Genomic DNA, 115,343 nt, shown 5'->3' with positions numbered 1-115,343 from the left:
GGCGCGGGAGTGAGAATTGTCGGCTCCATAATTACGGGGGAGTCTTTTTCTTCCCTTCTCCCCTTGTGGGAGAAGGTGGCATAGGCGGCCTTCGGCCGCCGTTCTTGAGAACGCCGAAGCGAAGCTTCGGCTATGGCGCCGGATCAGGGGTTTTCTCCACCGAAAGACTCTTCCGTGCGGGACCAACCCCTCACCCAAGTGGGTGTGCGGGACGGTCCTCGCTGCCCTCTCCCGCAAGGGGAGAGGGCACTGCAACTGGCGCCGCATCACCCACATTAACAGAAATCCACATAGCTTGATTTCAATCAATTCCCCGCGAGGGCGAATGTGGTTTCTGGCCCTGTGTTCTTTCAGAGAGAATCCGCATGAGCCAGCCCTCCATCTCCAAGTCCATGACATCAGGTGAAAGCGGCCTGGCTGTCGTGTTCGCGGTCACCGCCTTCCTCTGCGTGATTGCCTCGGCCAAGGCGCTCGATGCGCCCTTCGCCTTCCACGCCGCGCTGAGCGCGGCAGCGAGCGTCGCCGCGGTCTTCTGCATCATCAACCGCTACCTCGACCGGCCGGCGGCGCTGCCGCCTGCGGAGATCAACGGCCGGCCCAATTACAACATGGGCCCCATCAAGTTCTCCTCGGTCATGGCGATGTTTTGGGGCATCGCCGGCTTTCTCGTCGGCCTCATCATCGCCTCGCAACTGGCGTGGCCGGCGCTGAACTTCGATTTGCCCTGGACCAGCTTCGGCCGCCTGCGTCCGCTGCACACGTCCGCAGTGATCTTCGCGTTCGGCGGCAACGTCCTGATCGCGACCTCCTTCTACGTCGTCCAGAAGAGCTGCCGCGTTCGCCTTGCAGGCGATCTCGCGCCCTGGTTCGTCGTCGTCGGCTACAATTTCTTCATCCTGATCGCCGGCACCGGCTATCTGCTCGGCGTCACCCAGTCGAAGGAATATGCCGAGCCGGAATGGTACGCCGATCTGTGGCTGACCATCGTCTGGGTCACCTATCTGCTGGTCTTCCTTGCCACGATCATCAAGCGCAAGGAGCCGCACATCTTCGTCGCGAACTGGTTCTATCTCGCTTTCATCGTGACGATTGCGGTCTTGCACCTCGGCAACAACCCAGCGCTGCCGGTCTCGGTGTTCGGCTCGAAATCCTACATCGCCTGGGGCGGCATCCAGGACGCCATGTTCCAGTGGTGGTACGGCCACAACGCGGTCGGCTTCTTCCTGACCGCCGGCTTCCTCGCCATCATGTACTACTTCATCCCCAAGCGCGCCGAGCGGCCGATCTATTCCTACCGTCTCTCGATCATCCATTTCTGGGCGCTGATCTTCCTCTACATCTGGGCCGGCCCGCACCATCTGCACTACACGGCGCTGCCGGATTGGACCCAGACGCTCGGCATGACCTTCTCGATCATGCTGTGGATGCCCTCCTGGGGCGGCATGATCAACGGCCTGATGACTCTGTCGGGCGCCTGGGACAAGCTGCGCACCGATCCCGTGCTGCGCATGCTCGTGGTCTCCGTCGCCTTCTACGGCATGTCGACCTTCGAAGGCCCGATGATGTCGATCAAGGTGGTCAACTCGCTCAGCCACTACACCGACTGGACCATCGGCCACGTGCACTCCGGCGCGCTCGGCTGGGTCGGCTTCGTCTCCTTTGGCGCGCTCTACTGCCTCGTGCCCTGGATCTGGAATCGGAAGGGCCTCTACAGCCTCAAGCTCGTTAACTGGCACTTCTGGATCGCGACGCTGGGCATCGTCCTCTACATCTCGGCGATGTGGGTGTCCGGCATCCTCCAGGGCCTGATGTGGCGCGCCTACACCTCGCTCGGCTTCCTCGAATATTCCTTCATCGAGACCGTCGAGGCGATGCATCCCTTCTACATCATCCGCGCTGCCGGCGGCGGGCTGTTCCTGATCGGCGCGTTGATCATGGCCTATAATCTCTGGATGACGGTTCGCGTCGGCGAACAGGAAGTCCAGATGCCCGTCGCTCTCCAGCCGGCGGAATGAGGAGTTTTCCATGTCGTTCTGGACACGCCACCAAATCTTCGAAAAGAACTCGATCATCCTGATCGTCGGCATCCTGCTGGTGATCGCGATCGGCGGTCTCGTCGAGATCACCCCGCTGTTCTACCTCAAGAGCACGATCGAGGCGGTCGACGGGATCAGGCCGTATACGCCGCTGGAGCTCGCCGGGCGCAACGTCTACATCCGCGAAGGCTGCTATCTCTGCCATTCGCAGATGATCCGGCCCTTGCGCGACGAGGTCGAGCGCTACGGCCATTTCTCGCTGGCGGCCGAGAGCATGTACGACCATCCGTTCCAGTGGGGCTCGAAGCGCACCGGTCCCGATCTTGCCCGCGTCGGCGCCAAATATTCCGACGACTGGCACGTCACCCATCTGACCAACCCGCGCGCAATCGTGCCGCAGTCGGTGATGCCCGGCTATCCGTTCCTCAGCAAGACCGAGGTCGATCCGGACACGATCGCCGACCACATGCGCACGCTGCGGACCGTCGGCACGCCCTACACCGACGACCAGATCGCCAATGCGGGCGCCGACATGAAGGCCCAGGCCGATCCTGACAACGCCGGCTCCGACGCTTTCACCAAGCGCTACGCCAAGGCCGTGGTGCGCAACTTCGACGGCAAGGCCGGCACGCCGACCGAGATGGACGCGCTGATCGCCTATCTCCAGATGCTCGGCACGCTGGTCGACTTCAAGATCTACAACGAGAAAGCCAATCTTCGCTGAGAAGGCACTAACGATGAAAGCCATCCTGACCCTCGACAATCTCGCGTCCGGTCTCGTGACCACGATCTGGACGCCGGTGTTCGTCGCGATCTTTGTCGCGATCATCGCCTACGCATTCTGGCCCCGTAACAAGGCAGCTTTCGACGAAGCGGCACATTTGCCGTTGCGGGAGGAGTAAGAGATCATGACCGATCATCATAGCGACATCGATCCCGTCTCCGGCAGGTCCACGACCGGACATGAGTGGGACGGCATCAAGGAGCTCAACACGCCGCTGCCGCGCTGGTGGGTGATCACCTTCTACCTCACCATCGTCTGGGCAATCGGTTACTGGATCGTGTATCCGGCCTGGCCGCTGATCTCGGGAAATACCACGGGCCTGTTCGGCTACTCGACGCGCGCCGACGTCGCGGTCGAGCTCGCCAACCTCGAGAAGATCCGCGGAGCCAAGATGGTTGCGCTGGGCGCGGCCTCGCTCGCCGACATCGAGAAGGATCCGGCGCTGCTCGCGCTCGCGCGCGCCAAGGGCAAGACCGTGTTCGGCGACAATTGCGCGCCATGTCACGGCTCAGGCGGCGCTGGTGCCAAGGGCTATCCGAACCTGAACGACGACGACTGGCTGTGGGGCGGATCGCTCGACCAGATCATGCAGACCATCCAGTTCGGCGCACGTTCCGGCCACGCCAAGGCGCACGAAGGCCAGATGCTCGCCTTCGGCAAGGACGGCGTGCTGAAGCCGGACGAGATCGTCACGGCCGCCAACTATGTCCGGGCACTATCGGGCCTTCCGACCCGCAAGGGCTATGACGCGGCCAAGGGCGAGAAGATCTTCGCGGAGAATTGCGTCGCCTGCCATGGCGACGGCGGCAAGGGCAATCCGGAGATGGGCGCTCCCAATTTGACCGACAAGATTTGGCTCTATGGTTCGGACGAGACGTCGCTGATCGAGACCATCAGCCAGGGCCGCGCGGGCGTGATGCCGGCTTGGGAAGGGCGGCTCGATCCCGCCACCATCAAGGCGATGGCAGTTTACGTCCACTCGCTCGGCGGTGGAAAATAGCCAATCCGGGACAGGCGGGGGCGAACAAAAAACGCCCCCGCTTGCGCTGGATCAACTGACGCGGCGGCGTCGGGTCTAGGTTTTATCGCACCTCTCGAAAAGCTGCAGGCGATGAACAGGCCCGTGAACCCAAAAGAGCTCCCATTAGACGATGACAACGGGCCGCTCTATGTGGCCCAGAAGAAAGTCTATCCCCAGAGCATCTCCGGCACCTTCCGCCGGATCAAATGGGGCCTGATGGCGTTCTGCCTCGGCGTCTATTACTTCCTGCCGTTCGTGCGCTGGAACCGCGGACTCGGTGCTCCGAGCCAGGCGGTGCTGATCGATCTTCCCAACAGCCGCTTCTATTTCTTCTTCATCGAGCTGTGGCCGCAGGAGGTCTACTACTTCACCGGCCTGCTGATCGTCGCCGCGGTGGCGCTATTCCTGATGAACTCGGTCGGCGGCCGCATCTGGTGCGGCTATCTCTGCCCGCAGACGGTGTGGACGGATCTGTTCTATGCGGTCGAGCGTCTGATCGAGGGCGACCGGCGTGAGCGGATGAAGAAGGACAAATCGTCCGACCCGATGAAGCTGGAGCGCATCTCCGAGATCGTGCTCAAGCATTCGATCTGGCTCTTGATCGGGTGGTGGACCGGCGGCGCCTGGGTGCTCTATTTCAATGACGCACCGACTCTGGTGAAGGAACTCGTCACCTTCCAGGCACCGATGATCGCCTATATCTGGATCGGCATCCTGACTGCCACGACTTACGTGCTCGCCGGCTTCATGCGCGAGCAGGTCTGCACCTATATGTGCCCCTGGCCGCGGATCCAGGCCGCGCTCACCGACGAATGGGCGCTCAACGTGACCTATCGTTACGATCGCGGCGAGAAGCGTACGTCAGTGAAGAAGGCGGCCGAGCTGCGCGCGCTCGGCGAGCAAGTCGGCGATTGCGTCGACTGTTATCAATGCGTCGCCGTGTGTCCGACCGGCATCGACATCCGCAATGGACCGCAGCTCGAATGCATCCAGTGCGGGCTCTGCATCGACGCTTGCGACAACGTGATGACGAAAATCGGCCGGCCGAAGCGGTTGATCGGCTATGACAACGACGTCAACATCCAGCGCCGCCAGGAAGGCAAGGCGCCGATCTACCGCATCGTCCGGGCCCGCACGGTCGCCTACAGCGCGATCATCGCGGCGGTCGGCGGCATCATGATCTATACGCTGGCGACCCGGAGCCTGCTCGACGTCAACGTGCTGCACGACCGGAACCCGGTCGCGGTCAGGCTCAGCGACGGTTCGATCCGCAATGCCTACACGGTGCGGCTGCTCAACAAGAGCGGTTACGACCGCGTCATCGCGATCGACGCGAGCGGTCCGGTCAATGCGACGATCCATGTCATCGGGATCGATTCAGTGACGCAGGACCGGCCGATGATCGTGGTTCCGCGCGACTCCACCAGCGAGCTGCGGGTGCTCGTGACCGCGCCGGTGGAGGGCAATCCGGAAAAGTCGATCCCGGTTCGCTTTCACGTCACCGATATCGGCCTCGGCGAAGTCGCCAGCGCCACCGACAATTTCGTCGCGCCGTAGAATCAGGAGCTCGCCATGGCAACCAAGCCTCTGACCGGAACCAAGGTGTTTCTGATGCTGGTCGCCTTCTTCGGCGTCGTGATCGGCGTCAACGTGACCATGATGAAGCTCGCGATCGCGACGCTGCCAGGCACGGACGTCGACAGCCCCTATGCCGCGGGGCTCGCCTATGACCGCGAGATCTCGGCGGCCCAGGACCAAACCGCGCGAAAATGGAAGGTCAACGCCCATGTCGAGCGCCGCGCCGATGGCGACGCCGTGCTTCAGGTCGAGGCGCGCGACGCGAGCGGCCAGCCGATCGCCGGACTGAAATTCGGCGGCCGCCTGGAGCGGCCGACCGACAAGCGCGCCGATCTCGCAATCGAGCTCTCGGAGGCCGGCATCGGCCTCTATCGCGGCAATGCCGCATCGGTCGCGCCGGGCCAGTGGGACCTGGTGATCGAGGGCGAGGCGCGGGGAACGCGCGTGTTCATGTCGCGCAACCGCGTGATCCTGAACTGAAGGATTTTGCCATGCACGTCTCGCGCGACTTTTCGCATTACGTCCGGACTGCGGGCGAGGGCGTCCAGCACATCGATCTCGCGGTCGAGGGCGTTCACTGCGCCGGCTGCATGGCCAAGATCGAGCGCGGTCTGTCCGCGATTCCCGACGTCACGCTGGCGCGCGTGAACCTCACCGACCGGCGCGTTGCGCTGGAATGGAAGGCGGGCACGCTCGATCCGGCCCGATTCATCGATCGCCTCGAGGAGCTCGGCTACAAGGCCTATCCTTACGAGACCGAGAGCGCGGAGGCGAGCGAGGTCGCCGAATCGCGCTTCCTGTTGCGCTGCCTCGGCGTCGCCGCGTTCGCCACCATGAACGTGATGATGCTGTCGATCCCGGTGTGGTCCGGCAACGTCTCGGACATGCTGCCGGAGCAGCGCGATTTCTTCCACTGGCTGTCGGCGCTGATCGCGCTGCCGGCGGCGGCCTATGCCGGCCAGCCGTTCTTCCGCTCGGCCTGGCGCGCGCTGTCGGCCAAGACCACCAACATGGACGTGCCGATCTCGATCGGCGTGACGCTGGCGCTCGGCATGTCGGTGGTCGAGACCATCAACCACGCCGAGCACGCCTATTTCGACGCGGCGATCATGCTGCTCACTTTCCTGCTGGTCGGCCGCTTCCTCGACCAGAACATGCGGCGGCGGACCCGCGCGGTCGCGGGCAATCTCGCCGCGCTCAAGGCGGAGACCGCGGCCAAGTTCGTCGGGCCTGGCGAGATATCTCAAGTGCCGGTGGCCGCGATCTATCCCGGCGACATCGTGCTGCTGCGACCCGGCGAGCGCTGCGCGGTCGACGGCACCGTGATCGAGGGGCGTTCCGAGATCGACCAGAGCCTGATCACCGGCGAGACGCTCTATGTCACGGCCGAGCAGGGCACGCCGGTCTATGCGGGATCGATGAACATCTCTGGCAGCTTGCGGGTGCGAGTCTCGGCGGCCTCCGAGGCGACGCTGCTCGCCGAGATCACGCGGCTGCTCGACAATGCGCTGCAGGCGCGCTCGCGCTACATGCGGCTCGCCGACCGCGCTTCGCGACTCTACGCGCCGGTGGTGCATGCCACCGCGCTCGTCACCATCCTCGGCTGGGTCATCGCGGGCGCCGGCTGGCATGATGCGATCGTGACCGGCGTCGCGGTGCTGATCATCACCTGTCCCTGCGCGCTCGGGCTCGCCATTCCAACGGTGCAGACGATCGCCTCGGGCGCGATGTTCAAGGCGGGGGTCCTGCTGAATTCCGGCGATGCCATCGAGCGTCTCGCGGAAGCCGATCACGTCATCTTCGACAAGACCGGAACGCTGACGCTGCCCGATCTCGAAGTGATGAATGCCGCCGACATCCCCGCTGATATCTTCGAGCTTGCCGGACGGCTCGCGCTGTCGAGCCATCATCCGGTCGCGGCCGCGGTCGCGCAGGCCTCCGACGCCAGATCGCCGATCATCGGCGCGGTCGAGGAGGCCGGCCAGGGCGTGCGCGCTGTGGTCGATGGCATTGAGATTCGCCTCGGCCGTCCGTCTTTCTGCGGCGCCGAGACGCTGGTCTCCGACGTGACACATCTCGATCCCGAAGCCTCCGTCGTGGCTTTCAGCAAGGGCGGCGAAAAATTCATCCTTTCTGTGCGCCAGGGCCTCCGCCCCGATGCGCAGGCTGTGATCGCGGCGCTCAAGGCGCGCAATATCGGCATCGAGATTCTCTCCGGCGACCGTGAACCGGCGGTGATCGCCGCGGCCCACGCGCTGGGCATCTCCGAATGGCGCGCCGGGGTGACCCCGGCCGACAAGATCGCGCGGATCGAGGTCTTGAAGCAGCGGGGGATGAAGGTCCTGATGGTCGGCGACGGAATGAACGATGCGCCGTCGCTGGCGGCAGCGCACGTCTCGATGTCGCCGATCTCGGCCGCGCATTTGAGCCAGGCGACCGCCGATCTCATCTTTCTCGGCCGACCACTGGCCCCGGTCGTCGCGGCCATCGACGCGTCGCGCAAGGCGCTGCATTTGATGCGGCAGAATCTCTGGCTTGCGATCGGCTACAATGTCCTGGCGGTGCCGGTCGCGATCAGCGGCGTCGTGACGCCCCTGATCGCGGCTGCCGCCATGAGCGGATCGTCGATCCTGGTGATGCTGAATTCGTTGCGCGCGCGCAGCGCCTCGCGGGAGATCGTGTGATGGAGATCCTGGTCATCCTGGTGCCGCTGGCGCTGATGCTCGGCCTCGCCGGTCTCGTCGCCTTCCTCTGGTCGCTCCGGAGCGGCCAGTATGACGATCTCGACGGCGCCGCCTGGCGCGCCATCGCCGACGACGAGCCGCCGCAGGAGGCGCCGGCCAAGCGCTAGCGCTTCAAGGCGAGCGTCAGCAGGGCCGCGACAGCGAGCGCCAGGCCCACCCCGGCCACGCAGGCATGCCAGCCATACGCGTCGAACAGCCGGCCGAGGACGGCGGTGCCGATGAGCCCGCCGCAGAAATAGCAGGCGAGATAGGTGCCGCTGGCGATGCCGCGGTTTTCAGCCGCAGCCTGTCCTACGAATCCTGTCGCAGCCGCTTGCGCGCAAAAGGTGCCGATTCCGACCAGAACCATCCCGGCGAGGACCGCGCCCAGGTGGGGGGCCAGCATCAGCGGCAGACCGATTCCGGCGATCGCGAGCGAGCCCCAGATCGTCGGACGAGTTCCAAGGCGCGACGCCACTTTGCCGGCCAGCAACGTCGTGACCACCGACGGCAGGAAGACGAAGTAAACGAAGCCGAGGTCCATCATGCCCAGCGACAGCGGTGGCCGGACCAGAACGAAATTGACGAATGTGAAGGTGCCGATGAATGCGAACAGGATGCAGAAGCCGATGCCGTAGGCGGCTCGTAGCCGTGAATCCCGCCACTGCGCGATCGTCGCGGCAAACGCCGATGCCGTCGGCGCCGTTGCGCGCGTCGGCTGTACGCGCGCAATGGTGAAATAGACCAGTACGGCGCCGGCCAGATTGAGGGCTGCGAAGAAGTAGAAATTCCATGCCAGGCCAAGGCTATCGGCGATTGCGGCCGAGACTAGCCGGCCGACGAGATTGCTGGCGACGTTTCCCGTGATGTAGGCGGCAAAGGCGCCGCCGGAATCCATTGCGCTGCATTGCTCGCCGAGATGAGCCAATGTCAATGCGAAGGCGGATGCCATGCAGAGGCCCTGTGCCACCCGCAGGCCGGTGAAGACGGCAAGGTTGGGCGCAATCGCCAGCAGGCTCGTCGGAATCGCGAGCAAGGTCAGGCTGAGCAGGATGCCGGTCCGCCTGTCGATGTGCGGGCTGAGAAAGCCGACGACGAGGCCCGCGACGGCCATGCCGAAGGTGCTGGCATTGACGGCCAAGCTCATCGCCGCCGGCGTGACGCCGTAGTGACGTGTCAGCGAAGGGAGGATCGCCTGCGTCGCGAACAGATCGACGACGGTGAGGAAGGCGGTGAGGCCGATGATGAGGGAGCGAAGCGCGAGACCTGGTGAATGCGCGTCCATCGTCATCGCGGTCGGTTTGATCGGCGCGGAAAGATCGGTCATGGCGGGCCTCCCTTGTGATGAATGTGGCGCCCGCATGCGGGGCAGCATGGAGATCGCGGGCGCCACATTCCGTCACGCGTGCGCTGGGGTCGCGCACCCGTTACATGTTGTGGTCATGCGGGTCCTTGCGGACATCGCCGACGTAGAGGATGACCGTTTCCTTGCCGAGGTTCTTCCACCAGTGCGAGATGCCGGACACCTCGGGGCGGATGTCGCCGGCCTTGTGCACGATCGGGTCGACGCAATTTGAAGCGTGTTCGACGATCTCGCCCTGCTGCACGAAGATCAGGGCGGGGCGGTCGTCATGGCTGTGCCAGGGCACGATGCCGCCGGGCTCGATGGTCAGCTTGCGGAAGCGCAGCTCGCGACCTTCAATGTGTGCCGGCTGCTTGCCGAGGTCGATGGCGCCGAGCGTGACGTCGGTGACGCCGACCGGCTTGTAGTCGACCATCTGCTGCGCGTTCGGCTTGATCTTGTCGACCGGGCATTCGCCGGCGAAGACTGGCTGCGCCGAGAGTGTCAGTACGCCGAGGATGGCCAGGCCGGGCCAGACCGCGCGCGACAATGTGTGATGCTTGAACATCGGGATGTCTCCTGTGTTGGCCGCAACCGCGATGGTCGCCGGCTATGTCGGGACTTTCGTCGAGAGGACGCTCGTTCTGAAATGCTCTTTCGCTCTCGCTGCGATAGACCGGCGCTATCGGGCCCGATACGCGCTCGCTATCGAACCGATTGGGGATCGGCATTTCCGCTTCCCGAGCGATTGGCGTTCGATGGCAGGGCGCGCCCGATTGGCGGGCGTTCACGTCAATCCGGAGGAGCATCTCATGACGAAATTATCCAAGACCTTGATTGCCACGGCTGCGTTCGCGGTGATCGCCACATCGGCCTTCTCGGAGGCCACATGGGATTTCAAGGCCGGCATGGCCTACATGTATGGCGGACCCGGCAAGATGTCGGCGATGGCCATGGCCCCGGCGGAGAAGAACCACGAGGCCATGATGAAGAGCGCCAAGAAGGTCCCCGACAACACCGTCTTCTTCATGAACAACGGATCGCTGTATTCCACCTCGGGGCGGTTGGACCCGACCGGCAATTTCTACGTCAACTGATCGCGCGCATGACGGCCGCCCCTTGCGGGCGGCCGGATCGGGCACCTAATATTCGTCCCCTGAACGCTGGAGCGCAAGATGACCTCTCTCTCGCCGGCCGATGCCGAGCGGCTTAAACTCGCCTTCCAGCGCTGCCGTGACATGGATGGCACGCTGAACGAGCAACTCCACGCCTATGCCAACGCCAGCCGCGACGTCTTCCCGGCCTATGGCGAGGCAGTCGATCGTCTGGTGACCAGATTGAATGGAGGCGGCGGCGGCGAGACCGCGCCGCGTCCGGGCGAGGCAATGCCGTCGTTCATGTTGCCGGACGAGAGCGGGCGTCTCGTCGCGCTGTCCTCACTGCTGGAGGGCGGCCCGGTCGCCGTGATGTTTTTCCGCGGCCATTGGTGCCCCTATTGCCGGCTCAATGTCCGCGCGGTGGTCCAGGCGCTGGATCGCATCGAGTCCATGGGTGCGCGCATCGTCGCGGTCATGCCGGAGACGCAGGAATACACCCAGCAGCTCAAGGCGGAAGCTGGTGCGCCATTTCCGATCCTGACCGACCTCGACAACGGCTATGCGCTGTCGCTCAATCTCGCGATCTGGCTCGGTGCCGAGATCCAGAGCCTGTTGTCCTACCAGGATATGGCGAAATTCCACGGCAATGATGGCTGGATGCTGCCGATCCCGGCCGTGTTCGTCGTCGGCCGCGACGGTCTGGTGAAAGCCCGCTTCGTCGATCCGGACTTCCGCAAGCGCATGGAGATCGATGATCTGCTTGAGGCGTTGGAAGGCGCGAGCAGGGAAGCCTAAAAGGGTCAGCAGCGAGCGTCGCTGCTAACCCGCAATCTCCCGCCAATCCGCACCGCGCAGCATGCGCATGACGGCATTGGCCACCGCCGTACGCTGCCGGCCGGCCACCCCGTAGAGGCTGACGGTGCGGCGGGCGTCCAGCCCGGCGACCGCAGCGCGCGTCAGCGTCTCCGGAACGGGCGAGGTGTGCGGCAGCATGGCGACGCCCATGTCGGCCTCGACCAGCTCGATCAGGTCGCGCTCGTTCGAGATTTCGTGACCCTGTTCGACCGCGATGCCGTGCTCGCGCAGGCTCGCCGAGATACGGGCGGAATGCTCGCAAAACGTCCGGCTCAGCAGCTGCTCCGCGCGCAAATCGTCCAGTGCGATGCTGCTGCGGCCTGCGAGCCGGTGTCCGTCGCTGACCACGAGCTCGAAGCTCTCGGTGAACAGCGGCCAGACATCGAGCCGCTCCCAGGCCTCGTCGATGTCAGCGGCAATCCCGAGCTCGGCCTCGCCCTTCTTCAGCAAGTCGGCAACTTCACGACTCGAGCCGCGCAGGAAGCGGAATTCGAGCCGGTTGAACTGCCGTTTGATTTGATTGAGATGAGGAATGAGCAGCGACAGATCGATCGAATGCGTCAGCGCGACGCGAAGCGCGCCGATCTCGCCGCTGCGGAAAGAGGAGGCCAGCGAGCGTGCGCCGGTGGCCGCATCAAAACACTGCTTCAGCAGGGGATGCATGCGCTGGCCAAGCTCGGTCAATTGCGCCGCGGGCCGTTCGCGGCGAAACAGATCGCCGCCGAGCTCGGCCTCGAGCTGCTTGATCGCGCGCGTCAGCGAAGGCTGCGTCACGTTGCAGTCCTCGGCGGCACGCGTGAAGTTCAAGAGTTGCGCCACCGCGAGGAAATAGCGGACCTGGTGCATTTCCATTGGATCGGCTCTCCAGCAAGACCAGGCGGAGGCTAGCCGATCGGGGCGGAGAATGACATCCCGGCCGCAATAGCGCCCGGGCATGGTTTCGGAAGCCAACGGGCATTTCCATGAGACCGGGCGATCCCTCAGAGTCGGCTCAACACCAGTCGTCATGTTGGAGGATTTTGCCAGTGAATATGTCCGTCAAGCCGCAGACGTCCGCCGCCCGGGCGCTCGCAGGCAAGGTTGCCCTGGTCACGGGCTCAACCAGTGGCATCGGCCTCGGTATCGCGCGGGCGCTTGCCGCGGCCGGCGCCGACATCGTGCTGAACGGCCTGGGTGTGGCGGCCGAGCTCGACCGGACGCGCGAGCAGATCGCGGCAGAGTTTGGCGTCAAGGCAAGCTTTTCGCCGGCCGACATGACCAGGCCGAATTCGATCGCCGAGATGATCGCGGCGACGGTCGCGCAGGCCGGCCGGCTGGATATCCTGATCAACAATGCCGGCATCCAGCACGTTGCGCCGCTGGAGCAGTTTCCGGTCGAGAAATGGGACCAGATCCTTGCGATCAATCTGTCGTCGGCCTTCCACACCACTCGGCTCGCGCTGCCCGCAATGCGACAGAACGGGTTCGGCCGGATCATCAACATCGCCTCCGCGCATGGTCTCGTCGGCTCGCCGTTCAAGGCGGCCTATGTCGCCGCCAAGCACGGCATCGTCGGGCTCACCAAGGTGACCGCGCTGGAGACGGCAGAAGAGGGCATTACCTGCAACGCGATCTGTCCAGGCTATGTCTATACGCCGTTGGTCGAGGCGCAGATCGATGGGCAGGCCAAGGCGCACGGAATCTCGCGCGACCAGGTGATCCGTGACGTGCTGCTGGCGCAACAGCCGAACAAGCGCTTCTCGACCGTCGAGGAGCTCGGTGCGCTCAGTGTATTTCTGTCCACCGATGCGGCGGCCACGATCACCGGGATTGCGCTGCCCGTCGACGGAGGCTGGACCGCGCATTGAAGGCGAGTGCGTAACAAACGATCGCGAGGAACGAACATGGCAAGGATACGGGCTCTCAGGGAGCAGGATATGAACGGTGTGAAGCGCGATACCAGCGTGTCGAAGGATCTGCCCGGCCAGGTGGTGCTGGTGCTTCAGGGTGGCGGTGCGCTCGGGTCCTATCAGGCCGGGGTGTACCAGGCGCTGCACGAGGCCGGCATCGAGCCGGACTGGATCATCGGCACCTCGATCGGCGCCATCAACGCCTGCCTCATTGCGGGTAACGCGCCCGACCAGCGGCTGCAGCGTTTGAAGGAGTTCTGGAAACGGATGGAGCAGAATCCGGTCTGGAATCTGCGCACCGCGTTTCCTGGCTTCAACGACAAGCTCGCCTATTGGTCGACCGTGACCCACGGCATTCCCGGCTTCTTCCGTCCCAATCCATTGGCGCATGCGGGCGATTCCTATCCACTCGGAGCCGATCACGCCGGCTTCTATTCGACGGCGCCGCTGGAGCGGACGCTGCTCGAGCTCGTCGATTTCGGCCGGATCAATCGCTGCGCGCCACGGTTGACGGTCGGTGCCGCCCACGTCCGCAGCAGCCAGATGCGCTATTTCGACAGCCGCGACGGCGAGCTGACGGTGAAGCATGTCATGGCTTCGGGCGCGCTGCCGCCGGCGTTTCCGGCCGTGCGCATCGACGGCGAGCTCTATTGGGACGGCGGCATTCTGTCGAACACGCCGACCGAGGCGGTCTTCGACGACAATCCGCGCAAGAATTCGCTGATCTTCGCTGTGCATTTGTGGAATCCCGTCGGCGCCGAGCCGACCACGATGGCGGAGGTGCTGAACCGGCACAAGGATGTGCAATATTCCAGCCGGATCGCGAGCCAGATCACGCGCCAGCAGCAAACCCATCGCCTGCGCCACGTCATCAGCCAGCTCGCCGCGCGACTGCCCGAGAGCGAGCGCAGCGATCCGGCGGTGAGGGAATTGACTGGCTATGGCTGCCCGACCAGGATGCATGTCGTGCGCCTGCTTGCGCCGCAGCTCGACCGCGAGAACCACACCAAGGATATCGACTTCAGTCCGTCCGGCATCATGCGGCGCTGGGATGCCGGCTATTCGCACACCAAGTCAGTGCTGGAGCGAAGGCCGTGGGTTGGCGAGTTCGATCCCCTCGCGGGCGTGGTGCTGCACGAACATATGGACATCATGCCGATTGCGGCGGAGTGAGGGCTTCGTCCGTCATTGTTTCTCGCAGTGACGATTTCAGGGGAAGGCGGTCCGGGTTATTGTCGCCCGCTGTCTTCGTCGCGAGGCCTTGCAATTGGTCGCTGAGAGAGATCTGGAATCTGCCCTCGATCAGGTTCGTGCTGATATGGCAGGACCGGTTGCCGGCGTGTTCGGCCCTGACACGGTGACCTGGCAGATCGACCGGGAGGCCGTGATCTTTCTCGGTGCCGGTCGTGCGCTGTTGCTGCAGCTGGCGCATCCCTGGGTCGCCGCCGCCATCGCCGAGCATTCGAAAACCTTCACTGATCCGATCGGACGATTTCACCGCACCTTCGACATTGTCTTTGCCATGGTGTTCGGCTCGCTTGACCGCGCGCTGTTGTCGTCGCGGCAATTGCACCGGCGCCACAGCATGATCGTCGGCGAGATGCCGGAGACTGTCGGTCCGTTCGCGGCAGGCTCACGCTACTGTGCCAACGACATCCCGTCGCTGCGCTGGGTTCATGCGACGCTGGTCGAGACCGCGCTGATGGCGCATGATCTGGTTTTGCCACCGCTCTCGGCGGAGGAACGCGAACGCTACTGGACCGAGAGTCGTTTGTTCGGTGCTCTGTTCGGATTGACGGCGCACGATCTGCCGACGGACTGGTCCGGCTTTGCGGCCTACACCGCTGCAATGACGCAATCGGATACGCTGACTGTCAGTCCGGCGGCGCGCGAGATCGCCGCGCAGATCTTTGGTGGAGCGCGCCCGTGGTTGCGTCCGCCGCGCTGGTATCGCGCGCTCACGGCAAGCCTGCTGCCGGAACGCCTGCGTGTGGGATTCGGGTTCGAGCTTGATGAGCGTGACACCAGATCCGTCGAGAACGCGCTGCGATGGATACGGCGGGTCTATCCAAGATTGCCAGACCGGCTGCGCTATGTCGGTCCCTACCAGGAAGCGCAGGCGAGGCTGCGCGGCGAGCCGCAGCCGGACTGGATGACGCGATGCCTCAACCGTGCCTGGATCGGACGGTCGCAGATGGATCAGCGCGGGAAGGGGTGAAGTCCTCCGCCGTTGCCACAAACCACCGTCATTGCGAGGAGCTCTTGCGACGAAGCAATCCAGGCTGCTGCCACGGAAACAGTCTGGATTGTTTCGCTGCGCTCGCAATGACGAGGAAACGCAGGCCTCACACCGCCGCCAGCTTCCGGTACAGCGCGTTGTAGCTGCCGGCCGGGATGCTCCAGGAGAACGAGCGTCCCATCGCACTGCGACGCATGGTGTCGAGCTGGTCTTGCGCCACGAAGGCGGAGAAGGCGCGGCGGACGCCGCCGAGGAAGGATTCGTGCGAGGGTTTTGAGAACAGGAAGCCGGTTTCGCCGTCGGTAATGGTCTCGGCGAGGCCGCCGGTCTGGTGGCCGATCGGCAGCGAGCCGAAGCGCTGGGCGTACATCTGGCTAAGCCCGCAGGGCTCGAAGCGTGACGGCATCAATGTGAAGTCGCTACCGGCGAAGATGCGGCGCGCCTGGGCCTCGTTGAAGCCGATGACGACCCCGATCGCGTCAGGGCGCCGGCGATGCGCGTCGATCAGCGCCTGCTCGAGCGCCGGCTCGCCGGAGCCGGTGACCACGATCTGCCCGCCGGCATCGACGATCTCGTCGGCCGCCGCCAGCACGAGGTCGATGCCCTTCTGGTGCACCAGCCGGGCGACGATGCCGAACATCGGACCGCGCGATACCGCAAGCCCGAACTGCTTGCGCACATAGTCCGCATTGGCCTTCTTGCCGACCCAGTCGCCGGCGCCGAATTGCTGGGCAAGCTGAGCGCAGGAACGGGGGTCCCAGCTCTCGTCGATGCCGTTGAGGATGCCGGTGAGCTCGGCCGCGTCGGAGCGGACTCGAAGCAGGCCTTCGAGACCGCAGCCGAATTCATCCGTGGTGATCTCCCGCGCGTAGGTGCCACTGACCGTGGTGAGATGCGATGCGTAGACCAGCCCGGCCTTGAGGAAGGAGAGCTGGTCGTAGAACTCGACGCCGTCGATGTGGAAGGAGCTCTCCGGTGCGCCGATCCGCCGCAGCGAGTCCTTCGGGAAGAGGCCCTGGTAGGCGAGGTTGTGAATGGTCAGGATCGACGGCAGCTTGGAGCCGCGCCAGGCGAGGTAGGCCGGCACGAGCGAAGCCTGCCAGTCATTGGCATGGATCAGGTCTGCTGCCCAATCCTTGTCCAGCGTGCCCATCGCGAGCTCAGCGGCGGCCGAGGCAAAGCGCGCGAAACGGATGTCGTTGTCGGGCCAGTCGCGCCCGGACTCGTCGCCATAGGGGTTGCCGGGCCGGTCGTAGAGTTGCGAGCACAACAGGACATAGACCGGCAGGCCGTCCTTGGTCGCGGCGCGGCCGAGCGAGCAGGCCGGCATCTCCGCGAACGCCGGACAGCGGCCAACGATCTGAATATGCGTGAGTTGTTCGATGATGTCGCGATAGCCGGGCAGCATGACCCGGATGTCGGCGAAAGGACGAAGCGCTCGGGGGAGTGCAGCGGAAACGGCTCCAAGTCCGCCGACGCGGACAAAGTCGTCCATCTCTGTCGTAACGAACAAGACCCTCAAGAACTGCTGCCCTCTGCCGGAGCCCGATTGCTGCTATGCAAGAACGGGTCCAGTTGCCCCTGGAATTCCCAAGGCCGCCCGCCAGACGCGTCTGTTCGGTAAAGACTTTCCTACTCAGCCGCCGCCCTCTAGGGTCGGCGCACGAACAACAGAGAACTTCGATAAGTTCCTAAGTGACTCAAGGACGCAAGCAGGCATGCAGCTATCAGATAAGCATGAGGGGACGACGACAAAGGCCTTCGCCGGCCTCAGGGTCCTGGATTTTTCGACCACCATTGCCGGTCCCCCATTGTGCGCGGATGCTAGCGGACATGGGCGCCGAGGTCATCAAGATCGAGACCGACGGCGGCGAGACGATGCGAACCCGGCCACCGCTGCGCAAGGGCTGCAGCACCGTGTTCGGCCAGCTCAATGTCGGGAAGAAGAGCGTCGTGCTCGACCTCAAGTCCGAGGACGGCAAGGAGGCGGTCCGCCGGCTGGCCGCGACCGCCGACATCCTGGTCGAGAACTTCCGCCCCGGCGTGATGCACCGGCTGCGGCTCGACTATGACAGAATGCGCGCCGTCAACCCGAAGCTGATCTACTGCTCGATCTCCGGCTACGGCCAGAGCGGCCCGTCGGCCGAGCTGCCGGCCTACGCGCCGGTGATCCATGCGGCATCCGGCTACGACATGGCGCATCTCGCCTACCAGCCCGGCCGCAGCCGCCCGGATTATTGCGGCATCTACCATGCCGACGTCGTCACCGGCACCTACGGGTTCGGCGCGATCGCGTCGGCGCTCTACCAGCGCACGGTGACTGGGCTCGGCCAGCACATCGACGTCTCCATGCTGGAATCGATGCTGACGCTGACATTGATCGAGTTGCAGAACTCGCAGTTCACCGTGAAGCCGCCGCCGCGCCCGATGTTCGGGCCGACCGAGACGGCGAGCGGTTATGTCATGATCACGGTTGCCAGCGAGAAGACGTTTCAGGGCCTGATGGGCGTGATCGGCCGCCCCGAATGGATCTCCGATCCGCGCTTCTCCACCTACGCCGCGCGTCGCGACCATTGGGCCGACTTGATGGACGGTGTCGAGGCCTGGTCGCGGCAGCTCTCGACCGATGCCTGTCTTGTCGCGCTAGGTGCGGCCGGCGTGCCGGCCTCGGCCTACCGCACTGTGTCCGAAGCTCTGGCCGATCCGCAGCTCGCGCATCGTCAGGCGCTCTCGTCTGTCGAGGATGAAGGCGGTTCATTCCAGGTCCTCAATCTGCCGTTCCGGATGACCGGTGCCGATACGACACCGGGCAAGACGATGGCCGTGCTTGGCGAGCATACCGACCGGCTGCGCGCGGAAATCGGGCTCACCGACGGTGGACCAATTCCGTTGGCCAAAACAGCAGCGCAAAGCTGACGGCAAGGTTGACGGACAGCTTCGTGCAGCGAGCAATGCGGCTTTGCGCGTGGCCGGCTTGCCATCATCCGTCAGCCTCAACTAGACAGGGTCGAGTTTGTCTCGTCTTGCCGCCCGTGGCATGGTGGCGGCGACAAAAAAGTATCCGGGAGGACGCCAATGAAAAGTTTCAAGGTCGCCGATTTCAAGGCGCCGCTGCAGGAGTTCGACGAGGCCACGCCGCAGCCGTCCGGCACGCAGGTGTTGATCAAGGTGAAGGCCGCCGGCGTCTGCCATAGCGACCTCCACATCTGGGAAGGCGGCTACGATCTCGGCCACGGCCGCAAGCCGCTTTCGCTGAAGGATCGCGGCATCAATTTGCCGCTGACCATGGGGCACGAGACCGTCGGCGAGGTCCTCGCCTTCGGTCCGGACGTGAAGTCGTCGGACCAGGGCGACGTGAAGATCGGCGATGTCGGCCTCGTCTATCCCTGGATCGGTTGCGGCAAATGCGCGACCTGTCTCGCCGGCGATGAGAACATGTGCCTGACGCCGCGCTCGCTCGGCGTCTATTGCGATGGTGGCTATTCCGACCACATGCTGGTGCCGCATCCGCGCTATTTGCTCAATCTGAGAGGCCTCGATCCCGCATCGGCCGCACCCTACGCCTGCTCGGGCGTCACGACCTACAGCGCGCTGAAGAAGCTCGAGCAGCACTTCGACACGCCGATCGTGATGTTCGGTGCCGGCGGACTTGGCCTGATGGCGCTGTCGCTGCTGAAGGCCATGGGCGGCAAGGGCGCGATCATGGTCGACATCGATGCGAAGAAACGCGAAGCCGCGGAGCAAGCCGGCGCGCTCGCGACCGTCGATCCCAAGGCGCCCGACGCGATGGAGCAGCTTGCCAAGAAAGCCGGTGGTCCCATCCGCGCCGTGCTCGATCTGGTCGGCAACGCCGCCACCACGCAGCTTGGCTTCGACTGCCTGACGAAAGGCGGCAAGCTCGTGATCGTCGGCCTGTTCGGCGGCGGGGCGACCTGGGCGCTGCCGCTGATTCCGATCAAGGCGGTGACGATCCAGGGCAGCTATGTCGGCAATTTGCGCGAGACGCAGGAGCTGCTCGATCTCGTGCGCGCGAAGAACATAGCGCCGATCCCGGTGACGCGGCAGCCGCTTTCCAAAGCCAACGACGCGCTGGTGCAGTTGCAGCAGGGCGCGGTGGTCGGCCGCACGGTGCTGACGCCGTAACTTCCGCTCCATCCTCCGTCATTGCGAGCGTAGCGAAGCAATCCAGAAATCCCTCCGCGGACACAGTCTGGATTGCTTCGTCGCAAGAGCTCCTCGCAATGACGAGGCCACACCTTTCGTCATCTAGGAACTCCCATGTCCGCAAATAACGCCTTCCACATTGCCGTGCTCGCCGGTGACGGCATCGGTCCCGAAGTCATGGCGCCGGCCATCGAAGTCCTGCGCAAGATCGAGACGAAATCCGGCTTGAGCTTCCGCTTCACCGAGGCGCCGGCGGGCGCCAATCACTATCTCGCCGCCGGCAAGTCGATGCCCGATACCACCATCAAGCTGTGCGAGGATGCGGACGCGATCCTGCTCGGCGCCTGCGGCCTGCCGTCGGTGCGCTATCCCGACAATACCGAGATCGCGCCGCAGATCGAGCTGCGCTTCATCTTCGATCTCTATGCCGGTGTGCGCCCGGCGCGGCTCATTCCGGGCGTGCCGAGCCCGATCGTCGGCGCCGACCAGCGCGGCATCGATCTCGTCGTGATCAGGGAGTCCACCGAAGGCCTGTTCGCCTCGATGGGCAAGGGCGTCGTCACCCACGAGGAGGCGCGCGAGACCATGGTGATCACGCGCAAGACGTCCGAGCGCCTGTTCGAGTTCTCGTTTCGCCTCGCCGAGCGGCGCAAGGCGCGCGGCAAGCCGGGGATGCTGGCCTGCGTCGACAAGGCGAACGTGTTCAAGGCCTTTGCGTTCTTCCGCGGCATCTTCGACGAGATCGCCAAGCGTCATCCCGAGGTGAAGACCGACCGGCTCTATGTCGATGCCTGCTCGGCGATGCTGGTGAAGCGTCCCTGGGATTTCGACGTGATGGTGATGGAGAACATGTTCGGCGACATCGTCTCCGACATCACCGCGAGCCTGATCGGCGGCCTCGGCATGGCGCCGTCGGCCGACATCGGTGACAAATACGCCGTGTTCCAGCCGTGCCACGGCACCGCGCCCGACATCATGGGGCAGGGCAAGGCCAATCCCACGGGGATGATCTTGTCGGCTGCAATGATGCTGGATTGGCTCGCCGACAAGCACGGTGTCGAGGGCGCGGCCGAGGCCGGCGAGCAAATCGAGCGCGCCGTGGACAAGGTCTACGCCGGCGGCCTCAAGCCGATGGAGTTCGGCGGCAGCAACGGCACCGCCGATATTACGAAGGCGGTGCTCGCGGCGCTGTAGTCAAGGAAGAGGGGCCTCGCGGCCCCTCGCAATTCACCAGCGACGCCAGTGGCGGTGGCCGCCCCAGCCCCACGGACGCCCGCCGTAGAAGCGTCGCGGGCCGCCGTAAAAGCCGTAGGCACCGTAATAATTCGGACGCCAGAAGCAGCGCCCCCAGGGGTTGCAGACCCAGCGCACCTGATCGACGTTGGCTGCCGGGCCGCTCGCGATACGGTCGGCCTGCGGAATGCCGTTCGGCATCGCTGCGAGTGCCTGTCCCGATATGAGCGCTGCGCCGCCCAGGGCAGCCAGACCAACAACAGCTAATTTGAGTTTCATCGCAATCTCCCTCGTTTGATGGCGAGAGAACTTCCAGCAAATCAGCTGGTTGCTATGGTGTTGCAGGGGCGTGGGAATTTAATCTTCCTGAATGCATGTTCACGTTGGCTGCCGTCGTTGCTGCGCTTCGTGGCAATAACGGAATCACCGTCCCTGGAACTGCGGCTTGCGCTTCTCCATGAAGGCCTGACGGCCCTCGCGAAAGTCGGCGCTGTCCATGCAGGCCGTGCCGACGGCGCTGATTGCCTCCATGTCGCGCGCGCTTTCGTCCTTCAGCACCTGCGCAATGGTGAGCTTGGCGGCCTTGATCGCGAGTGGCGCATTTTGCGAGATCGTTTCGGCGATGGCCATGGTCTCGCCCCAGAGCTGATCCTCCGGAACCACGCGCTCGACCAACCCGATGCGCAGCGCTTCCGACGCATCGATGCGCATGCCCGTATACATCAGGAGTCGGGCCCAGGACGGTCCGACCAGCGACACCAGGTGCTTCAAGCCGTCGTAGCCATAGGCGATGCCGAGCTTCGCCGCGGGAATGCCGAACTGGCTGCCATGGGAGGCGATGCGGATGTCGGCCAGCATTGCCACCTGCATGCCGCCGCCAAGACAAAAGCCCTGGATGCAGGCGATCGTCGGCTTGGGATAGTCGGCGAGCAGCGCGCGCTGGGCGGCGCTGCGTTTGCCATATTCCTCGGAAGCGGCGGCGTTGTGGCGCGTCTTCTCGAACTGGCTGATGTCGGCGCCCGACACGAAGGCCTTGCCGCCGGCGCCGCGCAGGATCACGACGCGCACGGCCGCGTCGTCGCGTAAGGCTGTCAGCGCCTCGCCAAATCCCTCCCACATCTCCAGCGACATCGCGTTGCGCTTGTCGGGATTGCTGAAGGTGATCACGCCGACGCCACCGGCTGTGTGCTTGAGGATCTTGCCGTCGGCGTAGGGAATTTCGGTCGTGCTGGACATATCGGACATCGCGCTCATTCTCGTTGGCGAGGCGCAATGTTCGGCCGGGGCGAGGCCAGGGTCAACCGCGGCAACGGACGTGGCTTTGCAGTCACCTGTGCCGCGATTGCATGGCGCCATCTATCTCGTCATATGCGCGGTCAGCGGATGACTGCCGGCATTGCTGAAGAAGGCCGCCTCTTCGGCGGTCGCCTCCAGCAGCTGCTCGTCCTGGTTATAGACGTCGTTGCGGAACTGGACGGTCTGGTCTTTGGTCATCCACGCCGTGAGGTAGATCCAGGCCACCGGCACCTTCTTCGCCATGGCGACCTCGAGATGCTGGCCGCTGGCGATTTCCGCATCGATCGCGGCGCGACTCCATTTCGGCTGGTCCTTCAAGAGCCAGGCGGCGAGATCGCGCACATTGTCGACGCGCGAGCAGCCATGGGAATCGAAGCGGTAATCATCGCTGAACAGATTGCGCTGGTTGGTGTCGTGCATGTAGACCGAATAGGAATTCGGCATGTCGATCTTGACCGCGCCAAGCGCGTTGAACGTGCCGTTGTGCTGGCGCACGGTGAAATTCGGCGTGTGCGTGCCCGACCAGTCGACCGAATTCGGGTCGATCGGATTGTCGTGGGCGTCGAGCACCTCCATGTGCATGCGCGACAGATAGGTGGGATCCTTGCGCATATGCGCGGAGATCTCGGTCTTGGCGATCGAGGAGGGCACCGTCCAGGTCGGATTGAGGACGACGCTGCTGATCTGGGTCGTTAGCGTCGGGGAGGGCTTTTCGGTCTTGCCGACGATCACGCGATAGCGCCGCACCACGACGTCGTTCTCGACCGCTTCGGCGAAGGCGGCGGGGATGTTGACCACGACGTAGCGCTGGCCGAAGCCGAAATTCATGTTCTCAAGCCGCTGGAGCGAAGCCTCCAGCTGCCGGATGCGCTTCTGCACCGGCACGTTCATCGCCGCAATCGTGCGCGGCGTCATCGTTCCGGTCGGCGCGAGGCCGTGGCGGGCCTGGAAGCGTTTCACGGCGTCGGCGAGATCCTGGTCGAAGGCGCCGCTCGCCTTGTCGGCGGAAAGATCGCCGGAGACGATCAGCCGCTTGCGCAGGAGATCGTCGTTGGCGCCCTCGGCGCCGGGCGCGAATTTCGCGTCGGCCGGGATCGCCGGCCAGCCGCCGCGCACGGCCAAATCGGAATAGCTCAGCGCCGCATCCTTGATGCGCTGGGCGGAGCCCTCGTCATAGGTCGGCTCGTGCGTCAGCGCGAGCGCCGCGGCCGAGCGGCTCTCTGCCGTCGAAGCGGACGCTGGCGCGGCAGTTTTCGGTGCGGCTGCGTGGGCCGGATTGGCGGCGGCCGGCACCGTGCCGGCCGCAGTCGCCGGCTTGGGCCCGGCCTGTCCAATGGTCTCGGTCTGAGCAAGCGCAGAGGCGCTCGCAAGCATGCCGACGGCAATGATCATCGCATGGCGTTTCGACATGTGTCCCATCTTCCCCTGAGAGCGAGGCCCGGGCGGGCGCTTCGCATCGGAAATTCCCGGTTCGTCGTGCTGATTCGAGAATCGGCGGGAGGCTAGCGCCTCCCGGTTGCGGCTCCCTTAAGCACGGCTGATCCGCGAGCCCGGCACGTCGGACGGCGGTCTCTGGATTGGGTCGCGACAGGGCCGGAATGGGTTCGCGAAAACCGCGGGCGACGGCGGGAAAAATGGTCAACAAAAAGGGGCGGTCATGCCGCCCCGAGAAGTCCGCGCAAGCGCGGGCCGGATATATCTCGTCCGGGCTCGTCCAATCCAGCCGCGCCCCGTGACGCGGCGGATTGAACATCGGGCGGAAAGGCGCGAAAGCCGATCGGCTCAGGCTTCGTTCGCTGCGATCGATTCCATCAGCGAGACGAGCTGACGCTGCACCGTCTGGTCCTTGATCTTGCTGTAGGCGCGCAGCAGGCGGAGGCTGAAGGCCGAGTCCAGGAAGAGCAGGCTCTCGACTTCGCGTGCCTTGTTGTCGCCGTCATAGAAGAAGGTCACGGGCACATCGAGGGCGGTGGCGATCTGCTGAAGCCGGGCCGCGCCGACGCGATTGACGCCCTTCTCGTACTTCTGGACCTGCTGGAAACTGACGCCGAGCTTCTCGCCGAGCTCGGCCTGCGAGACCTTCATCTCGACGCGCCGCAGACGGATTCGCTTGCCCAGCTCAATGTCCGGCTTGCCGGCACTGCGCTGCTTCATTCTCTTCGCCGCTGTCTTCATCTTTTTTCTCATCGGTCTTCGGTTGAAAACCCCCCGAAGAGCTGGGTCAGGGGTTCGCCCATATACTCGTCCTTGAATTCATGCGGGTGCACGAACTCTTCCTTAAACCACGGGAAACGCGCCGGATTGAAGGCTTCGATCAGCCAGTCAATCATGTGCCGCACGCGCGGAATCCGGCCGCTACCAGGATGGTAGGACAACCAGATATCCAGCGATCTGTTCAGCTCGACTTCCAGTGGAATCAACCTCCCGCCAAGCGCAACGGCGTAGCTCGGGAATACGCCGATTCCGGCACCATTCGCGACCGCCCAGTAATTGGCGCTCGAGACGTTGGTCTTCATGACCAGCAGGTCACGCTCCGGAACGCCGGGGAAGAAGCTCTCGAAAGTTTGCTTGGCATCGAGCTGGTCGGCGAACTGCAGCACCAGGCGATGCTTGATCAACTCCATCGCCGAACGCGGCGCGCCATATTTCGAAATGTATTTCTCGGAGGCCCAGAACATCAGATGCATGCGGCCGAGCCGCACCAGCTTGACGTCGAGCGCCGCAGGCCGCGACAGGTGAATGGCGACGTCGGCCTCGTGGCGAGAGACGTCGGCCGAACGCATCGCGCAATGCAAATCGACCAGGATCTTCGGATACGCCTGCTGGAATTCGACCAGTCGCGGGGCGAGCCAGAATGTGCCAAGTCCCTCGGTGATGGCGACGCGGACCTCGCCGGCCAGGGCGTTCGTCGTCGAATCGCTGGTGCGCAGCACGTCGAACGCGGCCGCCTCCATTTGCTCGACGGCGGAGACCACCAGCGCGCCTTCGTCGGTCAGGCGGGTGCCGTGGACGTCGCGGGTGAACAGGGTGGTGCCGGTCTGGCGTTCGAAATCATCGATCCGGCGGCGGACGGCGTTGATCGACAGCGACAGGCGCTCGGCCGCCGAGCGGAAACTTCCGCATCGGACGACTTCCAGGAAAATGCGCGCCGCATCCCAGTCCGACAGGCCGCTGATGTTTGTCTTTGGGCGTTCCTCCAGAGGAACGCCCCTTTCCGCCAAGGAGTGCATACAAGTCCCTTCGGGTCGCTAAACTGGCAGAATCTGGGGCAAACCACAACCACGGCGGGTTGGGGAATGACGAGTTTTGAACGTCATCCTTACTACGCCGCAGGTGGTATTCGGGTGCTGCCAGGGCGGGAACAAGGGCTGGGAATCGGGCAAACCATCGCCCGTATGAGGGGTGTGGCGTGAGTTCCGTTGTGGGCCGTGACATGGCTGCGGGATCGTCGGCGCTGTCCGCAATGAACGTCCTTGCGCAAGAGCCGGTGCCGCCTTCTGCGATGGATCAATTGCTGCACGCTAGGCGTTTTAAGATTGAGCGTTTTAAGATTGAGCGTTTTGCGACTGAGCGAGTCGACGCTGGCCCGCGACGCGAAGCAATGCTCGCCGGAACCCCGGTTTCTAGGCATCAACACACTGAAATCATATTCGGGGGCGCAGCGGCCTCGTGTTATCCTCGACGCTCCATGGGGGCCAAAGAGGTCGTCACAACCACGTCTCACAGGCCGAATTAGCGGGAAGAACGCCGGTGTCGCATTCAGACGAACAGTTGCAGTCGGTGCTGGAAACGCTCGAAGAGTGCCGCAGGGTGCTCAACGAGAGCAACAGCCGCGAGTCGGCCGAGCTGCTGTCCATTGTCATCCTGGACGTGCGGATGAAACTCAAAGGAATTGACAGTGCCGACCTCAAGGCACTGTGCGACGAAATGCTGCGGACCGCGACCAACGAACCGCAGCCCCCCTCCAAGCAGACGCAGGACCAGCCCCGGCGTCCGCTGCTCCGCGTGGTGAAGTAGCCGCGCCGCCAAGTCTCGCTTTTTGGCGAGATTTGTGCGTGTCCCGATGCCGCATCTGTGATCACAGACGGCATCGGGAGGAGCCCTGGTTTTGTGCGCCTCTGTTGCGCATTCGCTGGCATCGGCTACACCAGAGCCGGTTCGGCTCCGGGCCGCGCGCACTCCCCGCGCGCCGCGCCGGCGCCTGAGATGGCTCCGACTGCATCATGCAAAATGTTTCGATCCCGGCGGCGCTGATTGCCGGCCTCGTCAGCTTCCTCTCCCCTTGCGTCCTGCCGCTGGTCCCGCCCTACCTGATCTATCTGACGGGCGCGACGATCGAGCATGTCGAAAGCAACGAGCCCGCATCAGTCTCGAAACGCGCGATCATGATGTCGGCGCTCCTGTTCGTGCTCGGCTTCTCCACGGTGTTCGTGGCGCTCGGCGCCAGCGCCTCGCTGATCGGCGGGCTGATCCGCGCCTGGTCGGCCGAACTCTCGATCCTCGCCGGCATCGTCATCATCGTCATGGGCCTGCATTTCCTCGGCCTGACGCGTATCGGCATCTTGATGCGCGAGGGACGCTTGACCGCGCCCAAGCCCGTCGGCCTCTGGGGTGCTTATGTGATGGGGCTCGCCTTTGCCTTTGGCTGGACGCCCTGCATCGGCCCGATCCTCGCCGCGATCCTCTCGGTCGCCGCCGCCGAAGCGACGGTGACGAAAGGCGCCGGCCTGCTCGCGGTCTATTCGGCCGGCCTCGGCATCCCCTTCCTGATCGCCGCTCTCATGATCGAGCAATTTTCGACCCTGTTCGCGCGCATGAAGGGCCATCTCGTCAATGTCGAGCGCGCCATGGGCGTCCTGATGGTGATCACCGGCATCGGCTTCCTCACCGGCGCGGTCTCGAATGTGAGCATCTGGCTGCTGGAGACGTTTCCGGCGTTGCAGACGATCGGTTAGGCCTCCGCCGCAAACCGCGCCAGCGCCTCGCGATCGATCTCGATCCCGAGACCTGGACTATCTGGCACCTGCACGATGCCGTTCTTGTGCTCGATCGGTTGTTTGAGGATCGCCTGCCGGATCGGATGTTCGGTGCGGTCGAACTCAAGCATCGGTTCGAGCGGGGCCAGCGAGGTCGGCGTGTGCGACGGCAGCACCGCGAGGAGCTGAAGCGAGGCCGCGATCGCAATCCCAGTGCCCCAGACGTGCGGATTGTAGCGGATGCCGAACGCCTCGCTCATGTCGGCGATCTTCTTGCATTCGGAAAGACCACCCGCCGCGCAGGTGTCGGGCTGGGCGATGTCGAGCGCATGCGCGGCGAACAAATCGCGGAAGCCGAAGCGCGTGAATTCGCACTCGCCGCCGGCGACCGGAATCGTGAGCGCGGATTTCACCGCGCGATAGCCCGCGACGTCCTCCGGCGGCACCGGCTCCTCGAACCATCCGATGTCATGGCGCTCGATCAGGCGGCCGAGCCGGATCGCCGCGACAGCGTCATAGGCGTGGTTCGCATCGACCATCAGCGCGACATCGGGACCGATCGCCTCGCGCACCGCGCGGGTGACCGCGGCATCCTCGGCGATGCCGAAACCGACCTTCAGCTTCACGGCGCGGAATCCTTCGACGGCATAACCCGCAGCTTCCTCCGGCAGATAGGTCAGCGGATCGCCTGACTCGCGCCGGTAGAGACCGGTCGCATAGGCCGCAACCTCCTTGCGCGCGGCGCCGCCGAGAAGCTGGTGCACGGGCACGCCAAAATGCTTGCCCTTGATGTCCCATAACGCGATGTCGATGCCGCTCAGCCCCTGGATCACGACGCCCTTCTGGCCGTGATCCCGCAGGCGCGCGTAGACCATCTGCCACAGCACGTCGGTGCTCAATGGATCCTCGCCGATCAGCCACGGAGCGATACTCTGCACCACCGCCGCCGTGATGCGCGCCGGGCCGTAGCATTCACCCCATCCGACAAGACCATTGTCGGTCTCGATCTCGACCAGCATCGCGGTGCGCGTGTCGTACCAGGCGCGCGAATAGGCAAAGGGCTGCGACAGCTTTGCTTCGAGAATGTGCGTGCGAACCCTTGTGATCTTCATGGCCGGCCTCCGTTCATCGCGCCTCGTCCAGCGCGCAAATCACCGTGCAGACCACGCCGCGGGGCAGGAAGTCGACCGTGGCCTCGCCGCCGAGCTGGTCGCGCGCGCTGCGCTCGATCAGGCGCGAGCCGAAGCCGCGTTGCACCGGCGCCGTCACCGGCGGTCCGCCGATCTCGGTCCAGATCAGGCGCAGCCGCGGCTTCGGCGCCTCGGCAAGGACCTCCCACTCCAGCGTCACCCGGCCGGTCTCGTTGGACAGCGCACCGTATTTTGCAGCGTTGGTGGCGATCTCGTGCACGATCATAGACAGCACCACGGCGAGCCGCGGCGACAGCGGCACCGCGGGTCCGGCCATGCGGATGCGCTCTGGATTGTTCAGCAGGAACGGCTGGAGCGCGCGGGTGATCACGTCCCGTAGCTCGGAGCCTGCCCATTTCTCCTGGCTGAGCAAATTATGCGCCTCGGCCAGCGCGCCGAGCCGACCCTCGAACTTCGTCCGCTCGTCCCGGCTGGCGCTGCGGAAGGTCTGCACCGCGATCGCCTGCATCAAGGCGAGCGTGTTCTTGACGCGATGGTTGAGTTCGTCGATCAGGAGATCGTGCAGCATTTCGCCGCGCGCGATCGTGGTCGCCATCCTGACCGCGAAGGTCAGGCCGGTCAGCAGCAGGATGCCGCCGATAAAACTGGTGATCGCGATGTTGCGCCAGAGCGGCGCGATCAGCGAGCTCTCGGCGACGCCGGCCACGATGGTCCAGCCGGTGAGCCGCGACCTCGTATAGACGGTGGACAACGCAATACCGTCGAGCGAAACCGTCGAGAGCGCGGCCTCCGGCGTGCGCAACATACTCTCATACAGTGTGCCGGTAGCCCGTTTGCCGAACGTCTCCGTAGGGTTCGGCGTGCGCGCGAACACGATGGCCCTGGTGTCGAGCAGGGAAACCGTCCACTCCCGGTCGGGCCGTTGCTTCTCGACCAGATCCTGAAAGATGCTGACCGGCGGGCTGAAGCAGAGGTCGTAGATCACTTCGCCGTCGCGGAGCACCGGAACCTCGACCGTGAGCACCTGCCGGCTGTTGATCGCGCCGGTGAACAGGTCGGAATACTGCGGCGACTTGGTCGCAAACACCTTTTCGATGATCTCCAGGTGGCCGCGTGGCTGCAGGCTGGCGGTGTCGTCCGTCGCGGAGGAGAACAACAGTCGGCCCTTGCGATCGGAGATCAGCACCAGGCCGCCCTTGCCGTACTGGTCCACGAAGCCGAGGGCGATGCGGCGGAAGTTCTGGAAGTCGTCGTTGCGCAGCGAATTCGTCAGCGCAAGCACTTGCAGGCCGCCGGTCATCCGCTGCACCTCGGAATCCAGCACGAGGCGCATGCTGCGCACGTTCTCCAGCACGCGGCGGGTCGCGTCGTTGCGGTCCTGCTTGTAATTGTAAACGGCAATACCGACCGCGAAGACGATCAGCGGCAACATCGTTCCCGTGACCAGAAGAGCGAGCCGGACCGGCAAAGTGAGCTTTGACAAACGCAGGCGTCCCGGTTCCAGCGCAAGGGAGCGCCGGATTTATGATTTTGGGAGACCATAAGGGCGGGATTTGCGCCGCGCCATAATTTTCGCGTCCGGACGAGCCCGCCCAGGGACAAGATTTGCAGCGCAGTCGGCGGCTGCGCCTCAGCTCATGCTGATTGCGGTCAGCAGCAGGCACATGGCGTACACGGCCGCCAGGCTGAGCCCGGCGATCCGGGCCTCTCGATATGATTTCATAACGTCAACTCCCAGAGAGGGAGGCCGCCTTCGAGGCGGCCCCCCTTACACCTGGATCAATCAATTTCCTGAACGACCGTGCGCGAGCCGGGATCCACGAGCATCACGCGATCGCCGGAGTAGACGTAGCGATACTTGGTCAGCGACGGACCCCAGTCTGCGGGAACGGCCTCGAGCTCGACATCGCCCGGCACGGCCGCGCCAACAACGATCTTTTCCTTCGTCGTCACCGGGCGAATGCGGTGCTCGGTGACGTAGGATTTGATCTTGGTTCGGTATTGCGGCTCGATCTGAACGGCCGCCGCGTGGCCGGTCCCGGTCGTCGTCACGACGGTCGATTGCGCGAAAGCACTGGTCGACATCAGGACCGCGGCGGCGGAAAGCAGGAACAACTTCTTCATCTCGTTCTCCTCGTTTGAATATGCGCCGCAACAACCCCTCATCACTGACTGCGTTCCCGGCTCAGGGAACAAATTGCCGCTTTTTCCCGTTTGTAGTTGACCGGGCTGAACGGCTCGGGCTCTGGAGGAGGACGACAAATGAAGTTGAAGATAGTAACTGCAGCACTGATGCTTGCCGCAATATCCCTGCCGGCGTTCGCCGCCGACGAGTTCTACGTCGTGCAGGACGTCAAGACCAAGAAGTGCACGATCGTCGACAAGAAGCCGACCGACACGTCCATGACCGTCGTCAGCCCGTCAGGCACGATCTACAAGTCGCGCACCGAGGCTGAAACCGGCATGAAGACCGTCAAGGTCTGCACGTCGAACTGAGGAGGATGACAAATGCCAGTTCTGATTCTCTGGGCCGTGCCGGCCGTGCTGGTGATCGGCGGCGGCATTTACCTGATCGGCCACATGCACTGAGCGGCAGTGGAAGGCGAGCGGGTCTGTGTGTGCAGCGCACAGGCCCGCAAGCCGTCTGTCGCCTGCGAGGGTCGAAGGCCCCCAGTTGCCGCGCAGCAAGTTGCAGTGCAGCAGTTCGCGAAAAGAAAAAAGGGTGGCCCTGCGACGAAGAGGACCTCCCACGCACGCGAAATGACTTCCGTCCCGGCGACGTTTTCCATACGCTTCCCTCTCGCAAGCCGCATACCGGCTGCGCTCACGGCCCGGCGACAGGGCCGGAGCATCAAAAAGGGAGGGGAGACGATGAAGCGAAGATCATTTCTCGCTGGGATCAGCGCGACCACTGCGGCGGCCGCGATTGGCATGCCGTCGATCGTCCGGGCGCAGTCGCCGATCACGCTGAACGGCGCGGTCCAGTTCAACGACGACCACGCTTTCAACAGGGCCCTGCTCCGGTTCGAAGAGCTGGTCAAGAAGTACTACGGCAAGCCTGTCAACTTCACGCTGCACAGGAACTCCTCGCTCGGCCTCGAAAAGCAGTATTTCGAGTACATGTCGCAGGGCAAGGCCGTCGATTACGGCATCGTCTCGCCGGCTCACATGTCGACCTTCGCCAAGGCGGCCCCGTTCATCGACGCGCCCTTCGTGTTCAAGGGCATCGAGCACATGAACAAGGTCGTCGAAGCCAATATCCTGGCGCCGATCGCCGACGAAGTCGCGGCCAAGGCCGAGGTCGTTCTGATCGGCTATTCCGGCGGTGGCATCCGCAACATCTTCGCCAACAAGCCGCTCAAGACTCTTGCCGACCTTAGGGGACTCAAGGTGCGCGTACAGGGCGCGCCGATCTGGTCCAAGACCTTTGCGGCCGTGGGCATGAGCCCGACGGTGATCGCCTATAACGAAATCTACAACGCGATCCAGAACGGCGTGATAGCGGCCGGCGAGAACGAGGCGGCCGGCGTCGAGGCGATGAAGTTCTACGAAGTGGCTCCGCATCTCAACCTGACCCAGCACGCTGTGTCGATACGGCCGATCTGCTTCTCGGTGAAGACGCTGAAGACCTTGCCCAAGGACTTGCAGGACGCGATCATGAAGGCCGGCAAGGAGGCCGGCGACTATGGTCGTCAACTGGAGTCGAGCGAAGAGGTCGTCAAGCTCGACACGCTGGAGAAGGCCGGCAAGCTCAAGCGCGTTCCCTTCGAGGAGCGGGACGCCATGAAGAAGCTCGCCGACCCCGTGATGGCCACCTACGCCAAGGAAATCGGCGCGGAAGGCATTTTCGAGAAGATCAACGTGGTCTGAGAACTCTCGCCGCCCACGCGACAGGACGTCGGGGCAAGCCGGACGGCTTGCCCCATTGCGTGATTGTGATCCCCCGGAGTCGTAATGACCGAAATATCGATGCCACCGAACCCGTCGCCATGGCGCCGAGCAACGGCGGCCTATGCAAAACTGCTGGAAATCCTGCTCGCCGCCTCTGTCGGCCTTCTGGTCATTCCGGTCACGTTGCAGATCATCTCGCGCTACACGCCTTTGATTCCGTCCTACATCTGGACCGAGGAAATGGCACGGTTCATGTTCATCTGGACGATCATGATCGGCGCCATGGTCGGCATCAGAGAGTCGCAGCATTTTGAAGTCGACGTCTGGCCTGACCTGTCACGCCGAAGCGAAGCCATGGTGCGGATTCTTGCGCGGCTCGGCGTGCTGGCGTTGGCGCTGGTGTTCGTATCCGCCGGCATCGAGTTCACCCGCTTTGCCTGGAACAGGACTTCGGAGCTGGCCGACCTGCCGCTTTGGCTGATCCACGTCGCCTGGCCGGTTGCCGGCGTGACCTGGATCGTGTTCGCCGGTGAACAGATTGTCGACGAGATGCGGATTCTGGTTGGGGCCAATCAATGAGCGGTAATGTTCTTTCTGCCGGACAGGCCGCGATGGTCCTGTTCGGGACTTTCGTTGGCCTGCTCATCATACGCGTGCCGGTCGCCTTCGCGCTTGGCCTTGCCTGCGTGCCGATCCTGCTGATCGAGCCGCATCTGTCGCTGATGACGCTCGCGCAGGAAACCTTCAACGCCTACAATTCGTTCATCCTGTTGGCGGTACCGTTCTTCCTGCTCACCGCCAATTTGATGAGCATCGGCGGCATCACCGACCGGCTGGTCGCGCTGTCCCGCTCGATGGTGGGGCACTGGCCGGGGTCGCTGGCGCAGATCAACGTCGTGCTGTCGGTGTTCTTTGCCGGCATCTCCGGCTCCTCCACCGCGGACGCGGCGAGCCAGTCCAAGATCTTCATCGATGCCCAGACCAAGGAGGGTTACGACCTCTCGTTCTCCATCGCCATCACCGCGGTCTCGGCCGTGCTCGCCGTCATCATCCCGCCCTCGATCCTGATGATCGTGTGGGGGCGGGCTGATCTCGACCTCGATCGCCGCGATGTATCTCGCGGGCATCGTGCCGGGATTGCTGATCGCGGGAGCGCAGATGGCGACAGTGCATATCTATGCCGTGCGACGAGGTTACCCGACCTATCCGAAGGACACCTGGAGGGAGATGTGCTGCGCCATCTGGCGCTCGATACCGGCGCTGCTGACGCCGTTCATCATCGTCGGCGGCATCCTGCTGGGGTGGTTCACCGCAACGGAGTCCGCCTGCGTCGCGGTGCTTTATTCCGTGGCGCTATCGACATTCTTTTACCGTGAAACCGGCGCGCGCGAACTCTACAGGGCTTTGCTCGACACCGGCCGTCTCGCGGGTGTCGCGCTGTTCTGCGTGGGCACCGCGAGCGCGTTCGGCTGGCTGCTGGCCTACTACAGGATCCCGCAGGAGCTGCTGGCCAACGTCTCGACCTGGGGCATGGGCGCGATCGGGGCCGGCTTCTTCATTGCGCTCTGCTTTCTGGTGGTGGGCTGCTTCCTCGACGCCATTCCGGCGATCATCATCGTCGGTACCGTTCTCGAACCGCTGGCGAAATCGGTTGACCTTCATCCGGTGCAGTTTGCGATCATCTCGATCGTCTCGCTGGCCTTCGGGTTGGTGACGCCCCCTTATGGCCTGTGCTTGATGATCGCCTGCTCGATCGCCGGGGTGCGGCTGCGCTATGCGCTGAAGGACACGGTGATCATGCTGATCCCCATGCTGCTCGTGCTGGCGGCACTCATCATTTGGCCCAGCGTTTCCCTGTTCCTGCCGCGCCTGATCGTGCCGGAGATGTTGAAATGAGCGGGGCTTGATCCCGCGGCTCTGATGCCGCGGGATCGGTGCATTTTGTCTAGAGATTGCTCTCGGTGATCGCGGCGTAGACCATGCTGCGCAGCTCGCGCCGGAGCGGGTAGGCGCTCGACGGCAGCACCTGCGTCATGAAGATGGTGATCAGTTCTTCGGCCGGGTCGATCCAGAACGACGTCGTGGCCGCGCCGCCCCAATTGTATTCACCGGGGCTGCCGGCGACCAATGTCTCGGCCGGGCGCATGGTCACGGCGAAGCCGAGGCCGAAGCCGATGCCGTTATAGGCAGCTTCCGCAAACAACGAGCGCGACACTTCCGGCAGCGCGCGTCCACCCGGAATGTGGTTGGCCGTCATCAGTGCCAGTGTCTTCGGCCCGATCAGCCTGACGCCGCCGAGCTCGCCGCCGTTGAGCAGCGCGCGGCAGAAGGTGAGATAGTCGGCCGTCGTCGAGCACAGCCCGCCGCCGCCCGAGATCAGGGACGGCGGTGACAGGAACGAGCTCTTGGTCGGATCATCCTGCAAGGTCAGGCCCTCGCGACGCTGGCCGGCATGGAAGGTCATGCCGCCACCCGGGTCGGCCGAGTAACAGGCGGCGAACCGGTGGGCCTTGGAAGCCGGCACGTGGAAATCGGTGTCGGTCATGCCGAGTGGATCGAGAATGCGTTGTTTCAGGAACTGCTCGAAGGGTACGCCGGAGATCTTGCCGACGAGGTAGCCGAGCACGTCGGTCGAAACCGAGTAGTTCCAGGCCTCGCCCGGCGAGAACTCCAGCGGGATTTTGGCAAGGCTCTCGATCATGGTCTGGAGCGTGCCGGATTTCTCGACCTCGCCGATCTTTTCAGCGCGATAGGCGGCATCGACGTTCGAGCGCTGCTGGAAACCGTAGGTGAGGCCGGAGGTGTGGCGCAGGAGGTCGACGATCAGCATCGGCCGCGACGGCGGCCGGGTCAGGAAGGAAGGCGCGGTGCCGGCAACGAACACGCCGAGATCCTTCCATTCCGGAATGTACTTGGCGACGGGCTCATCGATCGCAACGAGGCCTTGCTCGACCAGCATCATGAAGGCGACGCTGGTGAGCGGCTTGGTCATGGAATAGATGCGATAGATCGTGTCGTCCTTGACGGGCAGCTTGCGCTCGACGTCGGCAAAACCCTGCACCGTACTGTGGGCGATCTTGCCACGGCGATAGACCAGGAGATGCGTGCCCGGGAAGCGGCCGGCATCGATGTACCGGCTCTTCAGATGCGCATCGACGCGGTCGAGCGCCGCCTTGGACATGCCGACGGATTCGGGCGAGGCGGGGGTGGGGGCGAGCATCAGTTCCTCCGAGCAGTTTTGTCCGCCGTTGATAGCCGAAAAGGCGGTCTCATTCCAAGCCGGTCGCGCTTAACGCCGGCCGGCTGTTTGGTGTAGGCTTCGCCTTGGAACGCCTCCAAGCAGCCCAAAAGATCCCCAACGGGCCAATGAGAAAACGCAGGCAAACGCACCATGACCCAGTTCAACGAAACCGAACTCACCGAAGCCGTCGTCCGGAGCTTTGACCAGACACCTGACCCGCGCGCGAAATTCCTGCTCCAGGAATTGGTGAAATCGCTGCACGATTACGTGAGCAAGACCGGCGTCACCTTCGCGGAATGGGAATACGCCATCGATTTCCTGACCCGCACCGGCCAGAAATGCACGGACACCCGGCAGGAATTCATCCTCCTGTCCGACGTGCTCGGCGTCTCTATGCTGGTCGACGCAGTCAACCATCGCGAGCGCGAGGGCGCCACCCAGACCACCGTGCTCGGGCCGTTCTATGTCGGCGAGCACAAGGTGACGGCGCACGGCACCGACATCTCTCCGAACAATCAAACCGGCGAACGGATGTTCGTGCAGAGCCGTGTCACCGATCTCAAGGGCAAGCCGCTCGCGAATGTCCCTGTCGACGTCTGGCACGCTGACGATGACGGCTTCTACGACTCGCAGAAGCCGAACTATGACGAGGTCGGCGCCTCGGCGCGGGCGCGCTTCATCACCGACAGCGATGGCCGCTTCTTCTTCCGCACCATCCTGCCGTGCAGCTATCCGATCCCGACCGACGGCCCGGTCGGCGAGATGATCGTGCAGACCAACCGCCACCCGATGCGCCCGGCGCATGTGCACTTCCTGGTCAATGCCAAGGGCTACGAGCCGCTGATCACCCACGTCTTCATGGACGGCGACAAATATCTGGATTCCGACGTGGTGTTCGGCGTGAAGGACGACCTCGTCGCCAAGGTCGAGCCGCGCAAGGATGCGGCGATGCCCGACGGCAGCAAGGCGAACGGGCAGTGGCATCTGATGAGCTACGAATTTCACCTCAAGCCCGGCGGCGGCAGGGCGCCGAAGCCGCTGGGGACAAAGGCGGAGGAGCACGCCTGACCGTCAGGTGCGAGCAGCGCGCGCCGCCCTCTCATCTCCCGATAAAGGCCGCCAGCTCGTCAGGCGTCCCCATCGGAAAGGCTTCTTTCATGAAGTCGAGGAAGGCGGAGACGCGCGCGCTCAACAGCCGGCGCGATGGATAGAGCGTCCACAATGCGATCTCCGGTCCGTCGATGTCGCCCCAATGCACCAGCGTGCCGGCAGCCAGGTCGTGACTGACCAGTGATACCGGAAGGCGTGCGGCGCCGACGCCGGCCCGGACCGCATCGCGGGACCATGACGAGCGATGACAGGCGAAGGACCGGATCAATCGCGATGCGCGATTGTCCACTTGGCACCGTCACGTCCCAGCTTGTTTTCCGGTCGCCCGCTCCGCGCATGACAGCCGGCACAGCGATACCCTCCCTCGGCCGTTTCAGGTTCGGGCTCGCCACCACCACCAGCCGATCGCGCAGAAAGATTCGTCCGACAAGGCTGTCATCCGGATCGGGATTGACCCGAATGACGAGGTCATAGCCTTCCTCCACCATGTCGACGGAGCGATCTTCCGTCGTGACCTCAAGACGGATCTCCGGATATCTGAGCGCGAATCCGGCCGCGAGGTTTCCCATCGCAGTCTGCGAGAACAGCATAGGCGCGCTGATCCGCAAGCGCCCCCGCGGCCTGTCCCCACCCGACGCGATTGCTGTCGCCGTCTCGTCGAGCTCGGTGAGCAAGGCTCCCGTCCGCTCGTAAAGGGCGCGCCCTTCTTGCGTGAGTTTCAGGGTGCGCGCGCCGCGCTCGAACAGGCGGAGGTCGAGGGCGGCCTCCAGCTCGGCGACCCGCCGGGACAGGGTGGCTTTCGGGCGGCCGGCGGCCCGTGCGGCCCGTCCGAACCCGCCGTGCCGGGCAACGAGATTGAAATCGGCGAGTGCGAGCAGGTCCATTGTTCCACCAGTGAGACAGTCTGTCCAAATATAGCGGCTATCGGTTCTTTTGTGGATCACTAATTTCCCGGATGTCTTCTGACCCAACCCGGAGTGATCCCCATGACCATCCTCGTTACCGGTGCAACCGGCACCATCGGCCGCCACGTCGTCGAACAGCTCGTCAAGCGCGGCGCCGATGTCCGTGCTCTCGCCCGCGAGCCTGCCAAGGCAAACCTCCCGGCAGGCGTTACCGTCGTGCAGGGCGACCTGCTCGACGTCGACGCGCTCCGCAGCGCGTTCGAGGGCGTCTCGACCCTGTTCCTGCTCAACGCGGTGGTGCCGGATGAATTCACGCAGGCGCTGATCGCGCTCAACGTGGCCCGCGACGCCGGCGTCGAGCGGGTCGTGTACCTCTCGGTGATCCACAGCGATCGCTACGTCAACGTCCCGCACTTTGCCGGCAAGTTCGGCGTCGAGCGGATGATCGAGCAGATGGGCTTCAACGCCACCATCCTGCGCCCCGCCTATTTCATGAACAACGATGTCACGATCAAGGACGTGGTGAGCGGATACGGAATCTATCCGATGCCGATCGGCAGCAAGGGGCTCGCCATGATCGATGCGCGCGACATCGGCGAGATCGCGGCCCTCGAGCTCATCCGTCGTGAGCGCGCCGCAACGCCGCTTCCGCTCACGCGCATCAATCTCGTCGGCCCTGATACGCTGACCGGCGCGAAAGCCGCCGCCGTCTGGTCGGAGGTGCTGGGCCGCACGATTGCCTATCCCGGTGACGATACCGCCGGCTTCGAGAAGAGCCTCAGGCAGTTCATGCCGAGCTGGATGGCTTATGACATGCGGCTGATGAGCGAACGTTTCCTCACTGAGGGAATGGTCCCGGAGGCCGGCGACGTCGAGCGGCTGACCGCGCTGTTGGGCCGTCCGCTGCGCTCCTATCGCGACTTCGTCTCCGAGATCACGGCCACTGCCTGACGGCAGGGGCACGTCCCCATCACGACAACGAGGAATGCTATCATGATCTCTTCAACCGCCACTGTTCCGGTGAATCCGGAAGGCGCAACGAAGATATTGGTGCTTGGAGCGACCGGTGCCACCGGTCGCCTGATCGTCAACCAGGCGGTGGCGCGAGGCTACGATGTCACCGTGCTGGTGCGTTCCGCTGAGAAGGCACGTGACATCACGGGGGCGAAGCTCATCATCGGAGACGCCCGCGATGAAACAGCCCTGCGCGAAGCCCTCAAAGGCCGTGATGCCGTGGTCAGTGCGCTGGGTACATCGGTAAGCCCGTTCCGCGAGGTGACGCTTCTCTCGACCGCGACGCGCGCGCTCGTGAGCGCGATGAAGGCCGAGCAGGTCTCGCGGCTGGTTTGCATCACGGGGATGGGCGCCGGCGACAGTGCCGGGCATGGCGGCTTTATCGCCGACAACGTGTTCTTTCCGCTTCTCCTGAAGAAGGTGTACGCCGACAAGGACCGGCAGGAAGCCATCGTCAGGGAGAGCGGGCTGGACTGGGTCCTGGTTCGCCCCTCGATCCTGAACAACAAGCCCGGGCGCGGGCCGATCCGGGCCCTGACGGATCTTTCGGGCTTCCATGGCGGCAGCATTGCGCGCGAAGACGTTGCGACATTCGTGCTCGATCAGGTGCGCAACGATACTTGGCTGCATCGCTCTCCGCTCATCACGTGGTGACGCTTGCGTGGCGACACTCCTGATCAGCGCGCATGCAACATCGCAAGCAGGACCACGACGACGCAGGCGAGCGCCGCCGTGGTCAATTTCCAGAACATCAGCGGGCTGCGCTCCAAAAGCGGCGTGATCCGCGTGTCGAGATAGGCCGGATTGGGCGTCCGAAGCTCGAACACGAATTCAGACAAATCCTCGTGCCGCTTGTAGGGATCCGGATGCAGCGCACGTCTGAGCGCGCCGTCGACCCAGGCAGGCACGTTGCTGTCGTCGTCGGCCGGGCGATATTTGAGCCTCCGCACGTCCGCCTTGCGCCGGATCCTCGCGATTTGCGTGCCATAGGGCAGCTTTCCCGTCAGCATCTGGTAGCAGATCACGGCCAGCGAAAACATGTCGGAGCGCGGCGAGCCGCCTTGCCCAAGAAAATATTCCGGCGCCGTGTACTGGACCGTTCCCAGAATTTCGTCGGTCTCGTCCTGCGGGGCCGCCTCCGCGACGCCTGCCACCTTGACCGATCCGAAGTCGATGATCTTCGCGGTGCCGGTCTTGTCGATCAGGATGTTGTCGGGCCTGAGGTCCTGATGCAGCATTTCCATGCGATGGAAGGCGCGCAGGCCCGCGGCGATCTGCTCGACCAGTCCGCGGACGGTTTCGAGATCGGGGCGTGGATTGTCCGTCATCCATTGCCGCAAGGTCTGACCTTCGACGAATTCGGTCGCGACATAGAGATAGCCACGCCGTTTCGACTGCGACAACGGCTTCAGCACATGCGGGCTGTCGATCCGGCGCGCGATCCACTCCTCCATCAGGAAGCGTTTGAGGTATGCGGCATTGTCGCGCAAATCGATCGAGGGAAGCTTCAGCGCGACCGGCTCCTCGGTCACCGCGTCGACGGCAAGGTAGATGTGGCTGCGGCTGCTGGCGTGGATTTCGCGGACGATCCTATAGCCGTCGAAGATGGCCCGCGGCTCCGGCAGCGGGGGAAGCGGCAGCTGGGTGGTCTGGTTGAAGATGCCGGCCGGCTCGCGCTGCGGCACCGCATCGACGCGGAGGATCTGGACCGTGATGTTGTCGTCGCTGCCGCGCCGGTAGGCTTCCTCGACGATTGCCTTCGCCGCTCCGTCGAGCTCGGCTGCATGCTCGCTGAGCGCGCTCGTGATGAAACGCGCGTCGACGAATTCATAGGCGCCGTCGGTCGCCAGCAGGAACGTGTCGCCAGTCTCGATCTCGAAACTCTGATAGTCGATCTCGAGCTGCGGATTGATGCCGAGCGCACGGCCGAGATAGGTCTGCTCCGAGGACACGATGATCCGGTGATCATCGGTCAGCTGCTCGAGCGCCTTGCCCGCCACGCGGTAGACGCGACAGTCGCCGACGTGAAAGATGTGCGCGGTGGTCGCCTTGATGACCATGGCGCTCAGGGTGCAGACATAACCCTTGTCGCGGTCATAGGCATATTGGCTCTTGCGCGTCTGCGCGTGCAGCCAGGAATTGGTCGCGTCCAGCACCCGACGGGCGGAGGTCTTCACCGTCCAGGATTCCGACGTGCAGTAATAGTCCATCAGGAAGCTCTTGACCGCCGACTCGCTGGCGATCTGGCTCACCGTGCTGCTCGAGATGCCGTCGGCGAGGACGGCCGCAATGCCTTTCAGGCTCAGCATCGGTTCGTCCGGAACGAGGACGCCGTGAAAATCCTGGTTGATGGGCTTGCGACCCTTGTCGGAATGCTGGCCGACCGAGATCTGAAGTCCGCGGGTCATCGTCATCACCGGCAAAAGGAGAGCCTCACCCTGATCGGGCGAGGCTCTCCTGTCGAGACGTATCAGGCCGCGACGCGGGGCGAGGTGGCCTTGCCCGCCTGGCGCTTCGGCTGGGTCAAGACGTGCGTGGCGTAGAGGGTCATGCCGGTGAAGGCGAGGCCGCCGACGAGATTGCCGAGCACCGTCGGGATCTCGTTCCAGATCAGATAGTCCATGATCGAAAACTTCGCGTGCAGCATCAGGCCGGAGGGGAACAGGAACATGTTCACGACGGAATGTTCGAACACCATGTAGAAGAACACCAGGATCGGCATCCACATCGCGATGACCTTGCCGGGGACCGAGGTGGAGATCATGGCGCCGACGACGCCGGTCGAGACCATCCAGTTGCAGAGCATTCCGCGGATGAACAGCGTCGCCATGCCGGCCGCGCCGTGCGCGGCGTAGCCGAGCGTGCGGCCTTCGCCGATATTGCCGATCGCCGTGCCGACCTTGTCCGGATCCTGCGTGAAGCCGAAAGTCGTGACGAAGGCCATCATGAAGGCCACCGTCAGGGCGCCTGCGAAATTGCCGACGAAGACGAGGCCCCAGTTCCGCAGCACGCCGCCGAAGGTGACGCCCGGGCGCTTGTCGATCAGCGCCAGCGGCGCCAGCACGAACACGCCGGTCAAAAGGTCGAAGCCCAACAAATAGAGCATCGAGAATCCGACCGGGAACAGCAGCGCGCCGATCAGCGGCTGCCCCGTGTTCACGTTGATGGTGACGGCAAACCAGGCGGCGAGCGCGAGGATGGCGCCGGCCATATAGGCGCGGATGATGGTATCGCGGGTGGACATGAAGACTTTGGACTCGCCCGCATCCACCATCTTGGTGACGAATTCCGAAGGCGCGAGATACGACATCAATGGTTCCTTTTGCTTCCTTGTGAGATCGACACACTCTGCGTGAGCGCGACTGAACATCATTGGCCGTGCGGGCTGGTTGCCGCGCGTAAGCCGGAGAGATTTGGAAGCTCTGGGAATCGCGTCACGAGGATGAAGCCGGGAGGGCCGCGAAGCAGATGAGCTTCCGTGCTGCAGCCGCCTGAGGCTGCAGCATTGCGGTCGAGCCGCAGTCTTCGTTGACGCGAAATTTAATGCAAATTGCGTGCCGCGCGTTGGGCTCATAAGAACTGAGCGATATCAATAACATATAGCTTTTCATGACTCGGCTTTTGCGGGCCGAGTGGCCTGTTGCTTAAGCGGCTGCACAACTCTTGTGCGCCGCACAAATGTTGAGCAGGTCGCAAATTTCACGAGCGGAGCAGACCTGCGACAGACTGGCGCGGCATACATAAGCTATTGATATCGTTTTGTTTTCAGCTGCGTCACGCTTGGCATGAAGCTTGAATAGTTCCAAGCCGACGCCATTGAAGCCGTCCCGCGAGACTTCTCATCCGAATTGCCGACGCCACCAGACGGGGGTCTCCCCGTCGCGCGTTCGCATGCGCTGCTTCAGGCGTCGCCGGACGGACGGGCTGCTCGTGTGCACTGACACAATCATTCTGCAACGACGCAAAGGACGACACCGCCTATGACCAAGCGCACCCGCCGGCCGTCGGACACTGGCCTCAGCCGCCGTCAATTGTTGAAGGCCGCCGGTTCGACCGCCGCACTCCTGGCCGCCGTGAAGCTGAATTTCCCAGCCGGCGCCTTCGCGCAGGACGCCGGACCGGAGGTCAAGGGCGCAAAGCTTGGCTTCATCGCGCTGAGCGATGCCGGCCCCTTGTTCGTCGCCAAGGACAAGGGCCTGTTCGCCAAATACGGCATGCCCGACACCGACGTGCAGAAGCAGGCCTCCTGGGGCACCACGCGGGACAATCTCGTGCTCGGCTCGGAAGGCAACGGCATCGACGGGGCGCATATCTTGACCCCGATGCCGTATCTGATCTCGGCCGGCAAGGTGACGCAGAACAACCAACCGACGCCGATGTACATCCTGGCGCGGCTCAATCTCGACAGCCAGTGCATCTCCGTTGCCAGTGAATATGCCGACTTGAAGCTCGGCGTCGACGCCACGCCCTTCAAGGCGGCGCTGGAGAAGAAGAAGGCCTCGGGCAAGGCCGTGAAGGCCGCGATGACCTTCCCCGGCGGCACGCACGACCTCTGGCTCCGCTATTGGCTTGCCGCCGGCGGCATCGATCCGGACAAGGACATCGAGACCATCGTGGTGCCGCCTGCGCAGATGGTGGCCAACATGAAGGTCGGCACGATGGACTGCTTCTGCGTCGGCGAGCCCTGGAACCTGCAGCTGATCCACCAGAACATCGGCTACACCGCGATCACGACCGGCGAGCTCTGGAACAAGCACCCGGAAAAATCCTTCGGCATGCGCGCCGCCTTCGTCGACAAATATCCGAAGGCCGCGAAGGCGCTGCTGATGGCGGTGATGGAAGCGCAGCAATGGTCCGACAAGGCCGAGAACAAGGCCGAGCTTGCCGCCATCATGGGTAAGCGGCAGTGGATGAACTGCCCCGTCGAAGACGTGCTCGACCGCACCGCCGGCAAGTTCGACTACGGCCTTCCGGGCAAGGTGGTCGAGAATTCGCCGCATATCATGAAGTATTGGCGCGACTTCGCCTCCTATCCGTTCCAGAGCCACGACCTCTGGTTCCTCACCGAGGACATTCGCTGGGGCAAGTATGAGGCGAATTTCGACACCAAGGCGCTGATCGCCAAGGTCAACCGCGAAGACATGTGGCGCGACGCGGCCAAGACGCTCGGCATCGCAAGCGCCGAGATCCCGACCTCCACCTCGCGCGGCAAGGAGACCTTCTTCGACGGCAAGGTGTTCGATCCGGAAAATCCGGCTGCCTATCTGAAGTCGCTCGCGATCAAGCGCGTCGAAGTCTGATGGAGCCAGCGGCCGCCTGCGGGCGGCCGCACCGTCTTTTGCAGCCGGAGAGATATTGCGATGAACATGCCCGCTACCAAGATCGAGGTTGAGACCGCGAAGCTCGCGAGCGCTGCCGCGCCGGTCGTCGCGATGACGCCGAAGCGGCCGCCGCGTTCGGAGACTTACGCGCGGATGGCGCGGGAGACTGCCGTGCGCGTCATCCCGCCGCTGGTCGTGATCGCGCTCTTGCTTCTGGTGTGGGAGCTGGTCTGCCGCCGCGCCGGCTCGGCACTGCCGCCGCCGTCGAAGGTGTTCAAGGACACGAAGGAATTGATCCTCGATCCGTTCTTCGATCATGGCGGCATCGACAAGGGGTTGTTCTGGCACCTCTCCGCCAGCCTCCAGCGCGTCGCCTTCGGCTATTCGCTCTCGGCGATTGCCGGCATTGCGCTCGGCGTGCTGGTCGGGCAATCGGTCTGGGCGATGCGCGGGCTCGATCCGCTATTCCAGGTCTTGCGCACGATCCCGCCGCTGGCCTGGCTGCCGCTGTCGCTCGCCGCGTTCCGTGACGGACAGCCCTCGGCGATCTTCGTCATCTTCATCACCTCGATCTGGCCGATCATCATCAACACCGCGGTCGGCGTCCGCAACATCCCGCAGGATTATCGCAACGTCGCGGCGGTGGTGCAGCTCAACCCGCTCGAATTCTTCGCCAAAATCATGATTCCGGCCGCCGCCCCCTACATCTTCACCGGGCTTCGCATCGGCATCGGTCTCTCCTGGCTCGCCATCGTTGCGGCCGAGATGCTGATCGGCGGCGTCGGCATCGGCTTCTTCATCTGGGACGCCTGGAACTCCTCGCATATCAGCGAAATCATCCTGGCGCTGTTCTATGTCGGCATCATCGGCTTCGTGCTCGACCGCCTGATCGCGGGCGCCGGCAAGATCGTCACCCGCGGTACCGCGCTGAACTGAAGGGGAAGCACATGACCGCTTATCTGAAGCTCGACCACATCGACAAGATTTTTACCCGCGGCGCTGCCTCCACCGAGGTGCTGAAGGATATCAATCTCACCATCGAGAAGGGCGAATACGTCTCGATCATCGGCCATTCCGGCTGCGGCAAGTCGACCCTGCTCAACATCATCGCAGGCCTGACCAACGCCACCACCGGCGGCGTGCTGCTGGAGAACCGCGAGGTGAACTCGCCGGGGCCGGATCGTGCGGTGGTGTTCCAGAACCACAGCCTGCTGCCCTGGCTGACCGTGTACGAGAACGTCCGGCTCGGCGTCGACAAGGTCTTTGCCAAGACCAAGAAGCGCGCCGAACGCGATGCCTGGGTCATGCACAATCTCAACCTCGTGCAGATGGCCCATGCCAAGGACAAGCGGCCCTCGGAAATCTCCGGCGGCATGAAGCAGCGTGTCGGCATTGCCCGCGCGCTTGCCATGGAGCCGAAAGTATTGCTGCTCGACGAGCCTTTCGGCGCGCTCGACGCCCTGACCCGTGCGCATTTGCAGGATTCGGTGATGGCGCTGCATCAGAAGCTCGGCAACACCATTTTGATGATCACCCACGACGTGGACGAGGCGGTGCTGCTGTCCGACCGTATCGTCATGATGACGAACGGGCCGAGCGCGCGCATCGGCGAGGTGCTGGAGGTGCCGCTGGCGCGCCCGCGCAAGCGGCTCGATCTCGCGACCAACACGACTTATCTCAAGTGCCGGCAGCGCGTGCTCGAATTCCTCTATGAGCGTCACCGCTTCGTCGAGGCCGCGTAAACGCGTCACCAACAGGTGCTGACGCCACGCCTAATTTTGAATCATCAAGCTCAATCCTTGTGCGCCGCACAGGGATTGAGCGAATCGCAAAATTTGCGTGCGAAATAGTCCTGCAAAAATTCGGAGCACTCCGAACAAGCGCCTGAATTTCCTGCGTTTCCGGAATGCGCGCAGTTGGCACGGAAATTGAAGCACCAACTGCGACGCCAACGACGACGTCCCTCAACATCATCAATCAGCATCGTAACTCGCCACCGGGGTGAAGCCTCGGAGCGCGCCTCCGTGGCCGGAGGCTGAGCCTGCAACGACGCAGCGGTGAGCCTGGAAGGGATACTCAATGACGAAGAATCCAACTTGGATTTCCGACTGGCGCCCCGAAGATGAGGCGTTCTGGAACGCGACTGGCAAGACGATCGCGCGACGCAACCTGATCTGGTCGATCGTGGCCGAACATATCGGCTTCTCGGTCTGGCTGATCTGGAGCATCGTCACCACCAAGCTGCCGCAGGCGGGCTTCCACTACACCACCGACCAGCTGTTCCAGCTCGTCGCGGTGCCCGGGCTGATCGGCGCGTTGATGCGCTTTCCCTATACCTTCGCGGTGACGACCTTCGGCGGTCGCAACTGGACCATTTTCAGCGCGGCAATCCTGTTCATTCCGACGCTCTCTCTCGCCTATTTCGTCGGCCAGCCCGACACGCCGTTCTGGCTGATGCTGCTGATTGCCTCGACCGCCGGTCTCGGCGGCGGCAATTTTGCCTCCAGCATGACCAACATCTCGTTCTTCTTCCCCGACCGGATGAAGGGGTGGGCGCTGGGACTGAATGCAGCTGGCGGCAATATCGGCGTCTCCAGCGTGCAGCTCCTGACCCCGATCCTGATGACGCTCGCCGTCATCAACCTGTTCCAGGCAACGCCGGTCGATGGTGTTTTTCTTCAGAATGCCGGCCTGATGTGGGTGCTGCCGATCGCGATCGCGGTGTTCGGCGCAGTGTTCTTCATGAACAACCTGACCACGGCCAAGTCGTCGATCAAGAACCAGCTCGCGGTGGTCAAGCGCAAGCACACCTGGATCATGGCGTATCTCTATATCGGCACGTTCGGCTCCTTCATCGGCTACTCGGCGGCATTTCCGCTGCTGATCAAGACCCAGTTCCCGCAAGTCACGATTGCGATCGCGTTCCTGGGACCGCTGGTCGGCTCGCTGTCGCGGCCGCTCGGCGGCTGGCTTGCCGACAGGATCGGCGGCTCGGTCATCACGTTCTGGAATTTCATCGTGATGGCCGGCGCGACGATCGGCGTGCTCTACTTCGTCGGGCACAAGGATTTCATCGGCTTCCTGTCGATGTTCCTGGTCCTGTTCGTGACGACGGGCATCGGCAACGGCTCGACCTATCGCATGATCCCCTCGATCTTCCGCGAGCAGAATCTGTTCAGGGTGCGCGGCAAGGGCGATACGGAGCGCGCGGCCGCCTTGAAGACGGCGAGCATCGAGAGCGGTGCTGCGGTCGGCTTCATCGGCGCGGTCGGTGCCGTCGGCGGCTATCTGATCCCGACCGGGTTCGGCAAGTCGATCGCGCTGACCGGTGGACCGCAGCTCGCGCTCGCGATCTATCTCGGCTTCTACGCCTCCTGTCTCGCGCTGACCTGGTGGTTCTATCTGCGTCGCAGCCCGCAGGGCGAAGGCGCCTCAAGCCTCGCCGGCGCGCGAGTTTAACACTTGGTACGAATCTCGCTTCTCCCCGTACGCGGGGAGAAGCATTGCCCGACAGTTTGACAATGAACCTGGTTCGCAATGGCGCGCACCAAGGCAAACCCAACAGGCAGGAGAACATCATGACGCCAGAACAGATCACCCTCGTCCAACAGAGCTTCGCCAAGGTCGCGCCGATTTCCGCGCAGGCCGCGGTGCTGTTCTACGATCGCCTGTTCGAGGTGGCGCCGTCCGTGCGCGCGATGTTCCCCGAGGACATGAGCGAGCAGCGCAAGAAGCTGATGGGCATGCTCGCCGCCGTCGTCGGCGGTCTGTCGAACCTGGACTCGATTCTTCCCGCGGCGTCAGCGCTTGCGAAGCGTCACGTCGCCTACGGCGCCAAGGCCGAGCACTACCCCGTGGTCGGCGCGACCTTGCTGTGGACCCTGGAGAAGGGCCTCGGCGAAGCCTGGACGCCCGAACTCGCTACCGCCTGGACCGACGCCTACGGCGTGTTGTCCGGCTACATGATTTCCGAGGCCTACGGCGCACAGTCGCAGGCCGCCGAATAGGAGATGCGTTGTGAGTGAACCGCTGGTCATCGTCGGTAACGGTATGGCGGCCGCGCGTCTGGTCGACGAGCTCGCCAAGACCTCGCTCGGCCGCTACGCGGTCGCCGTGATCGGCGAAGAGCCGCGGCTCGCTTACAACCGCGTTCTGCTCTCCTCCGTGCTGGCCGGCGAGACCGGCTCGCACGAGATCGAACTGCGGCCCGCCGACTGGTGGCGCCATCGCGGCGTCACGGTGCGCTACGGCTATCGCGTCACCGAGATCGATACCGGCCGACGCGAGCTCAAGATCGAAGGCGAAGAAAGCATGGAATATTCCAAGCTCGTGCTCGCCGTCGGCTCGACGCCGCTGCGGCTCAACGTGCCGGGCGCCAATCTCGTCGGCGTGCACACCTTCCGCGACACCCGCGACGTCGATCTGCTGCTGACGCTCGCTGCCGCAAGGAAGCGCGTCGTCGTGGTCGGCGGCGGTCTGCTCGGACTCGAAGCGGCTTACGGCCTTGCCAAGGCCGGAGCGCCCGTGACGCTGCTGCACCTGATGGACCGGCTGATGGAGCGCCAGCTCGATGCACCCGCTGCCGACCTGCTCAAGACGCTGGTCGAGCGCAAGGGCATTCGCATCCTGCTCAATGCATCCACAGCGCGCATCCACGGCGAGGGCCATGTCGAAGCGGTCGAGCTTGCCGACGGCAGCCGCATCGAGGCCGATGCCGTGATCTTCGCCGCCGGCATCAGGCCCAACATTGCCCTCGCCAAGGACGCCGGCATCGCCGTCAACCGCGGCATCGTCGTCAACGACGAGATGCAGACGGCGTCACCCGATATCTACGCGCTCGGCGAGTGCGCCGAGCATCGCGGCACCTGCTACGGCCTCGTCGAGCCTGCTTACGAGCAGGCGCGCGTGCTGGCGCGACATCTCGCCGGCCGTCCCGCGGCCTATCAGGGCAGCGTGGTCTCGACCAATCTGAAGGTGTCGGGGGTCAGCGTGTTCTCCGCCGGCGACTTCATGGGCGGGGAGGGCAGCGAGAGCCTCGTGCTGTCGGACCGCAGGCGTGGCACCTACAAGAAGCTCGTCATCGCCGAGGGCCGGCTCACCGGCGCCCTGCTGATCGGCGATACCGTCGATGCGCTCTGGTATCTCGAACTGATCCGCAACCGCGAAAAGGTGGCGGCGATCCGCGCCGACATGATGTTCGGCCGCGCGCTCGCGCGTCCTTCCAAAGCGGCTTGATTGAGGCGGCTTGATATGACGGCGATCGATCCCACGCTCCGTGCCACCAAGACGACCTGTCCGTATTGCGGCGTCGGCTGCGGCGTGCTCGCGACGCCGGACGGCAAGGGCGGCGCGGCGATCGCGGGCGATTCCGATCATCCTGCCAATTTCGGCCGGCTGTGCTCCAAGGGCTCGGCGCTCGGCGAGACCGTCGGGCTGGAAAGTCGGCTGCTCTATCCGATGATCCGCTGCAAGGGCGTGCTCGAACGCGTCGCCTGGAGCGATGCGCTCGATCACGTCGCCCACCGCATGCAGCACATCGTCGCGCGCGACGGCGCCGACGCGGTCGCATTCTATCTCTCCGGCCAGCTCCTGACCGAGGACTATTACGTCGCCAACAAGCTGATGAAGGGCTTTGTCGGCACCGCCAACGTCGACACCAATTCGCGGCTCTGCATGTCGTCCTCGGTCGCCGGTCACCGCCGCGCCTTCGGCGCCGACACCGTGCCCGGCTGCTACGAGGATCTCGACCAGGCCGATCTTCTGGTGTTCGTCGGCTCGAATGCCGCCTGGTGCCATCCCGTGCTGTTCCAGCGTATGTTGAAGAACCGTGGGGAGCGCGGCGCCCGCATGATCGTGATCGATCCGCGCCGCACCGACACCGCGACCGACGTCGATCTGTTCCTGGGCCTCAAGCCGGGGACCGACACGGCGCTGTTCTCCGGCCTGTTGGTTCACCTCGCCGACAATGGTGCGCTCGATCAGGATTACATCGCGCAAAACACGTCGGGCTTTGACGACGCGCTGGCGCGCGCCCGCAGCATCGCCGGCAGCGTCACCGCGACCGCACTGGCGACCGGCCTTTCCGAGCAGGACGTTGCCACCTTCTTCAAGATGTTCCGCGACACGCCCCGCGTCGTCACGCTGTACTCGCAAGGTGTCAACCAGTCGGCGCAGGGCACCGACAAGGTCAACGCGATCCTGAACTGCCATCTTGCCACGGGCCGCATCGGCAAGCCCGGCGCCTCGCCGTTCTCGCTCACCGGCCAGCCCAACGCGATGGGCGGTCGCGAGGTCGGCGGCCTCGCCAACCAGCTCGCCGCACACATGAACTTCACGCCGCCGGACATCGATCGCGTGCGGCGGTTCTGGAAGGCGCCGCGCATCGCCACCCATGAAGGGTTGAAGGCGGTGCAGCTGTTCGAAGCCATCAACCGCGGCGAGGTCAAGGCGCTGTGGGTGATGGGCACCAACCCCGCCGTGTCGCTGCCCGACGCCGACTTCGTGCGCGAGGCGCTGAAGAAGCTCGAGTTGTTCGTGGTCTCCGAGAACGTGCTCTCCAACGATACGGTCGATGCCGGCCCGCACGTGCTGCTGCCGGCGCTCGCCTGGGGCGAGAAGTCAGGCACCGTCACCAATTCCGAGCGCCGCATCTCGCGCCAGCGTTCGTTCCTGCCGGCGCCCGGCGAGGCACGGCCGGACTGGTGGATCCTGAGCGAAACCGCAAAACGCCTCGGCTTCGGTGACAGTTTCAGTTACAAATCCGCCGCCGACATCTTCCGCGAGCACGCAGCGCTCTCGGCGTTCGAGAACGACGGCAGCCGCGACTTCGATATCGGTGCGCTGACCACGCTGTCGGATGAAGCCTTCGATGCCTTGAAGCCTGTGCAGTGGCCCGCGCGCGAAGGCGAGGCGCCCGGCGAGCGCTTTTTCGCGGCCGGCGGCTTCTTCACCAACGACGGCAAGGGCCGGTTTGTCGCACCGGAGGTGCCGGCGCTGCGTGGCGAGACCGGACCGTCGCGGCCGCTGCGGCTCAATACCGGGCGCATCCGCGACCAGTGGCACACCATGACGCGCACGGGCCTCAGCCAGCGGCTCGGCGCGCATCTGCCCGAGCCGTTCGTCGAGATTCATCCCGACGATGCCAACAAATACAACATTGTCCATGACGGCTATGCCCGCATCACGACCGACTATGGCCAGTGCACTCTCAAGGCCGTCGTCAGCGACCGCCAGCAGCGCGGCACGCTGTTCGCGCCGATCCACTGGAGTGCGATGAACGCCTCGCACGGTCGCGTCGGGGCGCTGGTTGCACCGTTCACCGATCCGTTCTCGGGGCAGCCGGAGTCCAAGGCGACACCGGCGGCGATTTCGCCTTATGAATACGTCTTCCGCGGCTTTGCGTTGTCGCGCAAGCAGCTGGAGCTGCCGCCAAACCTGATGTGGACCCGCGTCACTGTTACCGGCGGCTTCGGCTATCTCTTCGCCGACAATGCGGACCTGTCGCGCTGGCCGGCCTGGCTCGGTGGCGTTGCCGGCGAGGACGTCGCCGACTATCGCGACTTCGGCGGCGGCGTTTATCGCGCGGCGTCGTTTGCCGGCGACCGCATCGAAACCTGCCTGTTCGTCGGCCCCGCGCATGATGCCGGCGACTGGGAGGTGGTGAAGAGCCTGTTCGTCGCCGACCACGTCACCGACGAGCAGCGGCGTATGCTGCTGTCGGGCAAGTCCAGCGAGGGCGCGGCTTCGACCGGTCCGGTCGTCTGCGCCTGCTTCGGCGTCGGCCGCGGCACCATCTGCGACACCATCGTCGCAGGCGCGCGCACGGCCGCCGAGATCGGCGCAAAGCTCAAGGCCGGCACCAATTGCGGCTCCTGCATCCCCGAGCTGAAGCGCCTGATTGCGACCACCGAGGTGGCGCCAGTGAAGCAGGCGAAAGTCGCGGGCGCGGCGGGGTAGGGGTCTCTCATCATCGTCGTCCTGGCGAAAGCCAGGACCCATTACCCCGGTCAGCGTTTGTCGAAGCCCGTTGTGGCCACTATCACCCGTAACAACTTCTCCCTGTGGTAATGGGTCCTGGCTCCCGTGCGCAATTGCGCACTAGGCCAGGACGACCCCGAGAGCGTGGTGAAGCTGTCGCGCGGATCGACGGCCTTTGCTTTGTGCCCTATGCTGCCGCGCACTCCGCCAGTTCAACAAAGATAACAACAATGATGTACCTGGAAACGCCGCCGCGCCTGATCGAGACCAGGCTCTTCTCCGCCATGCCCGACAAATTCCGCCGCAAAGGCGAGCGGACGGATTGGGCCGATGCCAACCGGCCGGCCGTGCCGACAGACTCCTTCATCGAGGGCCCGTCGTTCGACAAAGATGGCACTCTCTACATCGTCGACATTCCCTTCGGCCGCATCTTCCGCATCGCGCCCGACGGCGAATGGTCGCTGGCGATTGAATATGAGGGCTGGCCGAACGGACTGAAGATCGCGGCGGACGGCCGCATCCTGGTCGCCGACTACAGGCACGGCATCATGGAGTTCGACGCCAAGGCAGGGCGGATGGCGCCGGTGCTGACCTCGCGCAACTCGGAGTCCTTCCGGGGCTGCAACGATTTGCATCTCGCTTCCAACGGCGACATCTATTTCACCGACCAGGGTCAGACCGGCCTGCATGACCCGAGCGGCCGCGTCTATCGCCTGACGCCAGGCGGCCGGCTGAATTGCCTGATCGATACCGGCATCAGTCCGAATGGTCTGGTGCTCGATCCAACCGAGACCGTGCTGTTCGTCGCGATGACGCGCGACAACGCGGTGTGGCGGTTGCCGTTCATGAAGGACGGCAGCGTGTCGAAGGTCGGCCGCTTCTGCTCGCTGTTCGGTACCAGTGGCCCCGATGGCTTGACCATGGATGCTAAGGGCCGGCTGTTCGTGGGTCACGCCTCGCTCGGCCATGTCTTCGTGTTCGCGCCCAACGGCGAATTGATTGCGCGGGTGAAATCGTGTGCCGGGCCGAATTGCACCAATGTCGCGATCGGTGGCACGAAGAAAGATCGGCTCTATATCACGGAGTCCGCGACCGGTAGCGTGTTGGTCGCCGACATCGGCGTATTGAACTCTTGAGCGCGATGGCGGTTGCCTGAGCGAACGAGCGGCATCGGAGCGATTATGAACACAAAACCCTTCGGCAAAACCGGCGCCAGCGTCGCCGTCATCGGGCAGGGCACCTGGTATCTCGACCATGGCGATCGCAAGCGCGCGATCGCGGCGCTTCAGCGCGGGCTCGATCTCGGCATGACCCACATCGACACCGCCGAGATGTATGGCGATGCAGAGCTCGTCATTGCCGATGCGATCGCGGGCCGACGCGACGAGGTGTTCCTCGTGTCGAAGGTGCTGCCGAGCAACGCCTCCCGCCGCGGAACCGTCACCGCCTGTGAGCGCTCGCTGCAGCGGCTGAAGACCGATCGGCTCGACTGCTATCTGCTGCATTGGCGCGGCGCTCGTATCCGCTGGAGGACACCGTGGCCGCGTTCGAGGACCTGGTGAAGGCCGGCAAGATCAAATCCTGGGGCGTTTCCAATTTCGATGCCGATGATCTCGACGAGATGCTCGACGCCGCCGGCGAAGACCGCATCGCCTGCAATCAGGTGCTCTATCATCTGAAGGAACGCGCGATCGAGCACGCGGTGATCCCGTGGTGCGAACAGCATGGTGTCGCCGTGGTCGCCTATTCGCCATTCGGCCACGATGATTTCCCTGAAAGCAGCAGCAAGGGCGGCGCGGTGCTGGCGCGCATCGCGGAGGCGCGTCGCGCGACGCCACGCCAAGTCGCGCTGAGCTTCCTCACCCGTGCGACTACGGTGTTCGCGATCCCGAAGGCGTCGTCCGCGGAACATGCCGGCGAAAATGCCGCGGCCGGCGATCTCGTGCTGACGAAAGACGAGATCGCGGCGCTCGATGCGGCGTTTCCGCGCGGTCCGAAGCCGCGCGGCCTGCCTATGCTGTAGTGCACAAACGCCTATTCTTAATGGAGTCTTGACGCGCGCGGACGTGAGCGCATATCGGCATCCTGTTTTCGGAAGTTGTGAAAGCGGCGCAATTATCGTTTTTTACGATCATTCCCGATTCGCATTCCTAGGTTCCAGCCGTGACCCCGCCGCCCGCCGCAGCCGCAAGGCTCGACAGTATTCCCATGCCTATGCCGGAAAAGAAGCCGCAGGCGCGCCGCGCGCCCGCGCGCGTCGATCATCCCTTCAAGGGCATCGCGCTGGTGCTGCTGTCGACGATCTTTCTCGGTTGCTCCGATGTCACCGCGAAATATTTGTCGTCGAGCCTGCCGTCGATCGAGATCACCTGGATCCGCTTCGTGACGTTTGCGCTGATGTTTACGCCGGTGATGCTGCCGGGCTCGCCGCTTCATGCCATGCGCACCGAGCGCCTCGGCCTGCAGCTGATGCGCGGCGCGGCATTGCTCGGCTCTTCGCTGTTCTTCATCACCGGCCTGAGCTTCCTGCCGATCGCGGAGGCGTCCGCGACCGGCTTCGTCTCGCCGCTGTTCGTCACCGCGCTCTCGATCGTTTTCCTGAGCGAGAAGGTCGGCATGCGCCGCTGGATCGCGACCGCGATCGGCCTGACCGGCGTGCTGATCATCCTGCGCCCGGGCTCCAGCGCGTTTCACGCCGCCGCGTTCTTCCCGATCGTCTCGGCATTCTGCTGGGCCGCGGCGCTGATCCTGACGCGCATGATGAGCGGGCGTGAAGCCGTCCTCACCACGATGGCTTATTCGGCGCTGACCGGCGTTGCGATCCTCTCTCTGATGGTACCGTTCGTCTGGGTCACGCCAACCTGGACCGCGATCGGGCTTGGCATCGTGATCGGCGTCGCCTCCACCGTCGGCCAGTGGATCATCGTCCTGGCCTATCGCTACGGCGATGCCTCGGTGCTGGCGCCGTTCTCCTATACGCAGTTGCTGTGGGTGAGCATTCTCGGCTTCTTCCTGTTCGGCGAAGTGCCTGATGTCTGGACCGTCACCGGTGCGGCCTTCATCGTCGCCAGCGGCCTCTACATCGCCCATCGCGAGCGCATCCGCCGCGTCCAGCTCCTGATCATGGAAGAGCGTTCCCCGAACCCCTGACGCAAGTTCACGCGTCCGCTTCGTGCTATCAATGGCTCCAACAAGCCGGGAGGAGCCGAATGCGCGCTGCGATTTTCAGGAACGGTGAGATTGTCGTCGACCGGATGGCGGAGCCAAAGCCCGGCCCCGGCCAGGTGCTGGTCAAGACGCTCGCCTGCGGCATCTGCGGCTCCGATCTGCACGCGCGCCAGCACGCCCACCGCATGGTCGAGATGGCGCGAAAGACCGGACGCAAGCCGATGGATCTCGCCCGCGACGTCGTGTTCGGCCATGAGTTCTGCTGCGAGATCGTCGATTACGGCCCGGGCACTGTGCGCAAGCTCAAGCCGGGCACGCGCGTCTGCTCGCTGCCGGCCCTCGTGACGCCGCAGGGCATCGAGGGCATTGGCTATTCCAATGATAATATTGGCGGCTATGCCGAGGCGATGCTGCTGAGCGAAGCGCTGCTGCTCGAGGTGCCCAACGGTCTCGCGCCGGAGCATGCCGCGCTCACCGAACCGCTCGCGGTCGGCGTTCACGCCGTCGCCAAGGCCAACATCCGTGGCGGCGAGGTGCCGCTCGTGATCGGCTGCGGACCGGTCGGGCTGGCGGTGATTGCGGCGCTGAAGCTCAAGGGCCTGCATCCGATCGTCGCCGCTGACTATTCGCCGGCGCGGCGCGCGCTTGCGGCAAAACTCGGCGCCGATATCGTCGTGGATCCAAGGGTATCGCAGCCCTATGCGACCTGGGCCGAGCATGCGCAGATGTCGGATGCGGAGAAGGCGGCGCGGCCGCCGTTGCAGGCGATGCTGCCCGCGCTGAAGCCCGCGATCATCTTCGAATGCGTCGGCGTGCCCGGCCTGTTGCAGCAGGTGTTCGAAGGCGCGCCGCGCGATGCCAGGATCGTCGTGGTCGGCGTCTGCATGGAGACCGACAGGAGCGAGCCCATGCTCGGCATCATGAAGGAGCTCAACGTTCAGTACGTGCTCGGCTACACGCCGGACGAATTCGCAGCCTCGCTACGCCTGATCGCGGAAGGGCAGGTGGATGCGGCGGCAATGGTAACGGCGGAAGTCGGCATCGATGGCGTCGCAAAGGCTTTCGCCGACCTCGCCAACCCCGAAGTCCACACCAAGATCATCGTGCAGCCGTGGCGGTGATGCCTTACACCGGCAGCGCGATCGAATACTTCACCTGGCTGAGCGCAAAGCTCGACTCGATCGAGGCGATGCCGTCGAGCCGGGTCAGCTTGGTCTTCAGGAAGGTCTCGTAGGAAGCGAGGTCGGCCGCGACCACGCGCAGGAGGTAGTCGCGGTTGCCGGTCATCAGATAGCACTCCAGCACCTCGTCCCATTTCGAGATCGCGCGCGCGAAGCGGTTGAGATCCTCCTCCTTCTGCCGCGCCAGCTTGATCGAGATGAAGACGCTGACATGCAGCCCCAGCGCCTTCTGGTCCACGGTCGCGATGTAGCGCGAGATGACCCCGCGCTCCTCCAGCAGCTTGACCCGGCGGTGGCAGGGCGACACCGACAGCCCGACCTTGTCGGCCAGCTCCTGCATGGTCAGCCGGCTGTCGTTCTGGAGCAGAGCGAGGATTTTTCGGTCGATGGCGTCGAGGGTAGGCATTGGGATGAACCTGTCGTTTTTACCGATCGATTGGTAAGCTATCCCAATATTGGCTGGTACGGCGCGAGAAATTGAGAAGTTTGGCGCTTCCCGCAGGGGTATCATCGGGCACCTGTTTTCCGGGAGCATTGCCATGCCCGTTGATACCGACCGCCTCGACACATTGACCGCGCTCGCCCGCAAGGCGCTGTGGCTGTCGTCATGGACCATCCATCACGCCAACCACATCCGCCCGAATGCGGACGGCCTGAAGGTCGGGGGAAGGTCGGGGGACATCAGGCCTCGTCGGCCTCGCTCGCCACCATCATGTCGGCGCTGTATTTCCACGTGCTGAAGCCCGAAGATCGCGTCGCGGTGAAGCCGCATGCGAGCCCGGTGTTCCATGCCATCCAGTATCTGTTCGGCCGGCAGAGCCGCGAGAAGTTGGAGAATTTTCGTGGCTTCAAGGGCGCGCAGTCCTATCCCTCGCGCACCAAGGACGTCGACGACGTCGATTTCTCCACCGGCTCGGTCGGCCTCGGCGTTGCGCAGACGCTGTTCGCCTCGCTGGTGCAGGACTACGTCAAGGCACATGGCTGGATGAAGGATCGCCGCGAAGGGCGGATGATCGCGCTGGTCGGCGACGCCGAGATGGACGAGGGCAACATCTTCGAGGCGCTGGCGGAAGGCTGGAAGCACGGGCTGCGCAACACCTGGTGGGTGGTCGACTATAACAGGCAGTCGCTCGATGCCGTCGTCCGCGAAGGTCTCTGGGAAAAGTTCGAGACCGTGTTCCGCAATTTCGGCTGGGACGTGGTGATCGTGAAATACGGCCGGCTGATGCGCGAGGCCTTTGCGGAAGCTGGCGGCGAGGCGCTGAAGCGCTGGATCGACAATTGCCCGAACGCGCTCTACGCCGCCTTGTGTTTCCAGGGCGGCGCGGCGTTCCGCAAACATCTTCACGACGAGATCGGCGATCAGGGCCCCATCACCAAGCTGATCGACAAGCGCAGCGACGACGAATTGCTGGCGCTGATGTCGAACCTCGGCGGCCATGACATGGCGAGCATGCTGGACGCCTTCGAATCCATCGATCACGATCGCCCAGTCTGCTTCATCGCCTACACCATCAAGGGCGTCGGCCTGCCGTTCCAGGGCCACAAGGACAATCACGCCGGCCTGATGACGGTCGCGCAGATGGAGAAATTTCGCGACAGCCAGAACATCCGGCCCGGACACGAATGGGACAGATACGAGGGGCTCGCCCAAAGTCCCGCCGAGCTCGACGCCTTCCTCGCGCGCGTGCCGTTCAACCAGGACGGCCGCCGGCTCACCGCGCCTGTGATCGAAGTGCCGTCGCAGCTCGCCTTCAAGCCGGCGCCGCAGATGTCGACCCAGCAGGGTTTTGGGCTGGTGCTGAACGAGATCGCGCGCGGCGACAGCGAGCTTGCCAGGCGCATCGTCACGACATCGCCTGACGTCACCGTCTCGACCAATCTCGGTCCGTGGGTGAACCGGCGTGGCCTGTTCGCGCGCGGCGAGAAGGCGGACTTATTCCGCAGCGAGAAAATTCCATCCACCTTCAACTGGGATTTCTCGCCCAAGGGCCAGCATCTCGAGCTCGGCATCGCCGAGATGAACCTGTTCATCATGCTCTCCGCGCTCGGCCTGTCGCACCAGATCAACGGCGAACGGCTGCTGCCGGTCGGCACGCTCTACGATCCCTTCATCGAGCGCGGTCTCGATGCGCTGAACTATGCCTGCTACCAGGATGCCCGCTTCATGGTGGCGGCAACGCCGTCGGGCATCACGCTGGCACCTGAAGGCGGCGCGCATCAGTCGATCGCAACGCCCTTGATCGGCATGGCGCAGGACGGCCTCGCCTCGTTCGAGCCGGCCTTTGTCGACGAACTCGCCGTGATCATGGGTTGGGGTTTCAACCACATGCAGCGCGATCCGGGCGAGGGCGGCTCGGTCTATTTGCGGCTTTCGACGCGCAGCATCGAGCAGGCGCAGCGGATCATGACACCGGAGCTCGCACAGGGCATCACCGACGGCGCCTATTGGCTGCGCAAGCCGGGCCCCAATGCCGAACTCATCATCGCCTATACCGGCGCCGTTGCGCCAGAAGCGATCGAGGCGACCGGCTTCATCGGCGAGAGCCGGCGCGACATCGGCCTGCTCGCGATCACGTCCGCGGATCGCCTGCATGCGGGATGGACCGCCGCACGGAAATTGCGCCGTGATCGGCGCGGCGTGCAGCATCTCAGCCATATCGAAAAACTGCTCGCGCCGCTGCCGCGCGACTGCGGCATCGTGACCGTGATCGACGGCCATCCGGCGGCGCTCGGCTGGCTCGGCAGCGTCCGCGGCCATCGCGTCGAGGCGCTCGGCGTCGAGCAGTTCGGTCAGACCGGCACCATCGCCGACCTCTACCGCCACCACGGCATCGACGCCAACGCCATCATCGATGCGGCCGAAAGCCTCACCACCGGCGCGCCGGTGCTGCATCGGAAGATGGCGGTTTAATTCGTCGCCCCGGCCTAGTGCGCAATTGCGCACTAGGCCGGGATGACATCGTGAGTGAGGCGAGACCTTGCCACCCCTCCGCCATCGGCTCATATGACCTCCGTCCGCCGCAATGCTGGCCCCGCACATGGCGGGTTCAATTGCCGGCGCTTTCGTGCAAGGATGCCTGCCGAAACGCCCCCAAGCCCCCAAGAAGAGGTTCACTATGGTCAATCGCATGCAATTCTACATCGACGGCGCCTGGGTCGATCCCGCTGTCAAGAAGTCCACCGCCGTGGTCAACCCGGCGACGGAAGAGGCGATGTACGAGGTTGCGCTGGGCTCCAAGGCCGACGTTGACAAAGCCGTCGCTGCCGCCAAGCGCGCGTTCGTGACGTTCTCCCAGACCAGCCGTGACGAGCGCGTCGCGCTGCTCACCAAGGTCATCGAGATCTACAAGGGCCGTCTCAAGGAGATCGGTGCCGCCGTCTCCGACGAGATGGGCGCGCCGCTGCCGATGGCCGAAAAGCTGCAGGCCGGCGCCGGCCTTGGCCACCTCATGACCACGCTCGACGTGCTCAAGAACTATCATTTCGAGGAACCGGTCGGCACCGCCATGGTGCTGCGCGAGCCGGTCGGCGTGGTCGGCATGATCACGCCCTGGAACTGGCCGCTCAACCAGATCGCCTGCAAGGTCGCGCCCGCGCTCGCCGCCGGCTGCACCATGATCCTGAAGCCGTCGGAATTCACCCCGACCTCGGCGCTGATCTTCGCGGAAATCCTCCATGAAGCCGGCGTGCCGAAGGGCGTGTTCAACCTCGTCAACGGTCTCGGCCCGGAGGTCGGCGCCGCCATGAGCGAGCATCCCGACATCGACATGATCTCCTTCACCGGCTCGACCCGCGCCGGCATCGACGTTGCCAAGCGTGCGGCACCGACCGTGAAGCGCGTCAGCCAGGAGCTCGGCGGCAAGTCGCCGAACGTCATCCTCGAAGGCGCCGACCTCACCAAGGCGGTGACCGGCGGCGTGATGCACATGTTCAACAACTCCGGCCAGTCTTGTAACGCGCCCTCGCGCATGATCGTGCCGGCCTCGAAGATGAAGGAGGTCGCCGCGATCGCGAAGGCTGTCGCCGACAAGACCAAGGCGGGCGATCCGCGCGCGGAAGGCACCACCATCGGTCCCGTGGTCAACCGCGGCCAGTGGGACAAGATCCAGGGCCTGATCAAGAAGGGCATCGACGAGGGCGCAACGCTCGTCGCCGGCGGCCCCGGCCTGCCCGAAGGCGTCAACAAGGGCTTCTATGTCCGTCCCACCATCTTTGCCGACGTCACCCCCGACATGACGATTGCGCGTGAAGAGATCTTCGGACCTGTGCTGACCATCATCGGCGCCAAGGACGAAACCGAAGCCGTGCACATCGCCAACGACACGCCCTATGGGCTTGCGGGCTACGTCACGGGTGCGTCCGTCGAAGACGCCAAGCGCGTCGGCCGTCAGATCCGCGCCGGCAACGTCAATCTGCAGGGCGTGCCCAACGATCGCACCGCGCCGTTCGGCGGCTACAAGCAGTCCGGCAACGGCCGCGAGTGGGGCAAATACGGCCTCGAGGACTTCCTCGAGGTGAAGGCCGTCGCCGGCTTCAACGCGGCGTAGGCTTTATCGCCTGGGTTAACATGACGCCGGAGCGGGAAACCGCTCCGGCGTTTTTGTTTGGTCGTAGCCCGCATGGAGCGAAGCGGAATGCGGGGACTGTCCCGGATTGCGCTTCGCTCCATCCGGGCTAAGGACCGTCGCGGAATCGGGCGAAGCCTTATCCCCCGACCGCGCCCTGCGTGTTCACATACAACGCGTAGATCGACTGGCTTGCCGCCATGAACAGGCGGTTGCGCTTGACGCCGCCGAAGCAGAGATTGGCGCAGCGCTCGGGCAGCGCGATGCGGCCGATCATGACGCCGTCGGGCGCGAACACCACGACGCCGTCGAGTTCGGGATCGCCCATGCCCCAGCCGCACCAGAGATTGCCGTCGATGTCGCAGCGCATGCCGTCAGGCGTGCCTGGACCCGCGTCGATGTGGACGCGCTTGTTGGAGATCGTGGTGCCATCAGGCGAGACGTCATAGGCGAGGATCTTGCGGTTCGGCACGCCCCGTGATTCCACGACGTAGAGGATTTTCTCGTCCGGCGAGAAGCACAGCCCGTTGGGGCCGAGCACGCCTTCGGCAACGATGGTCGCCTTGCCGGTCGCGGGATCGAGCCGGTAGACGTTCGGCTCGATCTCGGGCTCGGCCTTGTAGCCCTCGTAATTGCCGAGCAGGCCGAAGGTGGGATCGGTGAACCAGATCGCGCCATCGGATTTCACCACGACGTCGTTCGGCGAGTTGAGCTTCTTGCCGCCGAACGAGTCTATCAGCACGGTGATGCTGCCGTCATATTCGGTGCGGGTCACGCGCCGCCCACCATGCTCGCAGGTGACGAGCCGACCCTGGCGATCCCTGGTGTTGCCGTTGGCGAAATTGGAGGGCTTGCGGAACACGCTGACGGCGCCGGTCTCCTCCTCCCATTTGACGATGCGCTGGTTTGGAATGTCGCTGCACAGGAGATAGCGCCCGTCGCCGAACCACACTGGACCCTCGGCCCAGCGCAGGCCGGTCGTCAGCCGCTCCACCGCCGAGAGCTTCAGCCAGTATTTTTCGAAGCGGGGATCGAGTGCTTTTATCGCGGGATCGGGATAATAGGTCGCCGGCCGCCAGCCTTGAGTGTGGGACGATGCCTCATTCATCTCGGTTCTCTCGTTTCGTTCCCTCTGGACAATCCAGCTATCATTAGAGACACCTGACGGCAAATCGGTCGCCAAAGACGAGGAAAGACATGTCGCGCATCTTGATGACGGGAGCTTCAGGCGGGATTGGAACGCGCCTGCGAAAACTGTTGCCGCCGATCTATCCGGATCTTCTGCTCAGCGACATCCGCCCGCCGGCCGATCTCGGCCCCAACGAGCAATTCAAGGCGGCGGACCTCTCCGACCTTGCCCAGTGCGAGGCGATCTGCGAGGGCGTCGACGGCATCATCCATTTCGGCGGCTATTCGGTCGAAGGTCCCTGGAACGACATCCTCCAGGCCAACATCATCGGCGGCTACAATCTGTTCGAGGCCGCGTACCGCAAGGGCGTCAAGCGCGTGGTGTTCGCCTCCTCGAACCATGCCGTCGGATTCTATCCGCGCCACCACAAGATCGGCACCGACGTGACCCCGCGCCCCGACGGCCGCTATGGCGTCAGCAAGGTGTTCGGCGAAGCGGTTGGCGCGCTCTATGCCGACAAGCATGGCCTGAAGGTGACTTGCCTTCGCATCGGCAATTTCGGCGACGTGCCGCTGGACCTTCGCCGGATCTCGATCTGGCTGAAGCCCGAAGATCTGGTGCAACTCTGCCAGATCGGGCTCGAGCATCCCGACATTCATTTCGAGATCTTCTACGGCGTGTCCCTGAACGAGCGCGCGTGGTGGGACAATCACCGCGCCTACGAGTTCGGCTACCGTCCCACGGGGCGCTCCGAGGACCATGTGGCGCACGCGATGGCGGAGCAGGCCAAGCTGAAGCCCGATCCGGTCGGCGATCACTACCAGGGCGGCGCGTTCTGCAGCAACGAGTTCGACGGCGACACAAGTCGCATCATCGATTGGAATAAGCGGTAGGAGCTCGATTGGATAGCCGCGCTGCAGGTGCGCTCCCTCGCCCCGTTCTTACGGGGAGAGGGTGGGGTGAGGGGCCGTCTCGGCAAGGGTCGTGACAATCGGATTCGCGGAGAGTCCCCCTCACCCGGAATTCCCGCTTTCAGCGCGAATTCCGGCCTCTCCCCGCAAGCGGGGAGAGGCGAAAGAAAACCGGCATCTCAAACAACGCGCTTGCCGGCCTGGGCCGCGATGGGCCTCTGCACGAAATACATCAGGATCAGGGAAATCACCGCCGTCGTCACGACGACGTATCCCAACCGGTCGAAATGCCGGAGCGTGCCGTCGGCGTCCTGCGCGATGAGCGCGGCGGCGAGCACTGAGCCGAGCCCGCCGGAGAGCTGCTGCAGCGACGCGCCGACCGCGCTGAAGGAGCCGCGTTGCGCCGGCTCGGGGATTGCGGAAATCAGCGCCTGCGACGGGATCATGCGGGAGAAGATGCCGACGAACATCAGTACGTTGACCAGGATCGCGACCGTCAGGCTCACCTGACCGAGGTGCGTGTAGATCAGCACCATGACGATGGACATGGCGCTGCCGAAGACGAAGGTCGGGTATTTGCCGAAGGCATCGCTCGCGCGCCCTACCAGCGGGCCGATGACAATGCTGAACAGGCCGGAGACGAGATAGATCGTCGGCAGATGCACAATGTCGATGCCGAGATTGTGCACGGTGTAGGCGCTGCCGAACGGCATCAGCATGTAGCCGCCGGTCGCCAGCAGGGTCGTCACCGAGAACGCCATCCAATAACGCGGCTGCGAGACCGTTGCGATCAGATGCCGAAACGGGTTTCGATCCTGCTTCAGCCCGAGATGGCCGTTCACCGGCTTCATCAGGAACATCACGGCGGCCATCCCAATGACCGACAGGCCGACCAGCGCGCCGAACGCGACGTGCCAGTTCCACTGATTGGCCAGGAAAAGACCGGCCGGGATGCCCAGCACCTGGCTTGCGGCGAAGGCGGTTTGCACGAAGCCCATGACGCGGCCGCGCAATTGCAGCGTAAACAGATCGGTGACGATGGCGAGCACGACCGAGCCGATCACGCCGCCGAACAGGCCGGTCACGATCCGCCCCAGCAGCAACAGATGATAGTTGGGCGCGATCGCGCACAGCGCCGTGCCAAGGGTGAAGCCGGCGTAGAAGAACAACAGCAGCCGTTTGCGATCGAACCGGTCGGCGAAGCCGGCCGCCAGGATGCCGGAAATTCCCGCGCTGAACGCGTAGGCCGAGACCGCCACCCCGAACTGGGCGGCCGATATATCGAGCGCCGGCATCATGATGGCGCCGAGCGGCGACATGATCATGAAATCGATGATGATCGTGAATTGGACCAGCGCCAGCAGCGCGACGAGGATCGCCTGGTAGCGCGAGAAGCCGCGGGATGGCGCTTGCTGCTCGGCGATCGGCTCGGTCAGGGTTTGTTCGGTCATGCCATTTCGGTCGGGATGGAATACGGGAAGAACGTGTGATTCGCCGCTGGGCGCCGGTCCTATCTATTTCCGACGGCGCACTATTTCGATGGGTTGACAAAAGGTTTTGATGCCAATCTCGACACCGTGCCTCGGGTCACTGAGAGCGAGCGCATGCAAGGGCCGAGCTTTGGCTTGGCCGCCCTGCCCATTGATCTAGGTCAACCATGCCTTTGGCATTTGGTTCTCGATCTGCGCGATCGCATTTCGGCAACCGGTGCCGCGATTAGGTTCGATTGCGGCAGCGCGAGTCAGGACAATGAAAATCAAATTGCCAGCCGTCGTACTGCTCGCGCTGATCATGTCGGGCCCGGCGCGAGCCGCGATGCTCAGCGACGCCGAGGCGACGTTTCTCGACCAGCTCGTCACCGCGTCCGCGGTGCTCGAACAACGATGCGTCGGCTACGAGGTCAATGGTGCCGGCAGTGTCCAGCTCGGCGCTCGACTCCTCGGCAGCACGGATGCCGCGATGGCGATGATCGACGCCTATGCGGCGGCCATCAAGGCCCGCGATGGCGAAACCTCCGATCCCGGTAAATTCCGCATCGAGGTGTCCGACGCCGCCGCCAAAACGTTCAGGCGTGTCCGGACGGACCTGGTCAGAGATCCGAAAAGCGCCTGCGCTGGTTATGGCGATACCAGCGTGGAGCGCGGCCTGCTGAGGCGGTATTGAACGCGCGTTCTGGCCTGCCGCGGCCTCACGGGAATCGGCGCGAGAGTGGGCTGGTGGGAGCGACAACTTGATCTGGGTACGACGGCGGGGCGCAACGTAGCCCATTGCGCAGAACCGGTGCGCTCTCGCTGACTAGCCGTCCAGCACCTCTCGCACCTTCACTGCGAGTTCCTCGACGGTGAAAGGCTTGCTGAGCACGGCCACGCCGGGTCTTGCCACACGATTTTGGAGCATCGCGTTGGGCGTATAGCCCGTCGTGAAAAGAACCTTCAGATCCGCTCGGCGTCGAAGCGCTTCTTCAGAGAGCTTCGCCCCGTTGATGTCCGGCATGACGATGTCTGTGAATAGTAGGCTGACGTCCGGGGTTTCGTCCAAAAGCTGCAGCGCCGCTTCTGCGCTTTCTGCCTCCATCACGCGGTAGCCCAGTTCAATCAATGCATCGACACTATACTGGCGCACTGCGGGCTCGTCCTCCACCACCAGGATAAGCTCGTGATTGTCGTCGGTAGGCAGGAACGCGGCTGCTTTTTCCGTGAAAACGGGCTCGGTCGCATCCACGAGCCTCGGCAGGTAGACCTTGAATGTTGTCCCTTCGCCGGGTTCCGAGTAGATCTTGACGTGGCCGCCCGACTGTTTGACGAAGCCGTATACCTGGCTGAGACCAAGGCCGGTGCCTTTGCCGACAGCCTTGGTGGTGAAGAAGGGGTCGAAGGCTTTGGCCATTACGTCCGCAGGCATGCCGGAGCCGGTGTCCGTCACCGCGATTAATACATATTGCCCTGCCAGGACGCCTGGTTCGCTTGCCAGATAGCGGTCGTCCAAATCAGCGTTGTGAGTTTCGATGGTGAGCCGGCCGCCCTCCGGCATTGCGTCGCGGGCATTCACTGCAAGGTTCAGGAGGACATTTTCAAGTTGGTTTGCGTCGGCTGAGATGCGCCAGACGTCTGAATCCAGCGCAGTCTCTAACCTTACATCACTGCCGAGTGAGCCGCGTATGAACCCGGACATCCCCGAGACGAGCTTGTTGATATCGATGGGTTGGGGCTTCAACGGCTGTTGCCGGGAGAACGCAAGGAGGCGCTGCGTAAGCAAGGCAGCGCGGCGCGCTCCGTCCATGGCAGCTTCGAGATAGCGCTTGGCGCGCGGGTCGAGTTCGGCCGTTCGGCGCTTCAGAAGGTCGAGTGAGCCCAGCACGATCGACAACATGTTGTTGAAGTCGTGCGCGATGCCGCCCGTGAGATGCCCGACGGCTTCCATTTTTTGCGCTTGGCGGAGGGCCTCTTCGGCGGCTCTCAGTGCTTCGGCCTGCTCTTTCTGACGATGGATGTCACGACCGATACAGTGAAAAGCTCCCTTGCTAGCGGTGACCGACCAGGCGATCCAACGATACGCTCCGTCTTTGCATAGGTAACGGTTCTCGAATTCGCCGGATTCATCGTTAGCCGCGAGTTCGTCGGCCCAGAGGCGCGATCCTTCGATGTCGTCGGGGTGGATGAACTGAGTATAGGGTCGTCCCACGATCTCAGCTTGAGACCAGCCGAGCAGCGCTGGCCAGGCCGGATTGACCTCTCGTATGGTCGAGTCGAAAGCAACCACCGCGACCAAGAGGTTGGTACCACTCCAGAGCTGATTGCGCTCCTCCGTGCGCTCCTGAACAAGGCGTTCGAGCTGTTCGCGCGATCGGGCCAGGATCTCCCGAGCGGCGACCATGTCCTCAATGTCTGTACAGGTCCCGTACCATCGCAAGATCACGCCATCTGCGTCGCGCACTGGCTGCGCACGTCCAAGCACCCATCGGTACTGCCCGGATCGATGACGGAGACGATACTCGATCTGATACGGTTGGCCGGTTTCCAGGGAGTGACGCCAAGCAGACCATGCGGCCTCTCGATCTTCGGGGTGGAACATTCCGTTCCAAGCTTCGCCGTCTGTGGAACCTTGCGGTACGCCGGTGAACTCGTACCAACGCTGATTATAGAAGTCGTGGAACCCATCAGGTCGCGTGGACCAGATCATCTGGTCGATGGAGTTCGTGATCGCCGCGGCCCTGGCTTCGCTTTCGCGCAGCGCCGCTTCTGCAAGCACCTGGCCGGTGGTCTCCGCGACGGCGCAGAACATGCCCATCACTTCGCCCGTGGGCTCGCGAACCGCCGAATAGGAGAAGGTAAACCAGGTCTGCTCATCGTAGCCGCGCCGGTTCATGATGAGCGGCAGGTTCTCTTGCCAAGTTGCCTCGCCAGCCATGGCTTTTTGGATCAGAGGCCAGATATCGTCCCAGATCTCGGCCCAAATGTCATGGAAGCGAGCGCCGAAAGCAGCCGGATGCTTGTCGGCGAGGATCTCAGCGTAGGCGTCGTTGTAAATGAAACCGAGTTCCGGGCCCCAAGCCACGAACATCGGAAACTTCGAGTCCAGCGCCAGACTCACGACTGACCGAAGCGTCGGTGACCACCCCTGCGGTGGGCCGAGCGGTGACTTGGTCCAATCGCAGCTATGCAAGAGCGCCTGGACCGGCGGGCCTCTCTCCAGCGGCTGCGCGCTAGGCAGGTCAACCATCAATATTCTCGCAGCTCTGCGCCGCCGTACGGTCGATCATGGGCATGAGCAACTCAACCAGTGCGCCAGCTGTTTGTTACCAACATACAGTTGAAACCGTCTCGGCCAAAGGTGCAAGATCGGGTTCGGAACGCGAGGCGCAAGCAGAAATCGCGGCTTTGTCCGAACGAATCTCAGCGCTGTAAGTGGACGTCTTTCACTTGTTCGGCACGTCCCGACGTTCGACCTCGCCACCCGCAATCCGCGCCAGGTAATCCTTCTTGCTGAACTGCATGTGATCCACACAGAGCTGGGCCAGTGCCCAACTGTCACGGCCCTTCAACAGCTCGATCATCAACTCGTGCTGGCGGCGCGATTGTGCCAGCCCGTCGCTGTCGGCGAGGTTCTTGGCGCGCATCGGCAGGGTCAGGTTCATGTAGTCCTGCAGCGAGCGCACCAGATAGGGATTGCCGCACGCTGAGAACAGCGCGAGGTGGAAGGCGTCGTTGGCCTCGTGGATGCCGCGCAGGTCCTGCAAATCCGCTCTCGCGCAATATTGCCGCTGCAATGCGGAGAGCTCGTCGATCAGGCCTTGCGGAGCGGGCAGGGGGATCATCAGCGCCGCCTGCCGGGTCAGCATCTCCCGGACCTCGTAGATCTGCCGGACCTCTTCGGCCGAGTAGAACCGCACGGTGGCGCCGACATTCTTTTCACGGCGGACGATGCCGCGGCGCTCCGCATCCACCAGCGCCTGGCGCACGAAGTGGCGCGAGGTGCCGTAAGCCGACATCAGCGCGTCTTCCGTGAGGCGCGCGCCTGGCGCGAGGCGGCCGAAGATGATGTCCTCCTCGAGCCGCGCGACGATGTCGTCCGGATCGTCGCGCCGGACCGTCATGCTGTCTGCGGTGTGAGTGTCGGACATGCCCTTGGCCCCCCGGCGCCTGGCCGGTCCGTCCTGTGGAGCAGGGAAGGCTCGGATTGTCAATAATCTGGTCGTCAGCAGGGCGCCAATGGCGAAAATGGCAGGCTTGACGTCTGCCTTATTGACAATCAAGGGGCAGGCTGTACGACAATGACCCGGTGATGGGAGTGGCATGATGACGAGTGGGTTGCGCAAAGGGCTGACGAGTTATGGCGATGCCGGCTTCTCGCTGTTCCTGCGCAAGGCGTTCATCAAGGCCATGGGCTATTCCGACGACGCGCTGGAGCGTCCGATCGTCGGCATCACCAATACCTACAGCGATTACAATCCCTGCCACGGCAACGTCCCGCAGATCATCGAGGCCGCCAAGCGCGGCGTGATGCTGTCGGGCGCGATGCCGTTCGTGTTCCCGACCATCTCGATCGCTGAAAGTTTTGCGCATCCGACCTCGATGTATCTGCGCAATCTGATGGCGATGGACACCGAGGAGATGATCCGGGCCCAGCCGATGGATTCGGTGATCGTCATCGGCGGCTGCGACAAGACTCTTCCTGCGCAGGTGATGGCGGCGATCAGCGCCGACCTGCCGACAGTGGTCATTCCCGTTGGCCCCATGGTGGTTGGTCATCACAAGGGCGAGGTGCTGGGCGCCTGCACCGATTGTCGCCGTCTCTGGGGCAAGTATCGCGCCGGCGAAATGGACGCTGTCGAGATCGAGGCGGTCAACGGCCGACTTGCGCCGTCGGTCGGCACCTGCATGGTGATGGGCACGGCCTCGACCATGGCCTGCATGATCGAGGCCATGGGTCTGTCGCTGCCGATGAGCGCGACGATTCCCGCGCCACATGCGGAGCGCTTTCGGCTTGCCGAGGCGAGCGGCAGGGTGGCCGCCGAGATGGCCAAGACCAAGGGCCCGAAGCCGAGCGAGGTGCTGACACCGGCGTCGTTCAAAAACGCACAGGTCGTACTCCAGGCGATCGGCGGCTCGACCAACGGCCTGATCCATCTGACCGCGATGGCCCATCGCTCGCCGCACCGGCTCGACCTCGGGGTGTTCGACCAGATCGGCCGCGAGGTGCCGGTGCTGATCGATCTCAAACCGTCCGGCGAGCATTACATGGAGCACTTCCATCATGCCGGTGGTGTGCCGAAGCTGCTGGCGCAGCTCGGCGATCTCGTCGATCTCGATGCGACGACCATCACAGGGCAGACGCTGCGCGAGATCGCGGCGAACGCGGAGGACGTGCCCGGCCAGGACGCGATCCGCTCGCGCGACAATCCGATCAAGAAGGAAGGCGGCCTCGCCGTCCTGCACGGTAACCTCGCCCCGCGCGGCGCGGTCATCAAGCAGTCGGCTGCAAGCCCAAAGCTGTTGCAGCATACGGGCCGTGCGGTGGTGTTCGAATCCGTCGAGGACATGACGCTTCGCGTCGATGATCCCGATCTCGACGTCACCGCCGATGACGTGCTGGTGCTGCGCAACGCCGGCCCCAAAGGCGCGCCCGGCATGCCGGAGGCGGGTTATCTGCCGATCCCCAAGAAGCTCGCGCGTGGCGGTACCAAGGACATGGTGCGCATTTCCGATGCGCGCATGAGCGGCACCGCGTTCGGCACCATCGTGCTGCACATCACGCCGGAATCCGCCGTCGGCGGGCCGCTGGCGCTGGTGCAGAACGGCGACATGATCCGGCTGGATGTTGCGAAACGCAGCATCGAGCTGCTGGTCGATGCCGCCGAGCTGGAGCGCCGCCGTGCCGCATTGAAACCGGCGGCTGCGCCGGAGGAGGCGCGGCGCGGCTACGCCTGGCTGTTCAATGAGACCATTATGCAAGCCGACGAGGGCTGTGACTTCGATTTTATGCAGAGGACTGGCAAAGGCTGATCAACCACTCGAACGAGCGCTCAGACCGCACAAGCGGCGGGCGATAAAACAAGGGGGAAACGATGATTGCACGAACCATGCTTGGGCTGGCGGCAACGGCCGCTGTTCTGTTCGTTACGGGCGCATCGGCACAGGAGGTGAAGCATTATCGCTTTGCCTACGATCAGCCGCGCAACACCGGCTATTCCATCGCGGGCGACCTCTTTGCCGAAAAGCTCAAGGAATTGAGCAAAGGCACCATGATCATCGATCAATATCCGGGCGCGCAGCTCGGGCAGGAGCCGCAGGTGCTTCAGCTCGTGAAAGCGGGCGACGTCGAATTTGCGATCATCTCCTCGGCGAACACCGCGACGATCTCGCCGCAAGCGGGCGTGATGTCGTTGCACTTTCTCTTCCGCGACGAGAACCACGTGGTCAAGGGCCTGGCCGATCCAAAAGTGTTCGCGGCGCTCAAGACCATGATCGACGAGACCACGCAGGGCCTGCATGTGATCGCGACCGGCTCGCAGGGCGTGCGCCACATGTACTCCAAGAAGGAGATCCACAATGTCGGCGACATCAAGGGCCTGAAAATCCGGGTGCAGGCGACCGCGACCGAGGACACCATGTTTCCGGCCTACGGCGCCCAGACCGTGCACATGCCGTTCGGCAGCGTCTACACGAGCCTGCAGACCGGCGTCGTCGACGTCGCCGAGAACAGCATCAACGTCTACCTCGTCAACAAGCACTACGAGGTCGCCCCGGTCCTGAACATCACTGAGCATGAGGCCAACAACGCGCTGGTGTTCATCTCCGACAAGCTCTGGCAGAGCCTGTCGGCCGAGCAGAAGGGCTGGGTGCAGGCAGCAGGGAACGAGGTCAGCTCCAAGGAGCCGCAGAAGGCCTTCGACCTCGAACGCACCGCCGCAGAGAAGCTGAAGAAGATGGGCGTGAAGATCGTCGATAACGTCGACAAGAAGAGCTTCACGGCGGTCGCCGATCCCTATCTCGACAAGCTCGCCAAGGAGCTCGGCCCGCACGCCGAGAAGATCAAGGATTTGATCCGCTCGATCAACTAGGCCGCCCGCGGAAATGTCCGTGCCTCCACGAGTCGTCCCGGCGAAGGCCGGGACCCATACGCCGCGGCGGAGCTTGGGGCAGGGTAGCCACCAGCTTGCTTTGGCCACACGCAGCTGGGGCTATGGGTCCCGGCCCCCGTGCGCAGTAGCGCACTAGGCAGGGACGACATTAATGACAATCGCCGACAAACTGCTGGTGCAACGCCAACGTCACCTCAAATGGCGCGGGCTCGACTGGCTCGAGCTCGCGCTGATGATCCTCTGCGGCGTGCTCTGCTTCGGCTTCTCGCTGTCGGTGACCGCCGACATCGTCACCCGCACCATCGGCCATCCCTGGCTATGGCTCCAGGAAGTCACGTCGACGCTGTTCATCTACGCGATCTTCGTCGGCACCGCGGCTGCGACCCGGCGCAACGACCACCTCTATCTCACCGCGATCTCCGAGGCGATGCACGGCACGCCGCGTCTGATCGTCGAAATCATCATCCGCATCGTGGTGCTCGGCGTCGCCTTCTGCCTGATCGTGTACGGCTATCAGAACTATCTTCGCGGCTTCGGCAGTTTTCGCCTGCCGTCGGGCACGCCGATCGCCTCGCTCTACGCGATCATTCCGCTGTCGGGCGTGTTGATCGGCCTGTTCACCATCGAGCAGCTCGTCAACGGCGTGCGCAACGGCTTTGACCACCCCGAGCCGCCCGAAGAGGATGACGGGGCGCCTGTCATCACCGACGCGCAGATGAGGGCGCAGCCGTGAGCGCACCCATCGTCCTGGCGTTGATGACGGTCTGCTTCCTGTCCTTCGGCTATCTCGGCGTGCCCGTGCCGTTCTCGCTGATGGCCGGCGTCTTCATCGGCGCGCTGCTGTCGGACGTCTCGCTCGCCGCGATCATCCAGAAGGTGTTTGACGGCGTCGATTCCGAGGCGCTGCTGGCAATCCCGTTCTTCCTGCTGGTCGGCGAACTCATGAGCTCGGCCAATGTGGTGGTTCGAATAGCCAACCTCTCGGTGTCGCTGGTGGGGCATATCAGAGGCGGCCTGTCGCAGGTCGTGGTCGTCTTCAGCATGTTCTTCTCGGAAATGTCGGGCTCGACCACTGCCGACGTCGCCGTGATGAGCCGCGCGCTGGGCGGCCCGATGAAGCGCGAGGGCTACGAGCCCGCCTTCATCGCCGCGATCATCGCATCCGCATCGACGATTGCGGCGCTGGTACCGCCGAGCATCACCGCGGTGGTCTATGGCGCGGTCGGCAACGTCTCGATCGCCGGCCTGTTCATGGCAGGCGTCGTGCCGGGCCTGATGATCGGCTTCGGCTTGATGATCTACTGCTATTTCTTCGGTCCGTCCGGGCTGCGCAAGCCGCGCGCGCCGCTGCGGCAGGTGGTGTTCGCGGCCGGCGATGCGGCGCTACCGCTGATGATCCCCGTGATCCTGTTGGGGGGCATCCTGACCGGCTGGTTCACGCCGACGGAAGCCGGCGTCGTCGCCGTGGTCTGGATCGTCGTGGTCGTGATCCCCGCGCTCAACCGCGGGCATATCAGGAAGATTCCGTACGATTTCTGCCTTGCGGGCCTGATCTTCTCGCTGCCGCTGATCACGATCGGCGCCGCCAATGCGTTCGGCTGGATGCTCGCCTACTTGCGCGGTGCAAGCTACATCGCGGAAGTCATCACGTCGCTCGCCGGCAACGATCCGCATCTGATCATGCTGTTGATGGTGCTGCTGTTCACGATCGTCGGCGATTTCATCGAGCCGGTGCCGACGATCATCATCTTCATGCCGCTGGTCAACACGCTGACGGAAGCCGGCGACATCAACGCCGTGCATATGGGCGTGGTGCTGATCGCCACGCTCGCCTTCGGCCTGATCACGCCGCCTTACGGCCTGGTGCTGCTGATGGCCTCGAAATTCGTCGGCGTCAGTTTCGCAAAGGCACTACGCGCCGCGTTGCCGATCTATCTGGTGTTCCTCGGGACGATCGCGTTCGCGATCTACTTCCCGAGCGTGGTGCTGTGGCTGCCGCGGCAGGTGCTCCCCGAGTCGGTCGGCTGCTTCAAGTCGCCGGCGGGGACGGGGTACATCTGTCCGCAGTGAGAGCTACTTGCTCTTGCCCGTGAATTTCTTCACGGCGGCGCGGAACTCCTCCGTGTTCATCGCCATGATGATCTTGTGCTCCTCGGCGTCGAGCTGCTGCTTCACCGGCGTGGTGGCGGCCTGGTAGACCAGCGATTTGGTGCCGGCAATCGCGGCGATCGGGTTCTGCGCCAGCCGCACGGCGAGGGTTCGCGTTGCGGCCTTCAGCTCGGCGGCGGGAACGAGCTTCGCAACCAGGCCCCATTCATGGGCCTGCTGCGCGGTGAAATTGTCCTCGGCGAGGAAAATCTGGAGCGCGCGGCGCGGGCCGACCGTGTTGACGATGCCGACTGTGGATCCGCCATCCGGCGAGACGCCGATCTTGGCGTAGGCCGGCGTGAATTTGGCATCCTCCGCCGCGATGCAGAGATCAGTGACGAAGGCGAGGCCCATGCCGGCGCCGGCCGCCGAGCCGTGCACGCTGGACAGCGAGATCTTCGGCATGCGCCGGATGATCTCGATGAAGGCATGATAGTGCTTCAATAGCTCGCCGACGACCGGCGTCACCGTGCCTGCTTCGGCGGCTGCCCCGATCGTCTGCAGATCGCCGCCGGCCGAGAAGGCGCGGCCTTCGCCTTCGAGGACCACGACCCTGATATCGTCGGCGCCTTCGATGTAAGCCGCAAGCTGTTCGAGCTTTTGCGCAATCGCCAGATTGATCGAATTGAACGCGGCGGGCCGGTTGAGCGTGATGGTCGCGATCGGGCCATCGATTCGCAGCAAGGCGGGATCGTCGGGTCGTGAGACGGGAGCGGTCATCGGAAATCCCCGGCATGAGGTCGATGCACGAACTAAATCGCAGAAGGCGAGGGGTGACAATCCCCGCCTGCTGCTCTTGCGCAAGCCGGAACGATAGGCTCAAATGGGCAGGCCTTCGTTTAGGGACGGACACGAGCGCCGGCTCCTCCTAGGCTAGCAAGCCAAAATCAGAGAGAGGAGACGACATGGGTGACGCTCGTGTCTTGCGGAAATGGGCTGTCCAATGACGGATGGTCCGGTGGTCATTATCGGTGCCGGCCATGGCGGCTACCAGGTCGCGGCATCGCTGCGTCAGGCAGGCTTTTCCGCGCCCATCTACCTGGTCAATGACGAGGCGCATCTGCCCTATCAGCGGCCGCCTTTGTCCAAGGCCTATATCAAGGGCGCGGCCGGCCCGGAGAGCCTGATGTTCCGGCCGGAGAAATTCTACCAGGACCAGACCATCGAGCTCGTGGCGGGCCGCACGGTGTCGATCGACCGCGCGGGGCGCAAGGTGCTGCTCGCCTCGGGCAGGACGCTGGCCTACGGCCACCTCGTGCTGGCGACCGGCGCGCGCAACCGGCTGCTCGATCTGCCCAATGCCAACCTTCCCGACGTGAAATATTTGCGCATCCTCGACGAGAGCGAGGCGCTGCGAAACATCATCCCGTCGAAGACGCGGGTGGTGGTGATCGGGGCCGGCTTCATCGGCCTCGAATTCGCGTCCACTGCGCGCATCAAGGGCCTCGAGGTCGACGTGCTCGAACTCGCCCCGCGCGTGATGGCGCGCGCGGTGACGGCGGAGGTCTCCGAGTATTTTCAGGCGCGGCATCGCGATGCCGGGATCCGCATTCACCTCGGTGTGCAGGCAACCGCGATCGAGGCTGAGGGCGGCAAGGTCACCGGCGTCTCCTTGAGCGACGGAAGGCACCTGCCGGCGGATCTCGTCGTGGTCGGTGTCGGCGTGCTGCCGAATATCGAGCTCGCGGCGGAGGCGGGGCTGCCGGTCGCGGCCGGTATCATCGTCGACGAATATCTCTCGACCGCTGATCCCGATATCTCGGCGATCGGCGATTGCGCGCTGTTCAAAAGCCCGCGCTTCGGCGGATCGCAGCGGCTGGAATCGGTACAGAATGCCACTGATCACGCGCGCTGCCTCGCGGCGCGGCTGACTGGCGACCGCAAGGCCTATGACAGTCATCCCTGGTTCTGGAGCGACCAGGGCGAGGACAAGCTCCAGATCGCGGGCCTCACCACCGGCTACGACCGCGTCGTGCTGCGCGGCAGCCCTGCGAACAAGGCGTTCTCGGCGTTCTGCTACAAGGGCGACAGTCTGCTCGGCATCGAATCGATCAACCGTGCTGGCGACCACATGTTCGGCCGCCGCCTGTTCGGCCTGGATCGCTCGATCACGCCGGAGCAGGCCGCCGATGAAAGCTTTGACCTGAAGGGCGCGTTGGCGTGAGCTCTCTCCCTCTCCCCGTTCTTACGGGGAGAGGGTTGGGGTGAGGGGCTCTCTCCGCAGATGAGATGAGCGTGAAACCTGTACCCCCTCACCCGGATTGCTTCGCAATCCGACCTCTCCCCGCAAGCGGGGCGAGGTAAGAAAGGCATCAGCCTGCGTCTAGGACGGCGGCGACTTCCGCGGCCGTCGGCATCGACGGCCCCGCGCCCATGCGCTGCACGGAGATCGAGGCGGCGGCATTGGCGAAGGCGAGTGCCGCGCGCAAATCGACGCCGTCGGCGAGCTGCGCCGCGAGCGCTCCCACAAAACAATCGCCTGCGCCCGTGGTGTCGAGCGCCTTCACCACGCGGCCTGGTACCGAAATCTCCTCGCGTCCCGCGAGCGCCAGCACGCCGCGCTTGCCGAGGGTCACACAGATGGTCTGGTCCTCGCGCGCCTGAAGTTTTCGCGCGACGTCGAGAATCCGCGCAGCCTCGTCCCTGTCGGACAACTCGACGCCGGCGAGGAGGCCGAGCTCGGTCTCGTTCAGCACGAGAATGTCGACCAGCGCGAGCAATTCGCCCGACATGGTTTGCGCCGGCGCCGGATTGAGCAGCGTCGTAGCGCCGGCCTCGCGAGCCCGCCGGAAGAACGCGGCGATCGTCGGCAGCGGGATCTCGAATTGGCTGACCGCGACATCGCCTTTTGCCAGTAGGACGGTCGCGACGTCGTCGACGCCGACAAGCGCATTGCTGCCGGGAATGACGACGATCGTGTTGTCGGCCTCCGCCACCGTGATGATGGCCGTGCCGGTGTGCGCCTCGGCTGTCTCGCGGATCGCGCCGAGATCGATGCCTTGCGCACCGAGGAACGTCCTCAACTCACCGCCGAACGAATCCTTGCCCAGCCGGCCGATCAACGTGGTCCGCGTGCCAAGCCGCGAAGCCGCCACCGCCTGGTTGGCGCCCTTGCCACCCGGAAAATACAGCACCTGCTTGCCGGCGACGGTCTCGCCGATCTTCGGATGGCGATCGGCTGTCGCCACCACATCCATGTTGATGCTGCCGGCGACGAAGACGCGCCCCATAAGAAACCTCAGATGAGAGACCTCGGCGAACGCTAGACCCTGACCTCGAACTCGTGCCTGACCTTGGCGATGTCGACCAGCGTCGGCAGGCCGGCTTCGTTGCCAAGACGCTGGATCTTGAAGGTCGAGGCTGCCCGGGCAAAATCAAAATGCTCGCGCCAGCTTTTGCCGGGATGGGCAAGATAGGAATAGACATAAGCGCCGTGGAAGACGTCGCCGGCGCCGTTGGTGTCGATCACGCGCTCGCGTGGGATCGGCATCGCCGGCATCACCTGCACCGTTCCGGTCTCGTCGTACCAGAGTAGGCCCTTCTCGCCCATGGTGATGCCGCCGATCTTGCAGCCGCGGCTCTTGAGGTAGTCGAGCATCTTTTCGGGCGTCAGGTCCATCTGCTCGCACAGGCGCTCGGCGACGATCGCGACGTCGATGAATTCCAATAGCTCATGCGTGTTGGTGCGAAGGCCGCCACCGTCGAGCGAGGTCAGGATGCCGGCCTCGCGGCAGACCTTTGCGTAGTGGATCGCGGCATCCGGCTGGTGGCCGTCGACATGCAGCGCGCGGCAGCCGCCGAGATTGAGCATCGGGAACGGATGGATGTGGTCGTCGTCGCGGGCAGCGGACGATGGCGCGCTTACCGTCCTTTGGCATGATGAAGGACAGCGAGGACTGGTTGACCTTCCGCCCATGCAGCGAGATCGCGTATTTCGCGCACATGTCCATGAACATGCGGCCGAGCCAGTCATTGGCCGCGGTGGCGATGAGATCGGGCACGATGCCGAGCTTGGCGCAGCAGAACGCCGCGGTCACCGCATTGCCGCCGAAGGAAACCGCGTAGTCGGAGGCCACGTGCTTCTCGTCGCCGGTCGGCATGTGGTCGGTGATGAAGACGACGTCGATATAGGTCTGTCCGATGAAGAGAGCCTGCATTGCTTGTCCGTGATGCGCTTTGTGGTCCCGGCCGGCGTGCTTACTGTAACACCGGTTCCGCCGCGGGACCGCTGAAATTATTCGCAAAACCGGCGCTCGGAGTGCTTGAGGTCGGCATGCGGCCGGAATACGACCATCACCGGGCAATGCCAAGCCCGGACAAACGCCGTCTCTCGGTCCATGGTTCCGGGCCGGTCAACAGGGGGAAGCATGATCACCGGCCTCGATCACGTCGTCGCACTGGTCAGGGATATCGGTGCGGCCAGAGCGGCCTATCAGACGCTGCTCGGACGCGCGCCGGCCTGGCAGAATTCGGGCGAGGGCGCCGACCGTGTGCTGTTCACTCTTGCCAACATGACGATCGAATTGATGGCGCCGAACGGCTTCAGCGTGACCGCCGACCGCATGCGCGCGCTGCTTGGCGACCAGGAAGGCGTGCTCGCCAGCCTGTGCTTTCGTGTCGCGGACATGAGCAAAACGCACCGGCGGCTGGAGCGGGTGGCACTCATGCCGGATCCGGTTGCCGAGGTCGAAAGCAGCGACGCGGAGAGCGGCGCGGTCCTGCACTGGAAGCGGACGCGCGCCGCCACGGAGCTCACGCGCGGCGTGCGCATGTTCTTCCTCGAACTGGCTGATGAGCGCCCGCTTTCGAAGACGACCGATATCGCGCCGATCGATGCACTCGACCACGTCGTGATCACCACGGAGGATTCCGATCGTGCCGCCGCGCTCTATGGCGCGCGGCTCGGGCTCGATCTGGCGCTCGACCGCTCGCACCAGGATTGGGGCCAGCTGATGTTCTTCCGCTGCGGCGATCTCGTCGTCGAGCTGGTGCGCCGCCCCGTCGCAGGCGGCGATTCCCTGCATGACCGCCTTTGGGGCCTGAGCTGGCGGGTGACCGACATCGATGCCACGCGCGCCCGCCTGATCGCCGCCGGCCTCGACGTCAGCGACGTGCGCAACGGCCGCAAGCCGGGCACGCGGGTGATGACGGTGCGGACCGGCACCTGCGGCATCCAGACGGTCCTGCTGGAGCGCTCGCCGAAGCCGGTGGAGTAGGCTAAGCCTTTTTCTCGTCATTGCGAGCGCAGCGAAGCAATCCAGAATCCCTCCACGGTGGCAGTCTGGATTGCTTCGTCGCAAGGGCTCCTCGCAATGACGGCGAGCGCGTGTTACACCCGTCCTAAGACCACCCAGCGAGCAACCGGTTTGGCGAAAGCAGCGGCAAAGCGAACTCTGAAATGGCAGCGCGATCCCGAGGGCATGCGGTTGCGCATTCTCGAAGCCGCCAAGCAGGAATTCTCAGCGCACGGGCTTGCCGGTGCGCGCGTCGACCGCATCGCGGCCAACGCCGGCGCCAACAAGCGGATGCTGTATTATCATGTCGGCAACAAGGACGAGCTCTATCTCGCGGTGCTCGAAGGCGCCTATGACAAGATCCGCAGCGAGGAGCGCGGGCTCGATCTCGAACATCTCGATCCGCCCGAGGCCATCCGCCGCCTGATCGAGTTCACCTGGAATTACTTCCTGCGCAATCCCGAATTCCTGTCGCTGCTCCAGACCGAGAATCTCGCGCGCGCAAAGCATCTCAAGAAATCGACCAAGGTCAAGTCGATGCACTCGCCCTTCGTCGAGATGATCGGCACCGTGGTGCGGCGCGGTGTATCCGGCGGCGACTTCAAGGTCGCGGTCGATCCTGTCCAGCTCTACATCTCGATCGCGGGACTGTGCTTCTTCTATCTATCGAACTCGGCGACGCTCAGCGTGATCTTCGGTCGCGATTTGCTGGCCAAGGACGCCAAGGACGAGCGGCTGGATCACATGGTCGGTCTCGTGCTGGCGGCGCTGACGGGACAGTCGGCCGCGCTGTTAGCCATGACGAAGGCGCCGAAGTCGCACGCCGCGGTGGCGCAGACGGCTTAGCGCGACTTCGTCGTATCGCTGCTTGCGATAATGGAAATTGTGGAGTCGGACTGCTCCCCCAACGTCGTCCTGGCGAAGGCCAGGACCCATACCGCGTGATCCATCGATCGCGCGTGGTGCCAATCCCGAACGCCAGCCTTCGCCAAACTTCACCCTGTGGTTATGGGTCCTGGCCTTCGCCAGGACGACACCGGGGATTTGGCCCGGTCTTCAATCCCAGGATGATCCCAAACCTTCCGGAACCCCCGCCCAAAACGTCGCAGGAAAACCGCTGGACAGTATTTACCCAACGGGTTAATTTCTCACCCAACGAACAAGACGACCGGGAGTGAGACGTGGCTGAGCTGAAGCCGCAGAGTGCGGTGTCCAAGATGCTGAACGCGGCCTGGATCCGGCCGTGTTTGTTCCTGGTGTTCATCGTCGTCGCCTGGGATCTCGCGATCCGGCTGTTCAGGATTCCCGCCTACCAGATCCCGTCGCCGGGCGATGTCATTGCGGTGCTGCGCACCGATTGGCCGGAACTGTTGCGCCAGTCCTGGCCGACGACTTATGCCACCGTCTGCGGCTTCGCGCTCTCGGCGCTGTTTGGTATCCCCATCGCGATGCTGATCGCGGGCTCCAAGACCGTGGAGAGCTACGTCTATCCGTTGCTGGTGTTCTCGCAATCCGTGCCGAAGATCGCGATCGCGCCGCTGTTCGTGGTGTGGTTCGGCTTCGGCATCATTCCGAAAGTAATCTCGGCGTTCCTGCTTGGCTTCTTTCCGGTGGTGGTCTCCGCGGTGCAGGGCTTCAAATCGGTCGATCCAGACATGGTCGATCTCGCCCGCGCCATGCAGGGCAGCCGCTTCCAGGTGTTTTGCGCGGTGAACCTGCCGCATGCGCTGCCGGCGATCTTCTCCGGCCTCAAAGTATCGGTGACGCTCGCCGTGGTCGGTGCCGTCGTCGGCGAATTCGTCGGCTCCAATTCCGGCATCGGCTATGTGATGCAGCGCTCGATCGGCACCTTCGACCTGCCGACGATGTTCGCGGCCCTCGTGATCCTCGCGCTGCTCGGCGTCATCCTGTTCTGGATTGTGGACCGGATCGAGAAGCTGGTCATTCCCTGGCATGTCAGCCAGCGCGAGGACGTGATTTTCGCCTCTTAACAGCAACCAAAGCAACGAACGGCCGCCAACGGCCGACGCAACAACGACAAGGGAGAGTGACGATGAAGCGGTGGATAGGAGCTGTCTCGGCGGCGCTGATGGTGTTCGCGGCCATGCCGGCGCAAGCGGCCGACAAGGTCGTGCTGATGCTCAACTGGTACGTCTATGGCGAGCACGCGCCGTTCTATTACGGCAAGGCCAAGGGCATCTATGCCGCCGAAGGCATCGACCTCGAGATCCAGGAAGGCCGCGGCTCGGCCGCGACCACGCAGGCGGTGGCCGCCAAGACCGCCGATTTCGGCTATGTCGACGTGCCCACCATGATGCGTGCCGCGATCAAGGGTGCGCCAGTGGTTGCGACCGGCGTGCTGCTCCAGACCAGCCCGATGTCCGCCATGGGTTTTGCCGACAAGAACATTAGGAAGCCCGAGGACATCAAGGGCAAGACGGTGGCGATCACGCCGGCCGATTCCATGACCCAGATCTGGCCGCTGTTCTTGAAGAAGACCGGCCTCAAGGAAAGCGACTTCCAGACGGTGGCGGGCGATGGCCAGACCAAGCTCAACGCGGTCATCAACGGCCAGGCTGACCTCTTGCTCGGCTACGTCATGGACCAGTCGATGAAGATCAAGGACGCCACCGGCAAGGACGTCTATCCGATCAAGTTCGCCGACTACGGCATCAACATGGTCTCCTCCGGCATCATCGCCAACACTGATTATGTGAAGGCCAATGCCGATCTCGTCCGCCGCTTCATGTCGGCCACGACCAAGGCGGTCGAGGCTGCCGAGAAGGAGCCGAAGGCCGCGGCGCAATCGATCCTCGATGCCAACCCCAAGGGTGGCAAGATCGACACGCTGACGCAAGGATTTGAGCTGACCATTCCGCTCTACCGGACGCCCGAGACCAAGAGCAAGCGGCCGTTCCAGGTCACTGATCAGAACATGACGGACTCGGTCAATCTGATGGTCGAATATGGCGGGCTCGATGCCAAGGCCAAGGAGAACCCGAAGGCGTTCTACACCAACGACTATCTGCCGAAGAGCGGCTCGTGAAACCTGCGACGAACATGAGTGAAACCCTGCAGCCGGCCGCACATCTGAGACTGGTGAGCGACCGGGCTGCCGGCGATGCGTCGGGCATCAAGCTGTCAGGCGTGTCGAAGACCTACCGGACGCGCGACGGCGATGTGCCGTCGCTGCGCCCGCTCGACTTCCACATCAATGACGGCGAGTTCTTCGTCGTGGTCGGCCCATCCGGCTGCGGCAAGTCCACGCTACTCAAGTTGATCTCGGGACTGCTGCCGCCGACCACGGGCGAGATCCTGGTCGAGGGCGAGAAGGTGACGGCGCCGCACGGCAATGTCGGCATCGTGTTCCAGAACGCGTTGCTGCTGCCATGGCGCAACATCCTGTCCAACGTGATGCTGCCGATCGACATGAAACGGTTGCCGCGGCAGACATATCTGGACCGCGCCAAGGCACTGTTGAAGCTGGTTGGGCTCGAAGGTTTCGAGAAGAAGCTGCCGTGGCAGCTTTCCGGCGGTATGCAGCAGCGCGCCTCGATTTGTCGCGCCCTGGTGCATGATCCCCGGATCATGCTGATGGACGAGCCGTTCGGCGCGCTCGATGCGCTGACGCGCGAGCGCATGAATGTCGAGCTGATGCGGATCCAGCGCGAGACCAGGAAGACGGTTCTGCTGATCACGCATTCGATCCCCGAGGCCGTGTTCCTCGCCGATCGCGTGCTGGTCATGACCGAGCGGCCCGGCGCGGTCGCCGCGATCTACGACGTGCCGCTGCCGCGGCCCCGTTCGCTCGACGTGATGGCCGATCCTGTGTTCACCGAACTCGTGCAGCGCATCCGCAAGCACTTTTTCTCGCAAGGTTCACTGGACTGACGACCATGGCACCGCGCCTGAAGCTGCGAGACATCACCTTCTTCGAGCGACCCGTGCATTTCGCCCGGCCGTTCCGCTTCGGCGCTGTTACCATCAACGCGACGCCGCAGCTGTTCGTGCGGGTCGAGATCGAGGTCGAGGGTAGGGGATCGGCGGTCGGCGCCAGTGCCGAACTGTTGGTGCCGAAATGGTTCGACAAGCGGCCGGAGCTGTCGCCGGCGCAGACGGTGGATGGCTTGCGCCGTTCGCTGGAGATCGCGCGGGGGCTTTATCTCGCGCGAACCGGATTTTTGACGGCATTCGATCTGCATGCCTCGTGCATCGGTGCCCAAGTCGCAACTTGTGCGAAGAAAAACATTCCGCCGCTGGCCGCAGTCTATGGACCCGCGGAAATCGACAAGGCGATCCTCGATGCGCTGCTCCGCGCCGCCGAGACCAATTTCTTCGACGGCATGGCCGGCAACATCGCCGGCATCGATGCGCGGCTTTCGCCCGACCTGAAGGAAACCGATCTCACGACGTTCCTATCGGGCCGGAAGCCGCTGGCACGCGTTGCCATCAGGCATACCGTCGGTCTCGACGACACCGTTGAAGGCGAGGGCGGAGTTGCAGATCCCCACGAGAACTCCGGTGCAAGATACTTCAAGCTGAAGCTGTCGGGGGACCCCGTCGGCGATGCAGCGCGGCTGGCGCGCATTGGCAAGGAGCTTGATGCGCTGGACCATGACTACAAAGTGACGCTCGATGCCAACGAGCAATATGCCGATCTCGCAGCCTTGCATGAACTCATCGGCCGGCTCGACCATGACACTGCGCTGCGATCGATTTCATCCAGGCTGCTCTATATCGAGCAGCCGATGCCGCGCGATGTCACGAGGCACTCGCCCCTCGGCTCGCTCGCAGCGCGCGGCTTTATCATCGACGAAGCCGACGATTCCTACGACGCGTTTCCCGCGGCCCGGGCGCTCGGCTATCACGGCATCTCCTCGAAATCCTGCAAAGGGCTTTACAAGTCCATCGTCAACGCGACGCGCGCAGCGAAATGGAGCGCGGCCGGCGAAAGATTCTTCGTGACCGGCGAGGACCTCACCTGCCAGGCGGGCCTTGCCGTGCAGCAGGACCTTGCGCTCGGTGCCTTCATCGGCATCACCCATGCCGAACGCAACGGCCATCATTACGTGGACGGCTTCGGTGACACGCCCGCCGCGGAGGCCCAGGCCTTCGCCGCCGCGCATCCCGATCTCTATGCGGATGCAGGGCAGGGCATCCGCCTCTCCATTCACAACGGCGATCTCCTGACGGGATCGCTTCATGCAACGGGATTTGCGACGTCGGTCCATCCGGACTGGTCGGCGCTGCGCCCGCTCGAACAACCACAATCACTCTGGGAGCAATCGGTATGACCACCCAACGCCTCGGCCTCATCATGAACGGCGTCACCGGCCGCATGGGACTCAACCAGCATCTGATCCGCTCGATCGTTGCGATCCGCGAGCAGGGCGGCGTCCGCTTGAAGAACGGCGACCGCGTGATGCCGGACCCGATCCTGGTCGGCCGCAGCGCCGAGAAGGTCGAGGCCCTTGCCAAGCGCTACAACGTCACGCGCTGGACCACGGATCTCGATGCGGCCCTCGCCGACAAGAACGACACCATGTTCTTCGACGCCGCGACCACGCAGGCGCGCCCCGGGCTGCTGACCCAGGCCATCAATGCCGGCAAGCACGTCTATTGCGAGAAGCCGATCGCGACGAATTTCGAGGAGGCGCTCGAGGTCGTCAAGCTCGCCAATTTCAAGGGCGTCAAGCACGGCACGGTGCAGGACAAGCTGTTCCTGCCCGGCCTGAAGAAGATCGCCTTCCTGCGCGACTCCGGCTTCTTCGGCCGCATCCTCTCGGTGCGCGGCGAGTTCGGCTATTGGGTGTTCGAAGGCGGCTGGCAGGAGGCGCAGCGGCCGTCATGGAATTACCGCGACGAGGACGGCGGCGGCATCATCCTCGACATGGTTTGCCACTGGCGCTACGTGCTCGACAATCTCTTCGGCGAGGTCGAGAGCGTGAGCTGCATCGGCAACACCGACATCCCGGAGCGTTTCGACGAGCAGGGCAAGAAGTACAAGGCGACCGCGGACGACTCCGCCTATGCCACGTTCCAGCTCAAGGGCGGCGCCATCGCCCACATCAATATGTCCTGGGTGACGCGCGTCTATCGCGACGATCTCGTCACCTTCCAGGTTGACGGCACACTCGGCTCGGCCGTCGCCGGCCTTTCCGACTGCATGATCCAGGCGCGGCAGGCGACGCCCCGGCCGGTGTGGAATCCCGACGAGAAGCGGCTGCACGATTTCTACGGCGACTGGCAGAAACTGCCTGACAACGTCAGCTACGACAACGGCTTCAAGGAGCAGTGGGAGATGTTCATCCGCCATGTCTACGAGGATGCGCCCTACAAGTTCACGCTGCTCGAAGGCGTCAAGGGCGTGCAGCTCGCCGAATGCGCGCTGAAGAGCTGGAAGGAGCGGCGCTGGATCGACGTCGCTCCGATCAAGGTCTGAGCTTTATTGGACAAGTGTCGATGTTATTGAGCCGTCATTGCGAGCGAAGCGAAGCAATCCAGAGTGCCTCCGCGGCAAGAGTCTGGATTGCTTCGTCGCTTCGCTCCTCGCAATGACGGGGAGAGGTCTGAAATCATGAACAAGCCCGTCCTGCCGATGTCGTCGTTGTCGCTCAAGCTGCCGAAGGCCGATCGCTCGATCGAGACCTACCGGCTCGCGGCGTCGCGAACGTTTCCCGCAAAGCTCGAGGGACCGCTGAACCGCATCGCGTTCTCGGCCGTCCATACCGTGACCGATCCATTCGCTGACAACGACCCGTGGCTCTCCGCTGCCGTCGACTGGGACAAGACCATCGCCTTTCGCGAGCACGTCTGGGATCTCGGTCTCGGCGTCGCCGAAGCCATGGATACCGCGCAGCGCGGCATGGGGCTGGATTGGCCGACCTCGCTGGAGCTGATCACGCGCTCGGTCGCTGCGGCCAGGCGGCGCAACGCGCTGGTGTTCTCCGGCGCCGGTACCGATCATCTTGCGGTCGAGGATGCCAGGAATCTCGACGACGTGATCCGCGCCTATGAAGAGCAGGTATCGGCGGTCGAGAAGGTCGGCGGCCGCATCATTTTGATGGCGTCGCGCGCGCTGGCAAAGCTTGGCCGCAACGCCGACGATTACGCAAAGGTCTATGACCGCGTGCTGTCGGGGGTAGCGCAGCCCGTGATCATCCACTGGCTCGGCGACATGTTCGATCCGGCGCTGACGGGATATTGGGGCACCAAAGACCTCGACAAGGCGATGGACACAGCGGTGGCCATCATCAACGCCAACGCCGCTAAGGTGGACGGTGTCAAGGTTTCGCTGCTCGACAAGCAGCGCGAGATCGACATGCGCCGTCGTCTCGACAAGCGCATCAAGATGTACACCGGCGACGATTTTAATTATGCGGAGCTGATCGCCGGTGACGAACAGGGTTTTTCGCACGCGCTGCTCGGCATTTTTGACGCGATCGCGCCGGCAGCGTCCTACGCGTTGTCGCGGTTGGCCGCTGGTGACGAAGCAGGCTTCCACGACGTGCTGGGGCCGACGGTGCCGCTGTCGCGCCACATCTTCAAGGCGCCGACGCGGTTCTACAAGACCGGCGTGGTGTTCATGGCCTATCTCAACGGCCATCAGGACCACTTCACCATGGTCGGCGGGCAGGAGAGCACGCGCTCGACGCTGCATCTGGCGGAGCTGTTCCGGCTGGCCGACAAGGCCGGGCTGCTCGCCGATCCGGAGCTGGCGACGCTGCGGATGAAGGCGGTGCTCTCAACGCGCGGAATCGAATCCTGATGCGTGATTTCTCGTCCGATCATCGCTGGCTGTCGCTCAATACGGCGACAATCCGAAAACAGGGTGACCTCGTCGAAATCATCGAGGCCTGTGCCAGGCACGGCATCCGCGCCATCGATCCCTGGCGCGACCAGGTCGCAGCCGTCGGCCTCGATCGTGCGGCGCGTGCGGTGCGCGAGGCCGGCCTCGAGCTATCAGGGTATTGCCGCGGCGGCATGTTCACGTCGGACGCATCGCGGCGGGGCGAGGTGCGTGACGACAACCGGCGCTGCGTCGACGAAGCCAAGGCGCTTGGCGCGCCCTGCATCGTTCTCGTCGTCGGCGGCCTGCCGCAATATTCGCGGTCGGGCAGCGAGGCGTCGAAGGACATCGCCGGCGCGCGGACGCAGGTCGAGGAGGCGCTCGCTGATATGCTCGATTACGCCAAACAGGCCAAGCTGCCGCTGGCGATCGAGCCGCTGCATCCGGCCTATGCGGCAGACCGCGCCTGCGTCAACACCACGAAGCAGGCGCTCGACATCTGCGACCGGCTCGATCCTGATCGCAGTGGCATGCTCGGCGTCGCCCTCGACGTCTATCACATCTGGTGGGATCCGGAGCTGATGGGGCAGATCGCGCGCGCCGGCCAAGATCGCCTGCTCGCCTTCCATGTCTGCGACTGGCTGGTGCCGACCAGGGACATTCTCAACGACCGCGGCATGATGGGCGACGGCGTGATCGACATCAAATCGGTGCGCGCAGCGGTCGAAGCACAGGGCTTTGCCGGTTATTCAGAGATCGAAATCTTCTCCAACGACTGGTGGAGCAAACCGATGGACGAGGTGCTGCAAACCTGTATCGCGCAGCACAAGACGGTGGTTTAGGCCTTCCGGAATTGGTTGCGCGCAACGGCGCCGATGGCCTGAGATGTCAAATGGTTGCGCGCAATCACCGGCGCATCCCGCGGCGGTAACCTTCTACTGTGCATGGGGTTGTTTTCGCGTTTTTTTGTTTTGAGGCTTCAACCGATTGCGCAGGGCACGCTCAAAAAGCCGCGGAACCGCACCCGTCCGCCCCTGACCGGCTGTCCGCTCACGGCATAGTTGGGGAAGCGCGCCAAGAAGCGTGAGACCGCGATGGCGCCTTCCAGCCGCGCCAGCGCCATGCCGGCGCATTGATGCGCACCGGTGGCGAAGGCGAGATGCCGGTTCGGCGTGCGCGCGACGTCGAAGCTCTCGGGGTCCGGAAACTGCGCCGGATCCCGGTTGGCCGCGCCGATGCACAGCGTGATCGACGTGCCGGCGTCGAGCGTGACGCCGCCGAGCTCGACCCGCTCCGTGGTCATGCGGTTGCCGAGCTGGTTTGAGCTCTCGTACCGCAGGATCTCTTCGACCGCAGTCTTGATGAGGTCGGGGTTGTCGATCAGCCGCCGCTTCTGATCCGGATTGCGGTCGAGCGCCACGAGGCCGTTGCCGATCAAATTGGTGGTGGTCTCGTGGCCGGCATTGAGCAGGAAGATGCAGTTGTGCAGCAGCTCCTTCTCGGTCAGCCGCTCGCCGTTATCTTCACCCTGTATCAGGCACGTCAGCACGTCGCGTTCGGGGTTGCCGGGCCTTTCGCGCCGGCGTGCGACCAGCGTTTCGAGATAGGCGAGAAAATCCGTCACGGCCTTGTTGCCGCGGGCAGCGACTTCAGGCGACACGACCGGTTCGAGGGCGCCCAGGATCGCCAGCGACCACTCGCGCAGCGGCGCGCGCTCGTCATGGGGCACGTCGAGCAGATTGCCGATCACCTCGATCGGGATCGAGGCGGCGAAATCCTCGATCAGCTCGCAATCACCTTTGACGGCGATGGCGTCGAGCAGTCCGTCGACCAGCTTGATGATATCGGGCTCCATCCCCGCGATCGCGCGCGGCGACAGCGCGCCCATGATCAGGCGCCGCACGCGCGTATGCGCCGGCGGATCGTTGAAGACGAGGCTCGTGGTGTGGTGTTCGTGGAGCGGGGTGTCGCCGTATTTCGGCCCGAACTCGCGCTTCTTGTCCGAGCTGAACGACTTTGTGTTCTTGTAGGTCGTGACGAGGTCGTCATAGCGGGTCAGGAATACGGTGCCGTTGCGCAGGCGCTTGACCGGCTCGTTCTCCCGCAGTGCACGATAGGTCGGGTAGGGATCGTCGTAGAATTCCGGCGTCAGCTTCTCCAGATCGAAACTGGCTGCCAGTTCATTCGCACTTGCGTTCATGCCGCCATACTCGCCGGTTGAGTCCGATATGCTGTATTCGCTCTTTTGAGCGGCTCGGTTCACCGTCTACAGTCGAGCTGCGATTTGCAAGCCGACCGGACAGGAAAATGCACGCCCGCGCGCTGACGCTGCCGACACGGCTCCTTCATGGCCAGACGATATCTTCGCGGCCCTGCAACGCTTCGACGTTCGGCAGGTGCCTTACGTGCCCGACGCCGGCCATTCGAGGCTGATCCAGCGCGTGCTGGCATCGTCCACGATGCGCGGCATTCCGCTGACGACGGAGGAGGAGGGCGTGGCGCTTCTGGCGGGCGCCTGGACCGGCGGGCAGCGCGGCGTGCTGCTGATGCAGTCGAGCGGGGTCGGCAATTGCATCAACATGCTGTCGCTGATCCCGATCCTGCGCTTTCCCTTCCTCACCCTGGTGACCATGCGTGGCGAGTGGGGCGAGTTCAATCCGTGGCAGGTGCCGATGGGATCGACCACGCAGGGCGTGTTCGAGCTCTCGGGGGTCAAAGTGCTGCGGGCTTCGACCGCAGCCGAGGTGCCGGCCGTGCTCGAGGCGGCGGCCGCGCAGGCCTACAACGCGCTCACGCCCACCGCCGTCCTGCTGTCGCAGCGCCTGATCGGCGCCAAGGTTTTCACCAAATGAGCAAGGCCAATCTCCTCGACCGCCGTCAGGTGGTGTCCACGCTTCTCGCGAACCGCAGGGATGTGGTTGCGATCGGCGGCCTCGGCGCCTCCACCAACGACATGTGCGCGGCCGGCGACCATGCGCGCAATTTCTACCTCTGGGGTGGCATGGGTGGGGCGGCGATGATCGGGTTGGGCCTCGCTCTGGCGCAGCCAAAATTGCCGGTTCTGGTCATCACCGGCGACGGCGAGATGTTGATGGGCATGGGCAGCCTTGCCACCATCGGCCTCCAGAAGCCGTCCAACCTCTCGATCGCGGTGCTCGATAACGAGGCCTATGGCGAGACCGGGGGTCAGGCCAGCCACACGGCCGCGGCCGCCGACCTCGTCGGCGTCGCCAGGGCCTGCGGCATCGGGGATAGCCGGTCTGTGACCACCATGGCCGAGGTCGAGGCGTTCGCCAAAGCCGTCCACGACGTCACGGCCGGGCCGCGCTTTGCCAATGTGAAGATCGACAGCGCCAATCTGGAGCGGATTTTGCCGAGCCGCGACGGGACTTACATTCTCAACCGGATCCGCGGCGACCTCGGTTTCCAGCCAATCTAGGCGCTCCCGTCCTGCACGGAGACCGTGTGGGCGGGGTCAATTTCCACTGAAATTACAACGCACTCAGGTTGCGATGCAGCATAGTGCTTGACTTTTGCGTGGGTGAGTGCTTACTCACTAGCATGAGCTCATTGCGTATGACGAGCGACCTGAGGCGTCAATTGATCCTCGGCGCCGCAAAGCGTTGCTTTGCCCGACACGGCTATACCGGCACCACGACCAAGAGCGTGGCGGCCGCCGCTGCCATTTCCGAGGCGCTGCTGTTCAAGCATTTCCCGTCCAAGGCCGCGCTTTACGCCGAAATTCTCAGCGACGAATGCGAGGCGGACCCAGCGCTCATGGAGCTGCTCGAACGGGAGCCGTCGACCGCCACGTTGGTCGAGCTGATCCGCGGCATGGTCGGACATTTCATGCACATCGCCGACGGGCCCGACCAGGAAGAGGCCCAGCGCCTGCGACTGATGACCACGAGTCATTTGGATGATGGCGAATTCGCGCGTTTGCTATATGCCAAGATCGAGACGCTGATCGGGGCGGCCTTCGTTGCCTCGCTCAAGCGTGCGGTTGCCGCGGGGGACGCGCGGCCATACAACGGCGAACCGCTCAACCTGTTCTGGTTTGCGCATCACACCGTGATGACAGCTGCGCTGACCAGGCTGCCGGCCACGCCGTGTCTCGCTTACGGCAAGGCGAACGACCTCGAGCGGCAGCTCTGTGAGTTTCTCCTGAGGGGTATCGGACTTAACGACGCCGCAATTGCTTCGCATTTAGGCCGCGATCAGGCCGCGTGTGCGGACAAGACGGCGATTGCAGAGAGTGCATGACATGAACATCGTCACCGAACACAAGATTTCGGGCGAACCGATCGACAACAAGGCTCCCAAGCGTCCGGTCCGGCCGGTGCTCTGGTTCATCATCGTCGGCGCGCTTCTGGCCGTGCTCGTCGGTGGCCTCGTCTGGTTCAATTTTTTCCGCGGCCAGATGATCAAGCAGTTCTTCGCCAACAACAAGCCGCCGCCGGTCGCGGTCAGCGCCGCCGAGGCGAAGTCCGAGGTGGTGCCAAACCTGCTGACGGCCGTCGGCGGGCTGTCCGCTGTGCACCAGGTCGACGTCAGCGCCGACGTCAACGGCCGCGTCACCGAGATCAAGTTCGAGCCGGGCACGCATGTCGAGGCCGGCACGCCGCTGGTGCAGATGTTCGACGCGCCGGAGCAGGGCGACCTCGCCAATTACAAGGCGCAGTCCACCGTCGCACAGCTGTCGCTGGACCGCGCCAAGCAACTGGCGTCGCGCCAGTTCGGCCCGCAGGCAACCGTCGACACCGCGCAGGCCGCCTACGATCAGGCGCTGGCGGGTATCGCCAAGACCGAAGCATTGATCTCGCAGAAGTTGGTCCGCGCGCCGTTCTCCGGCGATCTCGGCGTCCGCAAGGTCGAGGTGGGCCAGTATCTGACCGCCGGCACGGCCATCGTTTCGCTGACGGATCTGTCGGAGCTGTGGGCCAACTTCACGGTGACGGAAAAGGACTCGGGCAACCTCAAGGTCGGTCAGCCAGTCCGTTTGAAGGTCGACGCCTATCCGGGCCGCACCTTCGACGCCAAGATCACCACGATCGAGCCGCAGATCTCGGCCGACACCCGCAACATCCGCGTGCAGGCGACCATCTCCAATCCGGAGAAGATCCTGAAGCCCGGCATGTTCGTCACCACTACGGTGGTGCTGCCGGACAAGCCGGCCGTGGTCACCGTGCCGGAGACGGCGGTCGACTACACGCTGTACGGCGACTCGGTGTTCGTGATCACCGAGAAGAAGGAAGCTGACGGCAAGACCAGCCTGAGCGCGGTGCGCACTTTCGTGCAGACCGGCAGCCGGGTCGAAGGCCGCGTCGAAATCGTCAAGGGCGTGAAGCCGGGCGACAAGGTCGTCGCCGTCGGCCAACTCAAGCTGCAATCGGGCGCGGCGGTGTCGATTTCGACCGACCCGGCTCCGCAGATCCCGGCGCAGCCGCCGCGCTACTGACATCGTACACGTTGCAGCATGATCCGGCACGGCCGGGTCATGCGCTTTGCAAGTCAAAGAAATCGAGATCGCCGCGATGCGCTTTACTGATATTTTCATCAAACGCCCGGTTCTGTCGGTCGTCGTCAGCCTGCTGATCCTGCTGATCGGCCTGCGCGCGGCGACGACGCTGCCGATCCGGCAATATCCGAAGCTGTCGAACACGGTCATCAATATCACGACCGTCTATCCGGGTGCGTCCGCGGACCTGATCCAGGGCTTCATCACCACGCCGATCGAGCAGGCTGTCGCTTCCGCCGAAGGCGTCGACTACATCACCTCGTCCTCGGTGCTCGGCACCTCGACGATCCAGGTCTACATCAAGCTGAATTTCGATCCGAACCAGGCGCTGACCGAGGTTCTGGCCAAGACGAACTCGGTCAAATATCTGATCCCGAAGGAATCCAACGACCCGATCGTCACCAAGACCACGGGCCAGACCACGGCCGTGATGTATCTCGGATTCTCGTCCGAAGAGCTGTCGGGCTCGGCGATCTCAGACTATCTGACGCGCGTTGTGCAACCGGTGCTGTCGACCGTCGACGGGGTGGCCTCCGCCGACATTCTCGGCGGCCAGACCTTTGCGATGCGGCTGTGGCTTGATCCCCTGAAGATGGCCGGCCGCAACGTGTCGCCTGCGGATGTCGCGACCGCGATCACCGCCAACAACTTCCAGTCCGCGGCGGGGCAGACCAAGGGCTATCTCATCGTCTCGAACGTTTCGACGAATACGGGCCTGACCGACGTCAACCAGTTCAAGAAGATGATCGTCAAGGCCAAGGACGGCGGCTTCGTGCGGATGGAGGACATCGCCACCGTCGAGCTTGCGGCCCAGAGCACGGACGCGAGCGTCGCCTTCAACGGCGAGCACGCCATCTTCATCGGTGTGCAGGCAACGCCGCAGGGCAACCCGCTGACGCTGGTCAAAGGCGTGCGGGCGCTGTTCCCCGAGTTGGAACGCAATCTGCCGCCCTCGATGAAGATGAAGGTCGCCTACGATTCGACCAAGTTCATCCAATCCTCGATCGACGAGGTCGAGAAGACGCTGGGTGAAGCCGTGATCATCGTGATCGTGGTGATCTTCCTGTTCCTGGCGTCGTTCCGTTCGGTCATCATTCCAGTCGTCACCATCCCGCTGTCGATGATCGGCGTCTGCACGCTGATGCTGGCGCTGGGCTTCAGCTTCAACCTGTTGACTCTGCTTGCGATGGTGCTCGCGATCGGACTCGTGGTCGACGACGCCATCGTCGTGGTCGAAAACATCCATCGCCATCTGGAGGAAGGGAAAACGCCGGTCCAGGCATCGCTGGAAGGCGCGCGCGAAATCGTGGGTCCCGTCGTCTCGATGACCATCACGCTCGCGGCCGTGTACGCGCCGATCGGTTTCCTCGGCGGACTGACCGGCTCGCTGTTCCGCGAATTCGCCTTCACGCTTGCGGGCTCGGTGATCGTGTCCGGCGTGATCGCGCTGACGCTGTCGCCGATGATGTGCTCGGTGCTGCTGAAGAACACCGAAGAGGGGCGCTTCGCCAAGCTCGTCAACAAGGTGTTTGGCGCGCTGACGCGGTGGTACGGGCGCAGGCTCGACCGCTCGCTCGACTACAAGGCCATCACCGGCCTGTTTGCGGTGACCATCCTCGGGCTGGTCGGCTTCCTTTACATGCACACGTCGAAGGAGCTGGCGCCTGAGGAAGACCAGGGCATCGTGTTCGCGGTGACCAAGGCGCCGAAATACGCCAACATCGACTATGTCGACTTTTACGGCGAGAAGCTCGACAAGGAATTCCAGAAGTTCCCCGAGACCGATCTGCGCTTCGTGCTGAACGGCATCAACGGCCCGCAGGGCGGTATCGCCGGCATGCTGCTCAAGCCTTGGGAGGAGCGCAAGCGCTCGTCGATCCAGCTGAAGTCGTTGGTGCAAGCCGAGCTTTCTAAAATCGAGGGCGTGCAGGCGTTCGCGTTCAACCTGCCGCCGCTGCCGGGCGGCCCGGGCGGCCTCCCGGTGCAGATGGTGATCAACTCCACCGCCAGCTTCCAGACTGTCTACGAACAGATGGAGAAGCTGAAGGCTGCCGCCCGCAAGAGCGGAATGTTCATCGTCTCAGACAGCGACCTTGCCTACAACCAGCCGAACGTGAAGGTGACGATCAACCGCACCAAGGCGCAGGATCTCGGCGTCAGTATGCAGAACCTCGGCAGCTCGCTCGCGGTGCTGCTCGGCGGCAACTACATCAACCGCTTCAACCTCGAGGGCCGTTCCTATCAGGTCATCCCGCAGGTGCCGCGCGGCCAGCGGCTCTCGCCGGAATCGCTTGCCGGCTACTATGTGACGACCAACACCGGCCAGCAGCTTCCGCTGTCGACGGTGGTGTCGATCGAGACCAAGACCGAGCCGAATTCGCTGACACATTATAATCAGCTCAACTCGGCGACCTTCTCGGCAGTGCCGATGCCCGGCGTGACCGTCGGTGCGGCGGTCGACTTCCTCGAGAGCGAGGCCAAAAACCTGCCGCAAGGCTTCAGCCATGATTATCTTGCTGACAGCAGGCAGTATGTGCAGGAAGGCAACCAGCTCGCGATCACGTTCGGCTTCGCGCTGATCATCATCTTCCTGGTGCTGGCGGCGCAGTTCGAGAGCTTGCGCGATCCGCTGGTCATCATGATCTCGGTGCCGATGGCGATCGTTGGTGCGCTGATCCCGCTGTTCTTCGGCGTGGCGACCATGAACATCTACACCCAGGTCGGCCTGCTGACCTTGGTGGGCCTGATCACCAAGCACGGCATCCTGATGGTGGAGTTCGCCAACGAGCTCCAGATCAACGAACGGCTCGATCGCCGCTCCGCCATCGAAATGTCGGCCCGCATTCGTCTGCGGCCGATCCTGATGACCACGGCCGCGATGGTGACGGGCCTGATCCCGCTTCTGACCGCGACCGGCGCAGGCGCGGCCAGCCGCTTCTCGATCGGTCTGGTGGTCGTCGCCGGAATGTCGATCGGCACGTTGTTCACGCTGTTCGTGCTGCCGGCGGTCTATGTGGTGCTGGCGACCGACCATCGCGCGGCGGCCGATTCCGAGCGCAACAAGCAGGTCAACGATCTCGACCTCGGCTCCAAGGCGCTCCGGCCGACCTGAGGCCGCAAATCAAGGAACCCGAGGGCGGCAGCGGCCAATCCGCTGCCGCCCTTTTCTATTGCCTCCGGCGCTTCGGCTAGCCTTTCCCGCGCTCGCGAGAGACAAGGTCCGGTCTTCTTGCTAGGTTCGGCGGGATGAGCCTTTCCCTCCATCCCGACACCCCGCAAGCACGGGCGCTGCCGAGCGCGGCGCCGGATGGCGTCGCGTCCGGTACGACGCCAGGGCAAGGGATCAGGAGCCGGCTCTTCACCAAATATGTGGCGCTGTTCGTGGCTGTCGTCGCGATCGCGCTGCTGGCCAACGGGCTGTTCGAGGTCCTCTTCTATTATCGCGAGCACAAGGCCGCGCTGATCCGGGTCCAGCATGAACAGGCCGAGGCAGCCGCGGCCAAGATCGGTCAGTTCGTCAAGGAGATCGAGAGCCAGCTCGGCTGGACCACGCAGCTGCCCTGGTCGGTGGGTTCAATCGAGCAGCGCCGCTTCGATGCGCTGCGGCTGCTGCGCCAGGTCCCCGCGGTCACCGAGCTCGCCCAGGTCGATGCGACCGGCAGGGAGCGGCTGCGGGTCTCGCGGCTCGCAATGGATGCGATCGACAGCGGCATCGACCTGTCGGACGATCCGAAGTTCACCGAGGCGGTCGCGCACAAGGTTTTTTACGGTCCGGTCTATTTCCGCAGGGAGTCCGAGCCGTACATGACCCTGGCGCAGGCCGGGTCGCGCAAGGATGCCGGCGTCAGCATCGCGGAAGTCAATCTCAAGCTGATCTGGGACGTTGTATCCCAGATCAAGGTCGGCGAGCATGGACACGCCTACGTGGTCGGTCCGGAAGGACGCCTGATCGCGCACCCCGATATCAGCCTGGTCCTGCGCAACACCGACATGTCTGGTCTCACCCAGGTGCGCGCCGCACTTGCCGGAGGCAGCGCCACGCTCGACGCGCTTTCCGAAGCGCGCAATCTCCAGGGACGGAAGGTGCTGACCGCGTCGGCCCCGATCGCGCCGCTGCACTGGACCATGTTCGTCGAGCTCCCGGTCGAGGAGGCCTATGCGGCGCTCTATGCCGCGTTGGAACGGCTTGCATTCGTGCTGCTCGCGGCGTCGACCTTCGCGGTGCTTGCCGGGATATTCCTCGCGCGCCGCATGGTCGGGCCGATCCAGGCGCTGCGGAGCGGCGCCGAGCGCATCGGCAGCGGCGATTTCTCCCAGCGCATCTCGATCAGAACCGGTGACGAGCTCGAGGGTCTCGCAGACCAGTTCAACCACATGGGCGAGCGCCTGCAGGAATCGTATGCAGACCTGGAGAAAAAGGTCGAGGTGAGAACGGCCGAGTTGACCGAGTCGCTCGCGCAACAAACGGCTACGTCGGAAGTGTTGCAGGTCATCAGCTCGTCTCCGGGCGAACTCGCGCCGGTGTTCAACAAGATGCTCGAGAATGCCACACGCGTCTGTGGCGCAAGTTTCGGCGTGATGAATTTGTGGAATGGTGAGAGTTTCACGATTGCTGCGGATTACAATGTGCCGCCCGCGTTCGCGGCTTCGCGGAAAGATATGGCGATCCGTCCTCATCCGGAGAGCGCGCTTGCTGAGGTCGTCAGGACACGTCAGGTTGTCCACGTTCACGATGTGCAACAAACTCCGGCCTATCTGGCCGGAGGTCCGACCATTCGTGGAATCTCCGACGTTGCCGGCGCCCGCACGATCGTCATCGTGCCCATGATGAGGGACAGCGAGCTGATCGGAACCGTCGCAGTTTATCGCAAAGAGGTCCGGCCGTTCACCGACAAGCAGATCGCGTTGGTTGAGAACTTTACGAAGCAAGCCGTCATTGCAATCGAAAATACGCGGCTGCTGAACGAGTTGCGCAAGCGTACGACGGAGCTGTCGCAATCCCTCGACGATCTTCGCACCGCGCAGGACCGTCTGATACAGACCGAGAAGCTTGCGTCCCTCGGCCAGCTCACGGCGGGGATCGCGCACGAGATCAAGAACCCGCTCAATTTCGTCAACAATTTCTCGGCGGTCTCGACCGAGCTGATCGACGAGCTCAACGAGGCCTTGCAAGCGGCCTCGCTCGACGGCACGACAAAAGAGGAGGTCGAGGAGCTGACTGGCATGCTGAAGAGCAACCTCGAAAAAGTGGTGCAGCATGGCAAGCGCGCCGATTCCATCGTCAGGAACATGCTGCTGCATTCGCGCGAAGGCTCCGGCGAGCATCGCCCCAGCGATATCAACGCGATCCTGGAGGAGAGCCTCAATCTCGCCTATCACGGCGCACGTGCCGAACGGCCCGGCTTCAATGTCACGATCGAGCGCGGCTTCGACCCCGCCGCAGGCATGGTCGATGTCTATCCGCAGGAGATTACGCGAGTCTTCCTCAATCTGATCTCGAACGGCTTCTACGCCACTGCCCAGCGCAAGGAGAGCGCCCCAGACGCCTTCGAGCCCACCCTGTGCGCGGCAACCAGAACTTTCGGCGACAAGGTCGAGATCCGCATTCGCGACAACGGTACCGGGATCCCGTCCGAGGTGAAGGAGAAGATGTTCAATCCCTTCTTCACCACCAAGCCGGCCGGCGAGGGCACCGGGCTCGGCCTTTCCATGAGCCATGACATCGTCGTGAATCAGCACGGCGGCACGATCGACGTGAACACCGAGCCCGGTGTGTTCACCGAATTCATCATCACCCTGCCGCGCATGATGGCGGCGGGCGACACTTCCGGAGGCAAGAGTTGAACGTTTACATCCTGGTCGTCGATGACGAACCCGACGTCGAGGCGCTGTTCCGGCAGCAGTTCCGGCGCGATTTGCGCGCCGGCCGCTTCCAGATGGAATTCGCGCCGTCCGCGCCTGATGCGCTGAAGCTCGCCGCCGAGGTTCGCGATCCCTCGTTGATCCTAATTTTATCCGACATCAACATGCCCGGCATGAGCGGGCTCGACATGCTGCCGAAGGTGCGTCTTGCGCATCCGGACGTTCCCGTCATCATGATCACCGCCTACGGAGACGCCGAGACGCGGCGGAAGGCGATCGAGCGCGGCGCAGTCGGACTTCTCACCAAGCCGATCGATTTCGCGCTGCTGCGGCAGGAAATCGACACGAGGCTCGGACAAGCCGCATGACCGCGACTATCCTCTTCGTCGACGACGAGCCGGATCTCGAGGCGTTGGTCCTGCAAAAATTCCGCAGGCAGATTCGCGACGGGTCGGTAACCATCATGTTCGCGCGCGACGGCCTCGAAGCGCTGCAGTCACTCGAGCAGAACCCGCATGTCGACATGGTGGTCTCCGACATCAACATGCCCAGGATGGACGGGCTGTCGCTGCTGGCGAAGCTCCAGGAAGCCGAAGACAAGAAGTCCACCATCATCGTGTCGGCCTATGGCGACATGAGCAATATCCGCACTGCGATGAACCGCGGTGCGTTCGACTTCCTGACCAAACCGATCGATTTCGCCGACCTGGAGATGACGATCCAGAAGACCATTCGCCACATCGAAATGCTGCGTGAGGTGCGAGGCCGCCAGGCGGAAGCAGAGCGCGCCCATGCCGCGCTCTCGCGTCATTTCTCGCCCGAGCTCGCCAAGCGTCTGGCGGCCAGTGGTGAGAGCGAGGGAATCGAAGTGCAGTGGCGCGATGTCGCGACCATCTTCACGGATATTACCGGCTTCACCTCGCTGGTCGAGAGTGCGCCGCCGGAGACGCTGGGCGCGCTTCTCAACGAGTATGTCGGCGGCATGACCGAGGTTGTCTTCGCGCACGAGGGGACTGTCGCCAAGATCATCGGCGATGCGATCCAGGTGCTCTTCAACGCGCCCGGGGATCAGCCGGACTATGCGACACGTGCAATCGCCTGCGCACACGATCTCGACGCCTGGGCGGAGGACTTTTCCGCGCGTTGGAAGCCGAAGGGCGTGAATTTCGGCACCACCCGCATCGGCATTCACGCCGGGCCGGCGCTGGTCGGAAATTTCGGCGGCAACCGGTTTTTCGACTACACCGCGTATGGCGACTCCATCAACATCGCGGCGCGGCTCGAAGCCGCGAACAAACATCTGGGCACGCGGATTTGCGTCAGTGCCGGCATTGCCGAGGCGGCCGAGAATTTCCGGGGTCGTCCCGTCGGGGAGCTGATGCTGCGCGGACGCAGCGAGCCGTTGCGCGCGTTCGAGCCGCTGACGCCGACCCAATTCGCTGCGCCGGAAACGGCGCTGTATTCCGAGGCTTTTGCCAAGATGGAGGCCGGTGATGCCGCGGCCATGCCGGCTTTCGCTGCGCTGGTCGGCATGCATGCCGACGATTCCCTGGCCGGCTTTCACCTGAAGCGCCTGCTCAACGGCGCCAAGGGCATTCGCATGCAACTGGAATAGGAGTCCGACATGATTGGTGAATTCTCCGCCGGCAATTACCGTTTCATTCCATCCGTATTCCAGTATTCGGCCGGTGCGGCCGCGGACGACGGCTACGAGATCGAGCGCGTCCGCTTCGACCGGCTGGTGCCGCTCGCGGAAGGGTTTGCGCTTGCCGCGAAGTATATTCAGGAGGCGGGGCGGCCGCTGACGGCGTTCTGCGCCTGCGAACTGCGCTCGCCCGCGGCCTTCAGCGAGGAAGGCTTTCGCGCGTTCAACTTGCACTATGTAAAGACGCTGTCCGAATGGGGCATCTTCGACGGCACCACCAATCCGGTGGCGCGCAGCAATGTCTGTCCCGAGATCGATCCACCGGCCGAGCCGTCGTTCTATGCGTTCTCCTTCACGCGGCCGACAGTCTCGAAGACGCCGAGCTTCGTGATATCAGGCGGCGCCGAGGCGCGCGAGGGCAATGGGACCTATGTCGAGCGCACCGTGCGCTACCGCGACCTCAGTCCGGAAGGCCTTCGCGAGAAGGTGCGATTTACGACGACGTCCCAGATGGAGAACAGGATGACGGCCTTCGGCTTCGGCTGGAAGGACACGACCGGCGTGCAGGCCTATTCCGTGCACGACTTCCACCACGCGCTGGTCGACGAGCTCGTCCGCCGCGGGGCGTTGCGGTCCGGCCTGACCTGGCACTATGCCCGGCCGCCGGTGGTCGATCTCGAATACGAGATGGATTGCCGTAGGGTGATGCGCGAGACCGTGATCTAGCGCTGGCGCGGATCGAGCGCGTCGCGCAGGCCGTCCCCGAGCAGGTTCAGCGACAGCACCACGAGGAAGATCGCTAGCCCCGGCCAGATCGCCATCCAGGGCGCCTGCGTCAGGAAGCGCTGCGCTGCGTTGAGCATGCTGCCCCAGGATGGCGCCGGCGGCTGCTGGCCGAGGCCCAGGAAGGACAGCGCGGCTTCGGCGATGATGGCAGCCGCAATCGACAGCGTCGCCTGCACCAGCAGCGCCGGCAGGATGTTCGGCAGGATGTGCGAGAACGCGATTCGCCACGGCGGATTGCCGAGCGCGCGCGCCGCCTCGACATAATCCTCTGCCTTGACGTTCAACACCTGGCCACGGGTCAGGCGGATGAAGATCGGGGTTGCCGAGATGCCGATCGCGATCATGGCGTTGCCGAGGCTCGGGCCGAGGAATGCGGCGAGCGCGATCGCCAGAATCAGGAACGGGCAGGCCAGCATCGCGTCGGTCATCCGGCTGATCAGCGCATCGACGAAGCCGCCGCGATAGCCGGCAAGCAGGCCGAGCGGGACGCCGACGCCCAGCGCGATCGCGACTGAGATGAGGCCCGCGAGCAGCGACGCGCGGGCGCCGTAGACGACGCGGCTCAGAATGTCGCGACCGAGCTCGTCGGTGCCAAACCAGTGCGCCGCAGTGGGCGGCTTGCGGACCAGGCTCCAGCTCGTCGCGATGGGATCGTAGGGCACGACGAGTGGCGCGAGCAGCGCGATCCCAACGAACAACGTGATCATCACAAGTCCGAACACTGCAGCCTTGCGTTTGAACAAGCGGCGCCGGGCGCGCCGCGCCGGGCTGTCCAGCTCGTCAGCTTGCACGATAGGAGCAGCGGCGGGCAGGGCGGCATCGGCCATGAGTCTAGCCCCGCAGCCGCGGATTGACGAGGATGTAGGCGACATCGGCAACCAGGTTCAGCGTGATGTAGACCGTCGCCGTCACCAGCACGACGCCCTGTACCACCGCGTAATCGCGGTTGAACACGGCGTCCACGATCAGTTTGCCGAAGCCGGGAATGGAGAAGATCTGCTCGGTCAGAACCGCCCCCGACAATAGCGTGCCGAGCTCGAGCGCACCGAGCGTGATGATCGGCGTGAGTGCGTTGCGCATGGCGTGCTTGAGGATGACCGAGCGTTCGGACAATCCCTTGGCGCGCGCGGTGCGGACATAGTCGCTTTCCAGCACCTGCAGCATGGCGCTCCGGGTGTGCCGCATCAGGACCGCGGAAATCGCGTTGCCGAGCACGAAGGCCGGCATGATGGTGGCGGCGAGGCTCGCACGCCAGTTCTCGGTCAATGGCACGTAGCCGGACGCCGGCAGCCAGCCGAGTTCGATCGAGAACAGGAAGATCAGCATGATGCCGAGCCAGAAATTCGGCGTCGAGATGCCCCACAGCGCGAACAAATTGGCGCCATAGTCCCAGACGGTGCCCCTTTTCACGGCGGAGACGATGCCGGCGGGAATGCCGATCAGGAGCGCGATCAACATTGCCATCGAGCCGAGCTGGAGCGTCACCGGCAGTTTCTGTGCGATCAGCTCGCGCACCGGCATCTTGTTGCGCAGCGATTCACCGAAATTGCCTGATAGAACGCCCTTGAGCCAATAAACGTACTGCACGGGGATCGGCTGATCGAGCCGGTATTGATGGCGGATCTGTTCGATTGCCGCGGGATCGCGCTCCTCGCCGGCCATCACCAGTGCCGGATCACCCGGCAACAATTGCTGGAGCGAGAAGATCAGCAACGACACGAAGAACAGTGTCGGCACGATCTGCGCGATGCGTCGGGCGAGAAAGTTCAGCATGGCGCCGGCCGGTTGTCAGGCGATGCCACGCTCACTTGAACTTCAGCCCGACCACGCGCACCAGCCCGTCGGGCATCTGCCTGTAGCCCTGGAGCTTGGTGGTGTGCGCAATCAGAAGCGTGCGGTGGTAGATGTAGATGATCGGCAAATCGTCGAGCAGGATCTTGGCCATCTTTTCGTAGATTGCTTTGCGCTCCGCGACATTGGCGGTCAGCCTTCCTTCTTCCAGCAGCTTATCGGTCTCCGGATTCGAATAGACGCCATCGTTCTGCGGTGCCTTGCTGCGCATGAAGATATAGGAGTTGCCATCGGGGTCGATGCGGCCGCTCCAGTTGATCTGGAATATCTGGAACTCGCCGGCCTGGGCCTGCTTGAAGGTGGTCGCGAATTCGACGACGCGGACCCTGATGTCGAAACCTGCTTCGGCGGCCATGGACTGCACGACCTGGGCGACGGCCTCGTACTCGGTTCCCTTGGGCACCATGTAGTCGACGGTTACGGGCAGGCTGACGCCAGCCTCCTTCAACAGCGCCTTGGCCTTTGCGATGTCGCGACCGTGAAGGGGGAATGCCTTCTGGTAGTAGGGATGCGTCGGGCTGACCCATTGATTGCCGGGGGTGAACTCGCCGTTGAACACGACCTGGTTGATCGCCTCGCGATCGATCGACAGATCGAGCGCCTGGCGGACTTTCGCGGATTGGCTCAGCGGCCCCTTGGCTTTGTCGTTGCCAATATTGATAGTCAGGCCGAGATAGCCCAGCTCAGGCGCGGTCGACAGCACCAGCTTGGGGTCGGCACGGACGTCCTTGATGTCGGTGGCGAGCACGCGCTCGATCAGATCGAGCCCGCCGGACTTCAGGTTGGCAAGGCGCACCGTGGCGTCCACGATCGGCAGGAACACTACGCGGTCGATATGGATGTTGTCCTTGTTCCAGTAGTCGGCGAATCTCTCGAACACCATGCGGTCCTGCTGCACGCGCTCGACGAACTTGTAGGGACCGGCGCAGACCGGATGCAGGCCGAACTTGTCGCCGGCTTCCTTGGCGGCCTTCGGCGACACCATCATGCCGGAGCGGTCGGTCAGCTGGGCGATCAGGGGCGAGTAAGGCGTCTTGAGCACCAGCTTGATGGCCAGGGGATCGACGACCTCGACATGGTCGACGCTGGCGAGCTCGGACTTGCGGAACGAACCCGGCAGCGTCATGTGACGCTCGATCGAGAACTTTGCCGCTTCCGCGTCGAGCGGCTCGCCGTCGTGGAATTTCACGTTCGGCCGGAGCTTGATGATCATCTCCTTGCCGTCGGCCGACGTCTCATGGGACAGCGCGAGCTGCGGCACGATGTTGAGCTTCTCGTCGATGTCGAACAGCTTGTCGCAGAAGGCGGAGAACACGATGCGGCCGACATAGGTGCGGCCGATACTGGGGTCGAGGATATCAGGGTCCTCGCCGATGCCGATGCGAAGCGTGGTCTGGGCTTGGGCCTGGGTTTGGGCCGCGCTCACGAGCGACGTCAGCAATGCCGACGCCAGGAGTGCCAAACGCATAGGTCTCATCGCTCTCAACCTCTGTTTTACGGCTATGCCGGGTTCGTCCCCAATGGACTAACCCCGCTACCGCGGACTGCTTCCGGGCCGCCGCTGAAGGCGGCGACCAATTTTTCGAGAACCGGGGAGAAGCCGCCGTCCGTCGGGACGATCGCCTCGGACGAAGGCAGTTCCGACGTTCGGTGGCATGCCGTTGCATGTCCGATGCCATCCGGCACGAGCTGAGGCATTTCGCTGCGGCAACGATCGACCACGTAGGGGCAGCGGGTGTGGAAGCGGCATCCCGGCGGCGGATTGAGCGCGCTGGGGATCTCTCCCTGCAGCACAATCCGGCTGCGCTTTGCCCGCGGTTTAGGCACCGGGATCGCGGACAGCAGGGCCCGGCTATAGGGATGGCGGGGCGCCGCAAACAGTGCGTCCGCCGCCGCCGTTTCGACGATCTGGCCGAGATTCATCACCGCCACGTGGTCGGCGATGTGCTTGACCACCGCGAGGTCGTGCGAGACGAAAATGTAGGCCAGCCCAAGCCGGTCCTGGAGCTCGCGCAGCAGATTGAGGATCTGCGAGCGGATCGAGACGTCGAGCGCCGAGACCGGCTCATCGCAGATGATCAGTTTCGGCTCGACCGCGAGAGCGCGGGCGATGGCGATGCGCTGGCGCTGGCCGCCGGAAAACTCGTGCGGATAACGCCGCGCCAGCCGCGGCTCCAGCCCGACCAGCCGCAAGATCTCCTCGATGCGTTCGAGCCGCCGGGCGGGCGGCACCAGGTTGTGCAGCGCCAGCGGCTCGGTCAGGATCTGGCCGACGGTCATGCGCGGATTGAGCGAGGCGTAAGGATCCTGGAAGATGATCTGGGCCTCGCGGCGAAAGGCGCGCAGCGCGCCGGCGTCGAGCGATAGGAGATCGCGGCCTTCGAACCGGATCGTGCCTGCATCCGGCTCGATCAGCCGCAGCACCAGGCGGCTGACGGTGGATTTGCCGCAGCCGGATTCACCGACCAGCGCCAACGTCTTGCCGGCATCGAGCGAGAAGGAAACGCCATCGACGGCTTTGACATGCGCCAGCGCCCGGCCGAACAGCGAGCGCTCGGCGACGAAATGCTTGACTAGGCCGTCGACCTCGAGCAGCGCCATCACGACACCAGACGTTCGAGCGGCGCGCGGATGCAGCGCGAGAGGTGGCCGGGACTGATTTCGACCAGCGGCGGTGGCGCCTTGGTGCAGGCCTCCAGCACGAAGGGGCAGCGTGCGGCGAAACGGCATCCCGCCGGCGGCTGCGCCATATTCGGAACCATGCCCTCGATTGTGGCAAGCTGTTCGGCGCGATGGTCGAGCCGCGGGATCGAGCCGAGCAGGCCGACAGTGTAGGGATGTTGCGGCGTCGAGAACAGCTCGTCGACCGGTGCGCGCTCGACGATCTCGCCGGCATACATCACCGCGACCTCGTCGCAGACTTCGGCGACGACGCCGAGATCGTGGGTAATTAGAATGATGGCCGCGCCGCTCGCCGCCTTCAACTCGCGCATCAGCTCGAGGATCTGCGCCTGCAGCGTGACATCGAGCGCGGTGGTTGGCTCGTCCGCGATCAGCAGCCGCGGGTCGCAGGCGAGCGCCATCGCGATCATGACGCGCTGGCGCATGCCGCCGGAGAGCTTGTGCGGATATTCGTCGATCCGCCGCTCGGGCGATGGGATGTGGACGCGACGCAGCAGATCGATCGCCCGCTCGCGCGCACTCCTGCGCGAGCCGCCGCGGTGGCGCAAAATCGTCTCGACGATCTGGTCGCCGATCGTGAAGCTCGGATTGAGCGAGGTCATCGGCTCCTGAAAGATCATCGCGAGCCGGTTGCCGCGAAGGTCGCGCAGGGTCTGGTCCGACGTCTTGAGCAGGTCGAAACCGTCGAAGCGGATCGCGCCGGAGATCTCCGCGCTCTGCTTCGGCAGCAGGCCCATGATCGCCAGCGACGTCACGCTCTTGCCGCAGCCGGATTCGCCGACGAGGCCGAGCGTCGCGCCATTGGCGACGCTGAGATCGACACTGTCGACCGCATGGGTGACGCGGCCGTCGTCGCCGTGAAAACGAATACGCAGATCCTTGATCTCGATGAGAGGGCTTGCGCTCATGATTGTCTTGCGCGCGCTGCGGCGATGCTGGCGTCGATGACACTGCGATCGGTGTTGCCGGCCGGGTTTTGCCGCGTCGGCATGGAGGCGCGGAAGTGGACCCAGAGCTCGTGGCTGACCCGTTCGAGCCGCTCGAGCTCACCGAGCGGATCGGGATGATCGTCGGCGCGCAGGTCCAATGCCGGCCATTCCTCCTCGCCGTGGATCAGGAGCGCAGCGGACTGCTTGCCGCGCTTGTCGCCGCCGGCGGCTTCGCCCCCGCGCATCGCGGCGAGTAGGCGGCGTGGGAAGGGCAGGCTATCATTGGCGATATAGGTCTTTGCGGTCTCGTCGAGCACATCGGCGCCCGCGAGCATGTTGCCGGCGATCGAAAAGCCGCTGCCCGCAATGTGTCCGCACCAATCGACGCACTCGCGTCCGGTATGCGCGGCAATCGCGCCGCTGGCGTCCATGATGTGGATCTGGCGGCTCTCGCGGCCGTCGTCGGTCGCGAGCAGGGCGGCCACCGCATCGTGTGCGTTGAGACCCTGACGCAGCAGCTTGACGCCATCGATGCCGTAATAAGGATTGACGAAGGCCTGCGTCGCGATGGCGCCAAGGCCCGCCGCGATGTAGGGCACACGCGCGCCGACGGCAAAGAAGCGCGTGGCTACGGCGATGCCAAACTGGCCGGTAGCAGAATCGCGCGCGATGATCGACCAGGTCATGTGCTGCCTTTAGCGCCCTGCGGCGTAGCCCTGCATGCCGCGTGGATTGGCGGCGGCGCGGCGGCGCGGACCGACGCGCGAGGCCGCGGTGAGACGGCCTTCCGACCAATCCGGTCCGACCTCGACGATATGTCCGCGTTCGCGAAGATTCGCGATCGTTGCCTTCGGCACACGGTTCTCGACCACGAGCACGCCGGGGCGCGCGGTGCGGGGCCAGAACGAGATCGGGAAATGCTCGGAGTGCCAGGCCGGGGCGTCGATCGCTTCCTGGAGATTGAGGTTGCAATGGACGTGTCGCAGGAAGAACTGCGTGATCCACTGGTCCTGCTGGTCGCCGCCGGGCGAGCCCCAGGCGAGATAAGGCTCGCCGTCGCACAATGCCATGGTGGGGGACAGCGTGGTGCGCGGCCGCTTGCCGGGCGCGAGCGAGCTCGGTTGGTTCTCCTCCAGATCGAACATCTGCGCGCGGCTGCCGAGGCAGAAGCCGAGCTCGGGAATGATCGGAGAGGATTGCAGCCAGCCGCCTGATGGCGTCGAGGACACCATGTTGCCGGCCTTGTCGATGATGTCGAAATGCACGGTGTCGCCGCGCACCTCGCCGAAGCGGCCCACCGTCGGTTCACCGGCGCCGAGCGCGCCGACAGCCTCACGCTGGCCCTCGGCGCGGCGCAGCTTGACCACGCCGCCAAAGCCCTCGATCGCACCGGGCCGGAGATCGAGCGAGGCCATGTCGGTGACGAGCTTGCGGCGCTCGTTGTTGTAGGCATCCGACAGCAGCGTTCCGATCGGGATCTCGCTGAACTCAGGATCGCCGTAGAATTTCTCGCGGTCGGCGAAGGCGAGCTTGGCGCATTCGATCTGGAGATGGATGAATTCCGGCCCGGTCGGGTCCAGCCCATCGAGCGCAAAACCCTTCAGCAGCGCGAGCTGCTGCAGCGTCACGGGACCCTGGCTCCAGACCCCGGCCTTGCAGACGGTGTAGCGGCCATAATCGTAGGTGAGCGGGGCCTCGACCGTCGGCTGCCAGCGCGCCATGTCATCGGCAGTCAGCACACCGCGATGTGGCGAGCCGCTGACGTCCATCACGTCCTGCGTCCGGCAGAATTTGTCGATGGCTTCCGCGACGAAACCCTGCGACCACGCCTTGCGTGCGCGCTCGATCTCCGCGTCGCGGCCGCCGCCGCCACTTTCGGCTTCGCTCAGGATTCGTGCGTAGGTCGCCGCAAGTGTCTTGTTGGTGAAGAGCGTGCCGGGCTTTGGCACTTCGCCGTTCGGGAGATAGACGGCGGCTGACGTCGGCCAATGCTTGCGGAATAATTGCTCGACGGTCTGGATCGTGGCGCAGGCGCGCTCGACCAGCGGATAGCCGTCTCGCGCATAGGAGATCGCGGGCTCCAGCACGTCGCGCACGCGCATCGTGCCGTAGTCACGCAGCAGCATCATCCAGGATTCGAAGGTGCCGGGGACGCAGGCCGCGAGCAGGCCGGTGCCGGGCACCATGTCGAGGCCTTCGCTCTTGTAATGCGCGATGGTGGCGCGGGCCGGGGCCGGACCCTGGCCGCAGATCACCTCGGTGCGGCCGCGCTTCACGTCGTGCACGATGATCGGAACGTCGCCGCCGGGGCCGTTCAGATGCGGCTCGACCACCTGGAGCGTGAAAGCCGTGGCGACGCCGGCGTCAAAGGCGTTGCCGCCCTTTTCCAGGATGGCCATGCCGATAGCAGTCGCGATCCAGTGCGTGGTCGCGACGACCCCAAAGGTGCCTTCGATCTCGGGGCGTGTCGTGAAGGGATCGGGATTGACGATGCTGGCCATGGACTACCTCATTTGCGGCGCGCGCAATTGATCACAGGGCCAGGCCGCCGCCAAATGCGCAGGCTGCATGGCACGCGCGCGTCACGCCGGTACCGGCGCGGTGTTGACCGCATGGCAGGCGACGCCGTCGATCAATTCAGGTGCTTCCCTGCGGCAGAGATCGAACGCCAGCGGGCAACGCGGATTAAAGGCGCACCCGGACGGCGGATTGATCGGGTTCGGGATCTCGCCCTTCACCGGAATGCGCTGGCGGCCGCTCATGGCAAGATCGGGCACGGCCCCCAGCAGCATCTTGGTGTAGGGCATGCGCGGACGGGCAAACAGCTCGCGCCCTTCCGCGATCTCGACGATGCGGCCGAGATACATCACGCCGACGCGGCTCGCCATGTGGCGGACCACGGCGAGGTTGTGGCTGATGAACATGTAGGTCAGGCCGAACTTGTCCTGGAGGTCGCGCATCAGGTTCAGGATCTGCGCCTGCACGGAGACGTCGAGCGCGGAGGTTGGCTCGTCGCAGACGATGAACTCCGCGTCGGAGGCGAGCGCGCGAGCGATCGCGATTCGCTGACGCTGGCCGCCCGAGAATTCGTGCGGAAATTTCAACCTGTCGTCGGGATGCAGGCCGACCAGGGTGAGAAGCTCTCCGACGCGGGCCTGGATGTCGCGCTCGCCCTCGATCAGGTCGAAAGCGCGGATCGGCTCGGAGATGATGGCGTCGACCCGGAAGCGTGGGTTCAGGCTCGCATAGGGATCCTGAAAGATCATCTGGATGCGGCGGCGCAGTTTCCGCCGCGCCTGGGCCTGCCGCGGATCGGTCATCGAGATGCCGTCGATCAGGACGTTGCCGGAGCTTGGCGGCAGCAAGCCGACGATCATCCTCGCCACCGTGGTCTTGCCCGAGCCGGATTCGCCGACCAGTGCAAAGGTCTCGCCCTTCCTGATGTCGAAGGTGACGCCGTCGACGGCCTTGAGATATTCGAGCTGCCCGCCTTCGAGCATGCGGTTGAGCCAGGGTTTCGAGACGTCGAAGACGCGGCGCAGATTCGTGGCCTGAACGAAGGGAGTGCTCATGCCGCGCTCTCCGCCGGCACTCCGTCATAGAGATGGCAGGCGACCGATTGCGCGCCCCGTGGCAGTGGCTCCGGTCGCTCGACACGGCAGCGATCGAACGCCAACGCGCAGCGTGGATTGAACGAGCACCCGCGCGGAATCGCAGACAATCGCGGCATCGAGCCGGGAATTTGCACCAGACGCTTGTCGTCGCCCGCGAGCGTCGGGATCGCGCCCATCAGGCCCTTGGCGTAAGGATGCAGCGCGTTCTGCACGACATCCTGCACCGGACCGATCTCCGCGACGCGGCCGGCATACATCACCGCGACCCGGTCGGAGGTCTCGGCGATCACGCCCATGTCGTGGGTCACCAGCATCACCGCGGTGCCGTGGTCGCGGCCGAGACGCTTGATGAGCGAGATGATCTGCGCCTGCACCGAGACGTCGAGCGCGGTGGTCGGCTCGTCGGCGATGATCAGCTCCGGTTCGGCGCAGATCGCGAGCGCAATCACCACGCGCTGGCGCATGCCGCCGGAGAATTCGTGCGGATAGCCGTCGATGCGCTTTTCCGGAGCCGGGATTCCGACTTCGGCGAGCAGGTCGATGGCTCGGCGGCGGGCGGCGGTCTCGGACAGGTTCAGATGGGTTCTGATCGTCTCGATGAGCTGGTCGCCGATCTTGTACAGCGGATTGAGCGAGGTGAGGGGGTCCTGGAAGATCATGCCGATGCGTTTTCCCCGCACGCGGCGCATCTCTTCTTGCGGCAGATTGTCGATGCGCAGGCCGGAGAGGCGGATCTCGCCGCCCGAGATGCGGCCCGGGGAATCGATCAGGCCAATGACCGCGAGTCCGGTGACCGATTTGCCTGCGCCGGACTCGCCGACAACACCGAGCACCTCGCCTTTGGCGATGTCGAAGGAGACATTATCGATCGCGCGCAACGTGCCCCGGCGGGAGGCGAACTCGACCTGAAGATTACGAACGGAGAGAACGGGCTCGGTCATGAACGCTGCATACTCATCGGAGTTTCGGGTTAAGCGCGTCACGCAGCCAGTCGCCGAGCAGATTGATCGCCAGGATCAGCGCCGCGAGTGCGATTCCAGGGAAGGCGACGATCCACCATTCGCCCGCGAACAGATAGTTATTGCCGATGCGGATCAGCGTGCCCAGCGATGGCATGGTCTCGGGCATCCCCGAGCCGAGGAACGACAGCGTCGCCTCGGTGATGATAGCGAGCGCGAGATTGATGGTGGCGATGACGAGAATCGGCCCCATCGTGTTCGGCAGCACATGGCGCAACATGATCACCGGGGCGGGCAGGCCAATGAGCTGGGCGGCGGCGACATAGTCCTTGTTCTTCTCGACCATGACGGAGCCGCGTACTGTGCGGGCATATTGCACCCAAAAGCTCAACCCGATCGCGAAGACCAGGACAGCCAGCATGCTCATCTCGTCGAGCTTGTTGCCGAAGACCGATTTGGCGATGCCGTTGATCAGCAGCGCGATCAGGATCGCCGGGAATGAAAGCTGCACGTCGGCGATGCGCATGATCAGCCCGTCGACGGCACCGCCGAAATAGCCGGCCGTCAGCCCGAGCAGGATGCCGATCGCGCCGGAGAAGACGACGCCGAGCACGCCGACGAGAAGCGAGATGCGCATGCCGTAAAGGATCGCGGACAACACGTCCCGACCTTGTTCGTCGGTGCCGAGCAGGAACGGGCTCTGGCCGTCGGAGGTCCATAATGGCGAGATGCGCGAGTTCATCAGCTGGAGCTGTGCCGGGTCGAAGGGATTCTGGACCGACAGCACCGAGGCGAGGATCGCGACCAGGAAGAACAGCAGCGTCACCGCCGCTGCGACCATGGTGATCTTGGAGCGGCGAAATGAATAGAACAGGTCGCTGTCGAGCGCGCGTTTGAACCAACCCGGCGCGTCGGCGCGCGTGCCGCGTTCTTCGACCTTGTGCGGGACGACGGCTTCGCTCATTCAATGTGCCCGGCTGATCGTCGAGCGCAGCCGCGGATCGACGATGGTGTAGAGGATATCAACCACGAGATTGATGGTGACGAAGATCAGGGACACCATCATCAGATAGGCAGCCATGATCGGGATATCGACATTCTGCACGGCCTGCACGAACAGCAACCCCATGCCGGGCCACTGGAACACGGTCTCGGTGATGATCGCAAATGCAATTACCGAGCCAAATTGCAGGCCGGCCACCGTGATGACGGGGATCAGCGTGTTGCGCAGCGCATGACCGTAATGGATGGCGCGCGTGGTGAGGCCGCGGGCACGGGCGAAGCGAATGTAGTCGGTGCGCATGACTTCGAGCATCTCGGTGCGGACCAGCCGCATGATCAGCGTCATCTGGAACAAGCCCAGCGTGATCGAGGGCATGATCAGCGCCTTCAGTCCGGACAGCGTCAGCAAACCTGTCGTCCACCAGCCGATATGCACGACGTCGCCGCGCCCGAACGAGGGCAGCCAGCCGAGCGTCACCGAGAACAGGTAGATCATGAGAATGCCGATCAGGAAGGTCGGCAGCGAGATGCCGATCAGCGAGATCGCCTGGAACGCGTGTGTCAGCCAGCTATCGCGGCGTAGCGCCGAATAGACACCCATCAGGATGCCACAGAGCATCGCGAAGATGGTGGCGCAGATCGCGAGCTCCAGGGTCGCGGGCATCCGCTCCATCAGAAGATTGGCGACAGGCAGACGGAACTGGTAGGAGACGCCGAACTTGAACTGCGCAGCATTGCCGATATAGCGGCCGAACTGCACGATCACGGGATCGTCGAGGCCGAGCGATTTGCGGATCGCGGCGCGTTCGGCGCCGGACGTGTCCATCCCGACCATCTGGTTCACAGGATCGCCGGCGAAACGAAACATCGAAAAGGAGATGATCCCGACGGCGATCATGACACCAATGGCCTGAATAGCCCGGCGCAGTGTGAAAGCGAGCATCTGTTCCTTTCACATTTCTTCAGTAGCGCATCATTGCGTTAGCCCGAAATAGCAAGTCCCGGAAGCCAGGGCTTCCGGGACTTCACAACTTGTCGACACCTACTCGTCCTGCTTGGTCGCCCAGTAGAGCAGGACCTGGTTGTCCGCGCGCTGGGTCAGCTTGACCTTCTTGGACACGCCCCAGGCCAGCGCCTGCTGATGCAGCGGCACGTAGGCCCAGTCCTTCATCGAGATCTCCCAAGCCTGCTTGATCAGCAGATCGCGCTTGGCCGTATCGAGTTCCAGGAGAACCTTGTCCGCGAGTTCGTCGAATTGCTTGTTGCAGTAACCAGCGAGATTGGCTTCGCCGCGGTTGGGATCCTTGGGATCATCGCGGCAACCCATGATGTCGTGCAGGACGTTATGGGAGTCCAGCGTGTCGGGGGTCCAGCCCAGCATGAAGAACGACGTCTTGTAGCCGCCGGGCTTCAGAACCTTGGCGAAATACTGGGCCTTGGGTTGCGCCAGCAGCTCCACTTTGAGGCCGATGCGGGCGAGCATGCCGACGACGGCCTGACAGATCGCGGCGTCATTGACGTAGCGATCGTTGGGGCAGTCCATCGTGACTTCGAAACCCTCGGGATAGCCGGCGTCAGCCAGAAGCTTCTTGGCGGCGTCGGGATCGAGCTTCGGCCGGGTGAAATCCTTCGCGGCAAAGATCTCTGGTGCGACCATCAATGCGGACGGCGTGGACAGTCCGCGCATGACGCGATTCTTGATCAGGTCGATGTCGATTGCCCGGTAGACGGCTTCGCGGACGCGGACGTCCTTGAACGGATTCTTGCCCTTGACGTTGGAGTACAAGAGCTCGTCACGCGCCTGATCCATGCCGACAAAGATGGTGCGGAGTTCAGGTCCCGTCAGCACGGTGGCGTTCGGACTAGCCTTCACGCGCTCGATGTCCTGGACCGGAACCGGCTCGATCACGTCGACTTCGCCGGACAACAGCGCCGCAACACGCGTGGCGGGGTTGGCGATCGGCGTGAAGACGATCTCCTTCAGATTATGCTCCGGCTTACGCCACCAGTTCGGATTGGCCTTGAAGACGGTCTTCACGCCCGGTTGATGGCTCTCGATGGTGAAGGGTCCGGTGCCGTTTTCATGGAGCGAGGCGTAGCTCGGGGTCGTCGCGGCTGCGGGCGTCGGTGCCACCGCATCGTTCGCCTCTGCCCATTTCTTGTCCATGATGTACCAGGTCGCCCACAGCGCCGTCAGAATGGGATTGGGCGAGGTCAGGATGAAATCGACGGTGTAATCGTCGATCTTGACCACCTTGGCATCGGCGGGAACGCGGCTCTGGAAATTCGAACCTTTCGCCCGCACTCGTTCGGCCGAGAACACCACGTCGTCCGCGGTGAAGGGGTCACCGTTGTGGAATTTGACATCCTTGCGCAGGTGAAAGCGCCAGCGTGTCGGCTCCGGCGTCTCCCAGCTTTCGGCGAGTGCCGGGACGATCTTCAGGTCCTTGCCGCGGGCAACCAGGCCCTCATAGACATGACCGAGATGCGCACTGGTGGTCGACTCGTTCAGCGTGTACGGGTCGAGCGACTTGAGTTCACCCTGGTTGGCATAGCGCAGCGTCTGGCTCGACGCCGGCGAAACCGCCAACGCAAGCATACTGGCGAGCGTCGCCGCAAACAGACTTCGTCCGACTGACATTCTTGACCTCTCCACTCGCCCGCACCGTCATTTTTGATTGTTCGGCGGGGCTGATCGAACCATGTTGCCCAGAGTTCTCGACCCGTGCAAGCGCCATTCCAGCAAGGAACGCGCCAAGTTGCACCGCTGTGCAGCAATGCTGACCGGCATTGACGGGTGGATGGGCGCGGGCGCGGGCAATTTTGATTGACCATATGCGCCGATCGCCGAAGCGGGAGCGCCGCCACTGGCCTCAGGTCGCTTGCGTTGCACACCGTCTCGCGGCGATACTGCGGCCGGGCGCTCGAATCTCATCTGGAGGGGACATGAAGGTTAATATCGAAATCGACTGCACCCCCCTCGAGGCCCGCCAGTTCATCGGATTGCCCGATTTGGCACCGATGCAGACGGCGGTGATGGACAAGCTGCAGCAGCAGGTCTTGAGCAACATCGACAAGGTCTCGCCGGAGTCGCTGATCCAGAGCTGGTTTACCTTCGATCCCAAGCTTGCCGAACGGTTTCAGGACATGTTCGTCACCATGGCCGGCCTGGGCGGCACGCGCAGCGGCGACAAGAAGAAATAATGCCGCCCAGTCCGGACGGGCCGCAGACCCCAGGCCGGCTTCGTCCGCCCGGCCTTGCTTTGCTGCTCGCCGAAGCCCGTGGGTTGCTCGAACTCAACGCCAGCCTGCTGCTGTCGCCGGTCCTGATGCGGGCGCCCAAAGGCGACGGCCATCCGGTGCTGGCGCTGCCTGGTTTCCTCGCCAGCGACCTCTCGATGGCGCCGATGCGGCGCTATCTCAGCGAGCTCGGCTATGAGGCACATGCCTGGCGGATGGGCCGCAATTTCGGCGGGTTCGGACGGATGCGGGATTCATTGCGCGCCCGTCTCGCCGAAATCCATGCTGCGAGCGGACGCAAGATCAGCCTGGTCGGCTGGAGCCTCGGCGGTGTCTATGCACGCGATCTCGCGCTCCAGACGCCCGATATGGTCCGCAATGTCATCACGCTCGGCAGCCCTTTTGCCAATGACATACGAGCGACCAATGCGACGCGGCTCTACGAGATGATGTCCGGCGAGCGCGTCGAGGATTTCGCCGAGCTGCGTGAGGCGATCGCCGGCGATCTTCCGGTGCCGGCGACGTCGATCTATTCGCGCGCGGACGGCATCGTAAATTGGCGAACCTGCCTGCTGCGTTCCTCCGACCGCGCCGAGAACATCGAGGTGCACCTGGCGAGCCATATCGGGCTTGGGGTGAATCCCGCAGCGCTGTGGGCCGTGGCGGACCGCCTTGCGCAACCGGAGGGGGAGTTCTGGCCATT

At 63.9% G+C, this 115,343-nt stretch carries 97 protein-coding genes and 6 pseudogenes (2 of these 103 cut by a window edge); 66 read left to right on the top strand and 37 right to left on the bottom strand.

From position 1 onward, the window contains the following. The 9 genes from ACVIN2_RS09405 to ccoS all read left to right on the top strand — a co-directional run. On the top strand, positions 1-13 hold the end of the coding sequence (locus tag ACVIN2_RS09405) for a CBS domain-containing protein (RefSeq protein ID WP_456765398.1). The gene continues 413 nt to the left of window position 1, outside the view; 13 of the gene's 426 nt are visible here — the last part of the coding sequence; its start codon lies off the left edge, out of view; the stop codon is at positions 11-13. 352 nt (positions 14-365) lie between these two features. Continuing rightward, on the top strand, positions 366-2,015 hold the full coding sequence (gene ccoN / locus ACVIN2_RS09400) for a cytochrome-c oxidase, cbb3-type subunit I (protein WP_456765397.1): 1,650 nt from the start codon (positions 366-368) through the stop codon (positions 2,013-2,015). Between the two features lie 10 nt (positions 2,016-2,025). After that, on the top strand, positions 2,026-2,760 hold the full coding sequence (gene ccoO / locus ACVIN2_RS09395) for a cytochrome-c oxidase, cbb3-type subunit II (protein WP_247288469.1): 735 nt from the start codon (positions 2,026-2,028) through the stop codon (positions 2,758-2,760). 13 nt (positions 2,761-2,773) lie between these two features. After that, the gene (locus tag ACVIN2_RS09390; RefSeq protein ID WP_007594016.1) at positions 2,774-2,938 is read left to right on the top strand and encodes a CcoQ/FixQ family Cbb3-type cytochrome c oxidase assembly chaperone; all 165 of its coding nucleotides are present in this window, start codon (positions 2,774-2,776) and stop codon (positions 2,936-2,938) included. Positions 2,939-2,944: 6 nt separating this feature from the next. Then, complete coding sequence (gene ccoP / locus ACVIN2_RS09385; protein WP_456765396.1) at positions 2,945-3,820, top strand: cytochrome-c oxidase, cbb3-type subunit III; 876 nt, start codon at positions 2,945-2,947, stop codon at positions 3,818-3,820. Between the two features lie 111 nt (positions 3,821-3,931). After that, positions 3,932-5,398 carry a cytochrome c oxidase accessory protein CcoG gene (gene ccoG / locus ACVIN2_RS09380; protein WP_456765395.1) on the top strand — a complete coding sequence of 489 codons (1,467 nt, stop codon included), beginning with the start codon at positions 3,932-3,934 and terminating at the stop codon, positions 5,396-5,398. Positions 5,399-5,413: 15 nt separating this feature from the next. Further along, positions 5,414-5,899 (top strand): FixH family protein, encoded by a 486-nt coding sequence (locus ACVIN2_RS09375; RefSeq protein WP_456765394.1) that lies wholly within the window; start codon positions 5,414-5,416, stop codon positions 5,897-5,899. Positions 5,900-5,910: 11 nt separating this feature from the next. Beyond that, positions 5,911-8,103 carry a cation-translocating P-type ATPase gene (locus ACVIN2_RS09370; protein WP_456765393.1) on the top strand — a complete coding sequence of 731 codons (2,193 nt, stop codon included), beginning with the start codon at positions 5,911-5,913 and terminating at the stop codon, positions 8,101-8,103. Next, the gene (gene ccoS, locus ACVIN2_RS09365; RefSeq protein WP_007607689.1) at positions 8,103-8,270 is read left to right on the top strand and encodes a cbb3-type cytochrome oxidase assembly protein CcoS; all 168 of its coding nucleotides are present in this window, start codon (positions 8,103-8,105) and stop codon (positions 8,268-8,270) included. Before ACVIN2_RS09370 ends, ccoS begins: the two co-directional genes overlap by 1 nt. Here ccoS and ACVIN2_RS09360 read toward each other — a convergent pair. Both ACVIN2_RS09360 and ACVIN2_RS09355 read right to left on the bottom strand, forming a co-directional pair. Next, a complete protein-coding gene (locus ACVIN2_RS09360; RefSeq protein WP_456765392.1) occupies positions 8,267-9,469 on the bottom strand; it encodes an MFS transporter in 1,203 nt (400 codons plus the stop codon). The two genes, ccoS and ACVIN2_RS09360, sit on opposite strands and share 4 nt — an antisense overlap. Before the next feature lie 100 nt (positions 9,470-9,569). Continuing rightward, complete coding sequence (locus tag ACVIN2_RS09355) at positions 9,570-10,052, bottom strand: cupin domain-containing protein (RefSeq protein WP_456765391.1); 483 nt, start codon at positions 10,050-10,052, stop codon at positions 9,570-9,572. Between the two features lie 244 nt (positions 10,053-10,296). On the opposite strand from ACVIN2_RS09355, the gene ACVIN2_RS09350 reads away from it, so the two are divergent. Next, positions 10,297-10,581 carry a hypothetical protein gene (locus tag ACVIN2_RS09350; RefSeq protein ID WP_456765390.1) on the top strand — a complete coding sequence of 95 codons (285 nt, stop codon included), beginning with the start codon at positions 10,297-10,299 and terminating at the stop codon, positions 10,579-10,581. Between the two features lie 78 nt (positions 10,582-10,659). Next, positions 10,660-11,376, top strand: coding sequence for a peroxiredoxin-like family protein (locus ACVIN2_RS09345; RefSeq protein WP_456765389.1), 717 nt, complete (start codon positions 10,660-10,662; stop codon positions 11,374-11,376). 24 nt (positions 11,377-11,400) lie between these two features. On the opposite strand, the gene ACVIN2_RS09340 is transcribed toward ACVIN2_RS09345, so the two are convergent. After that, a complete protein-coding gene (locus ACVIN2_RS09340) occupies positions 11,401-12,288 on the bottom strand; it encodes a LysR family transcriptional regulator (RefSeq protein ID WP_456765388.1) in 888 nt (295 codons plus the stop codon). Between the two features lie 179 nt (positions 12,289-12,467). Here ACVIN2_RS09340 and ACVIN2_RS09335 point away from each other — a divergent pair, with 179 nt between their 5' ends. The 3 genes from ACVIN2_RS09335 to ACVIN2_RS09325 all read left to right on the top strand — a co-directional run bounded on the left by ACVIN2_RS09335 (position 12,468) and on the right by ACVIN2_RS09325 (position 15,543). Continuing rightward, a complete protein-coding gene (locus ACVIN2_RS09335; protein ID WP_354163356.1) occupies positions 12,468-13,283 on the top strand; it encodes a 3-hydroxybutyrate dehydrogenase in 816 nt (271 codons plus the stop codon). Between the two features lie 69 nt (positions 13,284-13,352). After that, complete coding sequence (locus ACVIN2_RS09330; protein WP_456765387.1) at positions 13,353-14,498, top strand: patatin-like phospholipase family protein; 1,146 nt, start codon at positions 13,353-13,355, stop codon at positions 14,496-14,498. Positions 14,499-14,592: 94 nt separating this feature from the next. Next, complete coding sequence (locus ACVIN2_RS09325; protein ID WP_456765386.1) at positions 14,593-15,543, top strand: oxygenase MpaB family protein; 951 nt, start codon at positions 14,593-14,595, stop codon at positions 15,541-15,543. Positions 15,544-15,670: 127 nt separating this feature from the next. Here the strand turns inward: ACVIN2_RS09325 and glgA are convergent, their stop codons facing one another. Continuing rightward, positions 15,671-17,086, bottom strand: a complete 1,416-nt coding sequence (gene glgA, locus ACVIN2_RS09320) for a glycogen synthase GlgA (protein WP_456765385.1) — start codon at positions 17,084-17,086, stop codon at positions 15,671-15,673. 196 nt (positions 17,087-17,282) lie between these two features. On the opposite strand from glgA, the pseudogene ACVIN2_RS09315 reads away from it, so the two are divergent. The 3 genes and pseudogenes from ACVIN2_RS09315 (at position 17,283) to ACVIN2_RS09305 (ending at position 20,922) form a co-directional block, all read left to right on the top strand. Beyond that, positions 17,283-18,480: pseudogene (locus ACVIN2_RS09315) on the top strand (CaiB/BaiF CoA transferase family protein). A gap of 159 nt (positions 18,481-18,639) precedes the next feature. Beyond that, positions 18,640-19,707: an alcohol dehydrogenase gene (locus ACVIN2_RS09310; protein ID WP_456765384.1), complete on the top strand. Its 1,068-nt coding sequence runs from the start codon at positions 18,640-18,642 to the stop codon at positions 19,705-19,707. Positions 19,708-19,842: 135 nt separating this feature from the next. Further along, complete coding sequence (locus ACVIN2_RS09305) at positions 19,843-20,922, top strand: isocitrate/isopropylmalate dehydrogenase family protein (RefSeq protein WP_456765383.1); 1,080 nt, start codon at positions 19,843-19,845, stop codon at positions 20,920-20,922. A gap of 33 nt (positions 20,923-20,955) precedes the next feature. On the opposite strand, the gene ACVIN2_RS09300 is transcribed toward ACVIN2_RS09305, so the two are convergent. The 5 genes from ACVIN2_RS09300 to ACVIN2_RS09280 form a co-directional block, all read right to left on the bottom strand. Then, positions 20,956-21,240, bottom strand: coding sequence for a hypothetical protein (locus tag ACVIN2_RS09300; protein WP_456765382.1), 285 nt, complete (start codon positions 21,238-21,240; stop codon positions 20,956-20,958). A gap of 144 nt (positions 21,241-21,384) precedes the next feature. Then, positions 21,385-22,206 carry an enoyl-CoA hydratase gene (locus ACVIN2_RS09295; protein WP_456765381.1) on the bottom strand — a complete coding sequence of 274 codons (822 nt, stop codon included), beginning with the start codon at positions 22,204-22,206 and terminating at the stop codon, positions 21,385-21,387. 111 nt (positions 22,207-22,317) lie between these two features. Then, positions 22,318-23,667 (bottom strand): L,D-transpeptidase family protein, encoded by a 1,350-nt coding sequence (locus ACVIN2_RS09290; RefSeq protein WP_456765380.1) that lies wholly within the window; start codon positions 23,665-23,667, stop codon positions 22,318-22,320. Positions 23,668-24,039: 372 nt separating this feature from the next. Further along, the gene (locus ACVIN2_RS09285; protein ID WP_026233304.1) at positions 24,040-24,411 is read right to left on the bottom strand and encodes a helix-turn-helix domain-containing protein; all 372 of its coding nucleotides are present in this window, start codon (positions 24,409-24,411) and stop codon (positions 24,040-24,042) included. A 29-nt stretch (positions 24,412-24,440) separates the two neighbouring features. Then, positions 24,441-25,487, bottom strand: a complete 1,047-nt coding sequence (locus ACVIN2_RS09280; protein WP_456765379.1) for a LysR family transcriptional regulator — start codon at positions 25,485-25,487, stop codon at positions 24,441-24,443. Positions 25,488-26,007: 520 nt separating this feature from the next. Here ACVIN2_RS09280 and ACVIN2_RS09275 point away from each other — a divergent pair. Beyond that, positions 26,008-26,274 (top strand): hypothetical protein, encoded by a 267-nt coding sequence (locus tag ACVIN2_RS09275; RefSeq protein WP_007593979.1) that lies wholly within the window; start codon positions 26,008-26,010, stop codon positions 26,272-26,274. Between the two features lie 206 nt (positions 26,275-26,480). Beyond that, the gene (locus ACVIN2_RS09270; protein WP_456765378.1) at positions 26,481-27,212 is read left to right on the top strand and encodes a cytochrome c biogenesis CcdA family protein; all 732 of its coding nucleotides are present in this window, start codon (positions 26,481-26,483) and stop codon (positions 27,210-27,212) included. Here the strand turns inward: ACVIN2_RS09270 and ACVIN2_RS09265 are convergent. From ACVIN2_RS09265 to ACVIN2_RS09255, 3 genes are all read right to left on the bottom strand, one after another. After that, entirely contained in the window at positions 27,209-28,345 is a 1,137-nt protein-coding gene (locus ACVIN2_RS09265) for a mandelate racemase/muconate lactonizing enzyme family protein (protein WP_456765377.1), read from the bottom strand. The genes ACVIN2_RS09270 and ACVIN2_RS09265 overlap by 4 nt on opposite strands. A gap of 13 nt (positions 28,346-28,358) precedes the next feature. After that, the gene (locus ACVIN2_RS09260) at positions 28,359-29,816 is read right to left on the bottom strand and encodes a sensor histidine kinase (RefSeq protein ID WP_456769681.1); all 1,458 of its coding nucleotides are present in this window, start codon (positions 29,814-29,816) and stop codon (positions 28,359-28,361) included. Between the two features lie 347 nt (positions 29,817-30,163). Beyond that, the gene (locus ACVIN2_RS09255) at positions 30,164-30,508 is read right to left on the bottom strand and encodes a DUF1236 domain-containing protein (RefSeq protein WP_456765376.1); all 345 of its coding nucleotides are present in this window, start codon (positions 30,506-30,508) and stop codon (positions 30,164-30,166) included. Positions 30,509-30,646: 138 nt separating this feature from the next. On the opposite strand from ACVIN2_RS09255, the gene ACVIN2_RS09250 reads away from it, so the two are divergent. The 4 genes and pseudogenes from ACVIN2_RS09250 to ACVIN2_RS09235 all read left to right on the top strand — a co-directional run bounded on the left by ACVIN2_RS09250 (position 30,647) and on the right by ACVIN2_RS09235 (position 34,171). Continuing rightward, a complete protein-coding gene (locus tag ACVIN2_RS09250; RefSeq protein ID WP_247360044.1) occupies positions 30,647-30,880 on the top strand; it encodes a hypothetical protein in 234 nt (77 codons plus the stop codon). A gap of 375 nt (positions 30,881-31,255) precedes the next feature. Further along, complete coding sequence (locus ACVIN2_RS09245; RefSeq protein WP_456765375.1) at positions 31,256-32,254, top strand: TRAP transporter substrate-binding protein; 999 nt, start codon at positions 31,256-31,258, stop codon at positions 32,252-32,254. Between the two features lie 84 nt (positions 32,255-32,338). Continuing rightward, complete coding sequence (locus ACVIN2_RS09240) at positions 32,339-32,854, top strand: TRAP transporter small permease (protein WP_456765374.1); 516 nt, start codon at positions 32,339-32,341, stop codon at positions 32,852-32,854. Continuing rightward, positions 32,851-34,171, top strand: a pseudogene (locus tag ACVIN2_RS09235) (TRAP transporter large permease). Before ACVIN2_RS09240 ends, ACVIN2_RS09235 begins: the two are co-directional and overlap by 4 nt. Before the next feature lie 49 nt (positions 34,172-34,220). Here the strand turns inward: ACVIN2_RS09235 and ACVIN2_RS09230 are convergent. After that, positions 34,221-35,495: a serine hydrolase domain-containing protein gene (locus ACVIN2_RS09230; protein ID WP_456765373.1), complete on the bottom strand. Its 1,275-nt coding sequence runs from the start codon at positions 35,493-35,495 to the stop codon at positions 34,221-34,223. Positions 35,496-35,666: 171 nt separating this feature from the next. On the opposite strand from ACVIN2_RS09230, the gene ACVIN2_RS09225 reads away from it, so the two are divergent. Further along, on the top strand, positions 35,667-36,584 hold the full coding sequence (locus ACVIN2_RS09225) for an intradiol ring-cleavage dioxygenase (RefSeq protein WP_456765372.1): 918 nt from the start codon (positions 35,667-35,669) through the stop codon (positions 36,582-36,584). Between the two features lie 31 nt (positions 36,585-36,615). Here ACVIN2_RS09225 and ACVIN2_RS09220 read toward each other — a convergent pair. Next, positions 36,616-37,510: pseudogene (locus ACVIN2_RS09220) on the bottom strand (LysR family transcriptional regulator). 102 nt (positions 37,511-37,612) lie between these two features. On the opposite strand from ACVIN2_RS09220, the gene ACVIN2_RS09215 reads away from it, so the two are divergent. Both ACVIN2_RS09215 and ACVIN2_RS09210 read left to right on the top strand, forming a co-directional pair. Then, positions 37,613-38,482, top strand: coding sequence for an SDR family oxidoreductase (locus ACVIN2_RS09215; RefSeq protein WP_456765371.1), 870 nt, complete (start codon positions 37,613-37,615; stop codon positions 38,480-38,482). A gap of 42 nt (positions 38,483-38,524) precedes the next feature. Next, positions 38,525-39,199, top strand: a complete 675-nt coding sequence (locus ACVIN2_RS09210; RefSeq protein ID WP_456765370.1) for an NAD(P)-dependent oxidoreductase — start codon at positions 38,525-38,527, stop codon at positions 39,197-39,199. A gap of 23 nt (positions 39,200-39,222) precedes the next feature. On the opposite strand, the gene ACVIN2_RS09205 is transcribed toward ACVIN2_RS09210, so the two are convergent. Next, positions 39,223-40,959, bottom strand: coding sequence for a protein kinase domain-containing protein (locus ACVIN2_RS09205; protein WP_456769680.1), 1,737 nt, complete (start codon positions 40,957-40,959; stop codon positions 39,223-39,225). A gap of 56 nt (positions 40,960-41,015) precedes the next feature. Further along, positions 41,016-41,855, bottom strand: coding sequence for a formate/nitrite transporter family protein (locus ACVIN2_RS09200; protein ID WP_456765369.1), 840 nt, complete (start codon positions 41,853-41,855; stop codon positions 41,016-41,018). A 670-nt stretch (positions 41,856-42,525) separates the two neighbouring features. Here ACVIN2_RS09200 and ACVIN2_RS09195 point away from each other — a divergent pair. From ACVIN2_RS09195 to ACVIN2_RS09145, 11 genes and pseudogenes are all read left to right on the top strand, one after another. Then, positions 42,526-43,845, top strand: coding sequence for an ABC transporter substrate-binding protein (locus ACVIN2_RS09195; protein WP_456765368.1), 1,320 nt, complete (start codon positions 42,526-42,528; stop codon positions 43,843-43,845). Positions 43,846-43,905: 60 nt separating this feature from the next. Next, positions 43,906-44,802 (top strand): nitrate ABC transporter permease, encoded by an 897-nt coding sequence (gene ntrB, locus ACVIN2_RS09190; RefSeq protein ID WP_456765367.1) that lies wholly within the window; start codon positions 43,906-43,908, stop codon positions 44,800-44,802. Positions 44,803-44,813: 11 nt separating this feature from the next. Then, entirely contained in the window at positions 44,814-45,608 is a 795-nt protein-coding gene (locus tag ACVIN2_RS09185; protein ID WP_456765366.1) for an ABC transporter ATP-binding protein, read from the top strand. Between the two features lie 337 nt (positions 45,609-45,945). Beyond that, positions 45,946-47,325 (top strand): MFS transporter, encoded by a 1,380-nt coding sequence (locus ACVIN2_RS09180; protein WP_456765365.1) that lies wholly within the window; start codon positions 45,946-45,948, stop codon positions 47,323-47,325. A gap of 119 nt (positions 47,326-47,444) precedes the next feature. Next, on the top strand, positions 47,445-47,873 hold the full coding sequence (locus ACVIN2_RS09175) for a globin family protein (RefSeq protein ID WP_456765364.1): 429 nt from the start codon (positions 47,445-47,447) through the stop codon (positions 47,871-47,873). Positions 47,874-47,883: 10 nt separating this feature from the next. Then, entirely contained in the window at positions 47,884-49,101 is a 1,218-nt protein-coding gene (locus tag ACVIN2_RS09170; protein WP_456765363.1) for an NAD(P)/FAD-dependent oxidoreductase, read from the top strand. A 15-nt stretch (positions 49,102-49,116) separates the two neighbouring features. Then, entirely contained in the window at positions 49,117-51,822 is a 2,706-nt protein-coding gene (locus tag ACVIN2_RS09165) for a molybdopterin-dependent oxidoreductase (protein ID WP_456765362.1), read from the top strand. A gap of 254 nt (positions 51,823-52,076) precedes the next feature. Continuing rightward, positions 52,077-52,979, top strand: a complete 903-nt coding sequence (locus ACVIN2_RS09160) for an SMP-30/gluconolactonase/LRE family protein (RefSeq protein ID WP_456769679.1) — start codon at positions 52,077-52,079, stop codon at positions 52,977-52,979. Positions 52,980-53,024: 45 nt separating this feature from the next. Then, a pseudogene (locus ACVIN2_RS09155) lies at positions 53,025-53,866 on the top strand (aldo/keto reductase). A gap of 185 nt (positions 53,867-54,051) precedes the next feature. Continuing rightward, positions 54,052-54,993, top strand: a complete 942-nt coding sequence (locus tag ACVIN2_RS09150) for a DMT family transporter (protein ID WP_456769678.1) — start codon at positions 54,052-54,054, stop codon at positions 54,991-54,993. A gap of 59 nt (positions 54,994-55,052) precedes the next feature. Then, complete coding sequence (locus tag ACVIN2_RS09145) at positions 55,053-56,132, top strand: zinc-binding dehydrogenase (RefSeq protein WP_456765361.1); 1,080 nt, start codon at positions 55,053-55,055, stop codon at positions 56,130-56,132. A 4-nt stretch (positions 56,133-56,136) separates the two neighbouring features. On the opposite strand, the gene ACVIN2_RS09140 is transcribed toward ACVIN2_RS09145, so the two are convergent. After that, complete coding sequence (locus ACVIN2_RS09140) at positions 56,137-56,598, bottom strand: Lrp/AsnC family transcriptional regulator (RefSeq protein ID WP_456765360.1); 462 nt, start codon at positions 56,596-56,598, stop codon at positions 56,137-56,139. Between the two features lie 133 nt (positions 56,599-56,731). Between ACVIN2_RS09140 and ACVIN2_RS09135 the strand changes: the two are divergent. Both ACVIN2_RS09135 and ACVIN2_RS09130 read left to right on the top strand, forming a co-directional pair. Next, a pseudogene (locus tag ACVIN2_RS09135) lies at positions 56,732-59,106 on the top strand (1-deoxy-D-xylulose-5-phosphate synthase N-terminal domain-containing protein). Between the two features lie 205 nt (positions 59,107-59,311). Beyond that, the gene (locus tag ACVIN2_RS09130; RefSeq protein WP_456765359.1) at positions 59,312-60,742 is read left to right on the top strand and encodes an aldehyde dehydrogenase family protein; all 1,431 of its coding nucleotides are present in this window, start codon (positions 59,312-59,314) and stop codon (positions 60,740-60,742) included. A gap of 157 nt (positions 60,743-60,899) precedes the next feature. Here ACVIN2_RS09130 and ACVIN2_RS09125 read toward each other — a convergent pair whose 3' ends face one another. Beyond that, positions 60,900-61,868 (bottom strand): SMP-30/gluconolactonase/LRE family protein, encoded by a 969-nt coding sequence (locus ACVIN2_RS09125; RefSeq protein WP_456765358.1) that lies wholly within the window; start codon positions 61,866-61,868, stop codon positions 60,900-60,902. An 89-nt stretch (positions 61,869-61,957) separates the two neighbouring features. On the opposite strand from ACVIN2_RS09125, the gene ACVIN2_RS09120 reads away from it, so the two are divergent. Next, positions 61,958-62,782 carry an NAD-dependent epimerase/dehydratase family protein gene (locus ACVIN2_RS09120; protein WP_456765357.1) on the top strand — a complete coding sequence of 275 codons (825 nt, stop codon included), beginning with the start codon at positions 61,958-61,960 and terminating at the stop codon, positions 62,780-62,782. A gap of 197 nt (positions 62,783-62,979) precedes the next feature. Here the strand turns inward: ACVIN2_RS09120 and ACVIN2_RS09115 are convergent, their stop codons facing one another. After that, positions 62,980-64,251, bottom strand: a complete 1,272-nt coding sequence (locus ACVIN2_RS09115) for an MFS transporter (protein ID WP_456765356.1) — start codon at positions 64,249-64,251, stop codon at positions 62,980-62,982. 298 nt (positions 64,252-64,549) lie between these two features. On the opposite strand from ACVIN2_RS09115, the gene ACVIN2_RS09110 reads away from it, so the two are divergent. Next, entirely contained in the window at positions 64,550-64,963 is a 414-nt protein-coding gene (locus tag ACVIN2_RS09110) for a hypothetical protein (protein WP_456765355.1), read from the top strand. 132 nt (positions 64,964-65,095) lie between these two features. Here the strand turns inward: ACVIN2_RS09110 and ACVIN2_RS09105 are convergent, their stop codons facing one another. Further along, positions 65,096-67,390, bottom strand: a complete 2,295-nt coding sequence (locus tag ACVIN2_RS09105) for a PAS domain-containing protein (protein ID WP_456765354.1) — start codon at positions 67,388-67,390, stop codon at positions 65,096-65,098. Positions 67,391-67,715: 325 nt separating this feature from the next. Beyond that, positions 67,716-68,420, bottom strand: a complete 705-nt coding sequence (locus tag ACVIN2_RS09100) for a GntR family transcriptional regulator (RefSeq protein WP_456765353.1) — start codon at positions 68,418-68,420, stop codon at positions 67,716-67,718. Positions 68,421-68,595: 175 nt separating this feature from the next. On the opposite strand from ACVIN2_RS09100, the gene ACVIN2_RS09095 reads away from it, so the two are divergent. From ACVIN2_RS09095 to ACVIN2_RS09080, 4 genes are all read left to right on the top strand, one after another. Then, the gene (locus tag ACVIN2_RS09095) at positions 68,596-70,302 is read left to right on the top strand and encodes an IlvD/Edd family dehydratase (RefSeq protein ID WP_456769677.1); all 1,707 of its coding nucleotides are present in this window, start codon (positions 68,596-68,598) and stop codon (positions 70,300-70,302) included. A 62-nt stretch (positions 70,303-70,364) separates the two neighbouring features. Further along, positions 70,365-71,360: a TRAP transporter substrate-binding protein gene (locus tag ACVIN2_RS09090; RefSeq protein WP_456765352.1), complete on the top strand. Its 996-nt coding sequence runs from the start codon at positions 70,365-70,367 to the stop codon at positions 71,358-71,360. Positions 71,361-71,532: 172 nt separating this feature from the next. Continuing rightward, positions 71,533-72,114 carry a TRAP transporter small permease gene (locus tag ACVIN2_RS09085; protein WP_456765351.1) on the top strand — a complete coding sequence of 194 codons (582 nt, stop codon included), beginning with the start codon at positions 71,533-71,535 and terminating at the stop codon, positions 72,112-72,114. After that, positions 72,111-73,451 (top strand): TRAP transporter large permease, encoded by a 1,341-nt coding sequence (locus tag ACVIN2_RS09080; protein ID WP_456765350.1) that lies wholly within the window; start codon positions 72,111-72,113, stop codon positions 73,449-73,451. Before ACVIN2_RS09085 ends, ACVIN2_RS09080 begins: the two co-directional genes overlap by 4 nt. A 3-nt stretch (positions 73,452-73,454) precedes the next feature. On the opposite strand, the gene ACVIN2_RS09075 is transcribed toward ACVIN2_RS09080, so the two are convergent. After that, on the bottom strand, positions 73,455-74,249 hold the full coding sequence (locus tag ACVIN2_RS09075; RefSeq protein WP_456765349.1) for an enoyl-CoA hydratase/isomerase family protein: 795 nt from the start codon (positions 74,247-74,249) through the stop codon (positions 73,455-73,457). A 223-nt stretch (positions 74,250-74,472) separates the two neighbouring features. On the opposite strand from ACVIN2_RS09075, the gene ACVIN2_RS09070 reads away from it, so the two are divergent. Beyond that, a complete protein-coding gene (locus ACVIN2_RS09070; RefSeq protein ID WP_456765348.1) occupies positions 74,473-75,693 on the top strand; it encodes an NAD(P)/FAD-dependent oxidoreductase in 1,221 nt (406 codons plus the stop codon). A 148-nt stretch (positions 75,694-75,841) separates the two neighbouring features. Here the strand turns inward: ACVIN2_RS09070 and ACVIN2_RS09065 are convergent, their stop codons facing one another. Both ACVIN2_RS09065 and ACVIN2_RS09060 read right to left on the bottom strand, forming a co-directional pair. After that, positions 75,842-76,759 (bottom strand): ribokinase, encoded by a 918-nt coding sequence (locus tag ACVIN2_RS09065; RefSeq protein ID WP_456765347.1) that lies wholly within the window; start codon positions 76,757-76,759, stop codon positions 75,842-75,844. 32 nt (positions 76,760-76,791) lie between these two features. After that, positions 76,792-77,686: pseudogene (locus tag ACVIN2_RS09060) on the bottom strand (sugar kinase). A gap of 210 nt (positions 77,687-77,896) precedes the next feature. Here ACVIN2_RS09060 and ACVIN2_RS09055 point away from each other — a divergent pair. From ACVIN2_RS09055 to ACVIN2_RS09015, 9 genes are all read left to right on the top strand, one after another. Next, positions 77,897-78,745 (top strand): VOC family protein, encoded by an 849-nt coding sequence (locus tag ACVIN2_RS09055; protein ID WP_456765346.1) that lies wholly within the window; start codon positions 77,897-77,899, stop codon positions 78,743-78,745. Positions 78,746-78,949: 204 nt separating this feature from the next. After that, a complete protein-coding gene (locus ACVIN2_RS09050) occupies positions 78,950-79,609 on the top strand; it encodes a TetR family transcriptional regulator (protein ID WP_456769676.1) in 660 nt (219 codons plus the stop codon). 335 nt (positions 79,610-79,944) lie between these two features. Then, entirely contained in the window at positions 79,945-80,754 is an 810-nt protein-coding gene (locus tag ACVIN2_RS09045) for an ABC transporter permease (protein WP_456765345.1), read from the top strand. Between the two features lie 62 nt (positions 80,755-80,816). Beyond that, positions 80,817-81,809 carry an ABC transporter substrate-binding protein gene (locus tag ACVIN2_RS09040; RefSeq protein WP_456765344.1) on the top strand — a complete coding sequence of 331 codons (993 nt, stop codon included), beginning with the start codon at positions 80,817-80,819 and terminating at the stop codon, positions 81,807-81,809. A 14-nt stretch (positions 81,810-81,823) separates the two neighbouring features. Beyond that, positions 81,824-82,654, top strand: a complete 831-nt coding sequence (locus ACVIN2_RS09035; protein WP_247360165.1) for an ABC transporter ATP-binding protein — start codon at positions 81,824-81,826, stop codon at positions 82,652-82,654. Positions 82,655-82,659: 5 nt separating this feature from the next. After that, a complete protein-coding gene (locus ACVIN2_RS09030; RefSeq protein WP_456765343.1) occupies positions 82,660-84,057 on the top strand; it encodes a hypothetical protein in 1,398 nt (465 codons plus the stop codon). Further along, positions 84,054-85,205, top strand: coding sequence for a Gfo/Idh/MocA family protein (locus tag ACVIN2_RS09025; protein ID WP_456765342.1), 1,152 nt, complete (start codon positions 84,054-84,056; stop codon positions 85,203-85,205). Before ACVIN2_RS09030 ends, ACVIN2_RS09025 begins: the two co-directional genes overlap by 4 nt. A gap of 135 nt (positions 85,206-85,340) precedes the next feature. After that, positions 85,341-86,531 carry a dihydrodipicolinate synthase family protein gene (locus ACVIN2_RS09020; RefSeq protein WP_456765341.1) on the top strand — a complete coding sequence of 397 codons (1,191 nt, stop codon included), beginning with the start codon at positions 85,341-85,343 and terminating at the stop codon, positions 86,529-86,531. Then, positions 86,531-87,394: a sugar phosphate isomerase/epimerase family protein gene (locus tag ACVIN2_RS09015; RefSeq protein WP_456765340.1), complete on the top strand. Its 864-nt coding sequence runs from the start codon at positions 86,531-86,533 to the stop codon at positions 87,392-87,394. The genes ACVIN2_RS09020 and ACVIN2_RS09015 overlap by 1 nt, the downstream gene beginning before the upstream one ends. Positions 87,395-87,531: 137 nt before the next feature. Here the strand turns inward: ACVIN2_RS09015 and ACVIN2_RS09010 are convergent, their stop codons facing one another. After that, positions 87,532-88,752, bottom strand: a complete 1,221-nt coding sequence (locus tag ACVIN2_RS09010) for a cytochrome P450 (RefSeq protein WP_456765339.1) — start codon at positions 88,750-88,752, stop codon at positions 87,532-87,534. 82 nt (positions 88,753-88,834) lie between these two features. Between ACVIN2_RS09010 and ACVIN2_RS09005 the strand changes: the two genes are divergently transcribed. The 9 genes from ACVIN2_RS09005 (at position 88,835) to cnbZ (ending at position 100,303) form a co-directional block, all read left to right on the top strand. Further along, entirely contained in the window at positions 88,835-89,404 is a 570-nt protein-coding gene (locus ACVIN2_RS09005; RefSeq protein ID WP_456769675.1) for a phosphonopyruvate decarboxylase, read from the top strand. Next, positions 89,401-89,991, top strand: coding sequence for a thiamine pyrophosphate-dependent enzyme (locus tag ACVIN2_RS09000; protein WP_456765338.1), 591 nt, complete (start codon positions 89,401-89,403; stop codon positions 89,989-89,991). The genes ACVIN2_RS09005 and ACVIN2_RS09000 overlap by 4 nt, the downstream gene beginning before the upstream one ends. Before the next feature lie 122 nt (positions 89,992-90,113). Next, positions 90,114-90,815, top strand: coding sequence for a TetR/AcrR family transcriptional regulator (locus ACVIN2_RS08995; RefSeq protein ID WP_456765337.1), 702 nt, complete (start codon positions 90,114-90,116; stop codon positions 90,813-90,815). A gap of 1 nt (position 90,816) precedes the next feature. After that, complete coding sequence (locus ACVIN2_RS08990; protein WP_456765336.1) at positions 90,817-92,010, top strand: efflux RND transporter periplasmic adaptor subunit; 1,194 nt, start codon at positions 90,817-90,819, stop codon at positions 92,008-92,010. Between the two features lie 76 nt (positions 92,011-92,086). Further along, positions 92,087-95,182, top strand: coding sequence for a MexW/MexI family multidrug efflux RND transporter permease subunit (locus ACVIN2_RS08985; protein ID WP_456765335.1), 3,096 nt, complete (start codon positions 92,087-92,089; stop codon positions 95,180-95,182). Positions 95,183-95,316: 134 nt separating this feature from the next. Further along, complete coding sequence (locus ACVIN2_RS08980) at positions 95,317-97,914, top strand: ATP-binding protein (protein WP_456765334.1); 2,598 nt, start codon at positions 95,317-95,319, stop codon at positions 97,912-97,914. Further along, complete coding sequence (locus ACVIN2_RS08975) at positions 97,911-98,300, top strand: response regulator (protein WP_007593876.1); 390 nt, start codon at positions 97,911-97,913, stop codon at positions 98,298-98,300. The genes ACVIN2_RS08980 and ACVIN2_RS08975 overlap by 4 nt, the downstream gene beginning before the upstream one ends. Continuing rightward, positions 98,297-99,547, top strand: coding sequence for an adenylate/guanylate cyclase domain-containing protein (locus ACVIN2_RS08970; protein WP_456765333.1), 1,251 nt, complete (start codon positions 98,297-98,299; stop codon positions 99,545-99,547). The genes ACVIN2_RS08975 and ACVIN2_RS08970 overlap by 4 nt, the downstream gene beginning before the upstream one ends. Before the next feature lie 9 nt (positions 99,548-99,556). Next, the gene (cnbZ, locus tag ACVIN2_RS08965) at positions 99,557-100,303 is read left to right on the top strand and encodes a 2-amino-5-chloromuconate deaminase CnbZ (RefSeq protein WP_456765332.1); all 747 of its coding nucleotides are present in this window, start codon (positions 99,557-99,559) and stop codon (positions 100,301-100,303) included. Here the strand turns inward: cnbZ and ACVIN2_RS08960 are convergent. From ACVIN2_RS08960 to ACVIN2_RS08905, 12 genes are all read right to left on the bottom strand, one after another. Continuing rightward, entirely contained in the window at positions 100,300-101,190 is an 891-nt protein-coding gene (locus ACVIN2_RS08960; protein WP_456765331.1) for an ABC transporter permease, read from the bottom strand. The genes cnbZ and ACVIN2_RS08960 overlap by 4 nt on opposite strands. Positions 101,191-101,194: 4 nt before the next feature. Next, a complete protein-coding gene (locus tag ACVIN2_RS08955) occupies positions 101,195-102,136 on the bottom strand; it encodes an ABC transporter permease (RefSeq protein WP_456765330.1) in 942 nt (313 codons plus the stop codon). 31 nt (positions 102,137-102,167) lie between these two features. Next, positions 102,168-103,691 carry an ABC transporter substrate-binding protein gene (locus tag ACVIN2_RS08950; protein ID WP_456765329.1) on the bottom strand — a complete coding sequence of 508 codons (1,524 nt, stop codon included), beginning with the start codon at positions 103,689-103,691 and terminating at the stop codon, positions 102,168-102,170. A 23-nt stretch (positions 103,692-103,714) separates the two neighbouring features. Beyond that, positions 103,715-104,815 carry an ABC transporter ATP-binding protein gene (locus ACVIN2_RS08945; protein WP_456765328.1) on the bottom strand — a complete coding sequence of 367 codons (1,101 nt, stop codon included), beginning with the start codon at positions 104,813-104,815 and terminating at the stop codon, positions 103,715-103,717. Beyond that, positions 104,815-105,804: an ABC transporter ATP-binding protein gene (locus ACVIN2_RS08940; protein ID WP_456765327.1), complete on the bottom strand. Its 990-nt coding sequence runs from the start codon at positions 105,802-105,804 to the stop codon at positions 104,815-104,817. The genes ACVIN2_RS08945 and ACVIN2_RS08940 overlap by 1 nt, the downstream gene beginning before the upstream one ends. Further along, the gene (locus ACVIN2_RS08935) at positions 105,801-106,511 is read right to left on the bottom strand and encodes a DUF1028 domain-containing protein (protein ID WP_456765326.1); all 711 of its coding nucleotides are present in this window, start codon (positions 106,509-106,511) and stop codon (positions 105,801-105,803) included. Before ACVIN2_RS08935 ends, ACVIN2_RS08940 begins: the two co-directional genes overlap by 4 nt. A 9-nt stretch (positions 106,512-106,520) precedes the next feature. After that, positions 106,521-108,326 carry a gamma-glutamyltransferase family protein gene (locus ACVIN2_RS08930; protein ID WP_456765325.1) on the bottom strand — a complete coding sequence of 602 codons (1,806 nt, stop codon included), beginning with the start codon at positions 108,324-108,326 and terminating at the stop codon, positions 106,521-106,523. An 81-nt stretch (positions 108,327-108,407) separates the two neighbouring features. Continuing rightward, positions 108,408-109,397, bottom strand: a complete 990-nt coding sequence (locus ACVIN2_RS08925) for an ABC transporter ATP-binding protein (protein WP_456765324.1) — start codon at positions 109,395-109,397, stop codon at positions 108,408-108,410. Next, positions 109,394-110,380, bottom strand: coding sequence for an ABC transporter ATP-binding protein (locus tag ACVIN2_RS08920; protein WP_456765323.1), 987 nt, complete (start codon positions 110,378-110,380; stop codon positions 109,394-109,396). Before ACVIN2_RS08920 ends, ACVIN2_RS08925 begins: the two co-directional genes overlap by 4 nt. Positions 110,381-110,393: 13 nt before the next feature. Continuing rightward, positions 110,394-111,362 carry an ABC transporter permease gene (locus ACVIN2_RS08915; protein ID WP_456765322.1) on the bottom strand — a complete coding sequence of 323 codons (969 nt, stop codon included), beginning with the start codon at positions 111,360-111,362 and terminating at the stop codon, positions 110,394-110,396. Next, on the bottom strand, positions 111,363-112,343 hold the full coding sequence (locus ACVIN2_RS08910; protein ID WP_456765321.1) for an ABC transporter permease: 981 nt from the start codon (positions 112,341-112,343) through the stop codon (positions 111,363-111,365). A gap of 99 nt (positions 112,344-112,442) precedes the next feature. Beyond that, positions 112,443-114,041, bottom strand: coding sequence for an ABC transporter substrate-binding protein (locus ACVIN2_RS08905; protein WP_456765320.1), 1,599 nt, complete (start codon positions 114,039-114,041; stop codon positions 112,443-112,445). A gap of 305 nt (positions 114,042-114,346) precedes the next feature. On the opposite strand from ACVIN2_RS08905, the gene ACVIN2_RS08900 reads away from it, so the two are divergent. Both ACVIN2_RS08900 and ACVIN2_RS08895 read left to right on the top strand, forming a co-directional pair. Next, positions 114,347-114,604: a DUF6489 family protein gene (locus tag ACVIN2_RS08900; RefSeq protein WP_007593837.1), complete on the top strand. Its 258-nt coding sequence runs from the start codon at positions 114,347-114,349 to the stop codon at positions 114,602-114,604. Beyond that, positions 114,604-115,343, top strand: the 5' portion of a protein-coding gene (locus ACVIN2_RS08895; protein ID WP_456765319.1) for an esterase/lipase family protein. Its footprint extends 61 nt past the window's final position; the window shows 740 of its 801 coding nt (coding positions 1-740); it begins with the start codon at positions 114,604-114,606; the stop codon falls past the right edge of the window. Before ACVIN2_RS08900 ends, ACVIN2_RS08895 begins: the two co-directional genes overlap by 1 nt.

Source organism: Bradyrhizobium sp. USDA 3650, from assembly GCF_054057395.1.
Note: the sequence above shows the minus strand (reverse complement) of the source record. Positions and strands in the feature narration are given on the sequence as shown.

Coding starts and splice junctions, on each gene's coding strand:
- ccoN (WP_456765397.1), top strand. CDS start 366: ATGAGCCAGCCCTCCATCTCCAAGTCCATGACATCAGGTGAAAGCGGC.
- ccoO (WP_247288469.1), top strand. CDS start 2,026: ATGTCGTTCTGGACACGCCACCAAATCTTCGAAAAGAACTCGATCATC.
- ACVIN2_RS09390 (WP_007594016.1), top strand. CDS start 2,774: ATGAAAGCCATCCTGACCCTCGACAATCTCGCGTCCGGTCTCGTGACC.
- ccoP (WP_456765396.1), top strand. CDS start 2,945: ATGACCGATCATCATAGCGACATCGATCCCGTCTCCGGCAGGTCCACG.
- ccoG (WP_456765395.1), top strand. CDS start 3,932: ATGAACAGGCCCGTGAACCCAAAAGAGCTCCCATTAGACGATGACAAC.
- ACVIN2_RS09375 (WP_456765394.1), top strand. CDS start 5,414: ATGGCAACCAAGCCTCTGACCGGAACCAAGGTGTTTCTGATGCTGGTC.
- ACVIN2_RS09370 (WP_456765393.1), top strand. CDS start 5,911: ATGCACGTCTCGCGCGACTTTTCGCATTACGTCCGGACTGCGGGCGAG.
- ccoS (WP_007607689.1), top strand. CDS start 8,103: ATGGAGATCCTGGTCATCCTGGTGCCGCTGGCGCTGATGCTCGGCCTC.
- ACVIN2_RS09360 (WP_456765392.1), bottom strand. CDS start 9,469: ATGACCGATCTTTCCGCGCCGATCAAACCGACCGCGATGACGATGGAC.
- ACVIN2_RS09355 (WP_456765391.1), bottom strand. CDS start 10,052: ATGTTCAAGCATCACACATTGTCGCGCGCGGTCTGGCCCGGCCTGGCC.
- ACVIN2_RS09350 (WP_456765390.1), top strand. CDS start 10,297: ATGACGAAATTATCCAAGACCTTGATTGCCACGGCTGCGTTCGCGGTG.
- ACVIN2_RS09345 (WP_456765389.1), top strand. CDS start 10,660: ATGACCTCTCTCTCGCCGGCCGATGCCGAGCGGCTTAAACTCGCCTTC.
- ACVIN2_RS09340 (WP_456765388.1), bottom strand. CDS start 12,288: ATGGAAATGCACCAGGTCCGCTATTTCCTCGCGGTGGCGCAACTCTTG.
- ACVIN2_RS09335 (WP_354163356.1), top strand. CDS start 12,468: ATGTCCGTCAAGCCGCAGACGTCCGCCGCCCGGGCGCTCGCAGGCAAG.
- ACVIN2_RS09330 (WP_456765387.1), top strand. CDS start 13,353: ATGAACGGTGTGAAGCGCGATACCAGCGTGTCGAAGGATCTGCCCGGC.
- ACVIN2_RS09310 (WP_456765384.1), top strand. CDS start 18,640: ATGAAAAGTTTCAAGGTCGCCGATTTCAAGGCGCCGCTGCAGGAGTTC.
- ACVIN2_RS09305 (WP_456765383.1), top strand. CDS start 19,843: ATGTCCGCAAATAACGCCTTCCACATTGCCGTGCTCGCCGGTGACGGC.
- ACVIN2_RS09300 (WP_456765382.1), bottom strand. CDS start 21,240: ATGAAACTCAAATTAGCTGTTGTTGGTCTGGCTGCCCTGGGCGGCGCA.
- ACVIN2_RS09295 (WP_456765381.1), bottom strand. CDS start 22,206: ATGTCCGATATGTCCAGCACGACCGAAATTCCCTACGCCGACGGCAAG.
- ACVIN2_RS09290 (WP_456765380.1), bottom strand. CDS start 23,667: ATGTCGAAACGCCATGCGATGATCATTGCCGTCGGCATGCTTGCGAGC.
- ACVIN2_RS09285 (WP_026233304.1), bottom strand. CDS start 24,411: ATGAAGCAGCGCAGTGCCGGCAAGCCGGACATTGAGCTGGGCAAGCGA.
- ACVIN2_RS09280 (WP_456765379.1), bottom strand. CDS start 25,487: ATGCACTCCTTGGCGGAAAGGGGCGTTCCTCTGGAGGAACGCCCAAAG.
- ACVIN2_RS09270 (WP_456765378.1), top strand. CDS start 26,481: ATGCAAAATGTTTCGATCCCGGCGGCGCTGATTGCCGGCCTCGTCAGC.
- ACVIN2_RS09265 (WP_456765377.1), bottom strand. CDS start 28,345: ATGAAGATCACAAGGGTTCGCACGCACATTCTCGAAGCAAAGCTGTCG.
- ACVIN2_RS09260 (WP_456769681.1), bottom strand. CDS start 29,816: ATGTTGCCGCTGATCGTCTTCGCGGTCGGTATTGCCGTTTACAATTAC.
- ACVIN2_RS09255 (WP_456765376.1), bottom strand. CDS start 30,508: ATGAAGAAGTTGTTCCTGCTTTCCGCCGCCGCGGTCCTGATGTCGACC.
- ACVIN2_RS09250 (WP_247360044.1), top strand. CDS start 30,647: ATGAAGTTGAAGATAGTAACTGCAGCACTGATGCTTGCCGCAATATCC.
- ACVIN2_RS09245 (WP_456765375.1), top strand. CDS start 31,256: ATGAAGCGAAGATCATTTCTCGCTGGGATCAGCGCGACCACTGCGGCG.
- ACVIN2_RS09240 (WP_456765374.1), top strand. CDS start 32,339: ATGACCGAAATATCGATGCCACCGAACCCGTCGCCATGGCGCCGAGCA.
- ACVIN2_RS09230 (WP_456765373.1), bottom strand. CDS start 35,495: ATGCTCGCCCCCACCCCCGCCTCGCCCGAATCCGTCGGCATGTCCAAG.
- ACVIN2_RS09225 (WP_456765372.1), top strand. CDS start 35,667: ATGACCCAGTTCAACGAAACCGAACTCACCGAAGCCGTCGTCCGGAGC.
- ACVIN2_RS09215 (WP_456765371.1), top strand. CDS start 37,613: ATGACCATCCTCGTTACCGGTGCAACCGGCACCATCGGCCGCCACGTC.
- ACVIN2_RS09210 (WP_456765370.1), top strand. CDS start 38,525: ATGATCTCTTCAACCGCCACTGTTCCGGTGAATCCGGAAGGCGCAACG.
- ACVIN2_RS09205 (WP_456769680.1), bottom strand. CDS start 40,959: ATGACGATGACCCGCGGACTTCAGATCTCGGTCGGCCAGCATTCCGAC.
- ACVIN2_RS09200 (WP_456765369.1), bottom strand. CDS start 41,855: ATGTCGTATCTCGCGCCTTCGGAATTCGTCACCAAGATGGTGGATGCG.
- ACVIN2_RS09195 (WP_456765368.1), top strand. CDS start 42,526: ATGACCAAGCGCACCCGCCGGCCGTCGGACACTGGCCTCAGCCGCCGT.
- ntrB (WP_456765367.1), top strand. CDS start 43,906: ATGAACATGCCCGCTACCAAGATCGAGGTTGAGACCGCGAAGCTCGCG.
- ACVIN2_RS09185 (WP_456765366.1), top strand. CDS start 44,814: ATGACCGCTTATCTGAAGCTCGACCACATCGACAAGATTTTTACCCGC.
- ACVIN2_RS09180 (WP_456765365.1), top strand. CDS start 45,946: ATGACGAAGAATCCAACTTGGATTTCCGACTGGCGCCCCGAAGATGAG.
- ACVIN2_RS09175 (WP_456765364.1), top strand. CDS start 47,445: ATGACGCCAGAACAGATCACCCTCGTCCAACAGAGCTTCGCCAAGGTC.
- ACVIN2_RS09165 (WP_456765362.1), top strand. CDS start 49,117: ATGACGGCGATCGATCCCACGCTCCGTGCCACCAAGACGACCTGTCCG.
- ACVIN2_RS09160 (WP_456769679.1), top strand. CDS start 52,077: ATGTACCTGGAAACGCCGCCGCGCCTGATCGAGACCAGGCTCTTCTCC.
- ACVIN2_RS09150 (WP_456769678.1), top strand. CDS start 54,052: ATGCCTATGCCGGAAAAGAAGCCGCAGGCGCGCCGCGCGCCCGCGCGC.
- ACVIN2_RS09145 (WP_456765361.1), top strand. CDS start 55,053: ATGCGCGCTGCGATTTTCAGGAACGGTGAGATTGTCGTCGACCGGATG.
- ACVIN2_RS09140 (WP_456765360.1), bottom strand. CDS start 56,598: ATGCCTACCCTCGACGCCATCGACCGAAAAATCCTCGCTCTGCTCCAG.
- ACVIN2_RS09130 (WP_456765359.1), top strand. CDS start 59,312: ATGGTCAATCGCATGCAATTCTACATCGACGGCGCCTGGGTCGATCCC.
- ACVIN2_RS09125 (WP_456765358.1), bottom strand. CDS start 61,868: ATGAATGAGGCATCGTCCCACACTCAAGGCTGGCGGCCGGCGACCTAT.
- ACVIN2_RS09120 (WP_456765357.1), top strand. CDS start 61,958: ATGTCGCGCATCTTGATGACGGGAGCTTCAGGCGGGATTGGAACGCGC.
- ACVIN2_RS09115 (WP_456765356.1), bottom strand. CDS start 64,251: ATGACCGAACAAACCCTGACCGAGCCGATCGCCGAGCAGCAAGCGCCA.
- ACVIN2_RS09110 (WP_456765355.1), top strand. CDS start 64,550: ATGAAAATCAAATTGCCAGCCGTCGTACTGCTCGCGCTGATCATGTCG.
- ACVIN2_RS09100 (WP_456765353.1), bottom strand. CDS start 68,420: ATGTCCGACACTCACACCGCAGACAGCATGACGGTCCGGCGCGACGAT.
- ACVIN2_RS09095 (WP_456769677.1), top strand. CDS start 68,596: ATGACGAGTGGGTTGCGCAAAGGGCTGACGAGTTATGGCGATGCCGGC.
- ACVIN2_RS09090 (WP_456765352.1), top strand. CDS start 70,365: ATGATTGCACGAACCATGCTTGGGCTGGCGGCAACGGCCGCTGTTCTG.
- ACVIN2_RS09085 (WP_456765351.1), top strand. CDS start 71,533: ATGACAATCGCCGACAAACTGCTGGTGCAACGCCAACGTCACCTCAAA.
- ACVIN2_RS09075 (WP_456765349.1), bottom strand. CDS start 74,249: ATGACCGCTCCCGTCTCACGACCCGACGATCCCGCCTTGCTGCGAATC.
- ACVIN2_RS09070 (WP_456765348.1), top strand. CDS start 74,473: ATGACGGATGGTCCGGTGGTCATTATCGGTGCCGGCCATGGCGGCTAC.
- ACVIN2_RS09065 (WP_456765347.1), bottom strand. CDS start 76,759: ATGGGGCGCGTCTTCGTCGCCGGCAGCATCAACATGGATGTGGTGGCG.
- ACVIN2_RS09055 (WP_456765346.1), top strand. CDS start 77,897: ATGATCACCGGCCTCGATCACGTCGTCGCACTGGTCAGGGATATCGGT.
- ACVIN2_RS09050 (WP_456769676.1), top strand. CDS start 78,950: ATGCGGTTGCGCATTCTCGAAGCCGCCAAGCAGGAATTCTCAGCGCAC.
- ACVIN2_RS09040 (WP_456765344.1), top strand. CDS start 80,817: ATGAAGCGGTGGATAGGAGCTGTCTCGGCGGCGCTGATGGTGTTCGCG.
- ACVIN2_RS09035 (WP_247360165.1), top strand. CDS start 81,824: ATGAGTGAAACCCTGCAGCCGGCCGCACATCTGAGACTGGTGAGCGAC.
- ACVIN2_RS09030 (WP_456765343.1), top strand. CDS start 82,660: ATGGCACCGCGCCTGAAGCTGCGAGACATCACCTTCTTCGAGCGACCC.
- ACVIN2_RS09025 (WP_456765342.1), top strand. CDS start 84,054: ATGACCACCCAACGCCTCGGCCTCATCATGAACGGCGTCACCGGCCGC.
- ACVIN2_RS09020 (WP_456765341.1), top strand. CDS start 85,341: ATGAACAAGCCCGTCCTGCCGATGTCGTCGTTGTCGCTCAAGCTGCCG.
- ACVIN2_RS09015 (WP_456765340.1), top strand. CDS start 86,531: ATGCGTGATTTCTCGTCCGATCATCGCTGGCTGTCGCTCAATACGGCG.
- ACVIN2_RS09010 (WP_456765339.1), bottom strand. CDS start 88,752: ATGAACGCAAGTGCGAATGAACTGGCAGCCAGTTTCGATCTGGAGAAG.
- ACVIN2_RS09000 (WP_456765338.1), top strand. CDS start 89,401: ATGAGCAAGGCCAATCTCCTCGACCGCCGTCAGGTGGTGTCCACGCTT.
- ACVIN2_RS08995 (WP_456765337.1), top strand. CDS start 90,114: ATGAGCTCATTGCGTATGACGAGCGACCTGAGGCGTCAATTGATCCTC.
- ACVIN2_RS08990 (WP_456765336.1), top strand. CDS start 90,817: ATGAACATCGTCACCGAACACAAGATTTCGGGCGAACCGATCGACAAC.
- ACVIN2_RS08985 (WP_456765335.1), top strand. CDS start 92,087: ATGCGCTTTACTGATATTTTCATCAAACGCCCGGTTCTGTCGGTCGTC.
- ACVIN2_RS08980 (WP_456765334.1), top strand. CDS start 95,317: ATGAGCCTTTCCCTCCATCCCGACACCCCGCAAGCACGGGCGCTGCCG.
- ACVIN2_RS08970 (WP_456765333.1), top strand. CDS start 98,297: ATGACCGCGACTATCCTCTTCGTCGACGACGAGCCGGATCTCGAGGCG.
- cnbZ (WP_456765332.1), top strand. CDS start 99,557: ATGATTGGTGAATTCTCCGCCGGCAATTACCGTTTCATTCCATCCGTA.
- ACVIN2_RS08960 (WP_456765331.1), bottom strand. CDS start 101,190: ATGGCCGATGCCGCCCTGCCCGCCGCTGCTCCTATCGTGCAAGCTGAC.
- ACVIN2_RS08955 (WP_456765330.1), bottom strand. CDS start 102,136: ATGCTGAACTTTCTCGCCCGACGCATCGCGCAGATCGTGCCGACACTG.
- ACVIN2_RS08950 (WP_456765329.1), bottom strand. CDS start 103,691: ATGAGACCTATGCGTTTGGCACTCCTGGCGTCGGCATTGCTGACGTCG.
- ACVIN2_RS08945 (WP_456765328.1), bottom strand. CDS start 104,815: ATGGCGCTGCTCGAGGTCGACGGCCTAGTCAAGCATTTCGTCGCCGAG.
- ACVIN2_RS08940 (WP_456765327.1), bottom strand. CDS start 105,804: ATGAGCGCAAGCCCTCTCATCGAGATCAAGGATCTGCGTATTCGTTTT.
- ACVIN2_RS08935 (WP_456765326.1), bottom strand. CDS start 106,511: ATGACCTGGTCGATCATCGCGCGCGATTCTGCTACCGGCCAGTTTGGC.
- ACVIN2_RS08930 (WP_456765325.1), bottom strand. CDS start 108,326: ATGGCCAGCATCGTCAATCCCGATCCCTTCACGACACGCCCCGAGATC.
- ACVIN2_RS08925 (WP_456765324.1), bottom strand. CDS start 109,397: ATGAGCACTCCCTTCGTTCAGGCCACGAATCTGCGCCGCGTCTTCGAC.
- ACVIN2_RS08920 (WP_456765323.1), bottom strand. CDS start 110,380: ATGACCGAGCCCGTTCTCTCCGTTCGTAATCTTCAGGTCGAGTTCGCC.
- ACVIN2_RS08915 (WP_456765322.1), bottom strand. CDS start 111,362: ATGAGCGAAGCCGTCGTCCCGCACAAGGTCGAAGAACGCGGCACGCGC.
- ACVIN2_RS08910 (WP_456765321.1), bottom strand. CDS start 112,343: ATGCTCGCTTTCACACTGCGCCGGGCTATTCAGGCCATTGGTGTCATG.
- ACVIN2_RS08905 (WP_456765320.1), bottom strand. CDS start 114,041: ATGTCAGTCGGACGAAGTCTGTTTGCGGCGACGCTCGCCAGTATGCTT.
- ACVIN2_RS08900 (WP_007593837.1), top strand. CDS start 114,347: ATGAAGGTTAATATCGAAATCGACTGCACCCCCCTCGAGGCCCGCCAG.